Source organism: Atlantibacter subterraneus, assembly GCF_007570865.1.
GTDB classification, from domain to species: Bacteria; Pseudomonadota; Gammaproteobacteria; order Enterobacterales; family Enterobacteriaceae; genus Atlantibacter; species Atlantibacter subterraneus.
On sequence record NZ_VLPS01000011.1, the window covers coordinates 57,672 to 141,424 of the forward strand.

Sequence of the window (83,753 nt, forward strand, 5' to 3'; positions counted from 1 at the left end):
CTATCGCCGCCGCGACTCGCGCGTTGCGCGAAACGGAAAACAGCCTTGCGCAACTGAATCGCCAGATTAGCGCGATGAACGCCTCTATCGCCAAACTGGAAAAACAGAAAGCCTCCCAGGAGCGCAACCTTGCCGCCCAGCTCGACGCCTCGTTTCGCCAGGGCCAGCATACCGGCATCCAGTTAATCCTCAGCGGTGAAGAGAGCCAGCGCGGCCAGCGGTTGCAGGCCTATTTCGGCTATCTGAACCAGGCGCGCCAGGAAACCATCGCTCAGTTGCGCCAGACCCGCGAAGAAGTGGCGTCGCAGAAAGCCGAGCTGGAAGAGAAGCAGAGCGAGCAGCAGACGCTGCTGTATGAACAGCAGGCGCAGCAGGCGAAGCTGGAGCAGGCGCGCAACGAGCGTAAAAAGACGATTAGCGGCCTGGAGTCCTCTATCCAGCAGGGCCAGAACCAGCTCAGCGAGATGCGCCAGAACGAATCGCGCCTGCGCAACAGCATCGCCCGCGCGGAAGCGGCGGCGAAAGCGCGCGCCGAGCGGGAAGCCCGCGAAGCCGAGCAGGTACGTAATAAACAGCAGGAAGCCAGCCGTAAAGGCACCACCTACAAGCCGACCGAAAGCGAACAGTCATTGATGTCGCGTACCGGCGGGCTGGGCTCGCCGCGCGGCCAGGCGTACTGGCCGGTGCGTGGTTCTTTACTGCATCGCTATGGCGAACAGCTACAAGGTGAACTACGTTGGAAGGGGATTGTTATCGGCGCGTCGGAAGGCACAGAAGTTAAAGCCATTGCCGATGGCCGCGTTATTCTCGCCGACTGGCTACAGGGCTACGGCCTTGTGGTGGTGGTTGAACACGGTAAAGGCGATATGAGCCTGTACGGTTACAACCAAAGCGCGCTGGTCAGCGTCGGCACTCAGGTGCGCGCCGGTCAGCCTATCGCGCTGGTTGGCAACAGCGGCGGCCAGGGCCGCCCTTCACTCTATTTCGAAATTCGTCGGCAGGGACAAGCCGTTAACCCACAACCGTGGTTGGGAAGATAAGTTTTGCTTCAATTTCGACGATTACTGCTTTCACTTGCCGCCAGTCTGGCGGTGTTCACCCCGGCCATGGCGGGCAAACTGGCGATAGTGATTGATGACTTTGGTTATCGCCCACAAACCGAAAACCAGATCCTGGCTATGCCGCCCGCGATTTCTGTCGCCGTTCTGCCGAATGCACCACACGCCCGGGAAATGGCCACCAAAGCCCACAACAGCGGTCATGAAGTGTTAATCCATCTGCCGATGGCACCGCTCAGCAAACAGCCGCTGGAAAAAGACACGCTGCGCCCGGAAATGAGCAGCGATGAAATTGAGCGCATCATCCGTGATGCAGTGAGTAAAGTGCCGCATGCGGTGGGCCTGAATAACCACATGGGCAGCGCCATGACCTCCAGCCTGTTCGGCATGCAAAAAGTGATGCAGGCGCTGGGGCGTTATAACCTCTATTTTCTCGACAGCATGACCATTGGCAACAGCCAGGCGATGCGCGCTGCAGCAGGCACTAACGTGAAAGTGATTAAGCGCAAAGTGTTTCTCGACGACACCCAAAACGAAGCCGATATTCGCGCCCAGTTTAACCGTGCGGTGGCGCTGGCGCGGCGCAACGGCTCTGCCATTGCTATCGGGCACCCGCACCCTTCCACCGTGCGCGTGTTGCAGCAGATGGTGTATAGCCTGCCTGCGGATATCACGCTGGTACGGCCGAGCAGCCTGCTAAATGATCCGCAAACCGATACCTCAACGCCGAACCTGACGCCGCCGCCACCGAACACGCCGCGTAATCCGTTCCGGGGCGTGAAGTTCTGCAACAGCAAAAAACCGCCTGAACCGGTCTATGCGACGCGCTATTTCTCGGTGATAGGTGAAAGCATCAGCCAGAGCGGAATGGCGAAATACCTTGTCAATCAGTGGCAGGGATGGAAGACGCCAGCTATAAAATAACCCGCCGAGGCGGGTCATTTTTGCAAGGATTGGGTCTGGCTATCGACGTCCTGTTCAGATTTTAATTGCTTTGTATGTGGATACTGATACCAGGATTTAAAATACTTAAGAAAACTGTAAAGCGTGGCATAGAGCCCGGTAACCGCGCCCACACGCCCCTGCCGCCAGGCACCGCTAAATAAATACCATTTGAAGAAGGCACCAAGCGCGCTAATGATGCCACGCATAATTGAAGGCTGGACGGGCGAATATTTTACCAGCCGGGTGGTATAACTATTCAGCTTATTGAAGACTTCATGGAGGGTGTAAAACGTGTCATGTCGAACATGGCCCGGCATCTTTTCACTTTGAACATTCCCCTCAACCTTATCATCCACCGGACGCAAGTTAAAACGCGCATTCTGGCGATTGAACAATCGAACCGGGTAGTCTGGGGATGAGACCGGATAAAGCGTGCGGACCTGTTCGCCTAAGACATACCAGTAGCGCGGCAGACGCCAGGCTTTATTTTTAGCCGGCTCCTCGCCCGCTTTCAGAGCCAGAATGAAATTAACGGTTTGCTCATCCAAAATTTCATCGCTGTCCATGCACAATACCCAATCATTCCCGGCGCGCTCAATCGCGACATTCATCTGCATCCCATGCATTGAATAGGGATGATAAAAAGGCGTGATACCGAATTCACGGCAAATTTCCAGCGTCTCATCTGTGCTACCGGAATCCACCACTACCATTTCATCCGCCACGGCAATAAGGGGTGGCAAAACCTCACGCAATAAGCGCGCGGAATTATGCGTCAATAAACAAACTGAGAGTGTAAACATCATTCTGACTCTGTCTGGTGGAACCCTGTTAACCATAGAGGATCAAGCAAAAACAAAAGGCGATTTTTGCCTGATTTTTATAAGGTTTTTCGACAAAAAGAATATTACAGAAATTGACATAAGAAAAAAGCGCCCGAAGGCGCTTTATTGGTTAATCCCAGCTAAGAATAACTTTACCGGACTGGCCTGAACGCATGGCGTCAAAGCCTTTCTGGAAATCATCAATAGCGAAGCGGTGGGTGATGATAGGGGACAGGTCAAGTCCGGACTGGATCAGCGCGGCCATCTTGTACCAGGTCTCGAACATTTCGCGGCCATAGATGCCTTTAATGAACAGACCCTTGAAGATCACTTTGTTCCAGTCGATGGACATATCCGATGGCGGAATACCCAGCAGAGCGATACGCCCGCCGTGGTTCATGGTATCCAGCATGGCGCGGAATGCGGGCGGTGCGCCGGACATTTCCAGACCCACGTCGAACCCTTCGGTCATTCCCAGCTCTTTCATCACATCATGCAGGTTCTCTTTGGACACGTTCACCGCGCGGGTGACGCCCATTTTACGAGCCAGCTCGAGACGGTATTCGTTAACGTCAGTGATCACCACGTGGCGCGCGCCAACGTGTTTCGCCACTGCCGCCGCCATAATGCCGATCGGGCCCGCGCCGGACACCAGCACATCCTCGCCAACCAGATCGAATGACAGCGCAGTGTGCACCGCATTGCCAAACGGGTCGAAAATCGAGGCTAATTCATCAGGGATGTTGTCTGGGATTTTAAAGGCGTTAAACGCAGGCAGCACCAGATACTCGGCGAAACTGCCCTGACGGTTGACGCCCACGCCGACGGTGTTGCGGCACAAGTGCGTACGGCCACCACGGCAGTTGCGGCAATGCCCGCAGGTGATATGCCCTTCGCCGGAGACGCGATCGCCAATCTTGAAGCCTTTCACTTCCTGGCCGATACCAACCACTTCACCCACGTATTCGTGACCGACAATCATCGGTACCGGAATGGTTTTTTGCGACCACTCATCCCAGTTATAAATATGCACATCGGTACCGCAGATAGCCGTTTTGCGGATTTTGATTAACAGATCGTTATGGCCCACTTCCGGCTCGGGGGCATCGTTAACCATCCAGATGCCTTCTTCCGCTTTCAGCTTCGATAATGCTTTCATGTCTTATCCTCAGGCAATCACGCCTAACTGTTTACCGATACGAATAAAGGCGTCGATCGCACGCTCAATCTGCTCGGTGCTGTGCGCGGCAGACATTTGAGTACGGATACGCGCCTGCCCTTTCGGCACCACCGGGTAGAAGAAACCGGTAACGTAAATCCCTTCTTTTTGCAGTTCACGGGCAAAATTCTGCGCCACGACCGCATCGCCCAGCATCACCGGAATGATGGCGTGGTCGGCACCCGCCAGGGTGAAACCGGCTGCAGTCATTTTTTCGCGGAACAGGCGCGCGTTGGCCCACAGCTTGTCGCGCAGCGCATCGCCTTCGGCCAGCATTTCCAGCACTTTGATGGATGCGGAAACAATCGCCGGTGCCAGCGAGTTGGAGAACAGATACGGACGGGAACGCTGGCGCAGCCACTCCACCACTTCTTTACGCGCTGCGGTATAGCCGCCAGACGCGCCGCCCAGCGCTTTACCGAGCGTACCGGTAATGATATCCACGCGGCCCATTACCTCGCAGTATTCGTGGGTGCCGCGACCGTTTGCGCCAACAAAGCCCACCGCGTGGGAATCATCGACCATCACCAGCGCATCGTATTTATCCGCCAGGTCGCACACGCCTTTCAGGTTGGCGATCACGCCATCCATCGAGAACACGCCGTCGGTGGCGATCAGCACGTGACGCGCCCCCGCTTCACGCGCCTCTTTCAGACGCGCTTCCAGCTCCTGCATGTCGTTATTGGCATAGCGGAAACGCTTTGCTTTACACAGACGCACGCCGTCAATGATCGACGCATGGTTCAGCGCATCGGAAATAATGGCGTCTTCTGCGCCCAGCAGGGTTTCGAACAACCCGCCGTTGGCGTCGAAGCAGGAAGAGTAGAGAATGGCGTCTTCCATGCCGAGGAATTCAGCCAGCTTTTGCTCCAGCTGCTTGTGCGTGTCCTGGGTGCCGCAGATAAAGCGCACCGACGCCATACCGAAACCGTGGCTGTCCATGCCCTGTTTGGCGGCAGCGATCAGTTCGGGATGGTTAGCAAGACCGAGGTAGTTATTGGCGCAGAAGTTGATAACGTGGCTACCGTCGGCGACGGTGATATCGGCCTGCTGAGCCGACGTGATAATACGCTCTTCTTTATACAACCCTTCCGCACGTGCGGTTTCCAGGTCGGCATTCAACTGTTGGTAAAAATCCCCTCGCATTGCAATTCTCCAGGCTGGGCAAATTTCGGCACATATTACCCAAACTAATCATTTGATACGAGATGACGATTGGCTGAATACGCGTTTTGCAGCATAAATCACGTCTGTGAAACAAACTTCGCGGACGGCCAAGAGGTCTAAAGCTGAAGGAGAGACGATGTGGTGATATGATTATCACCATTCGTGCCTGAGATAGTCTCATGGCCCCACTTTTTGAAGGTTATACGTATGATCATTGTTACCGGCGGCGCTGGATTTATCGGCAGCAACATTGTTAAGGCGTTGAACGACAAGGGCATCACCGACATTCTGGTGGTCGATAACCTTAAAGACGGCACCAAATTCGTTAACCTGGTTGACCTGACCATCGCCGATTACATGGATAAAGAAGACTTCCTTATCCAGATTATGGCGGGTGAAGAGTTTGGCGATATCGAGGCGATTTTCCACGAAGGCGCCTGCTCTTCCACCACCGAGTGGGACGGCAAGTACATGATGGATAACAACTATCAGTACTCCAAAGAAGTGCTGCACTACTGCCTGGAGCGCGAAATCCCGTTCCTGTACGCCTCTTCTGCCGCCACTTACGGCGGACGCACCTCCGACTTTATTGAGTCCCGCGAATACGAGAAGCCGCTGAACGTTTACGGCTACTCCAAATTCCTGTTCGACGAATACGTGCGCCAGATCCTGCCGGAAGCCAACTCGCAAATCGTCGGGTTCCGCTACTTCAATGTCTACGGACCGCGTGAAGGCCACAAAGGCAGCATGGCGAGCGTGGCGTTCCATCTGAACACCCAGTTGAATAACGGCGAGAGCCCGAAACTGTTTGAAGGCAGCGACGGCTTTAAGCGCGATTTCGTCTACGTGGGCGACGTGGCGGCGGTCAATCTGTGGTTCTGGGAAAACGGCGTATCCGGGATTTTCAACCTCGGCACGGGCCGTGCGGAATCCTTCCAGGCCGTGGCCGATGCTGCGCTGGCATACCACCAGAAAGGCAGCCTCGAATACATCCCATTCCCGGAAAAACTGAAAGGCCGCTATCAGGCGTTTACTCAGGCAGATTTAACTAATCTGCGCGCCGCTGGCTACGATAAGCCGTTCAAGACCGTCGCCGAAGGCGTGGCGGAATATATGGCCTGGCTGAACCGCGACGCGTAAGTTGCCCGTATGAAAATATTGGTGATCGGTCCGTCCTGGGTGGGCGACATGATGATGTCGCAAAGTCTTTATCGCACGCTCAAGGCACGCTATCCCGAGGCAATTATCGACGTAATGGCCCCCGCGTGGTGCCGTCCGCTGTTATCGCGGATGCCGGAGGTCAACGAGGCGATCCCCATGCCGCTTGGCCATGGGGCGCTGGAAATTGGCGAACGCCGCAAACTGGGCCTTAGCCTGCGCGATCGCCGCTACGACCGCGCCTACGTGCTGCCAAACTCGTTCAAATCCGCATTAGTGCCCTTCTTCGCTAATATTCCTCAGCGCACCGGCTGGCGTGGCGAGATGCGTTACGGCCTGCTGAACGATGCGCGCGTGCTGGATAAGGCCGCCTGGCCGCTGATGGTCGAGCGCTATGTGGCGCTGGCCTATGACAAAAGCGTGATGCAGTCGGCGCGTGACTTGCCGCAACCGCTGCTGTGGCCGCGTTTACAGGTGAGCGAAGCGGAAAAACAGCAGATGCGCGCCACATTCAGGTTCTCCGATGAACGGCCCGTGATTGGCTTTTGCCCCGGCGCGGAATTTGGCCCGGCGAAGCGCTGGCCGCATTATCACTACGCCGGGCTGGCGGAAAAACTGATCGCCCAGGGCTATCAAATCGCGCTGTTCGGTTCCGCGAAAGATAACGATGCAGGCAACCAGATCATCGCAGCGCTGCCGGAAGCACAGCAGCCGTGGTGCCGCAATCTGGCCGGGGAAACCGCGCTGGAGCAAGCGGTGGTGCTGATTGCCGCCTGTGAGGCCGTGGTATCTAATGACTCGGGTTTGATGCACATCGCTGCGGCGTTGGATCGCCCGCTGGTGGCGCTGTATGGCCCGAGCAGCCCTGACTTCACGCCGCCGCTGTCCCATAAAGCGCGCGTGATCCGTCTGATTACCGGTTACCACAAGGTACGTAAGGGCGAGGGTGAACAAGGCTATCATCAAAGTCTCATCGATATTACCCCTGAGCGGGTAAACGATGAGTTATCCAGCCTGTTGGCTAATCAGGAAAATTAACCATGCGGGTGTTGATTGTTAAAACCTCTTCGATGGGGGATGTGCTGCATACTCTCCCGGCCCTGACCGACGCCATGCAGGCCATCCCGGGGATCCGGTTCGACTGGGTCGTTGAGGAGGGATTCGTGCAGATCCCGGGTTGGCATCCTGCTGTCGATCGCGTCATTCCCGTGGCGATCCGCCGCTGGCGTAAAGCCTGGTTCTCATCCGATATCCGGGCAGAAAGAGAGACGTTTCGCAAACTTCTCACCGCCGTTCGCTATGACGCGGTGATCGATGCCCAGGGTCTGGTAAAAAGCGCTGCGCTGGTTACCCGTCTGGCGCAGGGCATAAAGCATGGAATGGACTGGAACAGCGCGCGCGAACCCCTGGCGTCGCTGTTTTATAACCGCCGTCACGCTGTCGCTAAACAGCAGCACGCCGTTGAGCGTACCCGGGAATTGTTTGCGAAGAGTCTGGGCTATACCCGCCCCTCCCAAACCGGCGACTACGCCATTGCCCAACATTTTCTGGCCGATACGCAAAATCAGCCGCCGTATCTGGTGTTTCTTCACGCGACAACCCGCGATGATAAACACTGGCCGGAAGCCCAGTGGCGCGAGTTAATCCATCTGATGGCGGGAACCGGGCTAAAAATCAAATTGCCCTGGGGCGCGCCGCACGAAGAAGCCCGCGCCTTGCGTCTCGCGGAAGCCTTCGACAATGTTGAAGTCTTGCCGCGGCTCAGCCTTGAGCAAGTGGCTAACGTTCTGGCAGGTGCCAGCGGCGTGGTGTCCGTGGATACCGGTTTAAGCCATCTCACCGCGGCGCTGGATCGGCCCAATATCACCCTGTACGGGCCCACCGATCCGGGTTTGATCGGCGGTTATGGCAAAAACCAGTTTATCTGCCGGCCGGTAGATTCCAGCTCGCTGGCCGCGCTGGCCGCCGCTGATGTCTTTGCAAAATTGCGTCCATTAATCGATGGGGTTGCGCCCGCGTCTGAGAACTCACATGTCTGAATTTTTTACGCCTGACAAACCGCCCAGACGGGTTTTAATCATCAAGCTCCGTCACCATGGCGATGTGTTACTGACCTCGCCCTGCTTTACGGTGTTTAAGCACGCGTACCCGGATGCAGAGATTGACGCGCTGGTGTATGACGATACCCAGTCGATGCTGACCAGCCATCCCTGCATTAGCCAGGTACACACCATCGGCAGAAACTGGCGTAAGCAGAATGCGTTCGCCCAGTTGCGGCTCTATTACGCCTTGTATAAAACCCTCAAGGCGCGCCGCTACGATGTGCTGATTAATCTGACCGAACACTGGCATGGCGCACGGCTGGCCCGTTTGCTGAAGCCCCGCGTTTCGGTCGGCTTTCGCCCTGATAAGCGCGGCGGCTTTGCCCGTAAACGCTGGATTAAATCCTTTACCACGTTGTACCCGGCGATTCAGGACAACACCCGCCATATGGTGGAGGTTAATCTGGATGCGCTCAGGCGCATTGGGATCCATCCGGCCTCAGTTGAAGATAAAAGAACCCTGTTTATCCCCGGCGACGAGGCGGAGCAATTTATTGCCCAGCGGCTGGCAGATTTAGGCGTTGCGCCTGGCAGCTATATCCTGGTACACCCCACTTCGCGCTGGATGTTTAAATCCTGGAGTATCCCAAGGCTGGCTGAGACCATCGATACGCTGGCGCAGCGCGGTTTGCCGATTATTCTCTCCGCTGCGCCTTCCCGTGAAGAAACCGACTATATGGATAAGCTGCGCGCCGCCCTTACCCAGCCGGTCTGTGACCTTAGCGGCCAGTTGAACCTGAAGCAGCTAGGTGCGTTAATGCGAAACGCCCGGGTTTATTTTGGCGTGGACTCAATGCCGATGCATCTGGCCAGCGCCGTCGGCACGCCAACCGTCGCGATTTTCGGCCCAACGGGATCGATCAAATGGGCACCCTGGGGCGTACCCCATCGCGTAATACGCGGCGGCTTTACCTGTGAGCCGTGCGGTAAAGACGGCTGCGGCGGCAGCCAGATATCCGACTGCATCATGTCGATTACCCCGCAACAGGTGTTAAGCGCCATTGATACCATGCTGCTGGAAAACCCCTCATGAAACTCGCCATTGTTCGCCAGACTTACAATCCCAACGGCGGGGCCGAGCGTTTTGTATCCAGAGCGCTAAACGTGCTGGCGCAGGACCGCGAACTGGACGTCACGCTGATTGCCCGCCAGTGGGAAAATGCCGCTGGCTGGCATACCCTGACCGTTAACCCGCCGTTTCGCAACCGGCAGGCCAGAGAAGCCGGTTTCGCACAAGAAGCGGCACGTCATTTTTCCGCATTCGATCTGGTGCAATCTCATGAACGCATTCCCGGCGCATCGGTTTTCCGCGCCGGAGACGGCGTACATGCGACATGGCTTGAGCAGTACAACCGGATCCTGTCGCCCCTAAAACGTTGGGCGCAATCGTTCAGTGCTTATCACCGCTACATTTTGCAGGCTGAACGCGACATGTTTACTCATCCGGCGTTACGTAACGTGATTTGTAACTCGGCAATGGTGCGGGACGATATCGCCCGGCGCTTTGGGCTGGGGCCGGAAAAACTCACGGTGATTTATAACGGCGTTGATACCTCGGTATTTCATCCTTCGGTACGCGAAAATAATTTGCGGGATACGCTGGGTATTCCGCAAAACGCGCCGGTGCTGGCGTATGTGGGGTCCGGTTTTACCCGTAAAGGCGTCTCGGTCGCGTTGAATGCGGTGGCTGCCCATCCTGACGTCTGGCTATTGATTGCCGGACGGGATAAACAGGCCCGTAAATTTATCGCCCAGGCTGAACGGCTGGGTATTGCCGGACGGGTTAAGTTCCTCGGTCCCGTGGACAATATCCTCCAGGTCTACGGCACCGCTGATGCCTTGATCCTACCGACGCTTTACGACCCTTTTCCTAATGTCTGCGTTGAAGCGCTGGCCTGCGGGCTGCCACTGATGACCAGCCATCAGTGCGGCGCAGCGGAATGGATAAAAGAAGGTGAAAACGGCTGGGTGCGCGATGCCCTGGATGTGGCAGGCTATCAGCAAGCCATTAGCCAATGGCTTGCCGGACGAGTGGCAGGTCAGGACTACGCGGCCAACGCGCGCCGAACCGCCGAACCTTATACGCTTGAGCGCATGGCATCAGAACTCCAGTCGCTTTATCGCAACTTGCTGGGCAGTTAACGCCCGGCCTGCTCCACAGCGCGGGTAAATACCCGTTCCATATCACGCAGCATACATTCGCGGGTAAAATGGCTGTTCAGGTAATCGTAACCCTGCTGCGCCAGGCGCTCACGCAAAGCCTCATCCTGCCAGAGCGTCAAAATCGCGTTTTTCAGGGCAACCGCGTCCTGCTGGGCCACCAGCAAACCGGTTTTCCCGTCGATAACCGCATCGCCTGTTCCTCCCGCGTCGGTGGCAATAGTGGCGATCCTTGATGCCAAAGACTGCAACACGCCTTGCGGCACGCCTTCCATATCATGAGAGGGACTAAGCGCGATATCAAAGGCCGGGAACCACGCCTGCGGATCGCTGCGATGCCCAGCCATCACGACGCGGTCCTGAAGGCCCAGGGTCAGGATTTCCTGCTCCAGCGTGGCGCGATGCGGCCCTTCGCCGACAATAGCAAGTTTAATCTGTGGCATATCAATTGCCGCCAGCGCTTTCAATAAAACGCTATGGCCTTTATTAGGCCGCAGATGCGAAACCACGCCCAGCCAGAAGTCGTGCTGGCTGAGGCCGCAGTGCGCTCGCGCTGCCTGTTTATCACCAGGCTTAAACCGTGCGGTATCGACACCGCTGGGGACTGACGTACTGTGATCCAACGGAACGCCAATCTCGACCAGTTGATGGCGGAGCGCCTCACCCGTAGTCACCACATGGGCGCAGGCTTTGGCAAATAGCCAACGTGTGGTGCGATTATTGCGCGGCTTGCCGGAAGCGTGACGCGTACGCACCAGCGGCGGCGGGTTTTTGAGCGTCAGGGCTGCCAGTGCCACTAACCAGGTATCGGCAGAGTTATGGCTGTTCACGACATCCACATCGTGGCTGGCCAGCCAGCGGCGAAGTTGTAACAAATTGCTCAAATTTTTACGTCGTAACGGTAGATTCACCACCGTTAAACCCGCCTCGCGCGCAAGGGTATTTAACGGCGCTTCCTCAGGACAAAGGATCGTTACGGTGTGGCCGCGCTGTAGCATGCCCAGGGACTCATTGATAATACGCAGCGGCTGACCGCCTTTCCCGCCATCCGCTTCGGTGTGAACAATATGCATAAGATTCCTGTTCATGATAGTTCGCCAACGTTTTGCGAATTATACCGATGAGATAAGCCGCGTTAATAAATTTTATCCTTCTGTAGCTGGGGTAACTATGGTAATTTGCCTCGCGTTTTTGCGGTTATTCCAGGGGAAAAATTGATATTTCTCATGCAAAATGCAGGAAATGTTCCCCTTACCCTTAGCTTTTAACTTGCTGTTATAACTATGCTTAAATCCCGTAACGTCTTCACTGGGTCGCTAGTGGTTTTCATATTAGCGCTCTGTTTTGTTTGGCCTATTCCCAACGGCTCCTTGCCTTTCCATCGCAACGGATTGATTTATCCGGTGATTGTGTTTGCGCTCGGCCTTTTCTTTACGTCTCCCACGGCGCGCCAGCATCTGAATACGCAGCAAGTTAAGCCCATTGTGCTGTTTCTTTGGGCGTTAACTTTTTTCATTTTACTTAACGGGCTGATCGTTGCGCCTGATATCAAAGAAATGGTCAGCACCTGGGACGGCCAGTGGGTACGCCCGGTATTGCTGTTCTGCGCGGGCATCGTCCTGGTTGCCGCTATCCAGGCGCAGTTTTCCTCTCTTAACGCCAACAAACTGTTTACGCTGATCATCCTGTTTTTTTGGGGCGTTATTTGCATTCATTTGCTGGATACCGTGTGGCTTTACTGGCGTGACGGCGTCATTCACTGGGGTGAAACGCGCATTGTGTTTAACCGCACCCGAATGAGCTTCCAGATCAATATGATCACCGGCTTCCTGATCGCGGAACTGCTTGCCCGGGCATTGATTCATAAACGCTTTTTGCTGCTAAAAACCTCGTTCCTGATTGTGATGCTGGTGGCGAACCTGATTTGTACCGCGCTGGTAGATACGCGCTGGGGAACCATTGGCCTGGTAGGCAGCTTGTTTTCAACCTTTTTGCTGCTGAGCCTGCACAAAATGCGTCGCGGCAACATCATGAAAATTGGCGCGATTTTTATCGCTCTCGCTTTAGCTGCAGCGGCTATCGCCTACACCTCATGGAAAACCGATCCGCGCTGGCAGGCGCTGGAAAGCGACGCCATCGCGGGCTGGAACGCGCCTTTCACCAGCTTCTGCTACAACAAAACCGATGGTTCCATTCCGCGTAATGAAGACGGTCTGCCGATCAACCATTCCAACGGTTGCCGTGCCAGCTTCTTCCATCAGGGCTGGAAACTGGTGAGCGAGCACCCCTTCGGCATCGGGCCGCGTAAAGAAGCATTCCGTGAAATTCTGCGTAATGACCTGAACGATCCGCGCATTAATATTCCGCACAGCCATTACGGTTTAATCGAGTTTGGCTTGCAGAACGGGATTGTCGGCATCGCCGGGTGGCTGGTACTGCTGCTGATGTGCTGGTACACCGGCTGGAAGCAGTATCGCCATGGAAACATGATGGCAGGCCTGTTCCTGCTGCTGTTTACCATCGGCTTCTTCTCACGCACCCTGGTCGATCACAATTTAAAAGACCATTACCTCGAACAATACATGTTGCTGACTGGCCTGCTGGTTGGGATTTGCGCGACGCGCAACCGGGAATCGTTACCGCCCCCGCAACGTTAAGGCTCACGCGCCAGTGGTTTTCTTTATTAACTCATAGATAATAGAGCCCCACTGGCGTCTGCACGGGTCTGGCGAACGTTTTAACCCGTTCGTTGTCGAAATGCCATTCCGCCGGACCTCATTCACACAGCGAATCCCCCGGCAATCACGGAGCAAGCATGTCTGATAGCCCACAACTGAGTTTGATCATCGCGGTTTATAACGGTGAGAAGTTTCTCAGTACGTTCTTTGATAGCATCAAAAACCAGCATCTCAGCCACGTCGAGCTGATTGTGGTTAATGATGGTTCGACCGATGGCTCGGCGGACATTATTGAACGTTACGCTCAGCAATTTAGCGATTTTACCGTTCTGAACCAGGAAAACGGCGGCGTCTCCGCCGCGCGGAATACCGGTCTGGCGGTGGCACGCGGCCAATACGTGGCATTCCCCGATATTGATGACGTGATCTATCCCGGCATGTATAACCGCCTGCTGGAAATTGCGCTGCAAAACGATCTGGACGTCGCGACCTGTAACGGGACCTATATTTATGATGACGGACGTCCGGCGAAAAAAATATTCCCTTCAGACCGCCTGTCATCAACGGGCGTATTAGAAGGCCCGGTCTGGCTGGAAATGGCCCTGCGCTCGCGTAAATTCCTGCACGTCACCTGGCTGAATATTTATCGCCATGACTTTATTAAACAACATGGTTTTCGTTTTGAACCTGGCCTGCGCCACCAGGATATCCCCTGGACTACCGAACTGCTGTTAACCGCGAAGCGGGTACAATATGTGGATGAGGCGCTGTACGATTATCTGATTCATTCGGCTTCGGTGTCGCATACGCCGGGTACCGATGATACCCGGATGCGCTCATCACGCCATTACATGAAGATCCTTGAGATGCTCAACGACATTAACCGTCGTTATCCTGAGCAGGTGAAGCGCGTTCCCTCCTGCCACTGGCAAATCGCCAAAGAAGGCCTCGGTATTTTACACAGTATCAACAACATCGAGGATCCGGCAAAAAAACGCGAGATCACCCAGGAGCTGTTCGATCGCGGTATCTGGTCGATGATCTGGAAGAATGCCCGTGGGTTTAAACTGCGCTGGCGTTTAGGCCGCCGTTATTTCCGTCTTAAAAAAATAATCAGCTAACGAAGACTATGAGTAAATTAAAACTGCATGCGGTTTCGCGCGCTGACTTTATCGCGAAAAATTATTCTGATTTCCAGACGCTGCTGGATGCGCGCGTCAATCCAGATACCATTCCCGAGCGCTTCTACTGCGGTGGACGTGGCGGGTGGACCTTTCAGACGACCCTGACGCTTAAACACTTTTATGGCGATGATATCGAGTGTTCATTTGGTTCAGAGTGTCGTTCCGACGCCATCAACCTGATGCATAACGATGATTTCGGATCGCGGGTTAAACCCTGGAAAGGCGTGACCGTTGTGGCACGCGCTGACCGTCCGCCCATTATTGGCGCGGATTACGTAGTGGAACAAAATCCGGAAGTCGCAGGTTTAAAAAATCGCCTGTTCGTGCCGTACTGGCCGCAGCCTGGCGTCCAGCCGCGCGAGCGTACCGACAGTACCATTGATACCGTGGCCTACTTTGGCCGTGTCGACAGCTTCCCGCCGGAATTCCGTTCCGACGCGTTTATTAAACGCCTTGCGGATCAAGGCATCACGTTACGTATCTCATTTGATAACTGGACCGATTATCGCAATGTGGATGTCTGCCTGAGTTTTCGTAAATCCCACGATCATAAGCTGGCGCGCAAACCTGCCAGTAAATTGATTAACGGCTGGCTGGGTAAAACCGTGATGATTTGCGATGACGAGCCCTCTTTCCGCGCCATCCGCGAAAGCGAGCTTGATTATCTGATTGCCAAAACGCCTGACGAGGCATTCGACGCGATCATGCGCCTGAAGAACGATCCCGCGCTGTATCAGCAAATGCAGGAGCAGGGTAGAAAAAGACTGGAGTTTTATTCACGCCGTGCCGTCGCGGCGCGTTGGTATGAGTTATTTGAAGGGATCTGGCGTAAGGGATTACACAACAAACCGGAGTTTGTCCGCGCGCTGCACTTCAGCATTGGCAAGGTCATTCGTCCACTGACCAAGAAGTTTTAATTGAAGGTTTTTGTATGTCCACGTCCACTCTTGTAGCGCCCGCGTCTTTTGGGCGTAATCTGGCACGCACGCTGGTTCTGGCGCTGATTTTTATGGTGCTGTTCTCGTTTTCTGAGATCAGCATCCTGCTGAAGGATAAGGTATATAGCCCAAAAGCTGATGATATCGCGCTCTACGCTATTATCGCGCTGCTGGCAGCCATCAGCTCCCGCTATTTCCTGACGCGGTTGCTGTTAGCGATAACGTTCTTTATTCAGGTTTCCGAAGCCGCTTATTACACCTTTTATGGGCAATTTTATGGCCCCAGCGAAGTCTGGCTGGCGCTGGTCGAAACCAAAGATATTGCCAGCGGCATCGGTGACAGCCTGGGCGTGTTGGGGATTTACATCGCGATTTTAATCGTAGCCATTATCTTTTCGCTGGCCTTCGCGCGCCGTCTGGCACCACAGTGGAAAAAATGGCTGGCTATCCCCTCACTGTTGATCATCGTCGTGATGTTTGCCGGGCAGTTCTACAAGGCGGTCGACGGGCAAATGTATAAATTCAACCCGGATTTACGCCACAGCCTGCTGCGTAACGGGTTATCTGCCGTGAGCTTCAGCGCCATTCGCCTGATCCCGGAAGCGATTTCCGGCGAAAACCAAACGCTGGCCCACTACGAGCCTTATAAAGTGACGCCGATACCGGGCAGCCAGGCTGGAAAATACTCCATTATCCTAGCGATTGGCGAAAGCCTTAACCCGCACCATGTCAGTGCCCTGGGTTATCAGCGTGATACCACGCCGGCGCTGAATGCGCTGATGAAGCAGTACCAGGGTAGCGCAAACCTTATTATCTCCAACGCCGTATCAACTCGCGTGGCGATTCCGATGCTGGTTAACAACCTGCGCGAACCGGATAACTACTACGCTTATAAATCGAAAGCCACTAACCTGTTCGCCAACGCCAAAAAACAGGGTTACCAGACCGCATTTATTTCTGCGCAAGGGCTGGAAGGGCTAAGCAACTGGATTGGCATTCATAATATCGACCTGTGGGAAGACACTCAGATTCGCCCGGCACCGGAAGTCGGCGCGGACCGGGTTCTGACGCCATCCGTTGAGCAAGCCAAACTGGACTGGAATAAACCTTTCCTGATGGTGCTTAACAGCCGCGCACCACACATTCCTTATGAGCGCAACCTGCCGCCGGGATTTGCAAAATTCTCAACGCCGCAGGCGGCCAACGATGTGGAGCAGAAGAAAAACGAGTACGACGACGCGGTGCGTTATTACGACCAGGAGCTGGCTTCTGCGATCCGTACGACAATGGCAAAATCAAAACTGCCGGTGCTGGTGTTTATTACTTCCGATCACGGTGAGCGCGTCGGTGACGGCGGCCTGTTCGGCCATTCGATTGTCGCGATGCCTATTGCTCAGGTTCCGTTTATCTATTTCAGCAACGACGCCAATTACCGTATCGGCGATATCACCCCAAATCTGCCTCGCAACCATTACCAGTTGGCGACGCTGATTAATAAAATGCTCGGTTTTTCAGTGGAAAACCCCAACCAAAAAGATGATTCCTATTTCATCACCGGTGGGGATATTCGCGGCCTGTCCGGGCGGGTGACTTACCATCTTGATACGCTACCCGCACAATAATTCTCTCCTTTGGCATTTCTGCGGGCGGCCTGGCTGCCCGCAGATTGAGTAAATCTTCTTGCCGCCCTTTCTCTGAAAGGGTAAAACGCCCCGTAGTAAGCCAAAACAATAGCTTTAACCGGCTTAAATGCTTAGAATTTGCCCGCCGATTAAGAAAATAACGGATATTCGCTTGGAATCGTTGTATACCGCTTTACTCTATCTTATTCAGCCCTTCATCTGGGTACGGTTGCTGCTTCGCAGCCGTAAGGCTCCTGCGTACCGTAAACGCTGGGGTGAACGCTATGGTTATTGCCGGAATAAGGTGGCGCCTGACGGTATATTGCTGCACTCGGTTTCGGTGGGCGAGACGCTGGCGGCTATTCCGCTGGTACGCGCCCTGCGCCATCGCTACCCGACGCTGCCGATCACCGTCACGACCATGACGCCAACAGGTTCGGAGCGCGTGCTTTCCGCCTTCGGCAAAGACGTTCATCACGTCTATCTGCCTTACGATCTCCCTTGCGCCATGAACCGCTTCCTGGACAATGTGCGTCCCAAGCTGGTGATCGTCATGGAAACCGAGCTGTGGCCGAACATGATTGCCGCGCTGCATCAGCGCCAAATCCCACTGGTCATCGCTAACGCGCGTCTGTCTGAGCGGTCGGCAAACGGGTATAAAAAGCTGCGCGGTTTTATGCGCCGCTTGCTGAATAAAATCACGCTGATTGCCGCTCAAAATGAAGAAGACGGTAATCGCTTTCTGGAGCTGGGCCTGAAGCGCAATCAGCTCGCCATTACCGGCAGCCTGAAATTCGATATTTCCGTCACGCCTGAACTGGCGGCTCGCGCCGTGACGCTGCGTCGCCAGTGGGCACCACGCCGTAAAGTGTGGATCGCCACCAGCACCCACGATGGCGAAGAGGCAATTATCCTTGAGGCGCACAAGGCGCTGCTTAAAACCTTTCCTGATTTATTGTTGATCCTGGTGCCGCGCCATCCGGAGCGTTTTAAAGATGCCCGGGACCTGGTACATAAAGCGGGTTTCAGCTTTACCCTGCGCAGCACCGGTGAAATCCCGTCGAGCAGCACCCAGGTGGTGATTGGCGACACCATGGGCGAGCTGATGTTGCTGTACGGCATTGCCGATCTCGCCTTTGTCGGCGGCAGCCTGGTGGAGCGCGGCGGCCATAACCCGCTGGAGCCCGCCGCGCACGCGATCCCGGTGCTGATGGGCCCGCATATCTTCAACTTTAAAGATATTTGCGGACGTCTGCTGGAAGCGGGCGGCTTGATTATTGTTAACGACGCCCCGGCGCTGGTAAAAGAGATCTCAACGCTGCTGACCGATGAAGACTATCGGTTGTGGTATGGCCGTCACGCCGTAGAAGTACTGCATCAAAACCAGGGGGCGCTGACGCGTCTGCTGCAACTTCTGCAGCCTTATCTGCCGCAGCGGAGCCATTGATGCCTGCGCGCCTGTCGGTCGTCATGATTGCAAAAAACGCCGGAGACATTTTGCCAGAATGCCTGGCATCGGTGGCGTTTGCTGATGAAATCATCCTGCTTGATTCCGGCAGCACCGATAACACGCTGGATATCGCCCGTGAGGCTGGCGCGACTGTTGTCACCTCCACCGACTGGCCGGGCTACGGCATCCAGCGCCAGCGCGCTCAGGCGCTGGCGACCGGCGACTATGTTTTGATGATCGATACCGATGAGCGCGTCACGCCGGAACTGAAACAGGCGGTTCTGGCGGTACTGGAAAACCCACAGCCAGACTCGGTATACAGCATTGCGCGCCGCAATTATTTTCTGGGCCGCTTTATGCGCCACAGCGGCTGGTATCCTGACCGCGTCACCCGTCTCTATCCGCGCGAACGTTACCGCTATAATGACAATCTGGTCCATGAGTCGCTGGATGCGCCGGGCGCCCGCGTTATCGCGTTAAAGGGCGATTTACTGCACCTGACCTGCCGCGATTTCGCCAGCTTCCAGCAAAAGCAGCTTAACTATGCCACCGCGTGGGCTCAGGAACGCCATCAGAAAGGCAAGCGCTGCTCTATCGCCGGGATTATGGGCCATACGCTGGGCGCGTTTATTAAGACGCTGATTATTCGCGGCGGCGTGCTGGACGGCAAACAGGGGTGGTTACTGGCGGTGGTCAATGCCCAGTACACGTTCAACAAATACACCGAGCTGTGGGCGCTGAATCACGGCTACACACAAAAGACCGCTATATGAGCACAAAAGCGATTTATCCCGGCACCTTTGACCCAATCACTAACGGTCATATCGATATCATCACCCGAGCTGCGGGCATGTTCGACAAGCTGATTATCGCTATCGCCGCCAGCCCGAGTAAAAAACCAATGTTTACCCTTGATGAGCGTGTGGCGCTGGCGAAAGAGGCAACCGCACACCTGGCCAACATCGAAGTAGTAGGGTTCAGCGATTTAATGGCTAATTTCGCCCGGGCGCAGCAGGCCAACGTGCTGGTTCGCGGGTTACGCGCCGTGGCGGATTTTGAGTATGAAATGCAGCTCGCACATATGAATCGTCATTTAATGCCCGAGCTGGAAAGCGTGTTTTTGATGCCGTCAAAAGAGTGGTCGTTCATCTCCTCCACGCTGGTGAAAGAAGTGGCGCGCCACCATGGCGATGTCACGCACTTTTTACCGGAGAAAGTGTGCCAGGCGCTGCTCAGTAAACTGGCGGCCGGGCACTGATCGCGCATTACTTCTGGCAGCGTCGGCACCAGTACGTGCGGCGTTGCCCGTGTTTACCTGCCTGAATCGGCGTTCCACACACCCGGCACGGCTCGCCTTCCCTTCCGTAGACCTGTAACTCCTGGGCAAAATATCCCGGCTTTCCGTCGCTTTGTAAAAAGTCGCGCAGCGTGGTGCCGCCCTGCTCAATCGAACGCAGCAGCACCGCTTTGATCGCGGTTGCCAGCAACTCACACTCTTCTTTAGAGAGCGCCTGGGCCAGCTTATCGGGATGGATCCCGGCGGCAAACAGCGATTCACTGGCGTAAATATTGCCGACGCCCACCACCAGTTTGTTATCCATCAACCAGGGCTTGATGGCGACTTTTTTCCGGACGCATTTTTGATGCAGGTATTCACCGTTGAATTCGTCGCTCAGCGGCTCCGGGCCGAGGTGCGCTAATACGTTGTGCCCTTCCAGCGACGTCGTCCAGAGCCATGCGCCGAAGCGACGCGGGTCGGTATAACGCAGCACTTTACCGTTGCTCATCACTAAATCGACGTGATCGTGCTTTTCAGCGGGCATGTCATGGGGCAGCACGCGCAGGCTGCCGGACATGCCAAGGTGCACGATGATCCAGCCGTCAGGTAATTCGATCAGCAGATATTTGGCGCGCCGCTGCACGCTGATAACCGGCTTATCGCTGAGCGCATGAATTTCATCAGAAACGGGCCAGCGCAAGCGGCCATTACGCACAACGGCATGAAGAATGGTTTCACCCACCAGGTGCGGTTCAATACCGCGACGGCTGGTTTCCACCTCAGGTAATTCAGGCATCGTTTCCCCTTTTCACGGTGACAGAAAGCAAAAAACCCGGCATAAGCCGGGTTTTCATACAAGTCACTAAAATTATTTAATTTTAGCTTCTTTGTAAAGCACGTGCTGACGGACAACTGGATCGAACTTTTTCAGTTCCAGTTTTTCCGGCTTAGTACGTTTGTTCTTCGTGGTGGTATAGAAGTGACCAGTACCAGCAGAAGAAACCAGCTTGATTTTCTCACGAATACCTTTAGCCATGATTTATTTCCTCTAAGTACTTAGTACTTTTCGCCACGGGCACGCAGTTCAGACAGAACTGTATCGATGCCTTTCTTATCGATTACACGCATACCTTTAGCAGATACGCGCAGGGTGACAAAACGCTTCTCGCTCTCAACCCAGAAACGGTGAGAGTGCAGGTTCGGCAGGAAACGGCGTTTAGTCGCGTTCAGTGCGTGGGAACGGTTGTTACCGGTCACCGGACGCTTGCCAGTAACTTGGCAGACTCGGGACATGTCTATTCTCCAAAAATCAAATTAGCTCGAGCTTCGTATGGGGTATTGGCGCCTCGTCAGGCTTTACAGCCCGGTTATCGCAGTTCTAAGCGAACCCACGATTGCCAGGCCCAAATGCCAAACCCGAGATTCTCAAAGGTGGCGTAGTATACGCTGTGTAAGCCGGGTGCTCAAGTCCCGAACAGACAAAGATCCCTTTGGATCGCGGAAACTTACCTAAATCCAGCCCCGTTCGGCAAACGAAACGTATTCTCCGCGGCCAATGACCAGATGGTCGAGCACACGAATATCCATGAAATCACAGCATTTTATGATGCGCTCGGTTATCGATTTATCTGCCTGGCTGGGCTCGGAATGGCCTGACGGGTGATTGTGGGCAAGGATCACCGCGGCGGCGTTCATCTTCATGGCTTCCCGCACGATTTCGCGTGGATGCACCTCAACGTGGCTGAGCGTGCCGGAAAACATCCGGCTATGTTTGATCACCCGATGCTGATTATCCATAAAGATCACCATAAAGACTTCGCGCTCTTCATCCGTTAGCTGGCCCTGAAGAAATTCACGCGTCATATCCGGGCTCAACAACGGTTTTTCTTCTTCTATCCATGACTCGGAATAGCGTCGCCCCAGCTCAGCAATAGCGCGCAACTGCGTGTAGGTCGCCTCGCCAACCCCGCCAATCGTTTGAAAGCGGTCAAGCGGGGCCGACAGCAATCCTCGTAGCGAGCCGAAGTGGTTATACAATTTTTCAGCCAGCTCCATCACCGTCACCCCCTGTTTGCCAGTGCGCAGGAAAATCGCCAGCAACTCAACGTCCGTCAGGGATTTTGCGCCAGAGCGCTGTAGCTTTTCGCGTGGACCATCCCAGGGCTTTTTCTTTCTTCTGCTCATTATCCCTCCTTGCGGTACCGGGGATCATGGCACAGTTTTTACGCACCCTCGACGCGACGATGATGAGGTTGCGCGACATCTCGCAAACTCATTTTTACTCACCGTCCGCCATTTTCGGGAATGTGATAAAATAGCCGCTTTCCGATACGGCGACAGGAACAGGTTATGACGGGTATTGCCGGTAAAAAAATTGTTCTCGGGGTAAGCGGCGGCATCGCAGCTTATAAAACACCAGACCTGGTGCGGCGTCTGCGCGAGCGCGGCGCGGATGTCCGGGTAGCCATGACGGAGGCGGCTAAAGCCTTTATCACCCCCATGAGTCTGCAAGCCGTATCGGGTTACCCTGTTTCAGACAGTTTACTGGACCCGGCGGCAGAGGCGGCGATGGGTCATATCGAGCTGGGGAAATGGGCGGATTTAGTGATGCTTGTCCCGGCGACGGCAGATTTAATTGCTCGCGTCGCGGCGGGTATGGCGAATGATTTGGTCACCACCATCTGTCTGGCCACCCCTGCGCCCATCGCGGTGGTTCCGGCAATGAATCAACAGATGTATCGTAATCTCGCCACCCAACATAACCTTAGCGTGCTCGCCGATCGCGGCATGATGATTTGGGGGCCGGACAGCGGCAGCCAGGCCTGCGGTGACGTTGGCCCGGGGCGTATGCTCGATCCGCTGGTGCTGGTAGATATGGCCGTTGCCCATTTTGCGCCTGTCAACGATCTGCAACATTTGAACATCATGATAACCGCCGGTCCGACCCGCGAACCGCTTGACCCGGTGCGCTACATCACCAATCACAGCTCAGGCAAGATGGGCTTCGCCATTGCTGCGGCAGCGGCGGCGCGCGGGGCTCACGTCACCATGGTAAGCGGGCCGGTCTCTCTGCCGACGCCTGCGGGCGTCGAGCGCATCGACGTGACTACCGCGCTGGAAATGGAAGCCGCTGTGCAGGCACGCGCGCAACAGCAGCAAATTTTTATTGGCTGCGCCGCGGTGGCGGACTATCGCGCTGCCGCCGTTGCCGATGAAAAAATCAAAAAACAGGGCGACGAGCTGGTTATCAAAATGGTGAAAAACCCGGATATCGTTGCCGGCGTCGCCGCGCTGAAAAACCAGCGTCCCTATGTCGTCGGGTTTGCCGCCGAAACGAATAATGTGGAAGAATATGCGCGGCAAAAACGTGTCCGTAAAAACCTCGATTTGATTTGCGCTAATGATGTCTCGCAAGCCGGTCAGGGGTTTAATAGCGACAGTAATGCTTTGCACCTTTACTGGCAGGATGGAGAACTCGCTTTACCGCTTGAGCGAAAAGCGCTCCTTGGCCACCGTTTACTGGACGAGATAGTGACCCGTTATGATGAAAAAAATCGACGTTAAGATCCTTGACCCGCGCGTGGGCAAAGAGTTTCCGCTGCCGACATATGCGACTTCCGGCTCTGCGGGCCTGGATCTGCGCGCCTGCCTTGACGCCGCCGTGGAGCTGGCGCCAGGCGCTACCACGCTGCTGCCGACCGGGCTGGCTATCCATATCGCCGACCCTTCGCTGGCGGCGGTGATCCTGCCTCGTTCCGGCCTTGGGCATAAACACGGCGTGGTGTTAGGCAACCTGGTGGGATTAATTGATTCCGATTATCAGGGACAGTTGATGATCTCGGTCTGGAACCGTGGACAGGATAGCTTTACCATCGAGCCGGGCGAACGTGTCGCGCAGATGGTCTTTGTCCCCGTCGTTCAGGCGGAATTTAATTTGGTGGAAGATTTTGACGCCACCCTTCGTGGTGAAGGCGGCTTCGGCCATTCCGGGCGGAGTTAATCCGCCCCTATCGTTACGCGTCCCATTAATAACAAACAAAACCGCAGGCAATAGCTTGCGGTAATAATGTGGATGCCGCCTGACAATTGCGTTTTTTCAGGGGTATTTGAGATCATGGCAGAAAAACAAACCGCGAAACGGAATCGTCGCGAAGAAATACTTCAATCTCTGGCACAAATGCTTGAATCAAGCGATGGCAGTCAGCGCATTACCACAGCAAAACTGGCAGCCTCGGTTGGCGTTTCGGAAGCGGCACTGTATCGCCACTTTCCCAGCAAAACGCGTATGTTCGATAGTCTTATCGAGTTTATCGAAGATAGCCTGATTACCCGGATTAACCTGATCCTCAAAGATGAGAAAGACACGACCTCGCGCCTGCGTCTTATCATGCTGTTGATTCTGGGCTTTGGCGAAAAGAATCCTGGGCTGACCCGTATTCTCACCGGCCATGCGCTCATGTTTGAACAGGATCGCCTGCAAGGGCGCATTAACCAACTGTTCGAACGTATTGAAGCGCAGCTGCGTCAGGTTTTACGCGAGCGGAAAATGCGTGAAGGCGAAGGGTATGAAACGGACGAGACGCTGCTGGCTGGCCAACTGCTGGCGTTTTGCGAAGGCATGCTGTCGCGGTTTGTGCGCAGTGAGTTCCGCTACAGCCCGACCGCAGATTTCGATGCGCGCTGGCCGCTGCTGGCTTCACAGCTTCAATAAAAAAGGCCGGGGTTCCGGCCTTTTTACTCACTTAAATTCCATACTCTTCGCGATACGCCTGCACCGCAGCCAGATGGTCAGCCATTTCCGGGCGTTCTTCCAGATACGCAATCAGGTCTTTTAGCGTAATGATGGAAATGACCTGACAACCGTAGTCGCGCTCCACTTCCTGAATCGCTGAAATGTCCGCACGTCCACGCTCCTGGCGATCGAGGGAAATCAGCACGCCCGCAAGCGTAGCGCCGTGCGCCTGAATAATTTCCATCGATTCGCGGATTGCCGTACCGGCGGTAATCACATCATCCACCAGCATAATACGGCCTTCCAGCGGGCTTCCTACGAGCGTGCCGCCTTCACCGTGATCTTTGGCTTCTTTACGGTTGAAGCAGTACGGCACATCCCGGTCATGGTGCTCGGCAAGCGCCACTGCCGTGGTGGTGGCAATCGGAATGCCTTTATAAGCTGGCCCAAACAGCAAATCAAAATCGATGCCGGAATCCACCAGCGCCTCGGCATAAAAGCGCCCTAACAACGCCAGGTCACGACCGGTATTGAACAGCCCGGCATTAAAGAAATAAGGGCTTTTACGCCCGGATTTCAGCGTAAACTCGCCGAACTTCAATACCTGTTTGTTGAGCGCAAATTCAATAAACTGGCGTTGATACGGTTTCATGGATTTGCTCCTTCTAAAGCGTGCAAATGAGTGGTACGAATAAATGGCAAAAAAAAGGCGACTCACTGGTCGCCTTACGATTAATTTTCTAACGCCGCCTTCTGCGACGCGACAATCGATTCGATTCCCCCACGGGCTAACGCCAGTAGCTCAAGCAGCTCTTCGTGGGTAAAGGGTTCGCCTTCTGCAGTGCCCTGGACTTCAATGATGCGACCATCTTCGGTCATCACCACGTTCATATCGGTTTCCGCCGCGGAGTCTTCTACGTATTCCAGATCGCAAACTGCTTCACCGGCAACAATCCCAACGGATACGGCGGCAACCATGCCTTTCAGCGGATTGCGCTTCAGTTTGCCGTTCGCCACCAGCGCATTCAGCGCATCCGCCAGCGCCACGCAGGCACCGGTAATCGACGCGGTGCGCGTACCGCCATCAGCCTGGATCACATCGCAATCCAGGGTAATGGTGAATTCGCCCAGCGCCTTGAGGTCCACGGCAGCACGCAGAGAACGGGCAATCAGCCGCTGGATTTCCAGCGTTCTTCCGCCCTGCTTGCCTTTAGCCGCTTCGCGCGCGTTGCGGGTGTGAGTAGAGCGGGGCAACATGCCGTATTCCGCCGTGATCCATCCCTGGCCCTGGCCTTTCAGAAAGCGCGGCACGCCTTCATCGATGGAAGCGGTGCACAGGACTTTGGTGTCGCCAAACTCGACCAGCACGGAACCTTCAGCGTGTTTAGTATAATGACGTGTCAGAGTGACAGGACGCACCTGATTGGCGCTACGACCAGCTGGACGCATGGGTTTTCTCCGGCTTAGAACGAATGTGGCTGCGCATTATACGGACTTCGGGCGCTTATTCCTATCCTGCCAGGCCATGGGTGGCTATAATCCCCTCATCATTCTCATCAAACGGGAACATCTATGATCCGCAGTATGACCGCTTACGCCCGGCGTGAAACCAAGGGTGAATGGGGCAGCGCCGCCTGGGAATTGCGCTCCGTGAATCAGCGCTACCTGGAAACCTATATTCGTCTGCCGGAGCAATTTCGTAGCCTTGAGCCCGTCGTTCGTGAGCGTATTCGCAACCGCCTGACCCGCGGCAAAATCGAATGCAATCTGCGTTATGAACCCGACTCCAGCGCCCAGGGCGAGTTGATCCTCAACGAAAAGCTGGCAAAACAGCTGGTCGCAGCGGCGAACTGGGTGAAAATGCAAAGCGATGAAGGCGAAATCAACCCGGTTGATATTCTGCGCTGGCCTGGCGTGATGGCGGCTCAGGAGCAGGATCTGGATGCGATTGCTGCGGAAATTCTCGCCACCCTGGATGCCACGCTGGATGACTTTATCGTCGCCCGGGAAACCGAAGGCCAGGCGCTGAAAGCCCTGATTGAACAGCGGCTTGAAGGCGTAAGCACTGAAGTGAAAAACGTTCGCGCCCATATGCCGGAAATCATGCAGTGGCAGCGCGACAAACTGGTCGCCAAACTCGAAGACGCCCAGGTGCAGCTGGAAAATAACCGCCTGGAGCAGGAACTGGTGTTACTGGCGCAACGCGTTGATGTGGCGGAAGAGCTTGACCGCCTGGAAGCGCATGTCAAAGAAACCTATAACATCCTCAAGAAAAAAGAGGCCGTGGGCCGTCGCCTTGATTTTATGATGCAGGAGTTCAACCGCGAATCGAACACGCTGGCATCAAAATCAATTAATGCCGATGTCACAAATTCTGCGATTGAATTAAAAGTGCTGATCGAGCAAATGCGCGAACAAATCCAGAATATCGAATAATTTCAAAGCAATAAGAGGCCGCCCCTCCGCTGGCCTCTTATTTTCACTGCGCTGATTGCGCTTCCAGCCAGCGTACCAATTCGTGAATACGCGTACTGTGCGACCCTTTAAGCAATATTACGTCCCCATCCTGGAGCGTCTCCAGCAGCAGCGGTTTCAGCGCCAGATGCGTTGTAACATGCCCTCCTTTACGGTCCTGCTCCAGTAACTGCCAGCAGGCGTTATAGGCCTCTCCTGACAAATAGACTCGTTCGATTTTCGAGTGGTTAATCAGCGCGGCAAGTTCCGTATGGTAGCGTTCCGCATTGCTGCCTAACTCAGCCATCTCGCCAAGCACGGCAATACGGCGTCCTGACGTTTGCGTTTCGCTAAGTTTTTCCAGCGCTGCCGCCATTGAACCGGGGTTAGCGTTGTAGGCATCATCGATCATCATTATTTTCCGCCCCTGAATATGAAGCGGTTTTTCTGCACCTCTCCCCGCCAGCGCCTGGAATTTAGCGAGTTGGTTAATCGCTGGCGCAAGGGGAAGATTGAGCGCCGAGACTGTCGCCAGCACAGCAAGACTGTTGATAGCGATATGTTTACCACCAGCATCGAGCTGATAAGTCAGTTTTTGACCCTGCGCATTCACCGTTACGCGATGGCTTACCGCTTCATAGCTAAGGAGGCGAAAGTCACAGTCGCTGTGGGTACCATAGGTCAGGATAGTGAGTTGACGCTTTTCGGCAGCTTCGCGCACCGTTTCCCATTCCAGCATATCCCGGTTAAGAATGGCGATACTCCCCGGCGACATCCCTAAAAAGATGGCGCTTTTGGTAATCGCAATATCGCGAAGCGTGTCTTTTTCACCTAAATGCGCAGGCTGAACATTGGTAAAAACTGCGATATGTGGGCGCGCCATACGGGAACTAACAGCCATACGTCCAATAGCCATCTCCAGGACGGTATAAGGCGTATTCCACGGCACAGAAGCCAGATTCCATGCCACGCCGCGAGGAAGATTCGCATTAAACGCACTTTTGCAAACCGGCCCCCAGGGCGAAAGCGCGCCAGCCAGCATCGCGACACAGGTGGTTTTGCCTGCGCTACCGGTTACGCCGATAATATTACCCACCATCTGGTTACGCGCGTAACGTCCTAACGCCAGTATGGCTTCGGTCGCGTCGGTAATTTTTAATAGCGGAAGCCGTGAATCAGTCAGTTGTTCCGGGGCGGTTGTGATAAGACACGCCGGCGGCGGTGACATGGAGTGAATCGCCGTTTCAGGCATACCACATTTATCGACTTCCGTGCGAATAACCGCCATATTGCCCGGCTGCATTGCCGGAGCATAAATAGACAACCCCGTCGCGGTCCATTCTTGCTGAGGCTGGCGGAGCCATTCGCCGCCAGTCGCCAGGGTAACATGGTGCGCTGTCCAGAACCCGTTCTCACCCGCATCGTCGTTGCAGGCCAGACGCGTTACGTTATGATGCATTTCTTCCATAGAGTTGTATCAGCCTGTGCCTGGGTGGGGTAGAAAGAATTTCGATGGCCTTATCCTATTAATAAACCCACCGCACGCCAAGGAGAAGCGTCTGAGGCGATCGGTGCGCAACGTTGTGCTGGAGGTTTCCACCTCGCCGAATCAGATTAGATTTTTTATAATATAAAAGCGTATTTAACTCACACATACCTTGAGAAAGACGATTAAAAATCTATAAATTGATTATTTTTTCTAATTCGAATGACTTGTGTTAGAAAATCTCAATCGTGACATACCGCACAAAACGTTACCCTTTCGTGCTTATCTTAGGGGGGTCACGATGCTGCTTCATATTCTTTATCTGGTTGGTATTACCGCAGAAGCGATGACGGGCGCGCTGGCCGCAGGCCGCCGTCGCATGGATACGTTTGGCGTTATCATCATTGCAACGGCCACGGCGCTTGGCGGCGGATCGGTACGCGATATTCTGCTCGGACATTATCCTCTGGGCTGGGTAAAACACCCTGAATACGTCATTATTGTGGCTACCGCCGCCGTGTTAACGACGCTCGTTGCGCCGGTGATGCCCTATCTGCGCCGGCTTTTCCTTGTGCTTGACGCATTGGGTTTGATTGTCTTTTCAATTATCGGCGCGCAGGTGGCGCTGGAAATGGGAGAAGGGCCGGTGATTGCCTCCATTTCCGCCGTCGTCACTGGCGTATTTGGTGGCGTACTGCGCGATATGTTCTGTAAGCGCATCCCTCTGGTGTTTCAGAAAGAATTATATGCAGGAATTTCTTTTGCTGCGGCAATACTTTATCTGGCTCTGCAACATTACGTTTCTAATCAGGACATGGTAATTATCAGCACGCTATTGTTTGGTTTTACCGCGCGTTTGCTGGCGCTGAGATATAAGCTTGGCTTGCCCGTTTTCGCCTATTCTCATAGTGGGCATTGAATTGTAACCATTAAAAATGGCCTTACCAATTGTGTAACAAATTTGTTAAATAAATATAACTAGCTACTACCCTATAAACACTTTAAACAATGTGGTTATAAATCGATTAAACCATAGTCGATCGCCAAACCACATTCTAAGCGTTACAACTATATTACATAGTCATGTTAAACGGCATTTTGATTAATTAAAGTAATGTTATTAGCTTTCCTTAAAAAACCATACAATAATATTTGCAATACAACACATAAACATTCGTACAATTCATGATAAAATCCGCCGGGTAACCTTCCCTGCAGGAAATTTCATGGCGCACATTAGCTTACCTCTGGATAATGCCGAACGTTTAACCCTTACCGAGGGTTTCCGGCATGATATCAATCTCCTCCGTGGAATAGCGATTGCTGCCGTTGTTGCCTACCACTTTGCGCCGTTGTGGGCTCCAGGCGGATTTGCAGGGGTAGACATTTTCTTTGTTGTCTCCGGTTTTTTGATGACAAAAATCATTTGCGGCGGGCAAGAAACTGGAACGTTTAATTTATTCACTTTTTATATTGCGCGCTGTAAAAGGATTATACCGGCATTATATTTTATGTGCGCCGTGCTGTTCTTGCTTTCCTGGTTATGGTTCCCCTCTCTGGAATTTAAAGCAGTCGGCCAATATATCAGTTATGTCGTTTTATTTATTTCCAATATCAAACTTAATAAAGACACGGCGGGATATTTTACTGCTGACAGCCACGAAAACTGGTTTTTGCATACCTGGTCATTATCTGTTGAATGGCAGTTTTACCTGGTTCTGCCGCTTGTGCTTATTGTTGCTTACCGCTTTCGGAAGAAAATTCATCCCAGCGTGACGATGGTCTTACTGACGCTTGCATCATTTATTTCCATCTTTTGTGTTAATGACAAGCACACAGCGTCAACCTTTTATCTTATGCCGTTTCGCGCATGGGAAATGCTCTGCGGCGGGCTGGTATGGCATCTTGCCAAAAATAAATGGCCTTCGCAGATAAAACTTGCCCTTACTGTATTGGGCTATCTTATCATTTTTGCGAGTATTGCTTTTATAAAACCCGCCATGCAATGGCCTTCTTTTTACACATGGCTACCGGTACTCGGCACAATGTTCGTCATTTTGGGTAACGAGCAATATTACTCTGCACAGGTTGGCCGGAGCGTTCAGTGGCTGGGGTTAAGTTCTTATTCAATCTATCTATGGCACTGGCCTGTAGTGGTATTATTGAGCTATGCAGACAGGCAGCATAACGTTAAATGGATTGTCGCTGGCATCTGCGCTTCCATAGTCGCGGGTTACCTTTCGTGGTTATTAATTGAAAACCCGACAAAAAAGTCGTTAAGCCGGGTTTCAAAACCACAATTCTGGGCTGTCATTTTTAGCGCTATTCTGATGATTTATGGCGTCAGCACTCTGGCGAGAAAAGAAATTATCACTAACCATCCCAATCAACTGATGGATAGCATCGCAAGGGAAGCGGTTAATAAAAACTATGCAGCGGACACCTCCTCTGGAGTCAGTTATTATGGCCAGGGTCCACTAAAAGCTATTATGGTTGGGGACAGCCATGCCGAAGCTACCGTAACCGCTTTGGCTCAGGCGGCAGTACCTTATGGTTCCGTAATGGGGCTAACTTATTCCGGTTGCCCAACTCTTTTTAATGCGCATCGCGTAAAACATAAAGGCTGTGATAAATTCAATCAGTCTTTATTGAATAAACTCAGCGAATATCCAGGAGACGTTCCTGTAATTATTGTTAACCGCATTTCCCATTACGTGGAAAATAAACTGGTTAGCTTCGATAACTCAGTTAATGAAATTTACTCTCAACAATTTGCACAAAGCCTGATTAATACAGCATGCGAGTTAAGCCAGCAGCGTCAGGTTTACCTGGTCAAGCCAATACCAGAAATGCCGCATAATGTTCCCAGGGTTTTATCGCATGCGCTTATGTTTGGGAAAAAACCAGAAGACGTGACCGCAGAGCTGTCTGTTTATAATCAGCGTAATAAAACGATTATTGATGCTCAGGATACTGCAGCAAAACAGTGTGGGGTAAAAATTCTTGATCCCACTCGTGAGTTATGTCGCGCCGGAGTTTGTTATGGCAGTCATTCATTACAGCCTCTTTATTTTGACGATAACCACCTCAGCGAATCCGGTAATAAAAACCTGGTGCCGATGTTTGCCGAAATATTCGCCACGTCTTCGCCTTCACTAGCGGGAGCCAAACCCCTCAACTCCCTGACTCCCTAACCAGGAAGCGAGAGAAGCAACGTGCGGATACCGCGTAAACTGCACCAGCTTACGTGCCCGCTCCACTCCGACGCCTGGTAGCTTTTGCCAGCTCGGCTCGTCGCGATTAACGAGAGTGTGCCAGTCGCTGTCCGGAAGCGTATTCATTGCCGCAGCAGGTAAAGGCAGACCCAGCGATTTTAGCCACAGCCGGAAAGGCTGTTGACGAACCAGATTAAACCGATGCCGCATCTCCAGAGCGCGCCTCGCTGAAAAGCCTGGCACGCTCTGTAATTGCTGTTGGGTCAACGCCATCCACGAGTAAATGTGCTCAAAGTGAAAAGTATCGACCAACTGTTGCCAACCCGCCCGATTCACCCCAGATATTGCCAATACTGATGAAGAACTTATCCAGACAAGCCGCGATAAGAACTGCTCGTGGCAATCCGTCGTGTAATAAAAACAGCTTAACGCATGATAAGGGTTCTGTTCGGGCGGCTGCGGTTTGTCCCGCTCAACGCCGCGCCATACCACGCTTTTAATTTGCGGGATCCCCCGGCCTGCCAGGCTGACGAGAACCCGATCGCCCGGTGCGATATCCCATTTCTGCCAGCGGCGAACGGAGCCAATATTGACCCGTTGTATTTGTTTATCGTCTACCGTTACCGGTTCAAGCTGCGCCACCACGGAAATTTTGCCGCTGCGACCGACGGTAAAATGAAGATCGCGAACAGCGGTAATCCGGGCGTCAGGTTCGTATTTCCAGGCGATAAGCCAGTCGCCTTGCCCTGGTTGCCAGTTACGCGCCTCCGGTTCCCGGCTTTGCCTGACCACAATGCCATCGGTGACAAACGGCAGTGGGCTGGTAAACCAGCGTTTGCGCCAGTTCTCGATATCATTAATAGCTGCCACGGGCCAGGACCATTGCAGGGCTAACGGAAAACCGCCCTCCGCCAGACGCTGTAGCCGTTCAGGCATTGCTTTCGGACCGCCGGGCCAACTCCAGATAAAAATATCCAGTTCGTCCAGCAGTGGTGATGACCCATGCCGCAGCATTGCGCCTGCAACCTTTGATCGCGCGTTAAGGCCGCCCGAATGTTGCTGAACATGCTCAGGCTGGCGAAGAAAAATCTCGCCTTGCAACACGCTGTCGGCTAGCGGGCCAGTGGTTGTTTTTGGAATAGCGGGGATGGCGTTGACTTTATCCAGCCATGAATGCCCTTTTAGCCCATCGCCCCGGCTGATGGCCTCAACCAACTTGCCCTTGCGATACACTAACGTTACCGCCACGCCATCGACTTTCGGCTGCACCCAGAGCGCATCCCGCCCTTCCATCCAGTCGATAACAGCATGCTTATTTACTGCTTTGCGTACTCCGGTATGCGCCACAGGATGGACGACTGTGCCCCCTTTTGCCGCTATCGCTTTCTCTTTTCCAAACCGCTGAGGGAAACACGCATCCCATTGCAGAAGTTGCGCACGTAAAGCGTCATAGGTTTCGTCGCTTATCAGGCTCTCGCCCTGCTGCCAGTAGGCATCATCCCATTCTTTTACTTGCTGTCTCAGCGTGGCTATCTCCTGCGTTGCACGCTTTTCCGACCACGCCGGACAGTCGCAGTAACCCATCGTCGTAAACAGCATCAGAATAAATAATTTCCATCCTTTCATAGCGCCTCCCTGAATGATGCCACTGATATAAAACAGTGCGGGAGCCACGTCATGCGGCAAAACTCATCTCTGCGAGGCGTCTTCCGGAGCGCTTCGCGTAGATGGCAAAGCGACACAGGAAAGCGCGAGATTTCGCGCATAAAACAACGAAACCGTGGGAAAAGTGTGACGGGGGCTACGTCGTTGCGTCTCGGCGTGTATAATAAGCCGGTATACACTCTTCTTTTTTGCATACCGAATCGTTAAGACACCCATGGCTCAAGGCACGCTTTATATTGTTTCCGCTCCCAGCGGCGCGGGAAAATCCAGCCTTATTCAGGCTTTATTGAAAACGCAACCGCTGTACGACACGCAAGTTTCTGTTTCACATACCACCCGCAATCCACGTCCGGGTGAAGTACATGGTGAACACTACTTTTTTGTGAACCATGAAGAATTCAGAGCCATGATTGCCCGGGAAGCCTTTCTGGAGCATGCCGAAGTTTTCGGAAATTACTATGGCACCTCTCGTGAGACCATCGAGCAGGTCTTATCGACGGGCGTAAACGTGTTTCTGGATATCGACTGGCAAGGCGCGCAGCAAATTCGCCAGAAGATGCCCCAGGCGCGCAGCATTTTTATTCTGCCGCCGTCGAAGGATGAGCTGGACAGACGCCTGCGTGGCCGCGGTCAGGATAGCGAAGAGGTTATTGCAAAACGCATGGCTCAGGCCGTTGCTGAGATGAGCCATTACGCAGAGTACGATTATTTAATCATCAATGATGATTTCGATACGGCGCTGGCGGATTTAAAAACTATTCTGCGCGCCGAACGTCTGCGTATGAGCCGCCAGAAGCAGCGACATGACGCTTTAATCACCAAACTATTGGCAGACTGAAGATAGTTTCAGTATCATGCCCAGTCATTTCTTCATCTGTGGAGCTTTTTATATATGGCACGCGTAACTGTTCAGGACGCTGTAGAGAAAATTGGTAACCGTTTTGACCTGGTACTTGTCGCTGCGCGTCGCGCTCGTCAGATGCAGGTTGGCGGTAAAGATCCGCTGGTACCGGAAGAAAACGATAAGACGACCGTGATTGCACTGCGCGAAATCGAAGAAGGCCTGATCACCAATCAGATCCTTGATGTTCGCGATCGTCAGGAGCAGCAAGAGCAGGAAGCCGCCGAACTGCAGGCTGTGACCGCTATCGCTGAAGGCCGTCGTTAATTAACCTGTCGGGTCGCCCTTGTATCTGTTTGAAAGCCTGAATCAACTGATTCAACATTACCTGCCGCCAGACCAGATTAAGCGTCTGCAGCAGGCATACCTTGTTGCGCGTGATGCCCACGAGGGCCAGACACGTTCAAGCGGTGAACCCTATATCACCCATCCCGTCGCCGTCGCCTGCATTCTGGCCGAGATGAAACTCGACTACGAAACGCTAATGGCCGCGCTTCTGCATGATGTGATCGAAGATACCCCTGCGACTTACCAGGACATGGAGCAACTGTTTGGTAAAAGCGTTGCTGAACTGGTCGAAGGGGTGTCCAAGCTTGATAAGCTGAAGTTCCGCGATAAGAAAGAGGCGCAGGCCGAAAACTTTCGCAAGATGATTATGGCGATGGTGCAGGATATCCGCGTCATTCTCATCAAACTCGCTGACCGCACCCACAATATGCGCACGCTGGGCTCATTACGCCCGGATAAACGTCGCCGCATAGCCCGTGAAACCCTGGAAATCTATAGCCCGCTGGCCCACCGTCTTGGTATTCATCATTTGAAAACCGAGCTGGAAGAACTGGGTTTTGAGGCGCTCTATCCGAACCGTTATCGCGTGATTAAAGAAGTGGTGAAAGCCGCGCGCGGCAACCGTAAGGAGATGATCCAGAAAATCCTCGCGGAGATAGACGGACGGTTGCAGGAAGCGGGGATCCCCTGCCGCGTGAGCGGTCGCGAAAAGCACCTTTATTCTATTTACTGCAAAATGGTGCTGAAAGAGCAGCGTTTCCACTCCATCATGGATATCTACGCGTTCCGCGTGATCGTCCAGGATATGGACACCTGCTATCGCGTACTGGGCCAGATGCACAGCCTGTATAAACCGCGCCCGGGCCGCGTGAAAGATTACATTGCTATCCCTAAAGCGAACGGCTATCAGTCGCTCCATACCTCGATGATCGGCCCGCACGGCGTGCCGGTTGAAGTGCAAATTCGCACTGAAGATATGGATCAGATGGCGGAAATGGGGGTGGCGGCGCACTGGGCTTATAAAGAGCACGGTGAAAGCAGCACTACCGCGCAAATCCGCGCCCAGCGCTGGATGCAAAGCCTGCTGGAACTCCAGCAGAGCGCGGGCAGCTCGTTTGAATTTATCGAGAGCGTAAAATCCGATCTGTTCCCGGATGAGATTTACGTTTTCACTCCAGAAGGGCGCATTGTCGAACTGCCGGCTGGCGCGACGCCAGTGGATTTCGCCTATGCGGTGCATACCGATATCGGCCACGCCTGCGTCGGCGCACGCGTCGACCGTCAGCCCTATCCGCTGTCGCAGTCGCTGTCCAGCGGCCAGACCGTAGAAATCATTACCGCGCCGGGTGCTCGTCCAAACGCCGCCTGGCTAAACTTTGTGGTGAGCTCGAAAGCACGCGCCAAAATCCGCCAGATGTTGAAAAACCTCAAGCGCGACGATTCCGTCAGCCTGGGCCGCCGTCTGCTGAACCACGCGTTGGGTGGCAGTAAGAAACTGGCAGAAATCCCGCCGGAAAATATTCAACGCGAACTTGAGCGCATGAAGCTGGCGACGCTGGACGATCTGCTGGCAGAAATCGGTCTTGGCAATGCCATGAGCGTGGTTGTGGCTAAAAACCTGTTCCAGGGCGAGGCGTCATCCGCGCCGCATTCTGTTGCATCCGGTCACAGCACGCTGCCAATTAAAGGCGCGGACGGTGTTCTGATTACCTTCGCCAAGTGCTGCCGCCCTATTCCAGGCGACCCGATTGTCGCGCACGTCAGCCCGGGCAAAGGTCTGGTTATCCATCACGAATCCTGTCGTAATATCCGTGGCTATCAGAAAGAGCCTGAGAAATTCATGGCGGTGGAGTGGGATAAAGAGATTGAGCAGGAATTTATCACCGAAATTAAGGTTGATATGTTCAATCACCAGGGCGCGCTGGCGAATCTGACTGCAGCCATTAACACTGCCGGGTCTAATATTCAGAGCCTGAACACCGAAGAGAAAGACGGGCGCGTCTATAGCGCGTTTATCCGTCTGACGGCGCGCGACCGCATCCAGCTGGCGAATATCATGCGTAAAATTCGCGTCATGCCTGATGTGATTAAAGTCACCCGTAACCGAAACTAACCTTATGAATCCACAGCGTTATGCGCGTATCCGCGAGATGCTCGCCAGGCGCCAGCCTGACCTGACGGTCTGCATGGAGCAGGTCCATAAGCCCCATAACGTTTCGGCGATTATTCGGACCGCCGACGCCGTCGGCGTGCATGAAGTGCATGCCGTATGGCCAGGCAGCCGTATGAGTACCATGGCCTCCTCCGCAGCGGGCAGCAATAGCTGGGTTGACGTAAAAACCCATCGCACTATTCAGGACGCCGTCGGCCAGTTAAAAGGCCGCGGCATGCAAATCCTTGCCACGCACCTTTCTGATAAAGCCGTCGACTTCCGCGAAATCGACTATACCCGGCCGACCTGTATCCTGATGGGCCAGGAAAAAACCGGTATCACAAAACAGGCGCTGGAGCTGGCAGACCAGGACATCATTATTCCGATGATCGGGATGGTGCAATCCCTGAACGTATCGGTCGCCAGCGCGTTGATCCTCTATGAAGCACAGCGCCAGCGCCAGAACGCCGGGATGTACCAGCGAGAAAACAGCACGCTTGCCGATGAAGAACAGCAGCGGCTGCTGTTTGAAGGCGGTTATCCGGTGCTGGCAAAAGTCGCCAAACGCAAGGGGCTGCCTTATCCGCGCGTGAATGAGTTTGGCGAGATTGAAGCCGATGAGACATGGTGGGCTACCATGCAAGCCGGGAACGAACCCGCTCGTCGCGTTATCAAGGACCCTGCGTAAATGAAAGGCCGCTTGCTCGACGCCGTGCCGCTTAGCGCTCTGACGGGCGTTGGGGCAAGCCAGAGCAGCAAGCTGGCGAAGATCGGTTTGCATACCGTTCAGGACCTGCTGCTTCACCTCCCCCTGCGTTACGAAGATCGCACCCAGCTTTACCCTATCGGCGAACTGCTGCCGGGTATTTACGCCACGGTGGAAGGCGAAGTCCTGAACAGCAATATCACCTTCGGCGGACGTCGCATGATGACCTGCCAGATTAGCGACGGCACCGGCATCCTGACGATGCGTTTTTTCAACTTTAACGCCGCAATGAAAAACAGCCTGGCGACGGGCCGTCGCGTGCTGGCCTATGGGGAAGCTAAGCGCGGGAAATACGGCGCGGAAATGATCCACCCTGAGTATCGTATTCAGGGCGACCAGAGCACACCGGCATTACAGGAAACGCTTACTCCGGTTTATCCCACCACCGAAGGCATTAAGCAGGCGACGCTGCGCAAGCTCACCGACCAGGCGCTGGAACTGCTGGAAACCTGCGCTATCGCCGAGCTTCTGCCACCGGAACTCGCCCAGGGCATGATGAGCCTGCCGGAAGCGCTGCGCACGCTCCACCGCCCACCGCCCACGATGGAACTGGTCGAACTGGAAAGCGGTAAACATCCTGCCCAGCATCGTCTAATCCTGGAAGAATTACTGGCCCATAACCTGAGCATGCTGGCATTGCGGGCTGGCGCCCAGCGCTATCATGCGCAACCGCTTACCGCCAATGATTCGCTCAAGCAGCAACTGTTAGCTGCGCTGCCCTTCAGCCCAACTGGCGCGCAGCAGCGCGTGGTGGCGGAAATCGAACACGATATGGGGCTGGATTTCCCGATGATGCGGCTGGTACAGGGCGATGTCGGTTCAGGTAAAACTCTGGTGGCGGCGCTTGCCGCGTTACGCGCCATCGCTAACGGCAAACAGGTAGCGCTGATGGCTCCCACGGAGCTACTTGCCGAACAGCATGCCAGCAATTTCTCCGCCTGGTTTGAACCGCTGGGCATCCAGGTTGGCTGGCTGGCTGGCAAACAAAAAGGCAAAGCGCGGATTGCGCAACAGGACGCGATCGCCAGCGGCCAGGTGCAAATGGTGGTGGGCACCCATGCCATTTTCCAGGAGCACGTACAGTTTAACGGTCTCGCGCTGGTGATTATCGATGAGCAGCATCGCTTTGGCGTTCATCAACGATTAGCGTTGTGGGAAAAAGGCCAACAGCAGGGCTTCCATCCACACCAGTTGATTATGACCGCTACGCCGATCCCGAGAACCCTGGCGATGACGGCTTACGCCGATCTCGATACCTCGGTTATTGATGAGCTACCGCCCGGACGTACCCCGGTCACGACGGTCGCCATCGCCGATACGCGGCGCGCCGACATTATTGAGCGCGTGCGTAATGCCTGTATTAACGAAGGCCGCCAGGCTTACTGGGTCTGTACGCTGATTGAGGAGTCCGATCTTCTCGAAGCGCAAGCCGCAGAAGCCACCTGGGAAGAGCTCAAAATCGCTCTGCCGGAATTGCAGGTTGGCCTGGTGCATGGCCGGATGAAACCTCAGGAAAAGCAGAGCGTCATGAAGGCATTTAAACAGGGAGAGTTGCATCTGCTGGTCGCCACGACGGTGATTGAAGTCGGCGTTGATGTGCCCAATGCCAGCCTGATGATTATTGAAAACCCGGAACGTCTCGGCCTTGCGCAACTTCATCAGCTCAGGGGCCGTGTCGGACGTGGTGCGGTAGCCTCCCATTGTGTACTGCTCTATAAATCTCCGCTCTCTAAAACGGCACAGTTGCGCCTCCAGGTATTGCGCGACAGCAATGATGGCTTTGTGATTGCGCAAAAAGACCTGGAAATACGCGGCCCTGGCGAATTACTGGGTACCCGCCAGACCGGCAATGCGGAATTCAAAGTCGCCGATTTATTACGGGATCAGGCGCTGATCCCGGAAGTTCAGCGCATTGCACGCCATATTCACGATCGTTATCCACAGCAGGCAGCCGCATTAATTGAACGCTGGATGCCTGAAACAGAACGCTATTCCAACGCCTGAATTTCACCCCTTGTTAAACCCCGGCAGATGCGGTTAACGCCTGATTTGCTGCTGTTGCCGAGTGATTTATAAACTTATCCAAGCAAACGTTTGCTTTTACCAAACAGTCCGATAAAATTAGCGCCTTTCCACCCCACCCACCGTAATGGAATGATCGCTGATGTCCGTTAATGCCGTAGAGTCGCAAGATGCGCAACCGATTGCGCCGACTCAGAACAGTGAATTGATTTATCGTCTTGAAGATCGCCCACCGCTACCGCAAACCCTGTTCGCCGCTTGTCAGCATCTGCTGGCGATGTTTGTTGCGGTAATTACGCCCGCGCTGTTGATTTGCCAGGCGCTCGGCTTACCCGCACAGGACACGCAGCACATCATCAGCATGTCGTTGTTCGCCTCCGGCGTGGCGTCGCTGATCCAGATTAAAGCCTGGGGGCCAGTGGGCTCGGGTCTGCTGTCGATTCAGGGCACCAGCTTTAACTTCGTTTCGCCGCTGATCATGGGTGGCCTGGCGCTGAAAAATGGCGGCGCGGATATCCCGACCATGATGGCGGCGCTGTTCGGCACCCTGATGCTGGCCAGCTGCACCGAAATGCTGCTCTCCCGCGTTCTGCATCTGGCGCGCCGCATCATTACTCCGCTGGTCTCCGGCGTGGTGGTCATGATTATCGGCCTGTCGCTGATTCAGGTTGGCTTAACCTCTATCGGCGGCGGCTATGCCGCGATGAGCGATAAAACCTTCGGCGCACCGATGAATCTGTTCCTGGCAGGCGTGGTGCTGGCGGTGATTATTCTGCTTAACCGCCAGCGTAACCCGTATCTGCGCGTGGCCTCGCTGGTGATCGCCATGGCCGTCGGTTACGTCGTGGCCTGGGCATTAGACATGCTGCCGCAAAATACCGCACCGACCAACGATGCGCTGATTATGGTCCCGACGCCGCTCTATTACGGCCTGAGCATTGACTGGAACCTGCTGATCCCGCTGATGCTGATCTTTATGGTGACCTCGCTGGAAACCATCGGCGACATCACCGCCACCTCTGACGTTTCCGAGCAGCCCGTTTCTGGCCCACTGTACATGAAGCGCCTGAAAGGCGGCGTACTGGCGAATGGCCTGAACTCGTTTGTGTCCGCCGTATTTAACACCTTCCCGAACTCCTGCTTCGGCCAGAACAACGGCGTGATCCAGCTGACCGGCGTGGCCAGCCGCTATGTGGGCTTCGTGGTGGCGATGATGCTGATTGCGCTGGGCCTGTTCCCGGCGGTGAGCGGTTTTGTACAGCATATCCCCGAGCCGGTACTGGGCGGCGCAACCATTGTGATGTTCGGTACCATTGCGGCGTCCGGCGTGCGTATTGTGTCCCGCGAGCCGCTTAACCGCCGCGCGATCATGATTATTGCGCTGTCGTTAGCGGTAGGCATGGGCGTGTCCCAGCAGCCGCTGATCCTGCAATTCGCCCCGGACTGGCTGAAGAATCTGCTCTCCTCCGGCATTGCCGCAGGCGGCATCACGGCGATTATCCTGAATCTGATTTTCCCGCCGGAAAAAGCGTAATCCTCCACGGCGATAGCACCGGATTGCTATCGCCGCCTCACCTTTCGCTCTCCCTGCCTTGAGCAATCGCCATAAATCGTGCATAACTCCATCATTGGCTATTCATCGGATGGAAGACAATGAAATTTCTTGGAAAGCTCATCGTTGCGCTGCTTGTCGCCGTTCTGGTCGCGATTCTGGGGCTGTATATTTTGCTTCAGACCCGCTGGGGCGCGGGCTGGATCACCGACTGGGTGAACGCGCACAGCGATTACCACATTACGTTTGATGAGATGGATCACCGCTTTTCATCGCCATCACACGTGCAGCTGAAAAACGTCACCTTTGGGCGCAACGGACAGCCTGCCACGTTAGTGGCGCAAAGCGTGGATATCGGCCTGAGCAGCCGCCAGATCACCGATCCTTTCCATGTCGACGCCATTATTTTGCGCGAAGGCACGTTAAATATTTCCCCGGATACCGCCTCGATCCCCTTTCAGGCCGACCGTTTACAGCTGAGCGATATGGCATTCAACAGCCCGAACAGCGCCTGGAACCTGAGCGCACAGCGGGTCAATGGCGGCCTGACGCCGTGGCTGCCGGAAGCGGGACGCATTCTGGGCAGCAAAGCCAGAATCGAACTCAGCGCGGGTTCGCTGACCCTTAACGGCATCCCGGCCAGTAATGTACTGATTCAGGGTGACATCGATAACGATCAGGTAAATTTCACCACCCTCGGCGCGGATGTGGCGCGCGGTTCGCTCACCGGCAACGCGCGTCGTAATGCAGACGGCGGCTGGCAGGTGGATAACCTGCGCCTGAGCGATATCCGCCTGCAAAGCGACAAGAGTCTTGTCGATCTCCTGCGCCCCGTTACCAGCCTTCCATCGCTGAAGCTGGGCCGGGTAGACGTCACCGACGCGCGGCTACAGGGCCCGAACTGGGCGGTGACCGATCTGGATATGACGCTGCGGGACATCACCTTCAGCAATAACGACTGGCAGAGTGAAGAGGGCAAACTCTCTCTCAATGCCAGCGAGTTTATTTATGGCTCGCTGCATTTCTTCGACCCTATCGCTAACGCGAATTTATCCGGCAAGGGCGTGGAAATCAGCCAACTGACGTCCCGCTGGGAAGGCGGCATGATCCGCACTCGTGGCGAATGGACGCGCAGTGATAAAGGGTTAACCCTGGCCGATGTAGCGATTGCCGGGCTGGAATATACCCTGCCAGAAGACTGGAAAAAACAGTGGATGACGCCGCTGCCGGAATGGCTGAACCGCGTGACGGTGACCAAATTCTCCGCCAGCCGCAACCTGATTATTGATATCGACCCGACCTTCCCGTTCCAGTTAACGGCGCTGGATGGCTACGGTAATTTATTGCAGCTGGCGCGCAACCGCCAGTGGGGCATCTGGAGCGGCAACGCCACGCTGAACGCGGCAGCCGCCACCTTTAACCGCGTGGATGTTCGCAGGCCGTCCATCGCGCTGAGCGCTAACAGCAATAACATCACCATCAGCGAACTCAGCGCCTTTGCCGGAAAAGGGATGCTGGAAGCCACCGCCTCGATTACGCAGCAACCGGAGCGGCAAATCGCGTTAAGTCTGAATGGCCGGGCGGTACCGGCGAACGTGCTGGAAAACTGGGGATGGCCGCAGGTGCCGGTGCAGGGGGACGCCAATATGCGCCTTAGCGCACGGGGCCAGCTTAGTGCGGATCGGCCATTAAAACCCACGGTGAACGCGACGCTGACAATGACCGTTGCTAATGGCCAACAAATTCAACAGACCATGCAGGCGGGCGTCGTAAGCGGTGCGCCTGCGCCTTCCCCAACGCCTGAAGCGCCTGCCGCCACGGAGGAACCGCAGGCAAACCCCTTTCAGTAGCGCAGCGCCTTCACCGCCCAACGGCGGTGAAGGGCTTACTCTTCTTCGTTACCGCCCTCTTCCAGCGGTCCGAACGGTTTAGCGGGCAACACGATGTAAGTGCCTTCAAACACCGCGCCCAGCGTATCGTCGCCAATCAGTTCTACCTGCAACTGCACCCGCGCTTTACGCCCGCGCGCCAGCCGGTCCAGATCGCCGCTGAGCGAGCCCAGATCGGCAATCGCGCCGGGCCGCCCGGTGATCGGCGCGCTGTAGCGGATATGCGCATCGGCCAGAATAATGGTGCCGCCGAGATGGCGCTCGCGCAGCATCAGCCAAATCAATCCCCAGCCGGTTAGCGTGGCGAGAGAAAACAGGCTGCCGGCAAACAGCGTATGGTGCGGATTCTGGTTACCCGCCTCCGGCATGGTGGTAACAAACTTCTGCCCGGTATATTGCAGAATGCGCACGCCCATCTTCTCGCTGAGCGGAATATGCTGATACCAGGCTTGCTGCAACTGCCCGCACCAGTCGGCGCGATGCAAAATATCATCCAGCGGCACGATGGGTTTGATCATTAAAAAGTGGCGCAGCGGAGTGGTTTGCGGCGTGGTGATCTCGCCCTGATTGACAAAACCCAGCTTGGCGAAAAACTCGACGGCGTCCTCGCGGGCGCTACAGGTCACGCGCTTGACGCCTTCCTGACGGGCCACGGACTCCAGCGTCATCGCCACCAGCGTGCCGAGGCCTTTATCCTGCACGTTGGGGTCCACCGCCATAAAGCGGATGGAGGCTTCGTTATCGGCATTGATATACAGCCTGCCCACGGCCACCGGTTTGCCGCTTTCATCCACCACCATTTGGTGATGCGCCAGCGCATCCCAGGCGTCCCGCTCGGAGCCTTTCGGCTGATGCAGGGGTTTACGCAACATTTCCCAGCGAAACTGATAGTAGCTTTCCAGCTCTTCTTCCGTTTGGGGTACGCGAAGATGATACATAGATGGACTCTCTCTTGTTGCCAGGGACCGCGCCGTTAACGGGCTCATACTTGCAGCCAGAAAGTAACGGGGCCGTCGTTCACCAGGGACACCTGCATATCTGCGGCAAAGCGCCCGGTTTGTGTCTCTATGCCAGCCGTTCGACAACGCTCGACAAAATATTCGTACAATTCTTCCGCCAGCGCAGGTGCCGCGCCGTTGGAAAAGCTCGGGCGCATACCGCTATTGGTATCCGCCGCCAGGGTAAACTGCGACACCACCAGTACGCTGCCGCCCGCCTGCTGAACGTTCAGGTTCATCTTGCCGTTTTCATCGCTGAAGATGCGGTAGCCGAGCACCCGTTCGCACAGGCGGTTCGCTTTCTGAGGGTTGTCTTCCTTTTCGACACCTAATAACACCAAAAGTCCTGGGCCGATTTCGCCCGTCACGTCACCGTTAACGGCGACGCTGGCACGCGTGACGCGTTGAATTAATGCAATCATGGTTCTTCTTCGGATTCTTGTTCTGCGGCTAATTTTAGCGCCCGGTAGTCTCCGAGAGTGACAGTAATTTCCGCTCCAAGCAAGACGATACACCACGTCCAGTACACCCAAACGAACAAAATGGGGATCACCGCCAGTACGCCGTAGATCAGCTGATAGGAGGGGAACATGGTGATATACAGCGCAAAGCCTTTCTTACCCAGCTCGAAAAGCAGCGCCGCCACCAGCGAACCCACCAGTGCATCCCTGGCGGGCACGCGGGTAGTGGGCACGATGCTGTACAGCAGCCAGAACGACAGCCAGGAGAGCAGCAACGGGAAGATGCGCAAAACGTTGTCGATCAGTGAATCAAACCCGCTCACCCAGCGCAGCGACAGCAGATACGAGCTGATCGCCAGGCTGGCCCCCGCCAGTAACGGCCCGAGGGTTAAAATCATCCAGTAAACCGCAAACGAATAGATTTTTGGCCGTACTCGCTTGCTGCGCCAGATGGTATTGAGGGCGCTGTCCACGGCGTACATCAACAGCAACGCGGTGACGATCAGCCCGCAAGCGCCAACTGCGGTCATCTTGCTGGAGTTGGCGACGAACTGCTCGATATAGCGCTGAATAATGTCGCCCGTGGCGGGCATAAAGTTGGCGAAGATAAAGTGGCGCAGCTGAATGCTGACATCGGAAAACATCGGAAACGCGGCGAACAGCGCAAAAACCACCGCGACGAACGGCACCAGCGAGAGCAACGACACATAGGCCAGGTTGCCTGCCAGCGTGGTCATATTGTCCTGGTCGATTCGCTCCCACAGCAACTTACACCAGGCCCAGAACGGCGCGGTGTGTTTGGTTGCCTGATGACGAACACGTCTTAACATGGCTGCTTCGCAAAATAGTCCGGTAGCGTGGATTTATCGGTCACGTGAATGCTGACGATCCCCACGGCCTGCGCCCCTTTAATATTATCGGCGTTATCGTCGAAAAAGACCGCTTCACTGGCCGGGAATCCTTCCGCTTTGAGGACTTTTTGATAAATCGCCGGTTCGGGTTTGCGCGCGCCTAACTCCTGCGACAGATAGACGTGGTCGGCAGCGGCCTGCACTTCCGGGTAGCTGGTCGGCCAGAAAGTGGTGTGCAGACGATTGGTATTCGACAGCACCACCACGCGATGCCCCTGCTCACGCAGTTTCTGCATAATGTCGATGACTTCCGGGCGTAGCCCCACAAACACCGCCTGCCAGCCTGCGGCGAACTGCTGGTAACTCAACGATAATTCCATGGATTCGCACAATAATTTTGCGAATTCCTCGTCGCTGATTTCGCCGCGCTCATGCTTCTCAAACGGCTCGCCCATGGTGAAGCTTTGCTGAAGCGTCGCCAGCGGCACGCGGCTGTAATCACTCCATACGCCCAGCACGCGGTTAAAGTCGATATCGACGATGACGTTACCTAAATCAAAGATATAAAGCATGACACTCTCCTTTTTGGGCCATGGAGAGTTAACTGTAGCGGGAATCCACAGGGTTGAATAGTAATGGCATCAAAACGAAAACAAAGAAATCTCACCACGGTTACGCGGGATAACCGTGGTGACAATCACCTTAAAAATCAGCGTACAGACGCGGGCCGCGGTAGCCAATGCGCTGCGACAGGTCCAGCGCCGCATCGGCAATCATCTTGCCCAGCGCGGCGATTTTCTCCGGCTCGTGCTTAATTTTGGTGTACAGGCTGGCGACGCTGATCGCCGCATAGACTTTGCCCTGCAGGTTATACACCGGGGCCGCCAGGCAAAAGACTTCCGCGTTATGCTCACGATCGTCAATGGCGTACCCCTGCTGGCGCGCCTGGTTAAGGATGGCGAAAAACTTTGTCTCATCGGTACAGGTATATGGCGTGATCGGTTTTAACCCGCCGGTACGCGCCAGAATGGTTTTAACTTCCTCATCCGGCAGGGTGGCGAGGATCGCCTTGCCAAGCCCGGTGCAATACAACGGGTTGTTGGAGCCGATACGCGCCGAGGTGCGCACCGAATTTGGACTCTCGACTTTATCGAAGTAAACCAGCTCGTCGTTATTGAGCAGCGCCAGGAAGGCCGTTTCACCGGCCACCTCGGCAAGTTTTTCCAGCACCGAGTGCGCCACGTTCTGGAAGGGAGTCTGTTCGAGGTAACACGCGCCGGTCTGAAACAGCTTCACGCCCAGTTTGAACGATTTCTGTTTTTCGTTGGCCTGTTCCAGATAGCCTTTATCAAGCAGAGTGTAGAGGATATCAAAGGTGGTGCTCTTCGGGATGCCAAGCTGCTTGCTGATTTCAGTGATTGTGAGTTCATCTTTACTTGCCGCAACCAATTCCAGCATCTCTAACGCCCGGGCTACCGAGCGATTAATCTTTTCCGACACGGGCTTACCTCACTGTCATTATTATAGCGGGCAGTATAGCGAGGTAACGGAGGCGAAAACAGCCGCCAGACCGGGGCAACAGGCAATAAAAAAGCCACAACTTTGTGGCTTTTTCACAGCGGAGTCAGGCTTTTTTACCTTCATGGAAGGTCCGGATAAACGCCCTGGCCTGCTGGGTGATGGCTTCCCAGTCGCCACGCGCAATCCACTCTTTATTGGTCAGCGCGCTGCCCACGCCCACCGCGAATGCTCCCGCTTTGGCGAACTCACGGGTGTTTTCCAGCGTGATGCCGCCCACCGGGATCAGAGACAGGTTATCCAGCGGTCCCTGCACTTCTTTCATATAGTTGACGCCCAGGCTGTTGGCCGGGAACAGTTTCAGCAAATCCACGCCCAGACGGCAGGCCTGTAAGATTTCCGATGGCGTCATCACCGCCGGGATCATCAGGCGCTGCTTCTCATGCACCATGGTGACCACATCCGGGTTAAAGTCGGGCGACAGGACAAAATCTGCGCCCGCGTCGAGCACCAGCTGCGCCATCACCGGGTTGATTACCGTACCCGCGCCGACAAACATTTTGTCACTCATTTCCTGTTTCAGGGCGCTGATGCTTTCCAGATGGCGGGTAGAGTTACAGGTGACTTCAATTACCCGAATACCGCCGTCATGCAGCGCGCGGGCCAGCGGCAAAATCCCTTCGGGCGCGACGCCGCGTACAATGGCAATCATGCCGGTTTCTTCAATAGCGCGAATCACGCGATGTTTAATCATGGATAACCTCTTGGGGAAATATCAGGGAGTCGCCTCCCTGATTACATCAATCCTTTACGGTCACCGGCTCTCTGACGATGAACCAGTAACACAGCGCCGCACAGGCCGCGATAATCCCGCCGCTGGTGAATGCCAGGGCGTATGAACCCGTCACGTCGGCGATAAGCCCGGTGACCAGCGGTGATAACGAACCGGCAAAGTAGCCGCCGAAGTTCTGGATACTGCCTACCGAGGCCACCATTGAGGCAGGTGCCACATCGCCCGGCAATGCCCAACCGGTAGCGGACAGCGCGGACAGCAGCGCCATCGCGATAACCAGCAGCGTCAGGGTCGCGGCCAGGCTATCCACCATCGGAATGGCGATAACGGCGACGCCCGCTAACAGCGCGGAAATACTGATGGTGACGCGCTTGGCTTTTAACGACTCTTTGATAATGCTTTTGTCCACCAGCCATTTCGATACGTAGCCGCCGACAATCGCGCCGACAATACCGCCGAAATAAGGAATACTGGCGTAGATACCTAATTCTTTAAACTGGATATTCTGGGTCTTCATCAAATAGAGCGGCAGGAAGGTGGTGAAAATATTCATCATCCACACATAACAGAACCAGCCTAAAATCATTCCCCAGATGCAGCGATATTTAAATAAACCACCCCAGCTAATTTTTTCCGCTTCGCCAGTTAATTTCTCCGCAGTACCGCCGCCGCCTTCTTTAATATAGTCCAGCTCTTCTTTGGTAATGGTCGGGTGTTTTTCCGGTTGATGGTAAGCAAAGATAAAGAACACCACGAACACTAAACCAATCGCCCCGGCGATGTAGAACAGCGAACGCCAGCCGAAGGGGACGATAATCGCCACCAGGATCGGCGGAGCAATGGCCGGGCCCCATTTAGAAGCCGCATCCCAGAAACCGGTTGCCAGCGCGCGCTCGCTTTTCGGGAACCAGGAGGCGGTGATCTTGGCCGCGCCTGGCCAGCACGGGGCTTCCGTTACGCCGAGGATGCCGCGGGCAAAAATCAGCGTCATCATGTTGCTGCACGCGCCGGTCAGCATGGTCGCGCCGCTCCACAGCGCCACCGCCCAGCCGTAAACCTTCTTCGGTCCAAAGCGGTCAACCAGGAAACCCGCAGGCAACTGGCACAGGGCGTAAATCAGCGCAAATACCGATCCTAATAAACCGATATCCGTATTCGATAAATTAAGATCTTTCATCATGTCCGGCGCAGCGATGGATAAGCTGGCGCGGTCGAGGTAGTTAATAATACCGCCAATCAATAACAGGAAAACAACGAACCAGCGCTTATTTCCCCGTTTTTTAGTTACTGCTCTTTCATTAACGATGGTGTTCATAAAGCAGACCTTTTAATTATGTGTAGGGTACAGAGTACGGAATTAAATAATCTGTCGACGGCGCGCCATGGCAAATAATCCAGCACTGGAGAGGGAACGGCTGGACGGCGCGACGGTGATTTTCCCGGTAAACCACGGATCGTTATCAATTAAGGTAGCGAAGGCGAATTTAAGGGTATCTTTACCGCATACCACGACGTGCGTATCCGGCGTGACGGTAAAGGCTTCGCTGTTTTTAACCGCCTGCAAATCATCCTGTAATACCGCGCCGAGCAGCACGTTGGCTTTCTGGTTCAGCGTTAAGTCGCTGAACATATCCAGCACGCGAACCGAGAAACAGGTGCGCGACAAGCCGGTTTGCAGACACTGATTCGCGCCCTGCAACAGCGCCGGGGCTTCAATTTCCTGGGCGAATTGCAGGTTGAGCGAACTGGCAAGAATGGTGTGGCGGGTAATCACATCCAGCAGTTCCCCGCCGATGGTGGTCACGCAGCCTTCAATACGGTTATCGGCATCAATTTTAACGAATTTGGAATGTGAACCCGGCAGGATAATCAGCGCCGGGCCGCTAATGCCCAGGCTTGCCAGTACGCCAATCGCCTCGGTTTCTTCGCCGCGCATCATGTCCATTTGCTCGGCATTTTCCAGGGTGACGGCGGATTTGTGGTTACGAATGCCCGGCACGAACCAGATTGGCTCGTCGGTAATCGCCGGTAGATTCGCGCAGACCATGCCTTTCGCCAGCTCATTCAGCCCGGCGGGGGCCAGCAGGTGCGGGATTTCGCATAGGCCGACGTTGGAGGTGATCATCCCCGCAGAGAGATAAACTACTTTTTCCCCTGCCGGAATATTCGCCTGGCTACGCGCGTCGTTAACGGCGTCGCTGACGCCTTTCATTAATGTCTCGGTGCTGCCGGAAATCGCGGTATCCCGCACGCCCACCGGGCGGGCGGCTTCAGCGAGCAGACGCTCGTCCTGCCAGGCGCACACGCGGGTATTGGTGGTGCCGGTATCGATGGTAATGATGTACATATCTTTCTCGCTCTTCTTATCACTGTAGGGTGCGAAGAATATTGGCAATGGCGCTGGCACCGGTAATGGCCAGCATATCTATTTGCTCTTCGTCGGAAATAATGCGTAACGGGTTATCAATATTTAATTGCTGCTGGATCACATGCTGATAAATTTCACAGCGCTTCGCGTTGCCGATTAAGAAAATATCGCCGTCGAAATTAAATCCCTGCCCCCGGGCGTCGGCGAATAATTTGATATCGTCCCCCGCCATGGCGCTATCAAGAAATAATTTGCGCTGAGCAGCGGTAGTCGGGAAAGAGAATTGCAAAAAGCGCGTCATGAGTATGGTGCGCAGTAATCCACTTTCAGCGACTGAACGGCAGGCCGCATTAATGATGGCCGGATCGATTTGCTCATCCGCATCTTCCTCCGTCGTTGCCACGCTGGAAGAGACAAAGGTGTGTTTCAGGATTGCGGCATAGACCTGGCCGCTGAGTGACGTAATGCTGCCAGCGATTTGCCCCTGCTCATTAATTGAAATCAGCTTGGTGGTAGAGCCTAATTCAATCAGCGTGCAGGGTAACCGCGGCTGATAGCCGAGCAGTACGCCCGCCGCCTGGGTTTCTTCACCGCGCATTAAATCGATACCGCGCAGGTTTTCCCAGGATGGCGTGGTCTGGTTTTTAATCCCGGGGATCAGCATCACCGGGATATCCAGCGCCAGCAGTTGGTTTTCCGCGAACGGCACCGTGTGACGTGCCAGCTCTTCAATACTGGCCGGGGCAACGCGGTGAGGAATTTCATGCAGGCCCAGGTTTGAGGTGATCATTCCAGAGGCGATAATAAATTGAATATCCTGTTGAGACTTCCCGTTTCTCGCCAGTAATTGTTTTACGCCTTCCGCCATGGCCTGACGTAAAATTTCATTACTGCCGTGGGTAATAGTGGAATTTACCCCTTCGGTAATCATCTCTTTATCGACAATGCCGGTGCCTGCAAATTCCAGCAAATAAATACGCGTTGCTGACGATCCTGAATCAATAACAACAAACATATTCACTCCTTTTTAAAATTCCGTTCGCGGTTCGCCGGGTTAATTACAGGCTGCGCTGCAAAATATCGCGCAAGGTCTGGGTATCCGGCACGCGCGGGTTATTTTCCATCACCACTTTCATGGTGGTCTGCACGTTATTGATGATCCAGTCGAAGTGCTCTTCCTTGACGCCCAGCTCGGTCAGCGATGGCAGCATATTCACGGATTTCAGGAAGTCAGTGACCGCTTTGACGCTGCTGTACGCCGCTTCTTCGGTGTTCATATCACGGGTATCCACTCCCATTGCCGCCGCGATAGCAGCAAATTTTTCCGGCGCGGCCGACCAGGTGTATTCCATAAAGGCCGGATACACGGCAGCAATTCCTTCGGCGTGAACCACATCCAGCAGGCCGCCCATCGGGTGCTGTAACGCGTGCGGCAACGTGGTGCCCGCGCAGTCAATCGCCATACCGGCCAGGGTGCTGGCAAAGGTTACCTGTTCCCATGCCGCCAGATCGGTCACGTCGGCATAAACGCGCGGCAGGTTTTTCGCCAGCAGCGTGATGGCGCGAAGGGACAGCATTTCGCTGAACGGATGCGCATTGCGGGAAATATAGGATTCCAGCGCGTGGAACAGCACGTCCGCGCCCGGTCCGGCAATCACGCGTTTCGGCAGAGTGAGCATCAATTCCGGATCGACGATGGACGCCACCGGGTAAATCAGCGGGTTAACCAGGCCTTTTTTGTCGTGGGTTTCCGGGTTAGTGAATACCGCGGTGCGGTTAGCTTCACTGCCCGTACCTGCGGTAGTCGGCACCAGGATAATCGGCAGGGCATGCTGCGCCTGTTTTTTACCGAATACATAATCCCAGATGCTGCCTTCGTTCAGCGCGCAAAACGCGATGCCTTTCGCCATATCCATGGCGCTGCCGCCGCCAATGCCGATCACCAGATCGCAGTTTTCCTGCCGGGCCAGGCTCGCGCCCGCTTCAACCAGGGTGGACAGCGGGTTCTGCATAAACTCGTCATACACCGCGTAGGTCATACCTGCGGCAGTTAACGCTTCCTGAGCGCGCGCCAGTTGCCCGGTAGGCTTGGTGCTGTCAGAGACCACCAGCAGCGCTTTTTTACCGTACTGCTGGGCAACGTTGCCGAGCTGGCCAAATTTGCCAGGACCAACGTGCAGCTTTACCGGGTTATTGAAAATGAAATCGGCCATTATTTATTCCTTTTGTTCGTATATACGGACCATGTTCGGATATGTGATTATTATGGGGCGCTTTTTGTTCGAGACACAACCTGTTTTGTCTGAACAATGAGCGGAATCACATTTTTTTCTGTAATGCGGACGTTCAGTGGCGTTTTAGGAATAGGCCATAAGTTTAGCGGCGTGAGGGTAGAAGGCAGGCGTTATCACGGCTTAACGCCTGTTTATTGGCTGGGAAGTTTAAAGATTGGCATTCTCGGCCAGCGAAGCGGGCGTAACCTCAATAATTTCCACCTGATGAGTGTGAGCCAGTTGGTTCATCGCCACAGGCGGCGTCTCATCGGTAAACAGCGCCGACGCCTGGCTGAGATTACCGATGCTGACGGCAGCTGACGCATGGTATTTGGTGTGATCGGCTGCCAGAAGGATATGGCGCGCATGGGCCATCATTCCTTTTGCCACGCTGGCTTCGTTTACATCAAACTCCAGCAGCGTGCCATCGGCATCAATGGCCCCGACGCTGGTGATCAAATAATCCGCGCGGAATTCAGACACAAACGCCACCGCATGCGGGCCAATAATCCCACCGTTATGCGCGCGGATTGAGCCACCCGGCATCATTACCTCAAAACGCGGATTTTTATACAAAATATGCGCTACGCGCAGGCTGTTGGTGATAATACGCAGGTGATTATGATTCAACAGCGCGCGCGCCACATGCTCCACCGTGGTGCCAATGGTAATAAAAATGGTCGAGCCGTCGGGAATGTAGTCGGCGATAGCTTCCGCTATCGCCCGCTTTTCATCCGTCAGAGAGACCTCGCGCTGTTCAAACGCCGTATTGACCACGCTGGATGCCCGCCCTGCGCCGCCGTGATGGCGCGTGATTAATCCCTGATCGCTCAGTTTACGGATATCGCGACGCACCGTTTGCGTTGATACATCCAGCAGTTGCGCCAGTTCATCAATGTTCATATAACCGCGATCGGCAATCAGCGTTAATAACTGATCGTGACGCGGGTTACCGGTTAGCTCAGTCAGGCTCATAGGTTGTCCCTGGAAAAACATCTCGCCCCGCATTTTATACATAAAGTGACAGAAAAGAGCGGGTTTGATCACAGTCAGGGATCCCGGCGCGGCCACCAGGGCGGGTACATTTCAGTGCCGCTACTGCGCTGGCGAAGCGGATCGCCTCTGCGGTTTCGGTTTTTTGCGCCAGGCTTACCGCCAGTGCGCCGTGGAACACATCCCCTGCGCCGGTGGTATCGATAACATCGACATGAAAAGCAGGTAAGTGGCGCAGCCGTGAATTTTCCAGCCACAAACAGCCCTGCGCCCCCTGAGTAACATACACATGACCATTTGTGAGCGTTTTTGCTTGTTTTAGTGCAGCTGGCGCATCCGTAACACCGGTGAGACGCACTAAGCCGGGCGCAGAAAACGCGGCATGATCGCTCAGCGCGACCAGTTCAGCAATATCCTGTGGAGTGACGTCGGCATCAAGTACCGTGGTGACGCCGTTGGCGCGCGCCAGGGTAAACGCCTGTTTTGCTCCGTGATGCCAGCGGACATCCGCCAGTACTGCGTCCCACTGGCTAAAATCGATATCGGCCATCCAGTCTGCGCAAGCGGGTAAATCGGGGCTGGGATAGTTGGCGATAATCCGTTCCCCCGCCGCATCCACCAGCACGGCGGACTGCGACGAACGCGCGCCTTTCACGATCCGCGTATACCGCGTATTGACACCATACGCCTGTAATTCCGCCAGTAAACGGTTGCCCGTGTCGTCATCCCCGACCCGGCCAATAAAGTCGACTTCAGCGCCCAGTTTTGCCGCCGCAACGGCAGCCGTGGCAGCTGGCCCACCGCCAACTTCTTTATAGTCTCCCGCCACATACTTCCCACCTTCTTTCGGTAAATCATTGAGATACCAGATACGGTCCAGCACGGCGATCCCCACACAAGCAATACGAGTCATGGTCATTCCTTTCGCGTTTTTTGATGACGCTATTTTAATTTCACGAATTGTTTAAAAAGTGACGGCTGTCAATTTTTTGACCATAAATTACAAATACGATCAATTTAAAGACATAAATGCTCAGTAAATGACAAAATAAGACAGGAGAGAACCATGTCAGTCATAGGATTTATCGGGCTGGGACAGATGGGCGCGCCAATGGCAAGCAATCTGTTACGGCAGGGCCACCAGCTCAGGGTATTCGATATCAATCAGGACGCCGTACAAGCCCTGGCGGCTCAGGGCGCACAAGCCGCAATGACGCCAGCCCATGCGGCTGAAGGCGCGGAATTTGTGATCACCATGCTGCCCAACGGCGATCTGGTACGCGCGGTACTGTTTGGCGAGCATGGCATTTGCGAAAGCCTGGCAAAGAATGCGCTGGTGATTGATATGTCCACTATCCATCCACTGCAAACCGACAGGTTGATTAGCGATATGGCAGAACGCGGCTTCAGCATGATGGATGTTCCCGTTGGACGCACCTCCGATCACGCCGTTGCCGGGATGCTGCTGCTACTGGCAGGCGGCACGGCGCAGCAGGTTGAACGCGCCAGGCCGGTACTCATGGCAATGGGTAACGAGCTGATTAACGCAGGCGGCCCGGGCATGGGTATCCGCGTCAAACTGATCAACAACTATATGAGCATCGCGCTCAATGCGCTCTCTGCCGAAGCCGCTGTGCTGTGCGAAGCGCTGGGTCTCTCTTTCGATATCGCCTTGCAAGTCATGAACGGTACGCCAGCCGGTAAAGGCCATTTCACGACGTCCTGGCCAAACAAAGTGCTGAAAGGGGATCTTTCTCCGGCCTTCATGATCGACCTCGCCCATAAGGATCTGGGCATTGCGCTGGATGTGGCCAATCAACTGCATGTTCCGATGCCGCTCGGCGCGGCGTCGCGCGAGGTTTACAACCAGGCGCGCGCCGCCGGGCGTGGGCGCCAGGACTGGACCGCCATTTTAGAGCAGGTGCGCGCCAGCGCCGGCCTTTCTCACTGACGTTAACGTTTCAATAAGGAATCACTATGAGTCACTACACCCTTAAGGATATCGCCCGACCTTCCGGCGGCTTCGCCATGCTGGCGGTCGACCAGCGTGAAGCAATGCGCTTAATGTTCGCCGCTGCGGGTGCCTCGCTTCCTGTGGCCGACAGCGTATTAACAGATTTTAAAGTTAACGCAGCCAAAATCCTGTCCCCCTGGGCATCGGCGATCCTGGTCGATCAGCAGTTTTGCTATCGCCAGATTGTGGAGCAAAAGGCGGTTGCTAAAAACTGCGCGACGATCGTCGCGGCAGATGCGTTTATCCCGGGCAACGGTATTCCGGTTGATAGCGTGATCATCGATCAGCATGTCGATCCGCAAGCGGTGAAACGTGACGGTGCAAAAGCGCTGAAACTGCTGGTGCTGTGGCGCAGCGACGAAGATCCGCAGCAGCGTCTGGAAATGGTGAAAACCTTTAATCAGCGCTGCCATGCCGAGGGTTTGCTGAGCATTATCGAGCCGGTAGTGCGCCCTCCCCGCCGCGGCGACAGCTTCAACCGCGAGCAGGCGATTATCGATGCCGCAAAAGAGCTGGGCGACTGCGGTGCCGATCTCTACAAAGTGGAAATGCCGCTGTTCGGCAAAGGTTCGCAGCAGGCCCTGCTGAGCGCATCTCAGCGACTTCATGACTGTATCAATATGCCCTGGGTCATTCTCTCTTCCGGGGTGGATGAAAAACTGTTCCCACGCGCGGTCAGAACGGCCATGGAGGCTGGCGCATCCGGTTTTCTGGCAGGCCGCGCCGTCTGGTCGTCCGTGGTCGGCTTGCCGGACAGTGAATTGATGTTCCGGGACGTCTGCGCGCCGAAACTGCAACGCCTGGGCGAGATTGTTGACGAAATGATGGCGAAACGCTGAGAAAAGGACAGAGCAATGAAATGGTTTAACACCCTGAGCCACAACCGCTGGCTGGAACAAGAAACTGACCGCATTTTCGATTTTGGCAAAAACGCTGCCGTACCGACCGGCTTCGGCTGGCTGGGCAATAACGGCCAGGTGAAACCCGATATGGGCACGCATCTGTGGATCACCGCCCGTATGCTGCACGTCTACTCCGTTGCCGCCTCAATGGGCCGCCCTGGCGCGTATCCGCTGGTTGAACATGGCATCAATGCGCTCAATGGCGCGCTGCGCGATAAGCAGCATGGCGGGTGGTATGCCTGCGTTAATGACAACGGCGTGGTCGACGCGTCCAAACAGGGCTACCAGCATTTCTTCGTGCTATTGGGAGCCGCCAGCGCGGTGACCACCGGCCATCCTGCGGCGCGCCCATTACTGGATGACGCTATCGAGGTGATCGAGAAATATTTCTGGAGCGAAAAGGAGCAAATGTGCCTTGAGTCCTGGGATGAGGCTTTCACCGAGACGGAAAATTACCGTGGCGGCAACGCCAATATGCACGCCGTGGAAGCGTTTCTTATCGTCTATGACGTAACCCACGATCGCAAATGGCTTGACCGCGCGCTACGGGTGGCCTCGGTGATTATTCATGACGTGGCGCGTAAGGGTGACTATCGCGTTAATGAACACTTTGACGCTAACTGGAACCCGATCCGCGACTACAACAAAGAAAACCCGGCTCACCGCTTCCGTGCCTACGGCGGCACGCCTGGTCACTGGATCGAATGGGGCCGTTTAATGTTGCATCTGCGCGCCGCGCTGGAAGCGCGCTTTGAAACCCCGCCGGAGTGGCTGCTGGAAGACGCCAAAGGGCTGTTCCACGCCACCATCCGTGACGCCTGGGCTCCCGATGGCGCGGATGGCATCGTGTATACCGTCGACTGGGACGGCAAGCCTATTGTTCGCGAACGGGTACGCTGGCCGATTGTTGAAGCGATGGGCACCGCCTATGCGCTGTACACCGTAACCGGTGATGCGCAGTACGAAACCTGGTACCAGACATGGTGGGACTACTGCATCAAATACCTGATGGACTACGAAAATGGGTCATGGTGGCAGGAACTGGATACCAATAACCAGGTGACCACCAAAGTCTGGGACGGCAAGCAGGATATTTACCATCTGCTGCATTGCCTGGTGATCCCTCGTCTGCCGCTTGCCCCGGGGCTGGCTCCCGCCGTCGCCGCCGGTTTGCTGGATGTGAACGCAAAATAGCTCGGCCACGTGATTGAGGGAAGCCATCATGCAAAAAAGCGGCAAAACGCTGGTACTGAACGCCGGCGAGTATCAGGCAAAGATCGTAACCGTCGGCGCGGGGATTGCTGAACTAACGCGCCGGGGGCGTCACCTGGTGATCCCCCACCATCCGGACGACATGCCGTTAGCGCATTTAGGGAAAGTGCTGGTTCCCTGGCCTAACCGCATCGCCAACGGCTGCTACCGGTACGACGGCGTGGAATACCAGCTGGCGATTAACGATCGCGCGTCACAATCCGCTATCCACGGCCTGCTGGCCTGGCGCGACTGGCAAATTTGTGACTGCTCGGAAACCGCCGTCACGCTGAGCGTATTTTTACCGCCGCATTATGGCTACCCCTTCATGCTGATGACGGAAATCCGCTACCAGCTGGACGCAGAGACCGGACTATCCGCCTGCATCACAACCACCAATCCCGGGGATACCGCTGCGCCTTACGGCGCAGGGGTACATCCCTACTTAACCTGCAACCTGGCAAGCACCGATAGCTGTGAGTTAACGCTTCCGCTAACGGCTGACGTGCCGCCAGCACTGGATTACCGGAAATCTCGAAAAATCGGCCCTGCGCAAATCGATCACACCTTCAAAACCACGGGTGCCGAATGGGAAGTCCGGCTGGTCAGCCAACAACAGCGGTTGGCCGTCTGGCTACGTTCCGCTCAACCGTGGCTGCAAATCTATACCGCCGACAAGTTAAACCGTAAAGGGCTGGCTGCTGAACCCATGAGCTGCCCGCCGGATGCGTTTAATTCCGGCCTGGACGTGGTTTTGCTGGCACCGGGAGAGTCGCACCGGTTCAGCTTCACCCTTGGCGGCGAATAACCGACTTACCCTACACCAGAGGCAATAATGAAATCACAACGCACCGACATTAAGGGTATTGAGCTTATTACGTCTGACGACGGTTTTACGCTTGCATACCACTCACGGCTTATTTTACGTCACAGCTCGCAATCTCCGTGTTTATGGGTTGGCGCGGGCGAAGCGGATATCGAGATGTTCCGCGGCAACTTCAGCATTAAAGACAAGCTGAACGAAAAAGTGGCGCTTAACCAGGCGACGGTCGTTGCACAGCCGCAAGGCTGGGCGATCCGCTTTACGCGCGGCGACGCTGTCAGCGCAACGCTGCATATCGGTATCGACAGCCACCAGCGTTTGCTGCTCGAATTGAAAAACGACGCGCCCAGCCATAACCGTATCTGGCTCCGGCTGGCCGCGCAGCCCGAGGACCATATTTACGGCTGCGGCGAACAGTTCTCTTATTTCGATCTGCGCGGTAAACCCTTCCCGCTGTGGACCAGCGAACAGGGTGTGGGACGCAATAAACAGACGTATGTCACCTGGCTTGCCGACTGCAAAGAAAATGCGGGCGGCGACTATTACTGGACCTTCTTCCCGCAGCCAACGTTTGTCAGCACCCAGAAGTATTACTGCCACGTCGACAACAGCTGTTATATGAATTTCGACTTCAGCGCGCCGGAGTTTCACGAACTGGCATTCTGGGAAGATAACGCCACGCTGCGTTTCGAATGCGCGCCTACTTATATTGATCTGCTTGAAAAACTCACCGGTCTGCTTGGCCGCCAGCCAGAACTCCCGGACTGGGTTTACGATGGCGTGACGCTCGGTATCCAGGGCGGGACCGAGGTTTGCCAGAAAAAGCTCGACGCGATGCGCAACGGCGGCGTCAAGGTTAACGGCATCTGGGCGCAGGACTGGTCCGGCATCCGCATGACCTCGTTTGGCAAGCGTGTGATGTGGAACTGGAAGTGGAGCAGCGAACTGTATCCGCAGCTTGATCAACGCATCCCGCAGTGGAAGCGCGAAGGCGTGCAGTTCCTCACCTATATCAATCCGTATGTCGCCAGCGATCGCGATTTGTGCGAAGAGGCGGCAAAACGCGGATATCTCACCAAAGACGTTAATGGCAAGGACTATCACGTTGAGTTCGGCGAGTTTTACGCGGGGGTTATCGATTTAACCAACCCCGCAGCCTGGGACTGGTACAAAGGCGTGATTAAACAAAACCTGATTGCGCTCGGCTGCGGCGGCTGGATGGCGGATTTTGGCGAATATCTTCCCACCGACACGGTACTGCACAACGGCGTGAGCGCGGAAATCATGCATAACGCCTGGCCTGCCCTGTGGGCAAAGTGCAATTACGAAGCGTTGGAGGAAACCGGCAAACTCGGCGAAATCCTGTTCTTTATGCGCGCCGGTTATTCAGGTAGCCAGAAATACGCCCTGATGATGTGGGCGGGCGATCAGAACGTCGACTGGAGCCTGGATGACGGCCCGGCCTCGGTGATCCCGGCGGCGCTGTCGCTGGGGATGAGCGGCCACGGTTTGCACCACAGCGATATCGGCGGCTACACCACCCTGTTTGAGATGAAGCGCAGTAAAGAGCTGCTGCTGCGCTGGTGCGATTTCAGCGCATTCACCCCAATGATGCGCACCCATGAGGGCAACCGTCCGGGGGATAACTGGCAGTTCGACAGTGATGCCGAAACTATCGCCCACTTCGCCCGCATGACTACCGTCTTTACCACTCTGAAGCCGTATATCAAAGATGCGGTGGCGCAGAATGCAAAATCGGGCCTGCCGGTGATGCGCCCACTGTTCCTGCACTATGAGGACGATGCGCATACCTACACGTTGAAATACCAGTATCTGTTTGGCCGCGATCTGCTGGTGGCCCCGGTGTATGAAGAAGGGCGCAGCGACTGGACGCTCTACCTGCCGGAAGATAACTGGATAAACGTCTGGACAGGCAAGTCGCATCGCGGCGGCGAAGTGACCGTTGATGCCCCGCTCGGCAAGCCGCCGGTGTTTTATCGCGCAGAGAGTCAATGGGCGCAATTATTCCAGACGCTGCAACGTCTCTGAGGCAATGGTCATTGTGCAGCAATAATAAATAGCTCAAGGAACGATTATGGATTTTTTTACCCTGTTTACGCCTGACGGCATCCAGCTGGATACCGCCGCCATGCTGATCGTCATTGCAATTATGTTTTTATATACCTTTGTTGGCATATGCGCCGGTTTTGGCGGCGCATTAACGACGATGCCATTAATTACCTTATTACTGCCGTTAAAAATGGCGGCACCGATGTCGGTCATTGTCGGTACGGCAACCGCATTATATGCAACCTGGCTTTCACGCAAAGAGACCGACTGGAAATCTGCCATCGTTTTAATTCTGTTTTCGTTTGCCGGTATTCCTGTCGGGCTCTATGCGCTGGCCTATTTGCCAGACCATATTATGAAAACGGGGTTAGGCGCGTTTCTGATCCTGTATTCCTTTTACAGTCTGTTTATTCCTCGCCTGCCGGTCTACGACAAACCCTGGATCGCCATGCCGATGGGCGCTATTGCCGGGGCATTGGGATCGGCGTTTTCCACTAACGGGCCGCCGGTAGTGATCTACGGCATGCTGAGAAATCTTGGTCCGGCGGCGTTCCGCGGCACGCTGAATGCGTTCTTTACCGCCAATAACATCGCGATTATCGGCGGCCTCGCCACCAGCGGTATTTTGACCGTTTCAACCGTTAAGCTGGTGATGTTCTGCATCCCGACCATGATATTGGGTTCGTTGGTGGGTCAGTATGTGCATAAGCGTATCTCAGTAAAAGTCTTCCGAATTATCGTCTTTTTATTATTAATCGCCTCCGGCGCGATGTTGATTAAAGGCGCAACAGGAATATCGCCAGCCGCCGCATTAATACCCGTATTTGGACTGCTGATCGTATTGCAATTGTTATTCGGTAAAAAAGTCGCCGCTATTCGTGAAGCCTGCGAGGCGGAAAAGATCACCCACTAATCTGCTTATTAAGCCAATGGAGAAGGTCTATGGGTCAGGTAAGTCCGGAAAAATTGCGCCTGTCGCTGAAAGAAAAGATCGCCTATGGCATGGGCGATTTAGGTTCGAATATCTTGCTGGATATCGGCACACTTTATTTATTGAAGTTTTATACCGATATTTTGGGCCTGCCGGGCACCTATGGCGGGATTATCTTTTTAATTTCCAAATTTTTTACCGCCTTTACCGATATGGGAACGGGTATCATGCTCGACTCGCGGCGCAATATCGGCCCGAAAGGGAAATTTCGCCCCTTCGTGCTGTACGCCGCCTTCCCTGTGACCTTACTGGCTATCGCCAACTTTGTCGGCACGCCGTTTGAAGTGACCGGGAAAACCGTGATGGCGACGGCACTGTTCATGCTTTATGGCCTGTTCTTCAGCATGATGAACTGCTCCTATGGCGCAATGGTACCCGCTATCACCAAAAACCCCGATGAGCGGGCTTCTCTGGCAGCCTGGCGTCAGGGTGGCGCAACGCTGGGCTTGCTGTTATGTACGGTGGGTTTTATCCCGGTGATGAATCTGGTCGAGGGGAATCCTCAGCTCGGCTATATCTTTGCCGCCACGCTGTTTTCTGTTTGCGGGCTGTTCTGTATGTGGCGCTGCTATGCAGGCGTTCAGGAGCGGTATATCGACCCGCAACCCGCTAACCCTGCGCATAAACCCGGTTTACTGCAGTCGTTTCGCGCCATTGCCGGGAACCGCCCGCTGTTTATTCTCTGCATCGCCAACCTGTGTACCCTCGGCGCGTTTAACGTCAAACTCGCCATTCAGGTTTACTACACCCAGTACGTGCTGAATGACCCGATTTTATTGTCATACATGGGGTTTTTCAGTATGGGCTGCATCTTCTTTGGCGTCTTGCTGATGCCTGCCGCCGTGCGCCGCTTTGGTAAGAAAAAGGTATATATCGGCGGCCTGCTCATTTGGGTCGCTGGCGATCTGCTCAACTACACCCTGGGCGGTGGTTCAGTCAGCTTTGTCGCGTTTTCCTGCCTGGCGTTCTTTGGCTCCGCCTTCGTTAACAGCCTCAACTGGGCACTGGTTTCCGACACGGTCGAATACGGCGAGTGGCGCACCGGCGTGCGTTCTGAAGGCACGGTCTATACCGGTTTTACCTTCTTCAGAAAAGTCTCCCAGGCGCTGGCGGGTTTCTTCCCCGGCTGGATGCTGACACAAATCGGTTATGTGCCTAACGTGGTGCAATCTGCCGGTACGGTTGAGGGCTTGCGGGAACTGATTTTTATTTGGCCCGCCGCGCTTGCCGTGGTCACGATTGTGGCGATGGGATGCTTCTATAACCTCAATGAGAAGCTGTATATCCGCATTGTAGAAGAGATCGAGATGCGTAAGCGTCCGGCGTGAAAACGACTGTAACGAGGATCGACATGAACACCAGCCCTGATCCGTTAACCCTCAAACTGAGCCTGCGAGAGAAATGCGCCTATGGAATGGGCGATGTCGGCTCAAACCTGATGTTGTCCATCGGTACGCTGTATCTTTTAAAGTTTTATACCGATGAGCTGGGCCTGCCCGCGTTTTACGGCGGCGTGATATTTCTGGTGGCGAAGTTCTTTACCGCGTTCACCGATATGCTAACCGGCGTGCTGCTGGACTCGCGTCGCACTATCGGCCCGAAGGGAAAATTCAGGCCCTTTATTCTGTATGCTTCAATCCCGGTTGCACTGGTGGCCACAGCGCAGTTTATGACTAACGGTTTTGAGCTACCGGTAAAAACCGCCGTGGCAACGGTGCTGTTTATGCTGTTCGGCCTGTTCTACAGCCTGATGAATTGTTCCTACGGCGCAATGGTGCCTGCCATTACCAAAAACCCCAATGAACGCGCCCAGCTCGCCGCCTGGCGTCAGGGAGGTGCAACGGTCGGTTTATTGATTTGCACCGTTGGGTTTATGCCGATTCAGGCGATGTTTAACGCCAGTTCATCATTAGGTTATCTGATGGCGGCCATGCTGTTTGTTACTGGTGGGCTTTGCTGCATCTGGTGGTGCTACAGCGGCGTTAAAGAGCGCTATGTGGAGGTCATGCCAGCTCATCATAAGCCGAGCATTTTAAAATCGTTTTGCGCGATCTTCCGTAACCCCCCGCTGTTGGTGCTGTGTATTGCGAATCTGTGCACGCTGGCGGCTTTTAACATTAAGCTGGCGATTCAGGTTTATTACACCCAGTACGTACTCAACGATATCCACCTGCTGTCATGGATGGGATTTTTCAGTATGGGCTGCATCCTGGTGGGGGTGCTGTTAGTCCCTACTGTGGTTAAACGCTTCGGCAAGAAGCAGGTCTACCTGGGTGGGTTAATCCTCTGGGCAGTAGGCGATGTGTTGAACTTTTGCTGGGGCAGCAGTTCGCTGATGTTTGTGTTGTTTTCCTGCATGGCATTCTTCGGCACCGCCTTTGTGAATAGCCTTAACTGGGCGCTGGTACCGGATACGGTGGAATACGGCGAATGGAAAACCGGTATTCGCGCCGAAGGTTCGGTTTATACCGGTTATACCTTTTCGCGAAAAATTTCCGCCGCGCTGGCTGGATTCCTGCCGGGCATTATGTTGACCCAGATCGGCTATATCCCGCATATCGCCCAGAGCGAGGCAACGCTGTTGGGTTTGCGTCAGCTTATTTTTCTCTGGCCCTGCAGTCTGGCGATTATCGCCGCAGTAACCATGGGGCTGTTTTATAAACTTAATGAACAACGTTTCGCTTTTATTATTGAGGAACTTGGAAAACGCAAAAAACATTTTTCCCCTGAACCTGAAATGAAGAAAGAAAATAAAGCGTCAGCCGTCACTTTATAACTAAAAACCTGGCCGTAATACGTTGCCTTCGTGCCTCGCACAAGGGCGGCTTTTCTGTACTTGATACATGGAAAAAATAATGAAAAAACTTCTCACAGCAGCGTTGGTGTTGTCCGTTTCCAGCCCGGTTTTTGCCGGAGCCTATGTAGAAACCCGTGAAGCCTATAACACCGCTTCCGATCTGCACGAGGTCATTCTCAGGGCAGGTTATAACTTTGATATGGGTGCAGGCATTATGGCAACAAATGCCTATAACATCGGCAGATGGGATGAAATTAAGCACAGCTATAATGAAATCGAAGGCTGGTATCCACTTTTCAGGCCCACTGATAAATTAACCTTTCAACCTGGCGGATTAATTAATGACAACAAGGATGGTTCCGGCGGCGCAGTTTATTTAGATACCAATTACAAATTTACTCCGTGGTTTAATCTGACCTTTCGCTACCGTTATAACCACAATAATTATGATACCCCTGACCTTAACGGCGATATGAATAAAAATGATACCCACGAGTTTGCCAACTACTGGAATTTTAAAGTCACCGACCAGTTCACCTGGATCTTTGAACCCCATTTTTTTCAGCGTGTAAACGACTACCACAGCAAAAATGGTAAAGACCATCACTGGGAAATTACTAATGGATTTCGATACAAAGTCGACCAACATTGGTTGCCGTATCTGGAATTGCAGTGGCTGGACCGGTGGAATGCGTATAACAAGGAGCAGTACCGTATACGGGTAGGGTTGCGGTATTCGTTTTAAAAAAAAGCCCGGGATTGTTAATATCATCCCGGGTCATTTAGTGAAATGACCAACAGTACCACTTTTAAAAAATCATCAATTTCACTTTAACTCACTTGAAGATGAAATTTTTTATAGTAATAGTACGTAATTTCATTTGTCACCCAGGTTATAGTTGTTGCGATAAGTGTCGCAACTACCAGGTAAAGTATAACTTCAATAGAGTCTCCACATAAACTACTTTGAGCTGATGTATTACACATAAGAAATGCATCGATGTGTTCATATGTGCCAATCTTTAAAGGAATAACTGCAAATACCGTGAAATAGACCCCTCCTCCTATAATAGATATCCAGTTTTGTGAAGCACAGATACCCAGTATAACAACATAAATTAAAAAACTAATTATCATATAAAAAATCAAAACTAACCATGTAATACTATAGTTATTTTTATACAAAAAAGCACAAAAAATAATAGATATTATTATCGATATCATAAACAATAAGAAATAATTTATTATGTTCATCATTCTATAATCCAACCGTTATTTTACCATAGGCCTCTATCGAGGTACCCGGTATTAACATTTTGTGAGTATATGATAAAGCTCTTCTTAATCTATAGAATTCTTCACGTCTACAAAAAGTGATACAACCATCAGAAACACCTGTACCATCGGGCCGCAAAGGATGTAGCCTAAAAGCCGACCTTGAACGTATGTCATACGCATGTGAAAGATCACACGTACTTGTTTCCCTCCATTTTTGAGATCCCCATCTGGCATTTCTCATGTACGTGGCATCAGTTCTATTTAAATAATCATAATTACTCAGAGGTGAACTGTATGTTATGAAAGCATGTATATCATTAATTTTCTCTTGATCTCCACAACCTAAAAAGGATTTGAACACAACTATTGTTTGATCATTAATTGAACCATCATCTTTAAATAACGCAAACCAATCATCATAAACATTTCCTGTCCGGAATTCTTTTTCTTTTTTTTTAACCAACTGCCAAATCCGCCAGTTGGGCGATCAACTATCCAGTATATGCCTAGTGGTATAGGACCATTCTTTTCCATATAATAATTTGCATTATTTTTTAGCTCCCCAAGCCCTGTAAAAACGTCGAAATTGCCTACGCCCACACAAATTAGCTTGAGGTTATTTTCAGCTGAAACATCTCGAAGATTTAAATAACAGTAAATCATAATCAACCCCACCATTCCTCGAATAGGAGAGTTTAATTTATAGTGTTTTTGCTATTTTATTTGATGGTACTTTCAAAAAAACAATAAATAGGAAAAAATTTAATTCATTGGCATCCAAATAAAAAAGCCGCTGAAATTCAGCGGCTTTTTCGCATCACTCAAACAATCTTAGTCTTCTTTCGAACCGCGAGCGGCGCGACGACGATCGTTTTCAGTCAGATGACGTTTACGGATACGGATGGACGTCGGGGTCACTTCGACCAGTTCGTCATCATCGATAAACTCAAGCGCCTGTTCCAGAGACATTTTGATCGGCGGAACCAGAACCGTGGCTTCGTCGGTACCGGACGCGCGCATGTTGGTCAGTTTCTTACCGGTCAGGCAGTTAACGGTCAGGTCGTTAGAACGGCTGTGAATACCGATGATCTGGCCTTCGTATACTTCCGCACCGTGACCCAGGAACAGCTTGCCGCGGTCCTGTAAACCGAACAGCGCAAACGCAACCGCTTTGCCCTGGCCGTTAGAGATCAGCACGCCATTGTTACGCTGGCCGATTTCGCCCGGACGCACGTCGTCATAGTGGCTGAAGGTGGAGTACAGCAGACCGGTACCGGAAGTCATGGTCATGAACTCGGTACGGAAGCCGATCAGGCCACGCGCCGGGATCAGGTAATCCAGACGAATACGACCTTTGCCGTCAGGGATCATGTCTTTCACGTCGCCTTTACGCTCGCCCATGGCTTGCATTACAGCGCCCTGGTGCTGCTCTTCGATATCCAGGGTAACGTTTTCGAACGGTTCCTGCATGCGGCCATCAATCACGCGGTTGATAACTTTCGGACGGGACACCGCCAGTTCGAAGCCTTCACGACGCATGTTTTCGATCAGCACCGACAGGTGCAGTTCGCCACGACCGGATACGCGGAACGCATCGGAGTCTTCGGTTTCTTCAACGCGCAGCGCCACGTTGTGCACCAGCTCTTTGTTCAGACGCTCAAGGATCTGACGAGAGGTCACGAACTTCCCTTCTTTACCGCAGAACGGCGAGGTGTTGACGTTGAAGAACATGGTTACGGTCGGCTCGTCAACAGACAGGGCCGGCAGCGCTTCCACATTTTGCGGATCGCACAGCGTATCGGAGATGTTCAGCTCGCCCAGACCGGTGATCGCGATGATATCGCCTGCTTCCGCTTCGGTGGATTCAATACGCTCCAGGCCGAGGTGGGTCAGTACTTTACCGACTTTACCGTTACGGGTTTTGCCTTCGCTATCGATCAGGGTGATCTGCTGGTTAGGCTTCACTTTACCGCGCTTGATGCGACCGATGCCGATAACGCCAACGTAGTTGTTGTAATCGAGCTGGGAGATCTGCATCTGGAACGGACCGTCGAGGTCAACGTTCGGTGCCGGTACGTGGTCAACAATCGCCTGATACAGCGGGGTCATATCTTCCGCCATGTCGGTGTGTTCGTTGCCTGCGATACCCATCAGCGCAGAAGCATAAATAATCGGGAAGTCCAGCTGCTCGTCAGTCGCGTCGAGGTTTACGAACAGGTCGAATACCTGGTCGACAACCCAGTCCGGACGCGCGCCAGGACGGTCAACTTTGTTGATAACAACAATCGGCTTCAAACCGTGGGCAAACGCTTTTTTGGTTACAAAGCGGGTCTGCGGCATTGGGCCATCCATTGCATCCACAACCAGCAGTACTGAGTCCACCATGGACATAACACGTTCAACTTCTCCACCGAAGTCGGCGTGCCCTGGGGTATCAACGATGTTGATACGGTAGTCATTCCATTTGATAGCGGTGTTTTTAGCGAGGATGGTAATCCCACGCTCTTTCTCCAAATCGTTGGAGTCCATCACACGTTCTGTGGTCTCAGCACGTTCGCTGAACGTACCGGATTGCTGCAGCAGCTTGTCAACCAGGGTCGTTTTCCCATGGTCAACGTGCGCAATGATGGCGATGTTACGCAGATTTTCGATCACAACTTTGCCTCAGGCATTAGAAATAGCGCGTTATTGTACACGTATTAATCGAAGGACTAAACAGGATCACAAAGAACCTTTACAAACAATATGAACAGTAAGGGATTGTGATCGGTTTCACGAAGCAAAAAAGAGAGCGCCCAACGAAAATTGCACCAATACGGTGCTCATTATTCACATATGAGCACTATATTGGTGCAAGATATCCATCCTGGTGCAGCCCTTTTGCACTATGGTGCGCATAATAGCGCCTTTTTAGGGTAATTTGAAAGTTGGCACAGATTTCGCTTTATCTAAATCAGGGTGAAAACACCAACTGTTGAGCAGTGCAATTCCACGACGACGATGACCAATCCGGGAGAGTAAGTATGTCCGCCGAACACATTCTGACGATGCTGAATGAACATGAAGTGAAGTTTGTTGATCTGCGCTTCACTGATACCAAAGGTAAAGAGCAGCACGTCACAATCCCTTCCCATCAGGTAAATGCTGACTTCTTCGAAGAAGGCAAAATGTTTGATGGCTCCTCGATTGGTGGCTGGAAAGGCATCAACGAATCTGACATGGTGCTGATGCCTGACGCCTCCACCGCTGTGCTGGACCCGTTCTACGAAGAACCGACCCTGATCATCCGTTGCGATATCCTTGAGCCGGGCACCATGCAGGGTTACGACCGCGACCCGCGTTCTATCGCCAAGCGCGCTGAAGAGTACCTGCGCTCCACCGGTATCGCGGATACCGTGCTGTTCGGGCCAGAGCCGGAATTCTTCCTGTTTGATGACATCCGTTTCGGTAGCTCCATTTCCGGCTCTCACGTAGCTATCGACGATATCGAAGGCGCGTGGAACTCCTCTACCAAATACGAAGGCGGCAACAAAGGCCACCGTCCGGGCGTGAAAGGCGGTTATTTCCCGGTTCCGCCAGTCGACTCTGCACAGGACATCCGTTCTGTTATGTGTCTGACCATGGAAGAAATGGGCCTGGTAGTTGAAGCTCACCACCACGAAGTGGCGACGGCTGGTCAGAACGAAGTGGCTACCCGCTTCAACACCATGACCAAAAAAGCAGACGAAATTCAGATCTACAAATATGTGGTGCACAACGTGGCGCACCGCTTCGGCAAAACTGCGACTTTTATGCCAAAACCGATGTTCGGCGATAACGGCTCCGGTATGCACTGCCATATGTCTCTGTCCAAGAACGGTACCAACCTGTTCTCTGGCGACAAATACGCGGGTCTGTCTGAGCAGGCGCTGTACTACATCGGCGGCGTAATCAAACACGCTAAAGCGATCAACGCCCTGTCTAACCCGACCACCAACTCCTACAAACGTCTGGTCCCGGGTTACGAAGCGCCGGTTATGCTGGCTTACTCTGCCCGTAACCGTTCTGCCTCCATCCGTATTCCGGTGGTCGCATCTCCGAAAGCGCGTCGTATCGAAGTGCGTTTCCCGGACCCGGCGGCTAACCCGTACCTGTGCTTCGCCGCGCTGCTGATGGCTGGCCTTGACGGTATCAAGAACAAAATCCATCCGGGCGAAGCCATGGATAAAAACCTGTATGACCTGCCGCCGGAAGAAGCGAAAGAAATCCCGCAGGTTGCAGGCTCTCTGGAAGAAGCACTGAACGAGCTGGATCTGGACCGCGAGTTCCTGACTGCTGGCGGCGTATTCACTGACGAAGCTATCGATGCCTACATCGCCCTGCGTCGTGAAGAAGATGACCGCGTGCGCATGACCCCGCACCCGGTAGAGTTTGAGCTGTACTACAGCGTTTAATTTTGTAGTTGTTAATGTTGCCGTGGAATTTTAGCCCATCTCCGGATGGGCTTTTTTCTCCACCAATAAGCTGATTTTAGAGGCTTTTTGCCCGTCTAACGCTATACTGCACTAAATTGGTGCAACTTTCCGGAGACTGCTAAATGGCAACAGGCATGCTGCCCGATGCTGGGCAGATCCTCAATTCTTTGATTAACAGCATTTTGCTGGTGGATGACGAGCTGGCGGTCCATTACGCCAACCCTGCCGCCCAGCAGCTGCTCGCCCAAAGCTCGCGCAAACTGTACGGCACGCCGTTGCCGGAACTGCTGAGCTATTTTTCGCTCAATATCGCGCTGATGCAGGAGAGCCTCAACGCGGGCCAGGGATTTACCGATAACGAAGTGACGCTGGTGATCGACGGGCGTTCGCACATTCTTTCCCTGACCGCCCAGCGCTTGCCGGATACGCTGATCCTGCTGGAAATGGCCCCGATGGATAATCAGCGCCGCTTAAGCCAGGAGCAGTTGCAGCACGCGCAGCAGATCGCCGCGCGCGATTTAGTGCGCGGCCTGGCGCATGAAATTAAAAATCCGCTCGGCGGTTTGCGCGGCGCTGCGCAATTGTTGAGTAAAGCGCTACCCGATCCGTCGCTGACGGAGTACACCAAAGTCATTATCGAGCAAGCCGACCGGCTGCGTAATCTGGTCGACAGGCTGCTTGGCCCGCAACAGCCCGGGATGCACGTGACGGAAAGCATCCATAAAGTGGCGGAGCGCGTGGTGAAACTGGTGTCGATGGAGCTGCCAGAGAACGTCACGCTCATCCGTGATTACGACCCCAGCCTGCCGGAACTGGCGCACGATCCCGATCAAATCGAACAGGTGCTGCTGAATATTGTGCGCAACGCGCTACAGGCTCTGGGGAGCGACGGTGGCGAAATCACGCTGCGCACCCGCACCGCATTCCAGCTGACGCTGCACGGCGTGCGCTACCGGCTGGCGGCGCGTATTGACGTGGAAGACAACGGCCCGGGTATTCCGGCCCATTTGCAGGACACGCTGTTTTACCCGATGGTCAGTGGCCGCGAAGGCGGCACCGGATTGGGGCTGTCTATCGCCCGCAATCTTATCGACCAGCATTCGGGAAAAATCGAATTTACCAGTTGGCCGGGTCATACCGAATTTTCGGTGTACCTTCCCATTAGAAAATAGCCGCCGAGTCGTTCAGGTTGGCTGGACTGAACGATAACGCGTATATCGAGGTGTTTATGCAACGAGGGATAGTCTGGATCGTTGATGACGATAGCTCCATCCGCTGGGTGCTGGAGCGAGCGCTCACCGGCGCCGGATTGCACTGCACGACATTTGAAAGCGGGAACGAGGTGCTCGATGCGTTGACCACCAAAACCCCGGACGTGCTGTTATCGGATATCCGTATGCCGGGCATGGATGGGCTGGCGTTGCTTAAGCAAATCAAACAGCGCCATCCGATGCTCCCGGTTATCATCATGACCGCGCATTCCGACCTGGATGCCGCCGTGAGCGCCTATCAACAGGGCGCGTTTGATTATCTTCCTAAACCGTTTGATATCGACGAAGCGGTGGCGCTGGTTGAACGCGCGATTAGCCACTATCAGGAACAGCAGCAGCCGCGCAATGCGCCGGTCAGCGGCCCCACCACCGATATTATCGGCGAAGCCCCGGCGATGCAGGACGTGTTCCGCATTATTGGCCGATTGTCGCGTTCATCGATCAGCGTGCTGATCAACGGCGAATCGGGCACCGGTAAAGAGCTGGTAGCCCACGCGCTGCATCGCCATAGCCCGCGCGCTAAATCACCGTTTATCGCGCTGAATATGGCGGCTATCCCCAAAGACCTGATTGAGTCTGAGCTGTTTGGCCATGAGAAAGGCGCGTTTACCGGCGCGAATCAAATTCGCCAGGGGCGGTTTGAGCAGGCCGACGGCGGCACGCTGTTTCTTGATGAAATCGGCGATATGCCGCTGGACGTTCAGACCCGTTTATTGCGCGTGCTGGCGGACGGGCAGTTTTACCGCGTCGGCGGCTATGCGCCGGTGAAGGTGGACGTGCGGATCATCGCCGCCACCCACCAGAATCTGGAGTTACGGGTTCAGGAAGGCAAATTTCGTGAGGATTTGTTCCATCGCCTGAACGTAATCCGCGTTCATTTGCCGCCGCTGCGCGAGCGCCGGGAAGATATTCCGCGCCTGGCGCGCCACTTTCTTCAGGTTGCCGCGCGGGAGTTGGGCGTAGAAGCCAAGCTGCTGCATCCGGAAACCGAAGCGGCGCTGACGCGTCTCGCCTGGCCGGGCAACGTACGCCAGCTTGAAAACACCTGCCGTTGGCTGACGGTCATGGCGGCAGGCCAGGAAGTGTTGATTCAGGATTTGCCAGGGGAACTGTTCGAAACCACGGTACCTGACAGCCCGAGCCAGACACTGCCGGACAGCTGGGCGACGCTGCTGGCACAGTGGGCGGATCGCGCGCTGCGTTCCGGTCATCAAAACCTGCTTTCTGAAGCGCAACCTGAAATGGAACGCACGCTGTTAACCACGGCGTTGCGCCATACTCAGGGCCATAAACAGGAAGCGGCGAGGCTGTTAGGCTGGGGCCGCAACACCCTGACGCGCAAGCTGAAAGAGTTGGGTATGGAGTAGCGCTGTACCGCTGTGTAAATATGGACCGTTTAGCGCAAACTGCTGCAATTTTGTACTTTACTGTATTAACAACTTCAGTATGATCACGCGCGTTCACGCGAGGGAAAAATCATGCTGGAATCATTAATTCATTTTGTGTCGAGCAGCGCAGAAGTGGGCGCAGCGGCAAGCCAGACGCCGCACACCGCCGTTGCGGCTGTACTCTGTGCGGCACTGCTTGGGCTGTTTAGCTGAGACCATCCCCTCAACCAGACCGGTGAGGGGATTGTTTTAGATAACGCGTGAGAACTGCTGCATCCGCGCCTTCTGGCGCAAATATACGTCAAAGCACATGCAGATGTTGCGGATTAACAACCGGCCTTTTGGCGTCACCTGGATGCCTTTCTCGTCAATGTCCACCAGCCCATCTTTCGCCAGCGGCGCTAACAGATTCAAATCCTCGGCAAAGTAATCCGCGAAATCCAACTGCCACTGCTGCTCAACCGCAGAAAAATCGAGACGGAAGTTACAGATCAGCGCTTTGATAACGTCACGGCGGATGCAGTCGTCGTGGGTGAGTGCCAGGCCACGCCACAGAGCGTCACCGCGCTCATCAACATACTGATAATACTGCTTCAGCTCTTTGTAATTCTGCGCGTAGCTGTCGCCAATCATGCTGATCGCCGACACGCCAAGGCCGAGTAAATCGGTGTCGCCCTGGGTGGTGTAGCCCTGGAAATTGCGGTGCAGCACGCCTTCGCGCTGGGCGATCGCCAGTTCGTCATCCGGACGGGCAAAGTGGTCCATGCCGATAAACTGATAACCGGTCTGCATCAGCGATCCGATGGTTTGCTGCAAAATATCCAGCTTCTGCTGGGCCGTGGGTAAATCGGCTTCTTTGATTTTACGCTGGGCGGCAAACAGCGTCGGCAGGTGCGCATAGTTGAACACGCTCAGGCGATCCGGATTGAGTTCCGCCACTCGTTGCAGCGTATAAGCGAAGCTTTCCGGCGTCTGTTTTGGCAGGCCATAAATCAGGTCGATGTTGGTCGAGGTAAAGCCGATTTCCCGCGCGTGGTTCAGCAGTGCGAAGATAAACGCTTCATCCTGCTCGCGGTTTACCAGACGCTGCACTTCTTTGTTGAAATCCTGCACGCCCATGCTGAGACGGTTAAAACCTTCGGCGCGCAGGTGATCGAGCACATCCAGCTCAATTTCACGCGGGTCAACTTCGATGGAAATTTCCATTTCGTTGCTGAAGTTGAATGCGCCGCGCAGCAGATTCATCAGACGGCTGATTTGCGCTTTGTTCAGGTACGTGGGCGTGCCGCCGCCCCAGTGCAGTTGCTTAACGGTGCGGCCCGCAAACAGCGGCGCGCGGTGAATAATCTCCTGCTCCAGCGCATCCAGATACTGATCGGCTTTATGCTGCTGGCGAGTGACAATTTTATTGCAGCCGCAGAAATAGCAGAGCTTATGGCAGAACGGGATATGCACATACAGCGACAGCGGACGATCGGGATAGCGCGCCACCGCCTGGTGGAATTGGCTTTCACCGTACTGGTCGGAAAATTCAAGCGCGGTAGGATAAGAGGTATATCGCGGCCCGGAATAGTTATATTTCTGGATAAGGGCCAGATCCCAGTCGATCAACTGCACAGACATGCTCACTCCTTCCGATGATGTCTTTGGCGGGTACGCTGAACGGACCCACCAGCACCACGGGCGATGAGCCGGTTGCGCAACCGCTTTTGACGGCGCGACAACCGCTGTAGTTTAACGAATAACCACACCAGATAACATACTATTGGCAGGACAACGATCAGGACGGGCAGGCCCATAGCGTGCCGATCAGTTGCCGCCCTTGAGCAGACGCATCAAATCGTCGCCGCGGTTTTCGTCTTCTTCCTCGTCTTCATCATCCCAGGAGAGACCAAGCTGCTGCATCAGCTCATCAATACGATCCAGTTTCGCGTCGACCCATTCCTGATCGGCTTTGCTCAGGGTTTCCCCTTCTTCAAGACGCTCCAGCAATCCATCCAGACGCTCGTCGTTTTCCAGCATATCCAGTTCGGCCTGCGGTGAAAGCATAGGTTTCTTCTCACTCTTCGGTTTCTGCTGCTTAGTTACAGGCGCTTCTGTCACGCCCAGCGGAATGGGGGTTTTACTGCCGATGCGCGGATCTTTTTTCTGGCCGCTGCGGGCGTTTTTCGCATCTGCCGCAGCGCCGGATGCGCGGCTGCCTGGCGCGTGGCCGCTGTGTTTTTTCTGGCGCTTGCGTTCGCGCCCTTCCTGATTCAGCTCTTCGCGTGTTTTACGACGCGCTTTCGCAGGACGTTTGGAGGTTGGTTGCTTCATATTAGGGTCGTCTTAAGCCATTTACGAGAATAATGACATCATACTTCAAGCCGCTTCTTACATTATGGGTAATTAAACGATATGTGAGAGACGGTTTATTTATGATGATGAGAATTGCGGCGGAATCTATCAGAAAGGCAGAAAAGAGAAAAGGCGACAGTTTTGCTGTCGCCTTTTCTCTTAACTTTGCGCTCGTCCTGGCTTGCTACCAACTACCCTGTTTTTCCTTTAGCAAACAACGCTCCGTGTATGTCCTTTTCCCTGTGGCGTCTTATGACGCTGGCTCTCCGGCCATATCCTGTTCTTCGTCACCCTGACGTTCCTGAACCTTATTCCGGGGTCATCCTGTCCCGCGCTGACTACTTTACCTTTTTAGAATAATCAGACAAGCCGTAGGCGCAGCAATCTACCATTTTTAAGAGTGGTCTTATTAGAATATCCCCATGATTTATAAATATTTATTTTAAATGCATGTAAAGAATATCCCTGTTTCTCCCAGGGTTTATATCGGCAATCTCTTACAACATATCGGGAATATCATGTAAGCCTGGATTTAAGAACCCCGCCTTTGGCAGGGGTTCAGGTATAATCCCTTCATCGCTTGTCCTGATGGAGACGACCTTTGACTAACTGGAACTATCAACAGACGCATTTTGTGACCAGTGCGCCTGATATTCGCCACTTGCCTTCCGATACCGGCATTGAAGTGGCTTTCGCGGGCCGCTCGAACGCAGGGAAATCAAGTGCGCTTAATACCTTAACCAATCAAAAAAGCCTGGCCAGAACCAGTAAAACCCCTGGCCGTACGCAGCTGATCAACCTGTTTCAGGTCGCGGAAGGCAAACGCCTGGTCGACCTGCCCGGCTACGGTTATGCCGAAGTCCCGGAAGAGATGAAGCTAAAATGGCAGCGCGCACTGGGTGAATATTTGCAGGCACGTCAGTGTTTGCAGGGCCTGGTAGTGTTGATGGATATTCGCCATCCGCTGAAGGATCTTGATCAGCAGATGATTCACTGGGCCGTAGAGAGCCAAATCCCGGTGCTGGTGCTGCTGACCAAAGCTGACAAGCTGGCCAGCGGCGCGCGTAAAGCGCAGCTCAATATGGTGCGGGAGGCGGTTATCGCCTTTAACGGCGATGTGCAGGTTGAAGCGTTTTCGTCCCTGAAGAAACTGGGCGTTGATAAGCTGCGTCAGAAACTGGACAGCTGGTTTAGCGACCTGACGCCGGTTACGGAAGATTCGCAGGCCGAAGAATAAGCAAGTGTACGGGGCAACCCGTACCCTCAGAACTTTTCTTTGGGCAATAAAAAACGCCCCAGTCATTAGATGACTGGGGCGGCTAAATATTCAGCCAAATCCGATTACGTGAAGTAAAAGGTCTGAAAGATAGAACATCTTACCTCTGTACCCTACGCGTTTAACTCTACTACCTTTTTTTCGCGCCACAAAGTATTTTTGTAATTTTTTTTCAATCTTTACATTCTGAATTCAAAGCGTCATCACAAAAAGCGATAACTTATGTTGCTAAGTTACAGAAAAATGACTTTGCGGCGCATTTATCAGTGAGCCTGATCCCAGTTTTCACCGCTGCCCACTTCCACCAGCAACGGCACATCCAGTTTCATACTGTTTTCCATGAGTTCATGGATCTTCTCAGACACGGCTTCCACATCATCTTTATGTACTTCAAACACCAGTTCATCGTGTACCTGCATGATCAGTTTGACGCGCGGCTGCTCTTTCTCAAGCCAGGCGTCTACGGCAATCATGGCGCGTTTGATGATATCGGCGGCGGTACCCTGCATTGGGGCGTTGATCGCCGCGCGCTCTGCACCGGCGCGGCGAGCCGCGTTACTGGATTTGATGTCCGGGAGATACAGACGGCGGCCATCCAGCGTTTCAACATAGCCCTGCTCTTTCGCCTGCTGGCGGGTACGCTCCATATACTCGCGCACGCCGGGGTAGCGCTCGAAGTAAAGGTCCATGTACTTTTGAGATTCTTTGCGCGGAATATTGAGCTGGCGCGACAGGCCAAACGCGCTCATGCCATAGATCAGCCCAAAGTTGATCGCTTTGGCGCTGCGGCGCTGTTCGCCGGAGACGCTTTCCAGCGGCAACCCAAACACTTCCGCTGCCGTGGCGCGGTGAATATCCTTGCCTTCAGCAAAGGCGCTCAGTAAGCCTTTATCGCGGGAAAGGTGCGCCATGATGCGCAGTTCGATTTGCGAGTAGTCCGCAGAAACGATCACATAGTCTTGCGGCGCAATAAATGCCTGGCGAATTCGGCGTCCTTCTTCATTGCGCACCGGAATGTTTTGCAGGTTTGGATCGGTAGACGAGAGCCGACCGGTAGCCGCAACCGCCTGATGATAGGAAGTATGCACGCGCCCGGTTTTCGGGTTAATCATCAATGGCAGTTTATCGGTGTAGGTAGATTTGAGCTTAGCCAGCCCGCGATATTGCAGAATCACTTTCGGCAGCGGGTAATCCAGCGCCAGCTCTTCCAGCACCTCTTCCGACGTAGACGGCGCGCCGCCAGGCGTTTTCTTCAGCGGCTTAATGCCCTGCTTTTCAAACAGAATGGTTTGCAGCTGTTTGGTGGACGAGAGATTGAACGGTTCGCCGGCAATGTCATGGGCTTTTTGTTCCAGCTCGGCCAGGCGTAGCGTTAATTCTGCGGAATGACGGTGCAATACCGCCGGATCGATTTTCACGCCGTTACGCTCAACGCGCGACAGCACCGGCACCAGCGGCATCTCGATGGTTTCAAAAACGTGGCGCGGCCCTTTTTCTTTCTCCAGCTTCGGCCACATTTTGAGATGCAGTTGCAGCGTGACGTCTGCATCCTCGGCGGCATAGCGCCCTGCTTCTTCCAGCGCAATCTGGTTAAAAGTCAGCTGGTTTTTGCCTTTGCCGGCAATCTGTTCAAACGTGATGGTTTTATGCTTCAGCCAGCGATCGGCCAGGCTATCCATATCATGACGGCCCGCTACGCTATCCAGAATGTACGATTCCAGCATGGTGTCGAAGGCAATACCGCGCAGTTCAATACCGTAATTCTGCAACACGCCGCGATCGTATTTGAGGTTTTGCCCGACTTTACGGGCGCTTTCGCTTTCAAGCAGCGGCTTTAATAATTCCAGTACGCGTTCGCAGGTCAGCTGTTCCGGCGCATCAATATAATCGTGCGCCACCGGCACATAGGCCGCAATCCCCGGTTCGGTTGCGAACGAGAAGCCCACCAGCCGCGCGGAGTGGTTGTCCAAGCTGTCCGTTTCGGTATCAAAGGCAAAGACCGGGGCTTTCTCAAGACGGGTAATCCACTCGGTGAGCGTTTTCTCATCCAGAATGGTGACGTAGCTGTCATAAGAGAGTGCCACAGCCGGTTCGTCAGGCTCTTCGTTGATAACGATAGTTTCCAGCGGTTTCGCCGCGGGTTTCGCGCCTTTCGCCTGCAGCCATTTACCGGCTTCAACATCCGCGGTCCAGCGCTTGAATTCATATTTCTTGAACAGATCGACCAGCACGTCCACCGTCGGCTGTTTTACTTCAAGCTGATCGCAAGTCAGTTCAAGCTCCACATCGGTTTTGATGGTGGCGAGCTGGTAAGAGAGGTATGCCACCTCTTTGTGATCGGCAAGCTTAGCGGCCATGGTTTTGGCGCCCCGGAAGCTCAGGCCAGCGATTTTTTCCGGTTCGGCAAACAGCGTATCCAGGCCACCCAGGCCTTGCAGCAAGCCCTGCGCGGTTTTCTCGCCCACGCCAGGCACGCCCGGAATGTTATCCGAGGAATCGCCCATCAGCGCCAGAAAATCGATAATCAATTCCGGCGGCACGCCGTATTTCGTCACCACTTCTTCCGGACCGAGAATGGTATTGGTCATGGTGTTGATCAGCGTAATGCCTGGGGTAACCAGCTGAGCCATGTCTTTATCGCCGGTGCTGATCAGCACCGGACGGCCCGCTTTTTCCGCTTCACGCGCCAGAGTGCCGATGACGTCGTCGGCCTCTACGCCGGAAACCGCCAGCAGCGGCAAACCCATGGCCTTGACCATGGCGTGCAGCGGCTCGATCTGCGCACGAAGATCGTCAGGCATTGGCGGACGATGCGATTTGTAATGCTCGAACAGCTCATCACGAAAGGTTTTGCCTTTGGCGTCAAAGACTACCGCCGCGTGAGTCGGCTGATACTGCATTAACAGGCTACGCAGCATATTAAGTACGCCGTACATTGCCCCGGTCGGCTCGCCTGCGCTATTGGTCAGCGGCGGAAAGGCGTGATAGGCCCGATACAGGTAAGAAGAGCCATCAACGAGGATAAGAGGATTTTCTGGGATCTGAACCATAATGTCCGTGCCTGATGTTTAAGTTATCCCTAAAGGATGCCATAGCTGGCACAGAAATATGAATTTTTCAGACCAATATGCATGAAAGAATTAACGATCCTCGACCTCTCTCGCAGGATCAACCTGTGGATAACTGTGTGCACAAAAGTTTTCAGAATAAATGCATATATAAAAATAACGATCGCTTAAATTAAAAATAACAGCCATATCATGCAGTTATGGTAAATCACTGATCTAAGATATTTCCCTCTCGATCGTTTGGTTATTGTGGATATAAAATATCGCAAACGTTGTTAAATCGCTGATAAATCCGACGCTTTCCGTAAATTCAAATACCGTAACGTTTCGGTTCGTCATCAAACCGGGATTTCTGATAAAATCCACCACTTGTGCGCATTTTCAACGCACCGCTTCCTATAACTCCATGAATATAATCATTATGTCGAGATTGATTGCTGCGATAACGCTGTTTTTGAGTATCGCGCTGACTATTTTAGTAACGATTTTCTGCTCTGTTCCTATCATTCTTGCGGGGATTATAAAGCTATTAATGCCGTTTCCCGCCGCCTGGCGAGTTATCTCTACGTTCTGTAATTTCATGATGTATTGCTGGTGCGAAGGACTGGCTGCGCTGTTAAAACTCAATCCGCATTTAAAATGGGATGTAGTAGGCCTGGAAGGGTTAAGCAAGAAAAACTGGTATCTGCTGATTTGTAATCACTACAGCTGGGCCGATATTGTGGTGCTGTGCGTTCTGTTCCGCAAACATATCCCAATGAATAAATATTTCCTTAAACAGCAGCTTGCCTGGATCCCGTTTATTGGGCTGGCTTGCTGGGCGCTGGATATGCCGTTTATGCGACGCTATTCCCGCAGCTATTTATTGCGCCATCCGGAACGGCGTGGAAAAGATGTGGAAACAACCCGACGTTCCTGCGAAAAGTTTCGCCATCATCCGACGACTATCGTCAATTTCGTTGAAGGCTCGCGTTTTACTGAAGCAAAAAGCCAGCAATTACGCTCACCCTTTAAGCATTTGCTACCGCCAAAAGCCGCGGGTATCGCCATGGCGCTTAACGTTCTTGGCTCGCAATTCGACAAGATGTTAAACGTCACGCTGTGTTACCCGGAAAATAACGCAACGCCTTTTTTCGATATGCTGAGCGGTAAACTGACGCGTATTGTGGTGAGGATCGATTTATTACCGGTGGCGGAGGAATTGCACGGCGATTATGTCAACGATAAAAACTTCAAACGGCAATTCCAGCTCTGGCTTAATGCACTCTGGAGCGAGAAAGACAATCTGCTTGAGGCGATAAAACAGCAATACAAAAAAGCCGGTCAGTGACCGGCTTTTTCATGTGCGTATTATTTCTTTTCGACCAGGAATTTCACGGTATCCGCATATTGCTGAACAAATGCATCCATATTGCTGGTATCCATACCCTGCGGGTTCAGCTGATATTTGCCGTTAACAAACATCGCCGGTACGCCACGCAGTTCAAGATCGGCTGCCGCTTTTTCCTGCTGAGCAACCAGCGATTTCACCACGAAGCTGTTCCATGCGGCATCGTACTCTTCACCTTTCACACCGGCATCGATAAAGACTTTACGGATGTCGGCTACGGTCTGTACGGTTTGGGTTTTCTGAACGGCATCAAACATCGGTGCAGTGATTTTGTCTTCCACGCCCAACGCCATGGCGACCGCCCAGGCCTGAGTCAGATCTTTACCCAACGGCCCCAGGAATTCGACGTGATACTTAGTCATTTTGGTGCCTTCCGGCAGTTTCTTTTTCACGTTATCGGAAACGTGGATCACTTCTTCAAACTGATAGCAGTGCGGGCAATAGAATGAGAAAAACTCAAGCACTTGCGGTTCGCCGGTGACGGGTTTTTCGAGCGTAATGTACTGTTTGCCGTCGGTGATTTGGGCAGCTGATGCGCTAAAAGCCAGAATCATCCCCGCCAGCGCCAGTAATACTTTTTTCATCTTCAACTCTCTCCTGAATATACAGATTAATACATCGGCGTTAACTGCAATGGGGGTTCGTTGAGAACCCGTACCTGCTCGTGAAATGTTGCCGTTTGCCTGCGCCAGTAATCTTCCTCTGCAAGCCAGGGGAAGTTACGGGGGAACGCAGGATCTTCCCAACGTCGAATTAACCACGCCAGGTAATAAACCATACGCATCGCGCGTAACGGTTCAATTAAAGTCAGCTCGCTCATATTAAAGGGGGTAAATTCTTCATACGCTTCAATAATAGTTTCGAGCTGCATGCGCTGTTCGGCTTTATCGCCGTTTAACAGCATCCATAAATCCTGTACGGCCGGGCCGTTGCGCGCATCATCCAGATCGACAAACAGCGGCCCGTCGCGCCAGAGAATATTACCGGGATGGCAATCCCCATGTAATCGCAGCGTTTCTGCATTTTCATCCCAGCGGACGCGGACCGCATCGATTAGGGCATCTGTCGCGCTTAAAAAGGCGTCTTTCAACGCAGCGGGAACCAGAGGGGAGGCGGCCAGCAGGACACGCGGTTCAAGAAGATATTCATTGATGCCAATCGACGGGCGATGCTGGAACAGGGCGCGACGGCCAACCTGATGAATGCGGCCAAGATAGCGCCCTACCCATTCCATTTGATCGAGATTATCAGTTTCATACTGGCGACCGCCAAGGCTTTGAAAAACGGCGAAGCGATAGCCCTGGTATTCAGGCAGTGTCGTGCCGTTAAGAATTAACGGCGCAGCCAGCGGGATCTCATCGGCGGCTAATTCCAGCGCAAAAGCGTGTTCTTCGAGGATCTGCGCAGTCGTCCAGCGCTGCGGACGATAGAACTTCACGACATAGCGTTTACGATCTTCATCCTGAAACTGGTAAACACGGTTCTCGTAGCTATTCAACGGCGTTAGCCCGGAATCAACACGGATGCCCTGTTCAAATAAGGCATCCATTATGATGTCCGGGTGTAACGTCTGGAATGTAAAAGCGTTATCTGTCATTCCGTTATCCAAAAATACGGCTAATGCTTCAGAATATCATTCTGGCAGCGTATTGTTGGCTTCGCTTACATGCTTTTACTCTTTAATGACGCCGCGAGCGCGTAAGAGTGCCGTTTTAAAATCCTCTTCATAATCTTTTTTTAGCCCCGGAATGGCGTCGTCTTTCGCGGAATCGCGCATTTTCAGGTGGTATATCAAGATATCATCGGTGAGATCGGCCAGATCGCCGGTAAAACCTGACTCCTTCGCCAGTTTCTGCAAAAATTGCAGCAGATTAAGGTCGGGCTCTTTTTGCCAGGCTGGCTGAAGCAATTCGATAACTTCATTAAGGCGTTTGCATTTCATAATGGCGCTCCTTTCTTTGAGAAAGACACGTTAACAGGGTCAAACCCACAATAAAAGAGGCGATACTTTTGGTGAAATTAACGGGTGCAGTACTGGCCGGTGGCCGGGCGACGCGAATGGGCGGTCAGGACAAAGGTTTGGTGCTGCTGAATGGCAAGCCGTTATGGCGGCATGTCGCATCGCGTCTGCTGCCGCAGGTTAATAGCCTGGTGATTAGCGCCAACCGAAATATCGAACTGTATCAGCAAAGCGGTTTTAGCGTGATTACCGATACGTTGGCGGATTTTCCGGGGCCGCTGGCGGGAATGTTATCTGTCATGCAGGCAGTAGAAAGTGAATGGTTTCTGTTTTGCCCCTGCGATACGCCAAATATTCCTTCCGATGTCGCGTCGCGTTTACAGGCTGCCATTAATGACGCACCAGCCGCCTGGGTGAACGATGGGCAGCGCGATCATCCTACGCTGTGCCTGGTGAACAGACGCGTCGCACCGTTGCTGGAAGCGTACTTAGCCAGCGGCGAAAGACGCGTAATGGTATTCCTCAAGCAGGCCGGTGGCCATGCCGTGTTGTTTAGTGACGGTGCGCAATGCTTTGCAAACGTAAACACACCTGACGATCTCGAAAAATGGCAGATGAAATGACGACGCCGATACTTGGCATTACAGGCTGGAGTGGAACCGGAAAAACCACGCTGCTGAAAAAGCTGATCCCAGCGCTAAACCAGCGCGGCATTCGTACCGGGTTAATTAAGCATACCCATCACAATATGGACGTCGATAAGCCTGGTAAAGACAGCTATGAGCTACGTAAGGCCGGTGCGTATCAGACGCTGGTGGCCAGTGCCGAGCGCTGGGCGCTGATGACCGAAACCCCGGATGAAGCGCCGCTCGATCTTCACTATCTGGCAAGCCGAATGGATCACCGCACCCTGGATATTATTCTGGTGGAAGGCTTTAAGCATGAAGCCATTCCTAAACTGCTTTTATACCGTGAAGGGACGAAGCATAGCGTTGCCGATCTGATTTGCGATGAATATGTCATTGCACTGGTGACGAATATCACTATGCACCACAGTTTGCCGGTTATTGATATTAACAATGAGCAACAGGTGGCTGATTTTATTGCAGAGTGGTTGAAAAAGCAGTAACGATGAGTCAGGCGGAGCGATGGTTAATCCGCCTGGTTTTTGCTGGATCGCAGACAGCAAAAAGCCCATCCGTAAGGATGGGCTTCTGCTTTGTTTGATGCCTGGCAGTTCCCTACTCTCGCATGGGGAGACCCCACACTACCATCGGCGCTACGGCGTTTCACTTCTGAGTTCGGCATGGGGTCAGGTGGGA

At 53.9% G+C, this 83,753-nt stretch carries 78 protein-coding genes and 1 rRNA gene (1 of these 79 only partly in view); 44 read left to right on the forward strand and 35 right to left on the reverse strand.

Annotated elements, in window-relative coordinates:
* A protein-coding gene (gene envC / locus FND52_RS20470) for a murein hydrolase activator EnvC (protein ID WP_144132983.1) crosses the window boundary here: on the forward strand, positions 1–1,040 show its 3' portion. The gene continues 241 nt to the left of window position 1, outside the view; the window shows 1,040 of its 1,281 coding nt (coding positions 242–1,281); its start codon lies beyond the left edge, outside the window; the stop codon is at positions 1,038–1,040.
* Between the two features lie 3 nt (positions 1,041–1,043).
* The gene (locus FND52_RS20475) at positions 1,044–1,982 is read left to right on the forward strand and encodes a divergent polysaccharide deacetylase family protein (protein ID WP_144132985.1); all 939 of its coding nucleotides are present in this window, start codon (positions 1,044–1,046) and stop codon (positions 1,980–1,982) included.
* A 14-nt stretch (positions 1,983–1,996) separates the two neighbouring features.
* Here FND52_RS20475 and FND52_RS20480 read toward each other — a convergent pair whose 3' ends face one another.
* The 3 genes from FND52_RS20480 to kbl all read right to left on the reverse strand — a co-directional run bounded on the left by FND52_RS20480 (position 1,997) and on the right by kbl (position 5,192).
* Positions 1,997–2,806 (reverse strand): glycosyltransferase family 2 protein, encoded by an 810-nt coding sequence (locus FND52_RS20480; RefSeq protein WP_125295060.1) that lies wholly within the window; start codon positions 2,804–2,806, stop codon positions 1,997–1,999.
* A 151-nt stretch (positions 2,807–2,957) separates the two neighbouring features.
* Positions 2,958–3,986: an L-threonine 3-dehydrogenase gene (gene tdh, locus FND52_RS20485; RefSeq protein ID WP_144132987.1), complete on the reverse strand. Its 1,029-nt coding sequence runs from the start codon at positions 3,984–3,986 to the stop codon at positions 2,958–2,960.
* Positions 3,987–3,995: 9 nt separating this feature from the next.
* On the reverse strand, positions 3,996–5,192 hold the full coding sequence (kbl, locus tag FND52_RS20490) for a glycine C-acetyltransferase (protein ID WP_144132989.1): 1,197 nt from the start codon (positions 5,190–5,192) through the stop codon (positions 3,996–3,998).
* 228 nt (positions 5,193–5,420) lie between these two features.
* On the opposite strand from kbl, the gene rfaD reads away from it, so the two are divergent.
* The 5 genes from rfaD to FND52_RS20515 are packed head-to-tail and all read left to right on the forward strand — an operon-like array spanning position 5,421 to position 10,615.
* The gene (rfaD, locus tag FND52_RS20495; RefSeq protein WP_125294991.1) at positions 5,421–6,353 is read left to right on the forward strand and encodes an ADP-glyceromanno-heptose 6-epimerase; all 933 of its coding nucleotides are present in this window, start codon (positions 5,421–5,423) and stop codon (positions 6,351–6,353) included.
* A gap of 9 nt (positions 6,354–6,362) precedes the next feature.
* Positions 6,363–7,409, forward strand: coding sequence for an ADP-heptose--LPS heptosyltransferase RfaF (gene rfaF, locus FND52_RS20500; RefSeq protein WP_144132991.1), 1,047 nt, complete (start codon positions 6,363–6,365; stop codon positions 7,407–7,409).
* 2 nt (positions 7,410–7,411) lie between these two features.
* Positions 7,412–8,410, forward strand: a complete 999-nt coding sequence (gene rfaC, locus FND52_RS20505; RefSeq protein ID WP_144132993.1) for a lipopolysaccharide heptosyltransferase RfaC — start codon at positions 7,412–7,414, stop codon at positions 8,408–8,410.
* Entirely contained in the window at positions 8,403–9,506 is a 1,104-nt protein-coding gene (gene rfaQ, locus FND52_RS20510) for a putative lipopolysaccharide heptosyltransferase III (RefSeq protein WP_144132995.1), read from the forward strand. Before rfaC ends, rfaQ begins: the two co-directional genes overlap by 8 nt.
* The gene (locus FND52_RS20515; protein ID WP_125294997.1) at positions 9,503–10,615 is read left to right on the forward strand and encodes a glycosyltransferase family 4 protein; all 1,113 of its coding nucleotides are present in this window, start codon (positions 9,503–9,505) and stop codon (positions 10,613–10,615) included. Before rfaQ ends, FND52_RS20515 begins: the two co-directional genes overlap by 4 nt.
* Here FND52_RS20515 and FND52_RS20520 read toward each other — a convergent pair.
* Positions 10,612–11,706, reverse strand: a complete 1,095-nt coding sequence (locus FND52_RS20520; RefSeq protein ID WP_144132997.1) for a glycosyltransferase family 4 protein — start codon at positions 11,704–11,706, stop codon at positions 10,612–10,614. The genes FND52_RS20515 and FND52_RS20520 overlap by 4 nt on opposite strands.
* Positions 11,707–11,916: 210 nt before the next feature.
* On the opposite strand from FND52_RS20520, the gene FND52_RS20525 reads away from it, so the two are divergent.
* The 7 genes from FND52_RS20525 (at position 11,917) to coaD (ending at position 19,763) form a co-directional block, all read left to right on the forward strand.
* Entirely contained in the window at positions 11,917–13,290 is a 1,374-nt protein-coding gene (locus FND52_RS20525; protein ID WP_144132999.1) for an O-antigen ligase family protein, read from the forward strand.
* A gap of 158 nt (positions 13,291–13,448) precedes the next feature.
* Positions 13,449–14,432 carry a glycosyltransferase gene (locus tag FND52_RS20530; protein WP_144133001.1) on the forward strand — a complete coding sequence of 328 codons (984 nt, stop codon included), beginning with the start codon at positions 13,449–13,451 and terminating at the stop codon, positions 14,430–14,432.
* 8 nt (positions 14,433–14,440) lie between these two features.
* Positions 14,441–15,412, forward strand: coding sequence for a glycosyltransferase (locus tag FND52_RS20535; RefSeq protein ID WP_144133003.1), 972 nt, complete (start codon positions 14,441–14,443; stop codon positions 15,410–15,412).
* Positions 15,413–15,426: 14 nt separating this feature from the next.
* Positions 15,427–17,055, forward strand: a complete 1,629-nt coding sequence (locus FND52_RS20540; RefSeq protein ID WP_144133005.1) for a sulfatase-like hydrolase/transferase — start codon at positions 15,427–15,429, stop codon at positions 17,053–17,055.
* A gap of 172 nt (positions 17,056–17,227) precedes the next feature.
* Positions 17,228–18,502, forward strand: a complete 1,275-nt coding sequence (gene waaA / locus FND52_RS20545) for a lipid IV(A) 3-deoxy-D-manno-octulosonic acid transferase (protein WP_144133007.1) — start codon at positions 17,228–17,230, stop codon at positions 18,500–18,502.
* Positions 18,502–19,278, forward strand: coding sequence for a glycosyltransferase family 2 protein (locus tag FND52_RS20550; RefSeq protein ID WP_144133009.1), 777 nt, complete (start codon positions 18,502–18,504; stop codon positions 19,276–19,278). The genes waaA and FND52_RS20550 overlap by 1 nt, the downstream gene beginning before the upstream one ends.
* The gene (coaD, locus tag FND52_RS20555; protein ID WP_125295004.1) at positions 19,275–19,763 is read left to right on the forward strand and encodes a pantetheine-phosphate adenylyltransferase; all 489 of its coding nucleotides are present in this window, start codon (positions 19,275–19,277) and stop codon (positions 19,761–19,763) included. The genes FND52_RS20550 and coaD overlap by 4 nt, the downstream gene beginning before the upstream one ends.
* 7 nt (positions 19,764–19,770) lie before the next feature.
* Here the strand turns inward: coaD and mutM are convergent, their stop codons facing one another.
* The 4 genes from mutM to radC form a co-directional block, all read right to left on the reverse strand.
* Complete coding sequence (gene mutM / locus FND52_RS20560; protein ID WP_144133011.1) at positions 19,771–20,580, reverse strand: bifunctional DNA-formamidopyrimidine glycosylase/DNA-(apurinic or apyrimidinic site) lyase; 810 nt, start codon at positions 20,578–20,580, stop codon at positions 19,771–19,773.
* 72 nt (positions 20,581–20,652) lie between these two features.
* A complete protein-coding gene (gene rpmG, locus FND52_RS20565; RefSeq protein ID WP_003024094.1) occupies positions 20,653–20,820 on the reverse strand; it encodes a 50S ribosomal protein L33 in 168 nt (55 codons plus the stop codon).
* 20 nt (positions 20,821–20,840) lie between these two features.
* Positions 20,841–21,077 carry a 50S ribosomal protein L28 gene (gene rpmB / locus FND52_RS20570; protein ID WP_002436699.1) on the reverse strand — a complete coding sequence of 79 codons (237 nt, stop codon included), beginning with the start codon at positions 21,075–21,077 and terminating at the stop codon, positions 20,841–20,843.
* 216 nt (positions 21,078–21,293) lie between these two features.
* Complete coding sequence (radC, locus tag FND52_RS20575; RefSeq protein ID WP_125295006.1) at positions 21,294–21,968, reverse strand: RadC family protein; 675 nt, start codon at positions 21,966–21,968, stop codon at positions 21,294–21,296.
* A 165-nt stretch (positions 21,969–22,133) separates the two neighbouring features.
* Between radC and coaBC the strand changes: the two genes are divergently transcribed.
* The 3 genes from coaBC to slmA all read left to right on the forward strand — a co-directional run bounded on the left by coaBC (position 22,134) and on the right by slmA (position 24,495).
* The gene (gene coaBC / locus FND52_RS20580) at positions 22,134–23,348 is read left to right on the forward strand and encodes a bifunctional phosphopantothenoylcysteine decarboxylase/phosphopantothenate--cysteine ligase CoaBC (RefSeq protein WP_144133013.1); all 1,215 of its coding nucleotides are present in this window, start codon (positions 22,134–22,136) and stop codon (positions 23,346–23,348) included.
* Entirely contained in the window at positions 23,326–23,784 is a 459-nt protein-coding gene (gene dut, locus FND52_RS20585; protein ID WP_144133016.1) for a dUTP diphosphatase, read from the forward strand. Before coaBC ends, dut begins: the two co-directional genes overlap by 23 nt.
* 114 nt (positions 23,785–23,898) lie before the next feature.
* Positions 23,899–24,495 carry a nucleoid occlusion factor SlmA gene (slmA, locus tag FND52_RS20590; protein WP_125295009.1) on the forward strand — a complete coding sequence of 199 codons (597 nt, stop codon included), beginning with the start codon at positions 23,899–23,901 and terminating at the stop codon, positions 24,493–24,495.
* A 31-nt stretch (positions 24,496–24,526) separates the two neighbouring features.
* On the opposite strand, the gene pyrE is transcribed toward slmA, so the two are convergent.
* Positions 24,527–25,168, reverse strand: a complete 642-nt coding sequence (gene pyrE, locus FND52_RS20595; RefSeq protein WP_002436694.1) for an orotate phosphoribosyltransferase — start codon at positions 25,166–25,168, stop codon at positions 24,527–24,529.
* An 80-nt stretch (positions 25,169–25,248) separates the two neighbouring features.
* The gene (gene rph / locus FND52_RS20600; RefSeq protein ID WP_125295010.1) at positions 25,249–25,965 is read right to left on the reverse strand and encodes a ribonuclease PH; all 717 of its coding nucleotides are present in this window, start codon (positions 25,963–25,965) and stop codon (positions 25,249–25,251) included.
* A gap of 123 nt (positions 25,966–26,088) precedes the next feature.
* Between rph and FND52_RS20605 the strand changes: the two genes are divergently transcribed.
* Complete coding sequence (locus tag FND52_RS20605) at positions 26,089–26,952, forward strand: YicC/YloC family endoribonuclease (protein WP_144133018.1); 864 nt, start codon at positions 26,089–26,091, stop codon at positions 26,950–26,952.
* 43 nt (positions 26,953–26,995) lie between these two features.
* On the opposite strand, the gene FND52_RS20610 is transcribed toward FND52_RS20605, so the two are convergent.
* Positions 26,996–28,438 (reverse strand): UDP-N-acetylmuramoyl-tripeptide--D-alanyl-D-alanine ligase, encoded by a 1,443-nt coding sequence (locus FND52_RS20610; RefSeq protein ID WP_144133020.1) that lies wholly within the window; start codon positions 28,436–28,438, stop codon positions 26,996–26,998.
* Positions 28,439–28,757: 319 nt separating this feature from the next.
* On the opposite strand from FND52_RS20610, the gene FND52_RS20615 reads away from it, so the two are divergent.
* A complete protein-coding gene (locus FND52_RS20615; RefSeq protein WP_144133022.1) occupies positions 28,758–29,375 on the forward strand; it encodes a trimeric intracellular cation channel family protein in 618 nt (205 codons plus the stop codon).
* Between the two features lie 307 nt (positions 29,376–29,682).
* Positions 29,683–31,650 carry an acyltransferase family protein gene (locus FND52_RS20620; protein ID WP_144133024.1) on the forward strand — a complete coding sequence of 656 codons (1,968 nt, stop codon included), beginning with the start codon at positions 29,683–29,685 and terminating at the stop codon, positions 31,648–31,650.
* Here FND52_RS20620 and ligB read toward each other — a convergent pair.
* Positions 31,612–33,297 carry an NAD-dependent DNA ligase LigB gene (gene ligB / locus FND52_RS20625; RefSeq protein ID WP_144133026.1) on the reverse strand — a complete coding sequence of 562 codons (1,686 nt, stop codon included), beginning with the start codon at positions 33,295–33,297 and terminating at the stop codon, positions 31,612–31,614. The two genes, FND52_RS20620 and ligB, sit on opposite strands and share 39 nt — an antisense overlap.
* Before the next feature lie 253 nt (positions 33,298–33,550).
* On the opposite strand from ligB, the gene gmk reads away from it, so the two are divergent.
* The 7 genes from gmk (at position 33,551) to FND52_RS20660 (ending at position 42,867) form a co-directional block, all read left to right on the forward strand.
* Positions 33,551–34,174: a guanylate kinase gene (gene gmk, locus FND52_RS20630; RefSeq protein ID WP_125295016.1), complete on the forward strand. Its 624-nt coding sequence runs from the start codon at positions 33,551–33,553 to the stop codon at positions 34,172–34,174.
* A gap of 54 nt (positions 34,175–34,228) precedes the next feature.
* Positions 34,229–34,504: a DNA-directed RNA polymerase subunit omega gene (gene rpoZ, locus FND52_RS20635; RefSeq protein WP_002436668.1), complete on the forward strand. Its 276-nt coding sequence runs from the start codon at positions 34,229–34,231 to the stop codon at positions 34,502–34,504.
* A 19-nt stretch (positions 34,505–34,523) separates the two neighbouring features.
* Entirely contained in the window at positions 34,524–36,638 is a 2,115-nt protein-coding gene (gene spoT, locus FND52_RS20640) for a bifunctional GTP diphosphokinase/guanosine-3',5'-bis pyrophosphate 3'-pyrophosphohydrolase (RefSeq protein ID WP_125295017.1), read from the forward strand.
* A gap of 4 nt (positions 36,639–36,642) precedes the next feature.
* Positions 36,643–37,365 (forward strand): tRNA (guanosine(18)-2'-O)-methyltransferase TrmH, encoded by a 723-nt coding sequence (gene trmH / locus FND52_RS20645; protein ID WP_144133028.1) that lies wholly within the window; start codon positions 36,643–36,645, stop codon positions 37,363–37,365.
* A complete protein-coding gene (gene recG / locus FND52_RS20650; protein WP_144133029.1) occupies positions 37,366–39,447 on the forward strand; it encodes an ATP-dependent DNA helicase RecG in 2,082 nt (693 codons plus the stop codon).
* 160 nt (positions 39,448–39,607) lie between these two features.
* Positions 39,608–40,999, forward strand: a complete 1,392-nt coding sequence (locus FND52_RS20655; RefSeq protein WP_144133031.1) for a nucleobase:cation symporter-2 family protein — start codon at positions 39,608–39,610, stop codon at positions 40,997–40,999.
* A gap of 119 nt (positions 41,000–41,118) precedes the next feature.
* Positions 41,119–42,867: an AsmA family protein gene (locus FND52_RS20660; RefSeq protein WP_144133033.1), complete on the forward strand. Its 1,749-nt coding sequence runs from the start codon at positions 41,119–41,121 to the stop codon at positions 42,865–42,867.
* A 35-nt stretch (positions 42,868–42,902) separates the two neighbouring features.
* On the opposite strand, the gene fabY is transcribed toward FND52_RS20660, so the two are convergent.
* From fabY to FND52_RS20720, 12 genes are all read right to left on the reverse strand, one after another.
* Entirely contained in the window at positions 42,903–43,844 is a 942-nt protein-coding gene (fabY, locus tag FND52_RS20665) for a fatty acid biosynthesis protein FabY (RefSeq protein ID WP_161659533.1), read from the reverse strand.
* A 44-nt stretch (positions 43,845–43,888) separates the two neighbouring features.
* Positions 43,889–44,326 (reverse strand): D-aminoacyl-tRNA deacylase, encoded by a 438-nt coding sequence (gene dtd, locus FND52_RS20670; RefSeq protein ID WP_144133035.1) that lies wholly within the window; start codon positions 44,324–44,326, stop codon positions 43,889–43,891.
* Entirely contained in the window at positions 44,323–45,195 is an 873-nt protein-coding gene (locus tag FND52_RS20675) for a virulence factor BrkB family protein (protein ID WP_125295024.1), read from the reverse strand. The genes dtd and FND52_RS20675 overlap by 4 nt, the downstream gene beginning before the upstream one ends.
* Positions 45,189–45,788: a glucose-1-phosphatase gene (gene yihX, locus FND52_RS20680; protein WP_144133038.1), complete on the reverse strand. Its 600-nt coding sequence runs from the start codon at positions 45,786–45,788 to the stop codon at positions 45,189–45,191. The genes FND52_RS20675 and yihX overlap by 7 nt, the downstream gene beginning before the upstream one ends.
* Positions 45,789–45,918: 130 nt before the next feature.
* A complete protein-coding gene (locus FND52_RS20685; protein WP_125295026.1) occupies positions 45,919–46,716 on the reverse strand; it encodes an IclR family transcriptional regulator in 798 nt (265 codons plus the stop codon).
* A 124-nt stretch (positions 46,717–46,840) separates the two neighbouring features.
* Positions 46,841–47,488, reverse strand: coding sequence for a bifunctional 4-hydroxy-2-oxoglutarate aldolase/2-dehydro-3-deoxy-phosphogluconate aldolase (locus tag FND52_RS20690; RefSeq protein ID WP_125295027.1), 648 nt, complete (start codon positions 47,486–47,488; stop codon positions 46,841–46,843).
* Positions 47,489–47,534: 46 nt separating this feature from the next.
* Positions 47,535–48,842 (reverse strand): MFS transporter, encoded by a 1,308-nt coding sequence (locus FND52_RS20695; protein WP_125295028.1) that lies wholly within the window; start codon positions 48,840–48,842, stop codon positions 47,535–47,537.
* 42 nt (positions 48,843–48,884) lie between these two features.
* Positions 48,885–49,874 (reverse strand): 2-dehydro-3-deoxygalactonokinase, encoded by a 990-nt coding sequence (locus FND52_RS20700; RefSeq protein ID WP_125295029.1) that lies wholly within the window; start codon positions 49,872–49,874, stop codon positions 48,885–48,887.
* Between the two features lie 19 nt (positions 49,875–49,893).
* Positions 49,894–50,910 (reverse strand): 2-dehydro-3-deoxygalactonokinase, encoded by a 1,017-nt coding sequence (locus FND52_RS20705; protein ID WP_144133040.1) that lies wholly within the window; start codon positions 50,908–50,910, stop codon positions 49,894–49,896.
* A gap of 43 nt (positions 50,911–50,953) precedes the next feature.
* On the reverse strand, positions 50,954–52,108 hold the full coding sequence (locus tag FND52_RS20710) for an iron-containing alcohol dehydrogenase (protein ID WP_144133042.1): 1,155 nt from the start codon (positions 52,106–52,108) through the stop codon (positions 50,954–50,956).
* Positions 52,109–52,336: 228 nt separating this feature from the next.
* A complete protein-coding gene (locus tag FND52_RS20715) occupies positions 52,337–53,143 on the reverse strand; it encodes a DeoR/GlpR family DNA-binding transcription regulator (RefSeq protein WP_125295032.1) in 807 nt (268 codons plus the stop codon).
* 34 nt (positions 53,144–53,177) lie between these two features.
* Entirely contained in the window at positions 53,178–54,074 is an 897-nt protein-coding gene (locus tag FND52_RS20720) for a sugar kinase (protein ID WP_144133044.1), read from the reverse strand.
* A gap of 153 nt (positions 54,075–54,227) precedes the next feature.
* On the opposite strand from FND52_RS20720, the gene yihU reads away from it, so the two are divergent.
* The 9 genes from yihU to ompL all read left to right on the forward strand — a co-directional run bounded on the left by yihU (position 54,228) and on the right by ompL (position 64,754).
* Entirely contained in the window at positions 54,228–55,112 is an 885-nt protein-coding gene (yihU, locus tag FND52_RS20725; protein ID WP_144133046.1) for a sulfolactaldehyde 3-reductase, read from the forward strand.
* A gap of 26 nt (positions 55,113–55,138) precedes the next feature.
* Positions 55,139–56,014 carry a sulfofructosephosphate aldolase gene (gene yihT / locus FND52_RS20730; protein ID WP_125295035.1) on the forward strand — a complete coding sequence of 292 codons (876 nt, stop codon included), beginning with the start codon at positions 55,139–55,141 and terminating at the stop codon, positions 56,012–56,014.
* A gap of 15 nt (positions 56,015–56,029) precedes the next feature.
* Entirely contained in the window at positions 56,030–57,271 is a 1,242-nt protein-coding gene (gene yihS / locus FND52_RS20735) for a sulfoquinovose isomerase (RefSeq protein ID WP_125295036.1), read from the forward strand.
* Positions 57,272–57,299: 28 nt separating this feature from the next.
* Positions 57,300–58,136 (forward strand): aldose-1-epimerase, encoded by an 837-nt coding sequence (locus FND52_RS20740; protein WP_144133048.1) that lies wholly within the window; start codon positions 57,300–57,302, stop codon positions 58,134–58,136.
* A 27-nt stretch (positions 58,137–58,163) separates the two neighbouring features.
* Complete coding sequence (locus FND52_RS20745) at positions 58,164–60,200, forward strand: alpha-glucosidase (protein ID WP_144133050.1); 2,037 nt, start codon at positions 58,164–58,166, stop codon at positions 60,198–60,200.
* A 46-nt stretch (positions 60,201–60,246) separates the two neighbouring features.
* Entirely contained in the window at positions 60,247–61,134 is an 888-nt protein-coding gene (locus tag FND52_RS20750) for a sulfite exporter TauE/SafE family protein (RefSeq protein WP_144133052.1), read from the forward strand.
* Between the two features lie 29 nt (positions 61,135–61,163).
* The gene (locus tag FND52_RS20755) at positions 61,164–62,540 is read left to right on the forward strand and encodes an MFS transporter (RefSeq protein ID WP_125295040.1); all 1,377 of its coding nucleotides are present in this window, start codon (positions 61,164–61,166) and stop codon (positions 62,538–62,540) included.
* Positions 62,541–62,563: 23 nt separating this feature from the next.
* Positions 62,564–63,988 (forward strand): MFS transporter, encoded by a 1,425-nt coding sequence (locus FND52_RS20760; RefSeq protein WP_144133054.1) that lies wholly within the window; start codon positions 62,564–62,566, stop codon positions 63,986–63,988.
* Positions 63,989–64,067: 79 nt separating this feature from the next.
* Entirely contained in the window at positions 64,068–64,754 is a 687-nt protein-coding gene (gene ompL / locus FND52_RS20765; protein ID WP_144133056.1) for a porin OmpL, read from the forward strand.
* Between the two features lie 513 nt (positions 64,755–65,267).
* On the opposite strand, the gene FND52_RS20770 is transcribed toward ompL, so the two are convergent.
* From FND52_RS20770 to typA, 3 genes are all read right to left on the reverse strand, one after another.
* Positions 65,268–65,648, reverse strand: a complete 381-nt coding sequence (locus FND52_RS20770; protein WP_280114077.1) for a tlde1 domain-containing protein — start codon at positions 65,646–65,648, stop codon at positions 65,268–65,270.
* 2 nt (positions 65,649–65,650) lie between these two features.
* Entirely contained in the window at positions 65,651–65,950 is a 300-nt protein-coding gene (locus FND52_RS20775; RefSeq protein WP_167509387.1) for a tlde1 domain-containing protein, read from the reverse strand.
* A gap of 168 nt (positions 65,951–66,118) precedes the next feature.
* Complete coding sequence (gene typA, locus FND52_RS20780) at positions 66,119–67,942, reverse strand: ribosome-dependent GTPase TypA (RefSeq protein WP_144133060.1); 1,824 nt, start codon at positions 67,940–67,942, stop codon at positions 66,119–66,121.
* 368 nt (positions 67,943–68,310) lie between these two features.
* Here typA and glnA point away from each other — a divergent pair, with 368 nt between their 5' ends.
* The 4 genes from glnA (at position 68,311) to FND52_RS20800 (ending at position 72,613) form a co-directional block, all read left to right on the forward strand.
* Positions 68,311–69,720: a glutamate--ammonia ligase gene (glnA, locus tag FND52_RS20785; protein ID WP_144133062.1), complete on the forward strand. Its 1,410-nt coding sequence runs from the start codon at positions 68,311–68,313 to the stop codon at positions 69,718–69,720.
* A gap of 143 nt (positions 69,721–69,863) precedes the next feature.
* The gene (gene glnL, locus FND52_RS20790) at positions 69,864–70,913 is read left to right on the forward strand and encodes a nitrogen regulation protein NR(II) (RefSeq protein ID WP_125295045.1); all 1,050 of its coding nucleotides are present in this window, start codon (positions 69,864–69,866) and stop codon (positions 70,911–70,913) included.
* Between the two features lie 56 nt (positions 70,914–70,969).
* Positions 70,970–72,379 carry a nitrogen regulation protein NR(I) gene (glnG, locus tag FND52_RS20795; protein ID WP_125295046.1) on the forward strand — a complete coding sequence of 470 codons (1,410 nt, stop codon included), beginning with the start codon at positions 70,970–70,972 and terminating at the stop codon, positions 72,377–72,379.
* 111 nt (positions 72,380–72,490) lie between these two features.
* Positions 72,491–72,613 (forward strand): YshB family small membrane protein, encoded by a 123-nt coding sequence (locus tag FND52_RS20800; RefSeq protein ID WP_144133064.1) that lies wholly within the window; start codon positions 72,491–72,493, stop codon positions 72,611–72,613.
* A gap of 36 nt (positions 72,614–72,649) precedes the next feature.
* Here the strand turns inward: FND52_RS20800 and hemN are convergent, their stop codons facing one another.
* Both hemN and yihI read right to left on the reverse strand, forming a co-directional pair.
* Positions 72,650–74,023, reverse strand: coding sequence for an oxygen-independent coproporphyrinogen III oxidase (hemN, locus tag FND52_RS20805; RefSeq protein ID WP_144133066.1), 1,374 nt, complete (start codon positions 74,021–74,023; stop codon positions 72,650–72,652).
* A 186-nt stretch (positions 74,024–74,209) separates the two neighbouring features.
* A complete protein-coding gene (yihI, locus tag FND52_RS20810) occupies positions 74,210–74,716 on the reverse strand; it encodes a Der GTPase-activating protein YihI (protein ID WP_144133068.1) in 507 nt (168 codons plus the stop codon).
* 622 nt (positions 74,717–75,338) lie between these two features.
* Between yihI and yihA the strand changes: the two genes are divergently transcribed.
* Entirely contained in the window at positions 75,339–75,974 is a 636-nt protein-coding gene (yihA, locus tag FND52_RS20815) for a ribosome biogenesis GTP-binding protein YihA/YsxC (protein WP_125295049.1), read from the forward strand.
* Between the two features lie 90 nt (positions 75,975–76,064).
* Here yihA and spfP read toward each other — a convergent pair whose 3' ends face one another.
* Together spfP and polA are read right to left on the reverse strand one after the other, a co-directional pair.
* Positions 76,065–76,112 carry a small protein SpfP gene (gene spfP / locus FND52_RS22165; RefSeq protein ID WP_071892919.1) on the reverse strand — a complete coding sequence of 16 codons (48 nt, stop codon included), beginning with the start codon at positions 76,110–76,112 and terminating at the stop codon, positions 76,065–76,067.
* A 164-nt stretch (positions 76,113–76,276) separates the two neighbouring features.
* Complete coding sequence (gene polA, locus FND52_RS20820) at positions 76,277–79,063, reverse strand: DNA polymerase I (RefSeq protein ID WP_144133070.1); 2,787 nt, start codon at positions 79,061–79,063, stop codon at positions 76,277–76,279.
* 424 nt (positions 79,064–79,487) lie between these two features.
* On the opposite strand from polA, the gene FND52_RS20825 reads away from it, so the two are divergent.
* The gene (locus tag FND52_RS20825) at positions 79,488–80,411 is read left to right on the forward strand and encodes an acyltransferase (RefSeq protein ID WP_244290601.1); all 924 of its coding nucleotides are present in this window, start codon (positions 79,488–79,490) and stop codon (positions 80,409–80,411) included.
* A gap of 20 nt (positions 80,412–80,431) precedes the next feature.
* Here FND52_RS20825 and dsbA read toward each other — a convergent pair whose 3' ends face one another.
* The 3 genes from dsbA to FND52_RS20840 all read right to left on the reverse strand — a co-directional run bounded on the left by dsbA (position 80,432) and on the right by FND52_RS20840 (position 82,413).
* Positions 80,432–81,055, reverse strand: coding sequence for a thiol:disulfide interchange protein DsbA (gene dsbA / locus FND52_RS20830; protein ID WP_125295052.1), 624 nt, complete (start codon positions 81,053–81,055; stop codon positions 80,432–80,434).
* A gap of 26 nt (positions 81,056–81,081) precedes the next feature.
* Entirely contained in the window at positions 81,082–82,068 is a 987-nt protein-coding gene (locus tag FND52_RS20835; RefSeq protein WP_125295053.1) for a serine/threonine protein kinase, read from the reverse strand.
* A gap of 75 nt (positions 82,069–82,143) precedes the next feature.
* On the reverse strand, positions 82,144–82,413 hold the full coding sequence (locus tag FND52_RS20840; RefSeq protein ID WP_144133073.1) for a YihD family protein: 270 nt from the start codon (positions 82,411–82,413) through the stop codon (positions 82,144–82,146).
* A 68-nt stretch (positions 82,414–82,481) separates the two neighbouring features.
* On the opposite strand from FND52_RS20840, the gene mobA reads away from it, so the two are divergent.
* Together mobA and mobB are read left to right on the forward strand one after the other, a co-directional pair.
* Complete coding sequence (gene mobA, locus FND52_RS20845) at positions 82,482–83,054, forward strand: molybdenum cofactor guanylyltransferase MobA (RefSeq protein WP_144133075.1); 573 nt, start codon at positions 82,482–82,484, stop codon at positions 83,052–83,054.
* Entirely contained in the window at positions 83,051–83,560 is a 510-nt protein-coding gene (mobB, locus tag FND52_RS20850) for a molybdopterin-guanine dinucleotide biosynthesis protein MobB (RefSeq protein ID WP_244290602.1), read from the forward strand. Before mobA ends, mobB begins: the two co-directional genes overlap by 4 nt.
* Before the next feature lie 99 nt (positions 83,561–83,659).
* Here mobB and rrf read toward each other — a convergent pair.
* Positions 83,660–83,753, reverse strand: a 5S ribosomal RNA gene (rrf, locus tag FND52_RS20855); the annotation flags it as partial.

Bases quoted from the DNA above. Each gene is read 5' to 3' on its own strand.
- FND52_RS20480 (WP_125295060.1), bottom strand. From the start codon at position 2,806: ATGTTTACACTCTCAGTTTGTTTATTGACGCATAATTCCGCGCGCTTA.
- tdh (WP_144132987.1), bottom strand. From the start codon at position 3,986: ATGAAAGCATTATCGAAGCTGAAAGCGGAAGAAGGCATCTGGATGGTT.
- kbl (WP_144132989.1), bottom strand. From the start codon at position 5,192: ATGCGAGGGGATTTTTACCAACAGTTGAATGCCGACCTGGAAACCGCA.
- rfaD (WP_125294991.1), top strand. From the start codon at position 5,421: ATGATCATTGTTACCGGCGGCGCTGGATTTATCGGCAGCAACATTGTT.
- rfaF (WP_144132991.1), top strand. From the start codon at position 6,363: ATGAAAATATTGGTGATCGGTCCGTCCTGGGTGGGCGACATGATGATG.
- rfaC (WP_144132993.1), top strand. From the start codon at position 7,412: ATGCGGGTGTTGATTGTTAAAACCTCTTCGATGGGGGATGTGCTGCAT.
- rfaQ (WP_144132995.1), top strand. From the start codon at position 8,403: ATGTCTGAATTTTTTACGCCTGACAAACCGCCCAGACGGGTTTTAATC.
- FND52_RS20515 (WP_125294997.1), top strand. From the start codon at position 9,503: ATGAAACTCGCCATTGTTCGCCAGACTTACAATCCCAACGGCGGGGCC.
- FND52_RS20520 (WP_144132997.1), bottom strand. From the start codon at position 11,706: ATGCATATTGTTCACACCGAAGCGGATGGCGGGAAAGGCGGTCAGCCG.
- FND52_RS20525 (WP_144132999.1), top strand. From the start codon at position 11,917: ATGCTTAAATCCCGTAACGTCTTCACTGGGTCGCTAGTGGTTTTCATA.
- FND52_RS20530 (WP_144133001.1), top strand. From the start codon at position 13,449: ATGTCTGATAGCCCACAACTGAGTTTGATCATCGCGGTTTATAACGGT.
- FND52_RS20535 (WP_144133003.1), top strand. From the start codon at position 14,441: ATGAGTAAATTAAAACTGCATGCGGTTTCGCGCGCTGACTTTATCGCG.
- FND52_RS20540 (WP_144133005.1), top strand. From the start codon at position 15,427: ATGTCCACGTCCACTCTTGTAGCGCCCGCGTCTTTTGGGCGTAATCTG.
- FND52_RS20550 (WP_144133009.1), top strand. From the start codon at position 18,502: ATGCCTGCGCGCCTGTCGGTCGTCATGATTGCAAAAAACGCCGGAGAC.
- coaD (WP_125295004.1), top strand. From the start codon at position 19,275: ATGAGCACAAAAGCGATTTATCCCGGCACCTTTGACCCAATCACTAAC.
- mutM (WP_144133011.1), bottom strand. From the start codon at position 20,580: ATGCCTGAATTACCTGAGGTGGAAACCAGCCGTCGCGGTATTGAACCG.
- rpmG (WP_003024094.1), bottom strand. From the start codon at position 20,820: ATGGCTAAAGGTATTCGTGAGAAAATCAAGCTGGTTTCTTCTGCTGGT.
- rpmB (WP_002436699.1), bottom strand. From the start codon at position 21,077: ATGTCCCGAGTCTGCCAAGTTACTGGCAAGCGTCCGGTGACCGGTAAC.
- radC (WP_125295006.1), bottom strand. From the start codon at position 21,968: ATGAGCAGAAGAAAGAAAAAGCCCTGGGATGGTCCACGCGAAAAGCTA.
- coaBC (WP_144133013.1), top strand. From the start codon at position 22,134: ATGACGGGTATTGCCGGTAAAAAAATTGTTCTCGGGGTAAGCGGCGGC.
- dut (WP_144133016.1), top strand. From the start codon at position 23,326: ATGATGAAAAAAATCGACGTTAAGATCCTTGACCCGCGCGTGGGCAAA.
- slmA (WP_125295009.1), top strand. From the start codon at position 23,899: ATGGCAGAAAAACAAACCGCGAAACGGAATCGTCGCGAAGAAATACTT.
- pyrE (WP_002436694.1), bottom strand. From the start codon at position 25,168: ATGAAACCGTATCAACGCCAGTTTATTGAATTTGCGCTCAACAAACAG.
- rph (WP_125295010.1), bottom strand. From the start codon at position 25,965: ATGCGTCCAGCTGGTCGTAGCGCCAATCAGGTGCGTCCTGTCACTCTG.
- FND52_RS20605 (WP_144133018.1), top strand. From the start codon at position 26,089: ATGATCCGCAGTATGACCGCTTACGCCCGGCGTGAAACCAAGGGTGAA.
- FND52_RS20610 (WP_144133020.1), bottom strand. From the start codon at position 28,438: ATGGAAGAAATGCATCATAACGTAACGCGTCTGGCCTGCAACGACGAT.
- FND52_RS20615 (WP_144133022.1), top strand. From the start codon at position 28,758: ATGCTGCTTCATATTCTTTATCTGGTTGGTATTACCGCAGAAGCGATG.
- FND52_RS20620 (WP_144133024.1), top strand. From the start codon at position 29,683: ATGGCGCACATTAGCTTACCTCTGGATAATGCCGAACGTTTAACCCTT.
- ligB (WP_144133026.1), bottom strand. From the start codon at position 33,297: ATGAAAGGATGGAAATTATTTATTCTGATGCTGTTTACGACGATGGGT.
- gmk (WP_125295016.1), top strand. From the start codon at position 33,551: ATGGCTCAAGGCACGCTTTATATTGTTTCCGCTCCCAGCGGCGCGGGA.
- rpoZ (WP_002436668.1), top strand. From the start codon at position 34,229: ATGGCACGCGTAACTGTTCAGGACGCTGTAGAGAAAATTGGTAACCGT.
- trmH (WP_144133028.1), top strand. From the start codon at position 36,643: ATGAATCCACAGCGTTATGCGCGTATCCGCGAGATGCTCGCCAGGCGC.
- recG (WP_144133029.1), top strand. From the start codon at position 37,366: ATGAAAGGCCGCTTGCTCGACGCCGTGCCGCTTAGCGCTCTGACGGGC.
- FND52_RS20655 (WP_144133031.1), top strand. From the start codon at position 39,608: ATGTCCGTTAATGCCGTAGAGTCGCAAGATGCGCAACCGATTGCGCCG.
- FND52_RS20660 (WP_144133033.1), top strand. From the start codon at position 41,119: ATGAAATTTCTTGGAAAGCTCATCGTTGCGCTGCTTGTCGCCGTTCTG.
- fabY (WP_161659533.1), bottom strand. From the start codon at position 43,844: ATGTATCATCTTCGCGTACCCCAAACGGAAGAAGAGCTGGAAAGCTAC.
- dtd (WP_144133035.1), bottom strand. From the start codon at position 44,326: ATGATTGCATTAATTCAACGCGTCACGCGTGCCAGCGTCGCCGTTAAC.
- FND52_RS20675 (WP_125295024.1), bottom strand. From the start codon at position 45,195: ATGTTAAGACGTGTTCGTCATCAGGCAACCAAACACACCGCGCCGTTC.
- yihX (WP_144133038.1), bottom strand. From the start codon at position 45,788: ATGCTTTATATCTTTGATTTAGGTAACGTCATCGTCGATATCGACTTT.
- FND52_RS20690 (WP_125295027.1), bottom strand. From the start codon at position 47,488: ATGATTAAACATCGCGTGATTCGCGCTATTGAAGAAACCGGCATGATT.
- FND52_RS20695 (WP_125295028.1), bottom strand. From the start codon at position 48,842: ATGAACACCATCGTTAATGAAAGAGCAGTAACTAAAAAACGGGGAAAT.
- FND52_RS20700 (WP_125295029.1), bottom strand. From the start codon at position 49,874: ATGTACATCATTACCATCGATACCGGCACCACCAATACCCGCGTGTGC.
- FND52_RS20705 (WP_144133040.1), bottom strand. From the start codon at position 50,910: ATGTTTGTTGTTATTGATTCAGGATCGTCAGCAACGCGTATTTATTTG.
- FND52_RS20710 (WP_144133042.1), bottom strand. From the start codon at position 52,108: ATGGCCGATTTCATTTTCAATAACCCGGTAAAGCTGCACGTTGGTCCT.
- FND52_RS20715 (WP_125295032.1), bottom strand. From the start codon at position 53,143: ATGAGCCTGACTGAGCTAACCGGTAACCCGCGTCACGATCAGTTATTA.
- FND52_RS20720 (WP_144133044.1), bottom strand. From the start codon at position 54,074: ATGACTCGTATTGCTTGTGTGGGGATCGCCGTGCTGGACCGTATCTGG.
- yihU (WP_144133046.1), top strand. From the start codon at position 54,228: ATGTCAGTCATAGGATTTATCGGGCTGGGACAGATGGGCGCGCCAATG.
- yihT (WP_125295035.1), top strand. From the start codon at position 55,139: ATGAGTCACTACACCCTTAAGGATATCGCCCGACCTTCCGGCGGCTTC.
- yihS (WP_125295036.1), top strand. From the start codon at position 56,030: ATGAAATGGTTTAACACCCTGAGCCACAACCGCTGGCTGGAACAAGAA.
- FND52_RS20740 (WP_144133048.1), top strand. From the start codon at position 57,300: ATGCAAAAAAGCGGCAAAACGCTGGTACTGAACGCCGGCGAGTATCAG.
- FND52_RS20745 (WP_144133050.1), top strand. From the start codon at position 58,164: ATGAAATCACAACGCACCGACATTAAGGGTATTGAGCTTATTACGTCT.
- FND52_RS20750 (WP_144133052.1), top strand. From the start codon at position 60,247: ATGGATTTTTTTACCCTGTTTACGCCTGACGGCATCCAGCTGGATACC.
- FND52_RS20755 (WP_125295040.1), top strand. From the start codon at position 61,164: ATGGGTCAGGTAAGTCCGGAAAAATTGCGCCTGTCGCTGAAAGAAAAG.
- FND52_RS20760 (WP_144133054.1), top strand. From the start codon at position 62,564: ATGAACACCAGCCCTGATCCGTTAACCCTCAAACTGAGCCTGCGAGAG.
- ompL (WP_144133056.1), top strand. From the start codon at position 64,068: ATGAAAAAACTTCTCACAGCAGCGTTGGTGTTGTCCGTTTCCAGCCCG.
- FND52_RS20775 (WP_167509387.1), bottom strand. From the start codon at position 65,950: ATGATTTACTGTTATTTAAATCTTCGAGATGTTTCAGCTGAAAATAAC.
- glnA (WP_144133062.1), top strand. From the start codon at position 68,311: ATGTCCGCCGAACACATTCTGACGATGCTGAATGAACATGAAGTGAAG.
- glnL (WP_125295045.1), top strand. From the start codon at position 69,864: ATGGCAACAGGCATGCTGCCCGATGCTGGGCAGATCCTCAATTCTTTG.
- glnG (WP_125295046.1), top strand. From the start codon at position 70,970: ATGCAACGAGGGATAGTCTGGATCGTTGATGACGATAGCTCCATCCGC.
- FND52_RS20800 (WP_144133064.1), top strand. From the start codon at position 72,491: ATGCTGGAATCATTAATTCATTTTGTGTCGAGCAGCGCAGAAGTGGGC.
- hemN (WP_144133066.1), bottom strand. From the start codon at position 74,023: ATGTCTGTGCAGTTGATCGACTGGGATCTGGCCCTTATCCAGAAATAT.
- yihI (WP_144133068.1), bottom strand. From the start codon at position 74,716: ATGAAGCAACCAACCTCCAAACGTCCTGCGAAAGCGCGTCGTAAAACA.
- polA (WP_144133070.1), bottom strand. From the start codon at position 79,063: ATGGTTCAGATCCCAGAAAATCCTCTTATCCTCGTTGATGGCTCTTCT.
- FND52_RS20825 (WP_244290601.1), top strand. From the start codon at position 79,488: ATGAATATAATCATTATGTCGAGATTGATTGCTGCGATAACGCTGTTT.
- dsbA (WP_125295052.1), bottom strand. From the start codon at position 81,055: ATGAAAAAAGTATTACTGGCGCTGGCGGGGATGATTCTGGCTTTTAGC.
- FND52_RS20835 (WP_125295053.1), bottom strand. From the start codon at position 82,068: ATGACAGATAACGCTTTTACATTCCAGACGTTACACCCGGACATCATA.
- FND52_RS20840 (WP_144133073.1), bottom strand. From the start codon at position 82,413: ATGAAATGCAAACGCCTTAATGAAGTTATCGAATTGCTTCAGCCAGCC.
- mobB (WP_244290602.1), top strand. From the start codon at position 83,051: ATGACGACGCCGATACTTGGCATTACAGGCTGGAGTGGAACCGGAAAA.